Source organism: Clostridium ihumii AP5 (assembly GCF_000612845.1).
Taxonomy (GTDB): Bacteria; Bacillota; Clostridia; order Clostridiales; family Clostridiaceae; genus Clostridium_J; species Clostridium_J ihumii.
In genome coordinates this window covers 1-115,183 of record NZ_CCAT010000039.1, presented here as the reverse complement: position 1 = coordinate 115,183, position 115,183 = coordinate 1, and the positions used below count along the sequence as shown (strand labels likewise).

Here is a 115,183-nt window from a genome sequence, read left to right as displayed (position 1 = left end):
TAAGTATGATATAGATGATAGTATACTTACAGTAGGCTTTAAAGAAGATAATTTTGTTGTTTATAGTATTATAGAATATAATACAAATTTATCTAAACATGAACTGTTGAAACAGGCATATGTGCAATGTAGAGATGCAATAGAGTATGAGAAAACTTTAAGTGAGCATCTAATTACTACAGATGAAATAGGGGAAGAATTCATACTAGAAGATAGTAAGCCTATAAAATTAGAAGTTGATTTTAATAGTTTAAAAGGTAAAGTTTTAGACCAGTATGGAAGTATTATATCTGAGAATATTATATTTTCTGTAGAGGGTAGTGACAAAGCTAAAATAGAAAATAATAAAATTATTGAGGAATCTGTATTAATTGATACAGATTATTTTATTGTTGCTAAATATGGAGATTTAATAGAAAAACAACAATACACTATATACGCTCCAAAGGTTATTAAGGAAAGTGTAGATGAAGAGAAAGTCGCTATGGCTGAAGCTATAGTCGATTTAAATTCACAAATAGAAATGTTAAAGAAGGAAATTGAACTTTTGAAAGGTGGTAAATAATTATGTTAAAGCAATATCTAATAGTAAGTTATGGAATTTTAGTAAAGGCAGGAGCTTGGGATTTGGAAGAAATAGAAGGTTCTAATAAGAAGGTAGTTCCAGAAGAATATAAAATTAAAGTAGCAGAGTATTTAGCTACTCAAAGTATTTTAAATTAGAAAAAAAGTCTTGCAAACTATAGGTTGCTATGGTATTTTATAGAAAATATAGTAAAGGAAGTGATATTGTGGCAAAAGTGTTTTATCCAAAGGATTCAATATTTGTACCAGCAAGTTGTCCACCACATCCTCAAAATACAGAGTATAAGGTATCTTATGGTGAGGAAGATTGGAATGGAACATTTGTATCAGTTTTTAAAGTTCAAATGGTTTATGATGGAGTGGTTTCTGGAAGAAGAAGCCCTTCATTCCCAATTGAAACAGATGATTATTTTAAGGTACATGATACGATGTTAAAGTTATTAGAAAAATATAATAAGTAATTATTTAATAAGGGAGATCTGATAATATTGAAGTATAAAAGAGAAAATTTATTAAATGTAGTTAGATATGAAAATGAAGAAGATGTTGAATCGTTAATAGAGCATTCTGAAATAGTAGAAAAGATATCAAAAGAAATATATGATCAAGTATGTGCTAAGAATGATAAAAATCAAGATGAGTTAGACATTATTATATGTGGAGCTTTATTGCATGATGTGAAAAAACATGTTGGGAAAAAACATAACAAAGATGGAAAAGAATTTTTGGAAGTAAATATAAATAAGTATATAGAATTTGATAAAGGTGATGAATTTAAAAGAAACAAAATATTAGAAATTGTAGAATTTCATAAAGGTTCAGTAAAAAAATATAAAGATAAAAGTGAAACAAGTATAAAACTTATTGAAATAGTAAGAGCTGCAGATAAGATATCTAAGTTGTATAAAGATAAAAAATTTAAATTAGATAAAATCAAAGCTAGTATTGATGAATTAAATAATGAAGAAGTAAAAAAAGTAGCGGTTAAGGTTTTAAATCAAAAAGCAATAAGTTTAGATATAGAATATAAATAAGTTTGGCGACGTAAATCTAATTTTACGTCGCTTTTGAAAAATAAGACGACATAAAATTAAATAATTAAAAGGCAAAGTAGGGACTAGAGATAGTCTTTTTATTTTGCCTTTTTAAAGGAATTTCAAATTTGATGAAGAATTTTAATAAGTATGAAATACATTTATAAGGGAGAGGGAAAAATGAGCTGTGATAGAATAGCAAGAAGATATAATATTTCCGAATTAGAATTACTTGTAGAATTATTGGGGAAAGTTGTTGAGAAAAATGAAAGTCAAAAACAAAAATGTAGTTCAATATTAACTGATAATGTTCATACTATGAAAAAAATTTTAGAAAAATTTATTCAGTATAAGGATAAGTTAAATAGACAGATAGAGGAATGTAAGGATAACATAAATTCAGATGATTTTATGGATTGGTTAAATCATGATAATGAGTTATATCTACAAGCTGTTATAGGAATTGAATTGACTTTAGAGGAATATTTTGTGTTGTATTTTTATTTAGATTCTGCAATTTTAGATAAAAATCCATCTTTAAATAATAAGATAATATTATTTAAAGATGAGCTGGCTAGAAAAATTGCATTTACGGCTAGTTGGAAACATTTATGCAAATGTATGCATAAATAAATATAAGAATAGTATTAGTAAATTCATTAATGTAGTAAAAAAGAACTTTAATTAGTTCTTTTTTTATTGCTTATTTTTATAGGAAGAGGTGTAAAAGGTGGAGTATTTAGCAGAAAAATTAGGTGCATTTAGTGCTGTTATAGGCACTATGGTAACTTTTCTATTTGGAGAGTGGGAAATAGGATTGCAGATTTTAATTGCGTGTATGGCATTAGATTATGTAATGGGATTGTTATGTGGTTATAAAAATAAAGAATTAAGTAGCTCTACAGGGTTCATTGGACTTAAAAAGAAATTTACAATAATAATAATTTTGATTTTAGCAGTATTGCTAGATAGATTAATTGGTCAAGGTTGGGTGTTTAGAACTTTAGTAATATATTTTTACGTTGCAATGGAAGGTATAAGTATTTTAGAAAATGCAGTTAGATTAGATGTTCCAGTTCCAGAAAAACTTAAAGATGCATTAGTGCAACTTAAAGAGGGAAACAAAAAAGAAATAAAAAAATAGGAGTTGATTATAGTGTCAAAAAAAATTTGGATTGATATGTGTCATGGATGTGGAGAAGATAGAGGGGCAGTTAGTATTGCAAATGAAGAGATTGAAAGTGATAAGCTTACTGCTTTAGTAGTTCCTATGTTAAGACAGTTAGGTTATATTGTTAATGCTACTAGACCTACAGGTAATTACACAGAAGAAGGTTCTTGCTATAAGAGAGCCGAATTGGCCAATAATTGGGGTGCCGACATATTTGTTAGTATTCATAACAATGCAGGTGGAGGCATTGGTGCTGAAGCATATACTTTTAATGGAGAGAAAACCGCTACTGCTAAGAGATATTTGGAGTATATTTTAAGTCATGGTGGCAAGACACATGATGGCACTTTGAAACATAACACTGTAGATGGTGCTATTAAACCTCATAATGGATTAATCGTAATAAGAGAGACTAATATGGAAGCAATACTTCTTGAAAACTTTTATGTAGATACGAAAGAGGATTATAACTTTTTTAAGGCTAATATAAATATGTTTGCTTGTGCCATAGTATATGCTATAACTGGTGTTGATTTAGGAAAAAAACAAATATCAAATAATAATAATGAGGTGAAAGTAGATATGAAAACAATAGTACTTTATTTTGGAGATATGGATGCAAATGCTGCTATATATGTAGCACAAAAAAATCAATGTCCTATGATGAAAAAGTGTGATTTTGATGTTAGTGGATTAAAAGTAGAAAAGATAATTCAAATAGGTGGAAAATTTGGCAGTACTAGATATGATAGTTTAAAGGATGCAGGAAAGTTAGTTTAAATTTATAAGTAGTTCTTAGGAGCTACTTTTTATATTTCTATATAAAAAAGGATTTTAAATATATCTCAAATTGAATAAATTTGTAAAAAGTACTAGAAAAATGGTATATTTTATATATGTTAATAAACTAACTTATACAGTATAAGTATTTTAAATTTGGGAGGAATATTGTGAATATAAATATTAATGTGGATATTGATAATGATCTATGGAAAATGATTAAAAAAAATTATGAAAATGAAAATTATTCTGGAGCAATCTTAGATGCTATACACTTGTTAACAGAAACAATAAGAAATAAATCTGGATTAGAAGGGGATGGGGTAAAGTTAATTCAAACTGCATTTAGTGTAAAAAATCCAAGAATTAAAATTAATAATTTACAAACTGAATCGGAAATAAACATTCAAAAAGGAACACAAGAATTATTAGTAGGTTTTTATACGGCTATTCGCAATCCACGTAGTCATGATAGAATAGATGATAAAAAATCGTATGCAGATGCGATAATCATTTTTATTAATCATATAATAGGTATAATTGATCAGTCTAAATTTAAATTTCAAATAGACGAATTTTTAAAATATGTATTTGATAAAAATTATGTGGAAAGTGATGAATATTCAAAGTTATTGGTTGAAAAAATTCCTGAAAGGCAAAGAGTTAATGTGGTAATTAAAGTAATGTCAAAAAGAAATATGGAGTATATATTTAATTTAAAATCCTTTATAAAGTCACTTTTTGACAAATTAAAAAAAGATGAAGTTGACAGAATATATAAAGTTATTAGTGAAGAGTTAGATTTTGCAAATTCAGTAAGTGATATAAGTGAAATTTTAATAATGTTTCCAGGTGCATATTGGGGATGTATTGAAAAACGTGCAAAATTGAGAGCAGAAAAAATATTATTTGAAGAAGTAATAAAAGAAAATATTAACTCGAGAGGTGTTATAATTGGGGAATATATAACGTATGATCATATGTTATGTTTTGATAATATTAATTCTTGGATGGATATGTTAGTATCTAAGTTAGAAAAGGAAGCACTAGATAAACATTATGTATATAGACACTTTTGGGATGACATACATTTACTTAATAAAGAAAATATTAATTGTTTATTGAAAACATATATTATTAATGGTTTATCAAAACAAGATAAGAATGTTATGCAAGCTGTAGAGAACAAAATAAAAGATGATAAAGAACATCCGTGGTGGAAGGTTTTTGAAAAAGAGCTTGAAAATTACACAGATATAAAGAAATATAGTATATTTACCAATTAATTGGCAAGTAAATTAAGTCGCATTAGCTAATTAGTGTAAATAATTATTTTAAAAGGTAGTTTTAGAATTACCTTTATTTTCATGTTTAAAATTATATGAAAAGCGTGTACTATATAACTTTAAACATAAAAATAATAATCGCTATTTAATTTATTGTGGAGGAATACTTATGAAAAAACAAATGATTGATGAAAATGAATTGATGTCACCAGAAGACGATATTGCTTTAAAAAATGTTTTTGAAAATATATTGTTAGGATTTGAAGAAAAATTAGATATTAATTTTTATGGTGCAGAACATGAGTATGGATTATTTAGACTATACTGTATTATAAACACTAAAAGAATACACGAGTCAATAGAGGAATTTATCAACACAATGGAATACATTATAGATGCATATAATAAAAACAATGAATGTTTTTTACATATCATGAAGAAAACTATTGAAAAAAGAGATGAAGCACTAGAGTTTTTTTGGCAATATAGGGAAGATGGTAAAAGATATATGGAATTGAGTAAAGAAAAATATAATTTTAGAGAAAAATCAATGACGTTACTTAATATTTTAAGTCAGTTAATTGAGAATATAATTAAGCGAGAGGCATTTTTATTAAATAAAGTTAATGTTATTATGGAAAAATCAAAATTAGATAGTGAAGATGAATTGTATGATGTTATACAAAATTTATTTAAGACACCAACATATAAATTGAATGAAAGAGTTAGGAAAAATTTAAATGGTATACCAATAAATCAATATAGAAATATAGTGGCACATTCAAGTTTTGAATTAAAAAATAATAAAATTCATGCAAGATATGGCAAAAATAAGTTTAAAATTTTATCAATAGATGAAGTTGAAGATATATTAAATGAACTATATGCTTTAAGACTATTTATCAAAATATGCACTAATTTAACTATAGATTTTATGATTATAAAGTATCCCAATTTAAGAAGTCATTTAAAAATAATTCCAGAAACAGCTATTTTAGATATTAATTCTATTATAGAGCAATACGGATTTAAAATTATAAAATACGAAATTACAGATAATTTGTGTATTAATGGAGAAGAAATACAATATGAAGGGGATGAGGTTTTTTTTATAAATCATATAATTTGCGAAGAAAATAGGATAAAAGATGTTTGCTTGATAATATGCATAATTATTTTTGAGATGGTACCTATTTTCAAGAAAAAGAATAATTATCCTGATTTAGAAAAAATAATGTGGGTATTAAAATTATCATTTAAGAATACAGAAAATACTGTGCATTTATTTATGGAATATGATGAAGTTAAAAATTTAAGAATAAATCCTATAATGTATTCTAACATCATAGAAAATAAAATAAGAGCTAATGATGGAATAAAAGACTATTTCAAATTATAGATATAGCTATTAAATTTAGAAAGGTAGTTTCAGTGCTACCTTTATTTTAAAAAACAAAAAATGTCTAATAAAATTAGATTTTTTCTAAGTTTGTCGAATATATGTACAAGCTTAAATTAAAGGTTTACACTTGAATTATAATTGCAATTTAAGGGGGATTTTAAAATGGCTAAGAAAAAAATTTATAAAAGATGGTGGTTTTGGTTAATTATAATTGTTTTAGTTGTTGGAATTGGGAATTTAGGTAATTCTAAGGATAAGGATGTAGCAACAAAGAATGAGGCAAAAGAAACTAATGCAAAAGTTAGTTCTCAAAAAAATGAAGAAAAGACACCAGAAAAAGATAAAAAAGAAGATAGTAAAATAACATATGAAAATTTTCTAAAAGTAGCTATGGGACAAAGTTATGAAGATGTATGTGCGTTACTAGGAGAAGGTGTAGAAAGTTCATCAGCTGATATAGGAGGAGTTTCAAGTAAAAATTATTCATGGAAAGCTAAGGGGATAGCTAATATGAATGTAACAGTTCAAGATGGAGTGATTGTAGGAAAAGCTCAAGCTGGATTAAAATCTGGAAATATTAATGTAACTTTAGATAAATATAATTCTGTAAAAGAAGGAATGAGTTTAGAAGAAGTTAATAAGATTTTAGGAGAAGGAGAATTAATCACAGAAAACAAAATTATGGATATGGGTAGTTCAATGTATGCATGGATTAATAAAGATGCTTCAAATTGTAATATAACATTTCAAGATGGTGTAGTAACTATGAAAGCACAATTAAATTTAAAATAGAAGTAATATATTTGGAAATAAGCTTGAGTTTTTCAGGCTTATTTTTATACCATTAAAAGGAAATAAAATGCATTTCTCGAATATAATATATTAAGGAGGCATTTTATGAGTGTAAAAAATAATTTAAAAAAAATAAGAATGATGGAATTTCTTATGGCTCCAGGTGAATTTGCTAGATTTTTAGGAGTCGATATAAAAACATATTCTGGATGGGAAAATGAAAGAAGCAAACCAACACTAGAAAGAGCTTTGAATATAGCAAATAAATTAAATAGGGACGTAAAAGAGATATGGTTTTTAGATTAAACTATATCTCTTTTTTATTATAGAAAATATCTTAAAAAATAAGAATATTAAATAAAAACAAGAAATTTCTTAAAAAACAAGAAACTTCTTATAGGTAAGTGCATACATATAAAACATAAAGATAATTAAAAATTATTTAAAGTATGTAGGTGATTTATATGATAGTAAGAAGTATATTGCTAACTGTAGATTTAATAGCATTAGTACATTGTAATAATAAGAGATTGGAGTATAAGAATATTAGTGAATACCAACTGCGAATAGGATATAGAAACAATTTAATACTTAAGCAACCTATTTTAGTTGATATGAGAGTAACACCACATATATTTGTATGTGGACTTTCAGGCAATGGTAAAACAAAAATGATTGAGTATGCATTAAGGGATAAAAAAGTTGTATTAATAAATGTATTTGAAGATGATTTAAAGAACATTAATACGAGTAGAAGAATAAACGGAAATGATAACATATTAAAATATTTTAATAACTTATTAAAAAGCATCAAAAGGCATGAAATACCACTCTACTTAGTTATAGATGAAATGCTCGTATTATGTATGGATAAAGCAATTACAAAAGTAATAATGGATGTATTAGCAGTAGGTAGACATTATAACATTTATATAATTGGGATAGCACAAATAGGAACAAAGGAATCTATTAAATTTAAAGATTTATTTAATGCACGTGTATGTTTTAGACAAGTAGAAGAAAGCAGTTATAGAACGGTTTTAGGATATAGTCCTGAAAATACAAAACTAAAGAAAAGAGAATTTTATTATTATAGTGATAATGTTGGTAGAGGTAAAACTTACACTATTTAGAAATATAGAATTTTTATTTAAAAAGCATTTGAGTTCAATATTTTTTCGCGATAGTCTTTAGCGATAGCGAAAAAATATTGAACGTGAAAATACTTTGAATAAAAATTCTATATAACTTGATAGTAGCAGTTTAACTTTCCGAAAATGAATGAAAGGTTATATAATACTAAAATTATTACAACAGATGATAGAGTGGAGATTTATAAAATTAATAACTATGTTGTGAAAGAAGGTCACAAGAGTAATAATAAAAATGGTAGAGGTGGTAAGAAAGAAATTGATGAAGAAACTAAAGAATTTAATAAAGAGCGTAGTAGAAAAACAACACTAACAAATGCTAGAAATAATATTATAAGACTTATAAAAGCTAATAACGATATGCAAACATTTATAACATTAACATTTTCTAAAGAACTAGATTTTAAAGAAAGTAAGAATTGTTTGAACAAAATGTTTAAAAGATTAAATAGACAATATGAAAATTTAAAATATATTTGGGTGTTAGAGTACGGAGATAAGAAAAATAGACTACATTACCATATACTTTGTAATATTCCAATCAATATAAAGTTAAGCGGTAGTAAAGAAAAAAAGTCAATAGAGCATAAGAAACTAGAAAATGAATTTAGTAAAAATTACTGGCAACATGGATTTGTAGATATAAGAAATTTGAATCAAGAAGGTAACACTAATATAGCTTTATATGTTAGCTGCTATATTACTAAAAGTATGGAAAATAGGAACTTAGAAGGTTATAGAATTTATGGTTATAGTTCTAAAACTTTAAAGAAACCAATTACTACAAAAATATATACAAAATATTCGATAGAAGATATTTTAAAGAATTTTGATTTTGATGATTATTATATAAGATTTTCAAATAATTATAAAATTGGTTATGAAAGTTTTAAAGGTGAGTGCAAAGGTAATGTTATCTATATGGATTTATATAAAAATAAGGAGGATCAATTATGAAAATAAATGAAATAGATGTATTGGTTACAAAAATTGATTTAAAGCAAAACAAAGAAGGTAAGCCCTATATTGTTGTAGACTTTTTAGATTTAGAAAGTGGAGATACTTTTAATATAATTGAAAAAGATATAGAAGTAATGAAAAGTTTGAAACAGATGACAAAATATAAAATAAGCTTAGTGTTAAATTCTAATAAGTATGGCTTGAAATTAGGATTAAAAGAAGTTGTAGAGGAACTAGGGGGAATATATTAAGAGGAAAAGCACCAGTTATGGTGCTTTCTTTTTACATTTCTTATATGGTATAATACTGTAGATATTTTATAAATAAAATTAAAAAAATTGGAGGAAGTTAATATAATGAATATAACTAAAGATATTAATATAAAGGAAAATAATAAGCAATTAAAGTTCTGGATTTGTACTTGGGGTTGTCAGATGAATGAAGAGGACTCTGAAAAACTATCAGGTGGATTAAAGCCATTAGGACATATAAGAACAGAAAATAAGGAAGAAGCAGATATTATAATATTTAACACTTGTTGTGTAAGAGAGAATGCAGAACAAAAGGTAGAAGGTAACCTAGGGGCTCTTAAAAAGCTTAAAAAGGAAAAACCTAATACTATAATTGCTGTTACTGGTTGTATGATGCAACAAGAGGGGATGGCAGAGAGTATAATTAAGAAATTCCCTTATGTTGATATAATAATAGGAACACATAATGCTTATAAATTTAATGAGTATTTACAAAGAGCTTTAGGTGGAGAAAGACCAATAGTTGAAATATGGAATAAAGAAGATGATATAGTAGAAGGACAACCAATAGATAGAGCAAGTAGCATAAAAGGATTTGTTACAATAATGTATGGATGTAACAATTTTTGTACATATTGTATAGTGCCACATGTTAGAGGAAGAGAAAGAAGTAGAAAACCAGAAGAAATAGAAAATGAAATAAGAGAAATGGTTAAAGAAGGTTATAAGGAAATAACTCTACTAGGACAAAATGTAAATTCTTATGGAAAAGGATTAGAACCAAATATAGATTTTGCTATGTTATTAAGAAGAATTAACAAAATAGAAGGAATAGAAAGAGTTAAATTTATGACATCTCATCCAAAAGATTTAAGTGAAGATGTTATAGAAGCTATAAAAGAATGTGATAAATTATGTGAAACTATACATCTTCCAGTACAATCAGGTTCTTCTAGAATATTAAAAAAGATGAATAGACATTATGATAGAGAACAGTATATGACTTTAATAAGAAAAATAAAAGAAAGAATTCCCAATGTAGCATTAACTACAGATATAATAGTAGGATTCCCGGGTGAGACTGATGAAGATTTTGAAGAAACATTAAGTCTTGTAAAGGAAGTTGAATATGATTCAGCATTTACTTTCTTATATTCAAAAAGAAAAGGAACTCCAGCTGATATGATGTTAGACCAAGTTCCTGAGGATGTTAAAAAAGAAAGATTTAATAGATTAGTTGAAGCTGTAAATGAAATTGCAGCTAAGAAAAACAAAGAATATGATGGCAAAGTTGTAGAAATATTAGTTGAGGGACACAGCAAAAATGATGAAACTAAACTAACAGGAAGAACTAGAACAGGAAAATTAGTTAATTTTGAAGGAAATGAAGAAAATATAGGAAAGCTTGTAAATGTTAAAATAACAAAAGCACAGTCTTTCTCATTAGTAGGTGAAGAAATTTAATTAACTGTTATATAAATTAAAGCGACTTATGGTAATCCAATTTTAACTAGGAATAATTAAAACTAGAAATGATTTGATTGCCTTTAGGAATAACATCAACGAACATAGTGTTATTTCTAAAGTCGCTTTTTATTAATAAGTATAAAACTTTGAAAAGAAAAGGAGATAGTATTATGGCATTAACGCCAATGATGGTTCAATATTTTAATGTAAAAGAGAAATGTAAAGATGCCATAGTCTTTTTTAGACTTGGAGACTTTTATGAAATGTTTTTTGAAGATGCTAAAGTTGCATCTAAAGAATTAGAACTTACTCTAACTGGTAGGGACTGTGGACTTGAAGAAAGAGCACCAATGTGTGGAGTTCCATTTCATGCAGCAGAAAATTATATTGGACGGTTAATATCAAAGGGATATAAAGTTGCAATTTGTGAACAAGTAGAAGATCCAGCAGTTGCTAAAGGTATAGTAAAAAGAGATGTAGTTAAAATTTTTACACCAGGAACTTATACAGAAGGAACATTCCTAGAAGAAAGAAAAAACAATTTCTTAATGTCAATTTTTATAGAAGAAGATAGTGCATCAGTATCGTTTTGTGATATATCAACAGGAGAATTTTATTGTAGCGATTTTAAATATAATATGAGTTCAATACTTGATGAAATAGCAAAGTTTAATCCTAAAGAAATTGTTGTTCCTAATAACATTAGTGAAGAAGCAATTCATGAGATAAATAGCAGATTTGAAATTTCTATATCTAAATTTGAAATTGAGTATTTTGAAGAAAGTGATTTAAAAATAAAGGAGCATTTTAAAAACTATAATGATATACAGTTTACAGAGGTATTAAATAAATCAATAAATGGTCTTTTAAGCTATATAATAGAAACACAAAAAGTTAAAATGTCTCACATAGATATGTTAGAAAGATATAATATTCATGATTTTCTTGCTATAGATGGTAATTCAAGAAGAAATTTAGAAATAACTGAAAGTTTAAGAGATAAAAGTAAAAAAGGCTCTTTACTTTGGGTTCTTGATAAAACCAATACTGCAATGGGCGGTAGAAGGTTAAGAAAATGGATAGAACAACCATTAGTAAATAAAAGAGAAATACTTCTAAGACAAGATGCTATTGAAGAGCTTGTTAAAAATATTTCTAGAGAAGATGAACTTAAAGAAGCATTAAATAAAATTTATGACATAGAAAGATTAGTTGGTAAAATTAGTTCTAAAAGTATAAATGCAAAAGAACTTGTTTCATTAAAGCATTCTATAGAAAAAATACCAACAATAAAAGAAGTTCTAAAAAACTTTAAAAGTGAATTGTTATCCAATATTTTAGATGAATTAGATGATTTAAAAGATGTATATAATTTATTAGATAATTCAATATCAGATAATCCAGGACTTTCAGTAAAAGAAGGAAATATAATTAAAGATGGATATGATGAAAAAATAGATGAGTATAGAACTTCTAAAAGATGTGGTAAGGAATGGATTGCAAATTTAGAAAATGAAGAAAAACAAGTTACAGGGATAAAATCTTTAAAAGTGGGATATAATAAAGTTTTTGGATATTATTTAGAAGTAACAAAAACTAATTTAAGTTCTGTACCACAAGGTAGATATATAAGAAAGCAAACATTATCAAATGCTGAACGTTTTATAACACCAGAATTGAAAGATATGGAAGAGAAAATACTAGGTGCGGAAGATAAGCTTATGAAGGTTGAATATGAGCTTTTTGTGAAAATTAGAGATGAAGTAGAAAGTCATGTTGATAGAATGAAAGTATCATCTAAACTTATATCAGAGCTAGATTGTCTATGTTCATTATCTACTGTAGCAAGAGAAAATAATTATACAAAACCGAGCATTAACACAAAAGGAGTATTAAAAATACAAGATGGAAGACATCCTGTTGTTGAAAAAATGCTTTCAACTAACGAATTTGTGTCAAATAGTACACTTTTAGATAATGAAACTAATCAGCTACTTATAATAACAGGACCTAACATGGCAGGAAAATCTACATATATGAGACAGGTAGCACTTATAACATTAATGGCTCAAATAGGAAGTTTTATTCCAGCAAAAACTGCAGATATATCTATCTGTGATAAAATCTTTACAAGAATAGGAGCATCTGATGATTTAGCTGGAGGGAAAAGTACATTTATGGTTGAAATGTGGGAAGTTTCAAACATACTAAATAATGCTACTAGTAGAAGTTTAATATTATTAGATGAAGTAGGTAGAGGAACTAGTACTTATGATGGATTAAGTATAGCTTGGTCAGTTATAGAGTATATATGTAAAAATAAAAATATGAGATGTAAGACACTTTTTGCAACGCATTATCATGAACTTACAAAATTAGAAGGTAATATAGATGGTGTTAAAAATTATTCTATAGCAGTAAAAAAGGTAGATAATAATATAATTTTCTTAAGAAAAATTATAGAAGGTGGAGCAGATGAATCTTATGGAATAGAGGTTGCAAAACTTGCAGGAATACCTGATAAAGTTATATCACGAGCAAGAGAAATTCTTAAAACATTAGAAAATACAAATAAAGATAAAGAAGTATGTACAGATATAGCATTAACTAATGCAAAAGAAGATAATTTTGGATGTGAGAAAGAAAATTTACCTATAAAAGAAAATATAGAAATTGAAGAAAATAAAAATACATGTGAAAATTTAGAAGTGCAGCAGTTAGGGTTTTTAAATGCTGTAGATAATAATGAATTAATAGAAGAAATAAAGAAAATAGATTTACTAAATATGACTATAATAGAATGTGTAAATAAATTAAATGATATAGTAATAAAAGCTAAGAAGATGTAATTAAATGATGTAAGAAGCAATTTCTAATTAACAGGGGGAACGTAAAGTTCCCTCGTGTAATTACTTATGATAATATTGAGATGAATAATTGTTTTCATCTACGGTTAGTGTTTATATTACGATAAAAAGGGGTGATATAAATGAAGAGAATAAATATTTTAGATAAAGAGACATGTAATAAGATAGCAGCAGGTGAAGTAGTTGAAAGAGCAAGTTCAGTTGTTAAAGAACTAGTTGAAAATAGTATAGATGCAGGAAGTAAAAATATTGTAATAGAAGTTGAAGATAGTGGAAACAGATTAATAAGAATAAGTGATGATGGAAGTGGAATACATAAAGATGATATAGAAAAGGCATTTTTACCTCATGCAACAAGTAAAATTCAAGAAATAGAAGACATATACAAAATAAATAGTTTTGGGTTTAGAGGTGAAGCACTTGCAAGTATTTCATCTATATCAAGAGTAAATTTAAAGAGTAAAACTGCTTCTGAGGATTTTGGAAAAGAAATTATAATTGAAGGTGGAGAAATAAAGGATATTGTTGATGCAGCATGTAATGATGGAACAACAATAGAAGTAAGAGATTTATTTTACAATGTGCCGGCAAGACAAAAGTTTCTAAAATCACCACAAAGAGAATCATCGCTAATATCTGATCTTGTTTTAAGGTTAGCTCTTGGAAATTATGGTGTGTCATTTAAACTTACTAATAACGGAAAAAAGACTGTTAGTACTTATGGAAGTGAGAATTTAGAAGATGCAATTCATATTTTATATGGAAAAGAAGTTAGCAAAAATATAGTTCCTTTTGAGACTCACAGCGATATACTTTCTGTTTATGGATTTATAGGAAACAGTGAAATTAGTAGAGGTAGTAGAAATAGACAAAGTATATTTGTAAATAAAAGACTTATAAAAAGCAGCACAATAACAGCAGCGGTTGAAAATGCATTTAAGTCTTTTTTGACAGTTAATAAATTTCCGTTTTTTGTTTTGTTCTTAGATATTTTTCCAGAATATATTGATCCTAATGTTCATCCAACTAAAGCAGAAATAAAGTTTTATGATGAAAGAAGCATATTCAAATTTATTTTTGATAGTGTTCATTCAGCATTAAGAAATTATATGAAAGAGAATTTTAGTTTTACAGAAGATGGCGTAATAGAGTTTAAAAAGGAAGAAGAAACTAAATTTAAACAAGAGGTTTTACATGATGACTTTTTAGAAAAAAAAATAGATATTCAATATGTACCTATAGATTTAAAAAGTGATAGTACAATTGGAAAAGAAGAAAAGGCGTCATATAAAGTTGAAAATGATAATAAGATTTTTGAAAAAATACAAGTTAAAGATGCAGTATGGGAAAATGAAGATAAAAGTAAGGAAGAAATAATAACAAAAGAGAAAGAAAAACTATCATTAGAAAAAGAAGAAGTAGTTAAAAAAACAGAAAATAAAGAAATTGTACCTAAGTTTGGTTATGTAAAAATAATAGGTCAATTTAACAATACATATATAATTGCCGAGTGTAACAATGAACTTATTCTTATAGATCAACATGCAGCACATGAAAAATATATGTTTGAGAAATATAAAAAATCAATAGAGAGCTTTGAAGTTATAAGTCAAGTACTATTAACACCTATAGTTATTGAACTTTCCTTTGATGAAGCACCTTATTATGAAGAAAATAAGGATGTTTTTAAAAAAGCAGGATTTAACATTGAGGATTTTGGCAATAATACTATAAGTATAAGGGAAGTTCCTATGTTTTTAGGGAAGCCAGATGTAAAATCGTTGTTTTATGATATACTTGAGAACTTGAAAAATATGGGCAATGGAAGTACTGTTGAAGTAAAATACAATAAAATAGCAAGTTTAGCATGCAAAGCAGCAGTTAAAGCTAATAATAAGTTATCACAAATAGAAATGGAAAAATTAATAGATGATTTAAGATATATGGATGATCCATTTACTTGTCCACATGGTAGACCAACTATGATAAAAATGACATTAAATGAGATAGAAAAGAAATTTAAAAGAATACAATAAAAATGGGTTTAGGTGAGAAAATGAAAGATTTATTTATACTAGCAGGTCCAACAGCAGTTGGAAAGACGGAGATTTCAATAAAACTTGCAGAAGAATTAAATGGTGAGATAATATCTTGTGATTCTATGCAAATTTACAAAGAAATGAACATTGGTTCTGCTAAAATTTCAAAAGAGGAAATGAGAGGAATTAAGCATCATTTAATTGATGTTATACCGCCATGTGAAGAATTTAGTGTGGCTGAATTTAAAAAAAATGCAGAAATTTTTATAGAGGATATATCTAAGAGAAATAAGGTTCCAATGATAGTAGGTGGAACAGGTCTTTATATAAATTCTTTAATATTTAACTATAGTTTTGGTGATACAGATAAAGACGAAAATTATAGAAAAGAATTAGAAGAGTTAGCTGAAATAAAAGGAAAAGAATATATTCATGAAATGTTAAAGGAAATAGATGTAGAAAGTTATAACAAGTTATATCCAAATGATTTAAAAAGAGTTATTAGAGCTTTGGAAGTATATAAAACAACAAATAAAACAATGAGCCAATATTTAAAGGAACAAAATATATATGATATACCATACAATGTAAACTACTATGTATTAAATATGGATAGAGAAAAACTTTATGAAAGAATTAATAGAAGAGTAGACATTATGATGGAAAAAGGTCTTTTAGATGAAGTTAAGGCTTTAAAAGAAAAAGGATATACAAAAGATATGCAATCTATGAAAGGTATTGGATATAAAGAATTATTATCATATTTAGAAGGTGAAATTTCACTTGAGGATGCTGTAAATATGATAAAACAATTTAGTAGAAATTATGCTAAAAGACAGTTAACTTGGTTTAGAAAAGATTCTAGAGTCAAGTGGATAAATAAAGATGACTTTAAAAATGATGAAGAAATTGTAAACTTTATAAAGAATGATTTTATAAAAAGAAAAATATGCAATAATTAGAGTAATATCCTTAAATAATAAAGGAATTTGGAAAAATATATAGAATAAAATATATAGAAAAGAAATGAGAAAAAATGTAAGAAAAGTAACTTTATCACTATTGATAAATTTATAAAAAATAGGGGTACAAAATATTATGGAGGTATTAAAGATGACAAAATCAACAAATAACTTACAAGATATATTTTTAAATGGAGCAAGAAAAAATAGAATACCTGTAACTATTCATTTAACTAATGGGTTTCAAATTAAAGGAAATGTTAATGGATTTGATAGCTTTACAGTAGTATTATTTTCAGAAGGAAAGCAAATGCTTATATATAAACATGCGATTTCAACTATAACACCATTAAAGCAAATATTATTTACCAATAATGATTCTAAAGAGGAATCTGAATTGTAATTTTAAACACATTAATGTTATATGATATATTAAGTTAAGATTTCTTTTAGTAAAAAGCACAGTATATTTTTATATTCTGTGCTTTTTACATATAAATTTAAGTTTATTAAATATCTAGATTTTATTAGCGTAACATTACTATTTAGGTGTTTTTTTATTTAATTATAGTTTAAACTTGTTTCGAGATGATTAAATGGTATATAATATAAGATGATTTTATTCGTAGATAAACATTATATAATTTTAAAATTATAGTAATTTTACTATTTTTAATTTAAAATTTAATCTTAAATAGAGATTTATACATAAGTAAAGTAAGGGGAGTACAGAAATGTTAGATATAACAAAAGAATTTTTAATGAAAAAGTTTCATATAAGCGAAGAATTATTTGAGTTATCTCAAATAGCATTAGAAGATGTAAAAGAAGAGTTTAAAAAGTTAGATGATATAAAGGAATACAATCAATTAAAGGTTTTAAATGCTCTTCAAGAGGAAAGAATAAGTGATATGCACTTTACTAATTCATCAGGATATGGTTATGGCGATGTTGGTAGAGATGCACTTGATAAAGTTTATGCAAAAGTGTTCAATACAGAAGCAGCACTTGTAAGACCACATTTTGTTAATGGTACACATGCAATTGGGGCTGCACTTTTTGGAAACTTAAGACCAAATGACACTATGTTAAGTGTTTGTGGTTCGCCATATGATACATTACATAACATAATAGGAATTAGTGGAGAAGAAAACATAGGTTCACTTAAAGAATATGGTGTGAAATATAAGCAATTAGAGCTTAAAGATAATAAAGTTGATATAGAACTTATGAAAAAAACAATAAAAGAAGATTCAAGTATAAAGTTAGTACATATTCAAAGATCAACTGGCTATGGTTGGAGAAATTCATTATTAGTAAGAGATATAAAACCTATAATAGATGCAGTAAAAGAAATAAATGAAAACATAATTTGTTTTGTAGACAATTGCTATGGAGAATTTATTCAAACAATAGAGCCAACAGATGTAGGTGCAGATTTAGTAGCAGGTTCTCTTATAAAAAACATAGGTGGTGGAATTGCACCAACTGGAGGATATATTGCAGGTAAGCAAGAATGTGTAAATGGAGCTGCATATAGATTAACAATACCTGGAATTGGTGGAGAGTGTGGTTCAACTTTTGGTGTTATGAGAACTTTATTCCAAGGATTATTTTTAGCACCACATGTAGCAATTGAAGCTGTAAAAGGAGCAATATTCTGTGCTAGAATTATGGAACTTTCAGGATTTGAAGTTCTTCCAAAATATAATGATGAAAGATCAGATATAATTCAAGCTATAAAATTCAATGATAAGGATAAATTAATAAATTTCTGTAAGGGAATTCAAGCAGGTTCACCAATAGATTCATTTGTAGAATGTGAACCATGGGATATGCCAGGATATACAGATCAGGTTATAATGGCAGCAGGAGCATTTATACAAGGTTCGTCAATTGAACTATCAGCAGATGCACCAATAAGAGATCCATATATAGCATACCTTCAAGGTGGATTAACTTTTGAACATGCTAAAACAGGAATATTAATAGCATTAACAAAAATGATGAAATAATAATTATACCTCTATGATTTTTATATCATAGAGGTATTTTGATGAAAAGTTGTTAACAATATAAAATAAAAGAAATTAAGGAGAGATATTAATGGAAGATAATTTTAAAAGTCTAAATATAGATGAAAATATAATAAATGCATTAACACTACAAGGAATAAAGGAGCCTACACCTATACAAAGTAAGGCTATACCAGTTTGCTTAGAGAATAAAGATGTAGTTGCAGAAAGTGAAACAGGAAGTGGAAAAACATTAGCATATGTATTACCTATATTTAAAAAGGTTGAAGCTTCTAAAAGAGAAAATCAAGTTATAATATTGACACCAACTCATGAACTTGCAGTACAAGTACATAAAGTTATAGATAAATTATCTAAAGACAGTAATATGGGAATTACATCTATGACTATAATAGGAAATGTAAATATAAAAAGACAAGTAGAAAAACTAAAAGAAAAACCACATATAATAATAGGATCAAGTGGAAGAATTTTAGAGCTTATAAAAATGAAAAAAATAGCAGCACATACTGTTAAAACTATAATTATAGATGAATGTGATAAATTATTAGATGAAAACAATGAGAAAATGACAAAAGCTGTTATAAAAACTACACTTCGTGAAAGACAAGTTTTATGTTTTTCAGCAACTGTAACTGATGAAGTTTTAAAATTTTCAAAAGAAAATATGAAGGAACCAGTGGTATTAAAAGAAGAACAAAAACCTATAGCTAATAAAAACATTGAGCATATGTATTTTGTATGTGAAAGAAGAGATAAAATTTTAATGATTAGAAAACTTATAGCATCTTTAAAACCTAAAAAAGCAATAGTTTTTATAAATAATAGTAATGGGATAAATGTAATAGCAGACAAACTTAGATATCATGGTATCAAAGCAGAGGGTATTTCTGGAGAAAATTTTAAAGCTGAAAGAAAAAAATCAATGGATGCATTTATTCAAGGAAAAAGCAATGTATTAGTATCTTCTGATTTAACATCAAGAGGGTTAGATATTAGAGGAGTAACTCATATAATAAATTTAGATATTCCAGAAAATGAAATGGATTATATACATAGAGCAGGTAGATGTGGTAGAGGTCAAAATAGAGGTGTTTGTGCTTCTATAATCACCGAAAATGAGAAGCCTATGATAACAAAAATAAAGAATAAATTTAGTATAGATATAGATTTAAAAGAATTATACTTTGGAAATGTAGTAAATGAAGAGCAAAAAAAATCTATAAGTGAAATTGTAGATATTCCTAAAAAGAAGAAAGTTAAAAAACAAAATAAAAATAATGAAAAAATCACTAATAATAAAAATACTTATGAAAAAAGTAAGTATTGGAATAAGAAAAAATAGATAAAACAAGAAAATAGGTGCAATAAGTGTTTTGCACCTATTTTAAAAATTAAATTATTAGGCTCATAAAAAAGCTAAGGTTGTAAAAATACAATTTAGTATGTTATAATAAAAAACATATGTGTAAAAAGATATTAACTATTTAAAAAATAGAATAAAATAAAAACACTATTTGGAGGGCAAGAATTAATGATACAAGCAACTAATGTTAGTTTGAGATACGGATCAAGAAAACTATTTGAAGATGTTAACATAAAATTTACAGAGGGAAACTGCTACGGAATAATAGGTGCAAATGGAGCGGGAAAATCTACATTTCTTAAGATATTATCAGGAGAAATAGAAGCAAACACAGGAGATGTTTCTATGACACCAGGACAAAGATTAGCAGTTTTAAAACAAGATCACTTTGCTTATGATGATGTTGAAGTTTTAAAAACAGTTATGATGGGTCATGAAAGACTTATACAAATAATGGAAGAAAAAGATGCGTTATATGCTAAACCAGACTTTAGTGATGAAGATGGAATGAAAGCATCAGAGCTTGAATGTGAGTTTGCAGAACTTAATGGATGGGAAGCGGAAAGTGAAGCAGCAACATTATTAAATGGATTAGGCGTAAGCGAAGATTTACATACAAAATTAATGGGGGATTTAGAAGGTTCAGAGAAGGTTAAGGTATTACTGGCTCAAGCATTATTTGGTAAACCAGACATTTTAATCATGGATGAGCCTACTAACCACTTAGATATAAAATCTATAAACTGGCTTGAAAATTTCTTATTAGATTTTGAAGGAACAGTAATAGTTGTATCCCATGATAGACACTTCTTAAATAAAGTGTGTACTCATATGGCTGATGTTGATTTTGGAAAGATTCAATTATATGTAGGAAACTATGATTTCTGGTATGAATCAAGTCAATTAGCATTACAAATGGCAAAGGATCAAAACAAGAAAAAAGAAGAAAAAATGAAAGAATTACAATCATTCATAGCTAGATTTAGTTCTAATGCTTCTAAAGCAAAGCAAGCAACTAGTAGAAAGAAACAATTAGATAAACTTACACTAGATGATATAAAACCATCAACTAGAAGATATCCTTTTGTTGGATTTAAACCAGAAAGAGAAGCAGGAAATGAACTTTTAGAAGTTAAAGATCTATGCAAAACTATAGACGGAGAAAAAGTTTTAAATAATGTAAGTTTTAGAATAAACAAAGATGATAAGATTATATTCTTAGGTGATGGTACGGCTAAAACAACATTATTCAAAATACTTATGGGTGAAATGGAAGCTGATAGTGGAGAGTTTAAATGGGGTGTTACAACATCTCAAAGTTACTTCCCAAGTGATAATTCAGAGTACTTTGATGGATGTGATTTAAGTCTTGTTGACTGGTTAAGACAATATTCAGAAGAAAAATCTGAGAGCTTTATAAGAGGATTCTTAGGAAGAATGTTATTCTCTGGAGAAGAAGCTTTAAAAAGTGCTAATGTATTATCAGGAGGAGAAAAGGTTCGTTGTATGCTTGCAAAAATGATGTTAAGTTCAGCTAATGTATTAATATTAGATGAACCAACAAACCATTTAGATCTTGAATCAATAACTGCATTAAATAATGGATTAATGAGCTTTAATGGAACTATGTTATTTACATCGCATGACCACCAGTTCATTGAGACAATATCAAATAGAGTAATTGAAATTACTAAAGAAGGCGTTATGGATAGAACTATGACATATGATGAATACTTAGAAAATGATGAAGTTCAAAACAAAGTAAAAGAAATGAACAAATAATTTATATTTAAATTATATTATAAAGAGATACATCTTAATTTAGAATAGGTGTATCTCTTTTTTGTTTTATAAGGTAACCTATTTAATTTGAAAGTAATAAAATAATATAGGAATAAATTAGGAGTGAAAATTTATGATTGAGTTTCTAGATGATAATGAGAACTTTGGTGTAGATAAAAAAGATTATGAAATAGATGAAGAACATATAAATACAGCTAAAATACCAGTGTTAGTTTCTAATGTAAATTTAGTAGGTGAGTTAGTTGAAAACTTTAATATAATAGAGGGATATAAAAAAATATGTAAGTGTGATAAAAAAGTGGTTATACAAAGTTCAAAAGTTGTAGCAAACACATTAATTGTTGATGGATATATTTTAAGTGACATAGAGTATAGTACCAATAAAGAATATTTAAGAAGCATAAAGAATAAAACTTCATTTCAATTTGCTACATTTATAAATGAATATAAAAATGTAAGTGAAGCATATGTAGACTTAGTTAATTATAATATAAAAATATTAGATTTTTATAATGCAAATGATGAGTGTGAAAATTTAAATATAAAATTAGTCCAAAATGTAGTTGTAAATTTGGAGTTTGATATTTACGAAAAGAGATATATAAAAATAAATATATTGTAAGAGAATAGAGTATAATTGACTGAAAAATGTAGTAAATTGTAACAATAAAGGTAGGTAAGATATATATTATAATATGAAGTTTAAATTGAACTTTATAATTATAACATTATTTATAGTGTTATAATAATCTTGCAATGAGGTGAAGAAAATAATGAGCTGTAAGAATATACCAAATGCATCAACTAATGAATGTGAAAATAGAGAATGCAGTGATATAGAAATAAGATCAAAGGTATTAAGCACTAATGTTGAATCTAAGAAGAAATATGGAGAGAAAATAATAAAGAAACTTGGTGAAGTAGAAGTAGGTGGAATAGTAGTAGATGACACTTATATACCAGAAGGATACGTAGAGATAAAAGGAGTAACAAAAACACCTGTAATAACTCAATGCAAATTAGTATTTGGAAATATTATAGTTGAAGGTTATATTGTAAAAGATATAAGATATGCTACACCTGTTGATTGTCATATAGATATAGATAAATGTAAATCATATAGAAATAATTTAAAAGATATCGTAGTTAAAGTTCCATTTAGATTTGCTGGACCAATAGAAGATATAAAGATAGGAAGAAATCCGGATAGAGAAGAAACAAGAAAATATGATTATCTTCAAAATACAATGGGAGCATGCGACAAAGGAACTATGGGACCTGCTTTATGTGAGTGGGAATCATCAGAAAAAGGTTCATTAGTTAAACCTCCTTATTGTGAATTAATAAAATGGAAAATAAAAGAATATGATGTTTGTAGAGATGATGAGGAAGGTTGTCATCATAGCAAATTATATAATATTTTTACAGAAAAAATGGTTGTGACTTTCAAATTTGAAGTATTTCAAGAAATGGTAGTATGTCCAGAATAGAATAAAAAATAAAAGGTGTAGAGTGTAACAATTCTACACTTTTTTTATAAACTAATAGTAAAAAATGTATATTAAGGTGGGTTTATGGAGAATATAGAATTCTTATTAATACAAATTGTTGTAGATTTGATAGTAAAAAAATTCAAAATTAATTATAAAGACTTAAGTTATATATTAATGTATCTATATCTAAATAATAATAATAAAGACATATCTAAAGTAGATGTTGTAGATAGTGAAAATAATATAAATATTAGAAAAGATACAAAAAAGATAAAAGAAAAAAATTGCAAAAAAGATAATTGCGAAATTTATGAGGAACAAATTCATAACAATAGAAATAATAACATAAATAATGAGTTAGAAAATCAACAAGTTTTAAAAATGATAAGTGTAAATAATAATACAGAAAATATAAAACATAATACAGAAAAAGAAGTATGTAGTACAACAATAAAAGAATATGGAAAAATGGATAGTTCTATAAATATGCAAAAAAGTAATAAAAATGACAGTGTAGGAGAAATTTCAAAAGAAAGCATTTTAAAAAGTGATGTTGTATTAATTGATTCAGAAATAAATGATTTAGTTTTAGGTGAGGTAGAATTCAATGAACCAGTATTGAAAATATTAAGTGCAAAAAGTGAAATATCAGCATGTAAACCAGTGTGTTTTGAATGTGAAAATAAAAAAGAAGGTATGTTAGTTTATAAAGGTTTGTTAACAACTAATATAAAATATTTAAAACCTAAAGATATTGTTTCAAATGGATTTTGTAGTGAAAGCAAATATTACACTATATATACTCCTTTTGAAATATCTAAGAGAGTTCCATTAAAATTTAATGTTTTTAAAGATGGGAAGGATACCATTAAAGATATAAAAATAAATATAAATAAATATAGTGAAAATATATGTACAGAGTTTGTAAGTTGTTCTAATGAAAAAGAAAATTTTAAATGTAAATATAAAATAATTAATGCATTTAAATACAATGTGGAAATATTAAAAGAAGAAAAATTCAAATTAAGCTTTAAAAATAATTTTAAAGAAACAGGATAGTTGATTTAATTTATTTTTATAACTTAAAAGGAACACTATATAGGGTTTCAATCTGAAAAATGAAATTATTCAAATATTAAATGAGAATAATGTTATTCCAAGAAACAGAAATTATTTAAAACGTTATTCATAAAAATTTCAAAGAAACTCTAATGAATTTGCCATTTATTTCCAAGACTAAACGGCTATTAGTGAACTAAATTAAGATCTATGTAATTAAATTCTAGTTTATTTTTCATAACTCTTCGTCAGTAATTCACATTAATAAAATACCGTTATTGATATGAATTACTTCCTTGATTTATAAAAAATATACATTGAATTTTCAATTACATATTTCTAAATTTAGTTCACACGACATCTTGTCTAGGCAGTCGCTGAACCCGTCCTTGGGTTCAGGTCTTGAAAATAAAACACAAATTAATAAGATTTTCTAAATCAATTTTTAAAGAAATACTAATTTAAATAATTCCTGTTCCTTGATGAACAAAAAAATCTTTTCAATTAATAAATTTGTTATTTAAAATTTGAACGTGGAACCCTATATATGACTCCACGCTGAAAAATGAAAATACTATTATTTCAGTTGAAAAAAATATATTTAAACTAATGTATAAAAACTAACAATTAACGATAAAGGGTAAAATTGAACTGTCTAAAGTAATAGTTATATTTATTATTAAAACTATGGTCAGTAAGAATATTATAATGGGAATTTATTCTCCCAAATAAACCTTTTATGGATAAATATTATATTAATTTTATTTGAAGTACAAATAAAAAAATGTAGCGGGGATTTCAATCCCCGGGCATATTCACCATCATTGTTAATTGGTTCCCAACATGATATCAGAATAAACTATAAGCTAAATAGTATTATTTGATAAAAAGATTACTTTGAACCATATATTTAGTATGCTTTTTAAAATTAAATATTAGTTGAAGTATATGGATTAACATGAACCATACAATGTTTTATAGATTCATCTTCTTCTATAGAATTATGAATTTTCATAGCTATATTATGTCCTTCTTCAACAGTTAAATTAGAGTCAACAGAAATTTCTACATCAACGTAAATTCTATTAGCATGTAATCTAGTTTGAAGTTTGTCTATTTTTTCAACACCGCTTATAGAATAGATTTTATTTTTAATTTTAGTAATAGTTTCTTTGTCGGCAGATTCATCAATTAATTGTGAAATACTTTGTTTTACTATATCGTAAGCGACTTTTAGTATTAAAGCACTAATTATAAGTGATGCAATACTATCTAGTATAGGATATCCAAGTCTTGCGCCTACAATTCCAATTAAAGCACCTATAGAAGAAAGAGAGTCTGATCTATGATGCCATGCATCTGCTTTCATAGAAGAACTATTTATAAGTTTAGCATATTTCATAGTATAGAAATACATCCATTCTTTAGTTATTATAGAAAGTATGGCTGCATAAATTGCTAATGTACCAGGAGTAACAAAGTTTTTAGAAACTATATTTTTTACTCCAGAAATACCAATACCAATTGCAACAACAAAAAGCATTACTGATAAAAAAAGTGAAGATAAACTTTCTATTTTTTCATGTCCGTATGGATGCTTGGAGTCTTCGGGTTTATTAGAAAGTTTTAAACCAATGATAACACCTATAGTGCTTACTACGTCTGAAAAAGAATGTATTCCATCAGCAATCATAGCATTGCTTTTGGAAATAATACCTGCTAAAACTTTTAATATAGATAAAATAGCATTACCTATAATTGTATTTTTACTAACTTTCATTCCTATTTCTAATCTATTATCCATGTCTCCTCCATTATCAATTGATATAAAAAATATTTACTTTAAAACAAGTATAATATATATAGTATACTAAAAACACTAAAATGTTAATAGAAAAAATGTAAAAAAATAGATGGATTATATTATCAATTGAGAATGAAATCGATGATTATAAGATGTACTTTTTTAAATGATAAAGGGTATGGGTACCATTATCAAATAAACTTTTAGTTGACAAATTGTTAAAGCTGTATATAATATAGTGTATAATTGAAAAAAATAAATTTTATGAAGAGGACAGTACTTTCTAAAAAATTTTTAAGCGAGTAGAGGTTGGTGAAAGCTCTATAAATTTATAGAAATTCAAGTGGTAACATGAGAATGTAGCATTTGCTATAGGAAGAGAACCTTGGAAAAGCAATTTGAGAAAGTTAATTTTATTAACAAAAAATTGTCGCTATGTAGCGTTAAAGTATAAGGGGACTTATTTTATTATAAGTCAACTAGAGTGGTACCGCGGATAATCCCGTCTCTTTTATTAGAGACGGGTTTTTTATATTGTAAAAAAATAAAATTTGTAATATATAAAGAAAAGTTTGGAGGAATATTTATGGATTATAAAAATTATATAGCTAATATATTAAAAAATCATATTGATATGGATATTGAAGAAATAGAAAAATTAATAGAAATACCACCTAAGGCAGATATGGGTGATTATGCATTTCCTTGTTTTTCATTAGCTAAAACAATGAGAAAAGCACCACAAATGATATCAGGTGAAATAAAAGAAAAAATAAACGATGATAACTTTGAAAAAGTTGAAGCTTTTGGACCATACTTAAACTTTTTTGTAAATAAAGAAATACTTATAAAAAATACTATAGATAAGATTTTAAGTGAAGGTAAAAATTATGGTTCTAACAATGATGGTGAAGGAAAAAATGTTATTGTTGAGTATTGTTCAGCAAATATAGCAAAACCATTCCATGTAGGTCACTTATTTACAACTATGCTTGGAAATTCATTATATAAATCATTTAAGTTTCATGGATATAATGCAATAGGAATAAACCACTTAGGAGACTGGGGAACTCAATTTGGTAAGCTTATTTATGCTTATAACAATTGGGGTGATGAAGAAGCATTAGAAAAAGAACCAATAAAAGAAATGCTAAGAGTTTATGTTAAATTCCATGAAGAAGCAGATAAAAATCCTGAACTTAATGATGAAGGAAGAAAACACTTTAAATTGTTAGAAGATGGAAATAAAGAAGAAGTTGAACTTTGGACTAGATTTAGAAACTTAAGTTTAAAAGAGTTTGATAAGTTATTTAAAATGTTAAATGTTTCATTTGATTCTTTTGATGGAGAAAGTTTCTACACAGATAAAATGGATGCTGTAATAGAAGAGATAGATGAAAAAGGATTACTAACAGATAGCCAAGGTGCAAAAGTTGTTATGCTTGATGAATATAATATGCCACCTTGTATAATAAAAAAGGCAGACGGAGCAACAATATATGCAACTCGTGATTTAGCTGCTGCATTTTATAGAAAGAAAACATATGATTTTTACAAAAATATATATGTAGTTGCAAAGGACCAAGCACTTCACTTTAAACAAGTTTTCAAAACTATTGAACTTATGGGTCATGAGTGGGCAAAGGATTGTGTTCACGTAAACTTTGGACTTGTAAGATTTGCAGATAAAAAGCTTTCAACAAGAAAAGGGGATGTAGTATTCCTTGAAGACTTATTAAATGAAGCAGTTTTAAAAACATTAGAGATAATAAATGAGAAGAATCCAGAACTTGAAAACAAGGAAGAAGTTGCTAGAAAAGTTGGTATAGGTGCTATAGTATTTACTTATTTAAAAAATTCAAGAGAAAAAGATATAGTATTTAACTGGGATGAAATGTTAAGCTTTGAAGGAGAAACAGGTCCATATGTTCAGTATACTTATGCAAGAGGAAAAAGTATATTAAGAAAAGTTGGAGAAGGTGTAACTTCTGAAATAGATTATAGCAAATTAACTTCAAAAGAAGAATTTGAACTTATAAAAGAACTTGGAAACTTTGAAAATGCTATAAGTTCAGCACTTGAAAAGCTTCAACCATTTATGATAACAAGATATTGTATAGAAGTTGCTAAGGCGTTCAATAAATTCTATAATGCTCATAATATAGCAAATTCAGAAAGTGAAGAAGTAAAAAATGCAAGAATTAATCTTGTAAAAGCAACACTTCAAGTAATAGAAAATGGTTTAAATTTAATAGGTTTAGAAGTAGTAGACAGAATGTAATAAAACAATATAAAAAAGTGATATAAACTTTAAGTTTATATCACTTTTCTTTCTACCCATTTAGAATATGGAACTTCAAAGTTGCTATCTATATTAGCCTTTGTATAGTTATAAAAAGTATTAAGAAAATCTTTTCTTATTGGTATATCAATTAATGAAATACCACCTAATTTAATTTGATATTGAAGTATTTCATCAAGTGATAAATTATCTTTATTATTCATCATTTGATACATTGCCATAAATGTAGTTGTTCTACCTTCTCCAGCTTCACAGTGAAAGTGTAGATGAGAAGAAGTACCTTCTGATTTTACAAAGTCTACAAACTCATCAACAATATCATCAGAAGGAATATAATTATCCTTTACAGCAAATCTAATATAATTAATATTTTTTGAGGTAACTAAATTTTTTTCAGACAAAACACTTTGAACTTTAACAGTTTTTAAAAGATCTAATTTTTTATTATATATATGCATCACTGAACTAATAGGAATTTTAGAAATTTCTTTTGATTCAACTCTTAAAACTTCACTACTAGAAAGTCCATCATTTAAATCTACATTTGGATTCCAAAACATAAAGGCTATATTTTCATTCAACAATCCATGAGATTCTTGTCTAAGATCTACAATATATAGTTTGTTACTATCTATATTGTTTATTATATTTTCAACTTGAGCAGCAGTAAATTGAGCACTTCCAGATATATTTAAAGAAGCATCTTTTCTAAAAAGATTAGGAAGAGAATTTGAATTTTCATTATCTAAAACAGTATAAATATTAGAAGCTTCATCATATCCTAAAACTGAAAAGGAATTAAAAGCAAAAGAAAAAATAAGTAATAAAACAAGTAAAAGTTTTTTAAAATAACTCATAGACAATGTCCTTTCAAAAATAATTATAAATTTAATTAACTTTAGTATTAAGTTTCATATAGAAAAATATTCATATTATTATCAATACAGTTTATTAAAATGTAATAGTTTATCAATTGAGGTTTTAGTATTTTCTCTAGTTGTAGTTGAATTCTTAAACTTTTATTTCTTTTTAGGTAAGGGGTTAATATTTTTTTGTTTTGTAGATAAGACTTCAGTTTTGGCAATTTTTGATTTGGATAGAAAATTAAAATGTAGTATACTTTTCAATACTATACATTAATATTTAAATAAGTTAAAATTAATTATATTATTACACGGAGGAATTTAAACACTATGATTGCATTAGTACTAGTTTTATCTATAATTTTAATATATTGGTATGTAGTTAGGTTTGCATTTAATCAATGTATTAATAGTCATAAAAAGAATAAAGAAGAATCAATGAATCTTTTAACTAAAAGAGGAATATATGACATTAGAGAATATGATTTTTTAGAATTTGAAAATTTAGAAATAGAAAGTGATGATGGATGTAAACTAAAGGGGTATTATCTTGATTTTTTTCCAAAAAGTAAGAAGTTTATTATAATATCTCATGGATATACAGGGAATCATTATATGTCTCTACAATTTTTAAATATATTTAAGTCAGAAGGATTTAATGTATTACTTATAGATGTAAGAGCACATGGAGATAGTGGGGGATCATATCCAACTTATGGTATATTGGAACAAAAAGATTTAGATAAATGGGTAGATTTAATAAAGGTAAAATTTGGAGATGACATTACAATAGGATTGCATGGACAATCAATGGGTGCTGCAACAGTTTTAATGTATGGTGGAAAGCATCATGATAAAATAAACTTTATAGTTGCGGATTGTGGGTACTCTAATGGAAAAGAATTATTAAAATATAAATTTAAAATGAGTAAGGTTCCATTTGCACCATTCTATCCAATATTAAACTTAGTTTTTAAAATAAAATGTAAGTTTTCAATGAATGATGTATCACCAATTGATGACATTAAAAATAGTGAAATTCCAACATTATTTATTCATGGAACAAAAGATATTACAGTACCAGTATGGATGAGCAAAGAAATGTATAATGCTAAAAAAGGAAATAAAAATGAAATTTATATAGTTGAAGGTGCAAACCATGTGTGTTCTTATGATGTTAATGAAGAAGAATATAAAAAAACTGTTAAGAACTTTATAAAAAATGTGTTGCGTTAGTAAAAAAAGATGACTATCAATAAAGAGAAGTCATCTTTTTTATTTTTAATTAACATTTAAATGATTTCCTATTTAAAACTCCAATTATTCAAGCACATAAAAAGCAAATACCTTATATAGGGTTCCAAGTTGAAAAATGAAATTATTCAAATAATAAATGAGAATAGTAGTATTCCAAGAAACAGGAATTATTCAAAACGTTATTCATAAAAATCTCAAAGAAACTCTAATGAATTTGCCATTTTATTTCCAAGACTAAACGGCTGAATCGACGTCCTGTTTAGGCAGTCGCTGAACCCGTCCTTGGGTTCAGGTCTTGAAAATAAAAAACAAATTAATAAGATTTTCTAAATCAATTTTTAAAGAAATACTAATTTAAATAATTCCTGTTTCTTGATGAAATAGAAAAAGTTTTTCAATTGATAAAGATGTTATTTTGAATTTGAACTTGGAACCCTATATAGCAATCCAAGTTACTCATGTTTCAGTTGAGAACTTTAACTCTAATTATTAATCTATATATTTATATTAAAAAAATTGACAATTGACATCTTACAGTTAATGTAAAAATTCTATTTTCAATTTTAAAGAATGATTTTTTATTAAATTTACTAAGCAAATTAATTGAAAACAATATAAAAACGTAGTTTTTAAGCATTTCTATTTTTAGATATTAGGAACGAAGTGAGTAATATCTACCATAACTTTTCACTTTTCACTCTTAACTCTTACTTGGTTCCAAATATAAAAATAGAAATAAACTGTAAGCTTAATAATATCATTTGATAAAGATGTTATTTAAAATTCAAACTTGGAACCCTATAGTATTCATCAATATACACTTAAAAAAATGTATTTATTATATAAATGTAACAAATAAAATTTAAATATCAAATAGATAGTAAAACTTCTATAGTTTTTATCTATTGGTAAAATTTTATAAAAGATTTTACAATATAATAAGATAAATCACATAAAATATATATAGTGATTTACAAAAAAAGACAGCATTATATAAATTTATATAAATAATATTTATTATTTTAATTTCGGAGGTAAATAAAATGGACAAAAAAGAATTATTTCAAAATATAAGTGATGCAGTAGTTGATATGGAAGAAGATTTAACAAAGGAATTATGTGAACAATCATTACAAATGGGAATACCAGCATATGAGACTATAAATTGTGGATTAATTAAAGGAATGGATAGAGTAGGAAAACTTTATGAAGAAGAAGAATATTTCCTTCCAGAAGTTTTAATATGTTCTGATGCTATGAATGAAGGATTAGATATTTTAAAACCACACTTAGATAGAGGTATAATAGAAAATCCATTAAAAATTGTTATTGGTGTTGTTGAGGGTGATACTCATGATATTGGTAAAAACCTTGTAAAGGTTATGATGGAAGCAGCAGGATTTACTGTTTATGATTTAGGAAGAGATGTACCTTTAGAGAAATTTGTTGAAGAAGCAGAAGAAAAAGATGCAAATTTAATTTGTATGTCAACACTTATGACAACAACTATGCCAGGAATGAAAACTGTTATAGATAAATTAAATGAAAAGAATATAAGAGAAAAATTTAAAGTTATGATAGGTGGAGGCCCAGTATCACAAAAGTTTGCAAATGATATAGGTGCAGATATATATACAACAGATGCTAATGAAGCTGTTAGAAGAGTAAAAGAAGTTTATTCAATGTAAAATAACTTGTAGGGAAACTCGGGGGAGTTAAAATGGATACAACTGTAATAAAAAAGGATGAAATGACTCCAAAGGAAAGAATGATAGCTTTTTCAAAAGGGCTAGAGTTTGACAGAATACCATGTATGCCACATATGGGTGATTCAATGGCACCACTTATAGGTATAAATATAGATGAGTATTATAGATCTGCTGACAATATGGCAAATCTTGAAGAGTTCCTATTTGAAAAATTAGGGCATGATTCAGTAGGTGTAAATACTACATTAAGAGGGGTAGGAGAAGCACTAGGAAGTAAAATAGCTTTTCCTAAAAATAGTATTTCATATGTAGAAGAGCCAGTTTTAAAAGATATAAAAGATGTAGATAATTTAGATGTTATAAATCCACATAAAGATGGAAAAATCCCAGTTTGTTTAGAAGCATTAGAAAAAATTCAAAAAAAACTTGGACATGTTGTCGGTGTTGGATGTAATGTAGCTGGACCATTAAGTGCAGCATCAGCAGTTATTGGAACAGATAAGCTTTTAAGAGCAATGATAAAAAATCCAGAAAAGTTACATACACTTTTAAATTTAGTTACTGAATGCAATATAAAAATTATAGAAGCAGCTTCAAACTTAGGTGTTGGATTTTCAATGTCAGATCCAGTGTCATCTACTAGTTTATTAAGTGTAAAACAGTATAGGGAGTTCTCAATGCCGTATGTTAAAAAATGTGTAGATAAAGTTAGAAGTCTTACTGGCGTTGGTATGGGTATTCATATATGCGGAAAAAGTAAAGAGATATGGGAATTGGTAGCAGAAGCTGGTATAACATCTATAAGTATAGATAATATTGAAGATGTAGAAGAGGCTAAAAAAATATTAGGAAATAAAATGCTTATATCTGGAAATGTAAAACCAGTAGAAACAATAAAAAATGGAACAAGAGAAGATATAATGAGAGAAGCTAAAGAATGTATAAAAAGAGGATATGGAAGTCCAAAAGGATATATATTAAGAACTGGTTGTCAAATTCCGGCAGGAACTAAGCTAGAAAATATAGAGGCTTTAATGGATGCTGCAAGACTATATGGAAGATATCCAATAAATATAAATGAATTATAGATTCCTATACAAATTTAAATAGATATAAAATTATAAACATGATTCATACCAGTTCATAAAATTTTGGACTGGTATATCTGTTATTATGAATGAGGTTTTAGTTATGAATGAAAAAGAAAGATTATTAAAAGTTTTAAGAAATGAAGAGGTGGATAGACCACCAGTTATATGTCCAGGTGGCATGATGAATGCAGCTGTTACAGACATACTATTAAATATAGATAAGAATCATAATTGTGACTGTGATTCAATGGTAAAAGCAGCTAAACTTGTAAATGAGGAAATTGGATTTGAAAATTATGGAGTTCCGTTTTGTATGACAGTTGAAGCAGAACCTTTAGGAATAGAATTAAGTTTTGGCGATAAGACAGTAGAACCAAGAGTAACAAAATATAATGAAAATGAATTGGAAGAAATTATAAAATCTTATAATATAAAGCCATTAATGGATAAGAGAATGCCTGTAGTTATAGAAGCAATTAAAAAATTAAAAAATGATAATGTACCTGTAATAGGAAATATAACAGGACCAATAAGTACTGCCACATCAATAGTAGATCCATTAAAATTAATAAAAATGTTTAGAAGAGAACCTGAACTTGCTTATAAATTTATAGAGTATGTAAATGAGTATTCTATAGATTATGCAAAAGAAATGATTAAAGCAGGAGCAGATGTTATAGCAATATCAGACCCAACAGCTACAGGTGAAATACTTGGAAAGAAAAACTTTGAAAAATTTGCATATCCAATGTATAGAAAGTTTTTAGATGAAATGCATAAGGTTAATACGCCAGTTATAATTCATATTTGTGGTGATTCTAAAAACATTATAGAAAGCTTAGATGATTTGAATATAGATGCAGTAAGTTTTGATTCAAGAGTGAATATGAGAGATGCTAGGTTAAAGATAAAGAATAATCTTATGGGAAATGTAAGCACTCAACTTTTACATCAAGGAGATAAAGAAAGAATTATAAGAGTAACAGAAAATTGCATTGCATCAGGTGTAAATATAGTTTCACCAGCTTGTGGTCTTAGCATGGCTACACCAAAAGAAAACTTGAAAATAATGACAAGTTATGTGAAGGGAAGAAGTAATTAATGCCAAAGGTATATTTTAAAGATAAAAATCTTTATGCAAATTGTGAAATAGGTTCAACTCTTTTAGAATGTATTAGAGAAAATAATTTAAAACTTGAAACACCATGTAATGCTATTGGTATTTGTGGAAAATGTAAAGTTATTGCAATTGGAGATTTAACTAAAGTAGAGGAAAATGAGTTACCATTTATAAACATAGAAAAAAATGAAAGACTTGCATGTATGGCAAAAGTAACTGGTGATGTACAAGTTGAATTTATAAATAAAAATGAAAAACTTAAAACTATAAATAGAGGTTATTCTATAGACACAGAGTTATTACCAGAAATAAAAAAGGAAACTGTAGAAATTTTTGATTTAAAAAGTTCTAAACCATTTATAGAGAATATAGAAAAAGAAATATCATCAATAAAACTATATGACAATTTATCTAATTTAGAATTAAACAATAAAAGTAGTTTTGAAATTGTAACAAAAGGAAATTTAATAATAGATATAAAAGAAAAAATAGAAAAAATTTTTGCAGTGGCTATTGATATAGGTACAACTGGTATATCTAGTTATTTAATAAATTTAGAAGATGGAGCTATTTTAAATAAAATATCATCTTTAAATCCACAAACAGAATTTGGAGGAGATGTTTTAACAAGAATAACTTATTGTATGGAAAATACTAATGGAGTGTATGACTTAAAAAGAGTTATTTGTGAAGAAATAAATAGATTAGTAAAAGAACTTTTAATAGACTATGGAAATAGTGATGAAGTTTATTCTATTTGTATTGCAGGAAACACTACAATGTTACATTTATTATTAGGTATAAGTCCAGTAAATTTGGCAAAAGCGCCATATAGACCTATATTTTTAGATGGAATGAATGTAAAGCCTTGTGAATTAGAAATTAATATAAATAGCCAAGGAAATATTCTTTTATTACCTAATGCATCATCTTATGTTGGAGCAGATATTGTAGCAGGTGTTATTGCAAGTGGATTTAATAAAGAATCTAAATCTGGAATATTTATAGATATAGGAACAAATGGAGAGATTGTTGCTATAAATAATAATAAAATTATGGCTACATCAACAGCAGCAGGGCCAGCATTAGAAGGTATGAATATAAGTTGTGGATGTAGAGCACAAGAAGGTGCAATAGAAAGCTTTAGTATAGATGATGATTATAATATTAATTATGGTGTAATTGGAGATTGTGAACCTTTAGGAATTTGCGGTAGTGGTCTTTTAGATTTAGCATCAGCACTTGTAAAATCTAAAATTGTATTAAAAAGTGGTAGATTCAATAAAGAATTACCAGAAATTATAAAGGATAAAATAGTAGATAAGAAATTTTATATAACTGAAAACATCTATATTTCACAAAAAGATATTAGACAAATACAGCTTGCAAAAGGTGCAATAGCAGCAGGAATAACTATGCTTTTAAAAGAGATAAATTTAAATATAGAAGATGTAGAAGATGCTTATATAGCTGGAGCCTTTGGATATCATGTTAATGGTGAAAGTATAAAAAATATAGGATTAATACCAAAAGGATTTAAAGGAAAAATAAAATTCCTAGGAAATACATCATTAGAAGGTGCTAGAATAGCTATTTTAAATAAAGATATGTTTAAAGAAATGACAACACTTAAAGAAAATATGAGTGTTTTAGAATTGTCTACAAGTAGTGAATTTCAAGAACACTTTATAAAAGAATTAAATTTTTAAAATATGAAAATAAAGAGTTAAAATATTTCTATTAATATAAAGATATAATAAAGTTTAAAAAGTTTTATGGGACGACAAAATTGCAAATTAATATTTATACAATCTAAAAGTGATACTATGAGACAAGCTTAAAATATACGCTTGTCTTTCTAAATAGGGTTTCAAAGTTATATTTTAAATTACTAATTCAAAAACTTTTATACCCTCAAGAGTGAGACTAGCTCGAAGTCATTTTCACTATATTAGAATTGAAGGGACTGTAAATTAATTTATATCTATTAGAATTTCAAATAGATAAATAGAAATATATTTAACTCTTTACTATTAATATAAAGCATAATTAATATAAAAAATAGTCACTAAATTGTAAATTTTTTATTTAGTGATTTGAAGAGCGAGATTTTTATAAAAATTTAAAAAGGAATGGTGAGAAAATGTTTAAATGTGCAAATGATAATTCTGTAGATATTCCTGTAGAAGTATCATCTAGATATAAAGATTTTTATAAAAGAATAAATACATGCGGAAATTTTATGGGAGAAATTTCCAAGGAAATAGAATTACTTAAAAATGATACATGGTGTAGAGTACCATTTTGTAATACAGTAGAATCAGAAGCTTTAGGTGCCATTATAAAGCTTGCTGATGAAAATAATACTTCTAGAGTTTCAGATTATTTTATTAAAAATATAGATGAATTAAGCAAAATAACAGATATAGATTTTAATAGTGGGAGAATATCAGAGGTCTTAAATTCAATTGAGTTTTTAAGTTTAAAAGGTGAAGATGTTGTACTTATGGTAGAGGGGCCTATGACAATAGCCACTTCTTTAATGGACAGTTCATTATTTTATAAATCATATAGAAAAAACAAAGAAGAAATAATCAAATTTATGGAGTTAATAAAGAGAAATCTTATAATGTACATAAAAGAAGGAATAAAAAGAGGCGCAAAAATAATTTCCTATGCGGATCCTGTAGGAAATATAGATATAGTTGGACCAAAAGTTTATAAAGAACTAAGCGGTAAATTAACATTGGAAATAGTAAATGAGCTTAATGAAGAACTTGAAAAAAGCAATGTAATATTACATCTTTGTGGCAGAACATCTACATCACTAGAAGAAACTAATATGGCTAGGTTTAATGAAGTAGAAGTAGCGGAGGATACCTATGGAGAAGCTTTAAAAACATTTTTAAAAAGTGATAAGTCAAAAGTTTTAGGACATTGGTGTGTAAAAAGAACATCATTAAAGAAAGCTGACAACAAAATAATAGTTATGGAGCTTTAAAATAAACTGCTTGCTAAATTAAATTATTTAAATAATTCCTGTTTATTGATGAAAGAAAAAAGTTTTTTTATTATTTAACTTACATAGTAAATTAGTTTAAAACAATATAAAAACGTAGTTTTTAGGTATTTCTATTTTTAGATATTAGGAACAAAGTGAGTATTAGCTACCATAACTTTTCACTCTTCACTCTTACTTTTTAATTGGTTCTAAATATAAAAATGGGAATAACTTGTAATTGCAAAATTATCATTTGATAAAGTTATTATTTAAAATTTCAACCCTATATTCATACCAAGATTGAAACTTCACCTACAAGAAAAATGTTACTTTGTAGATGAGGTTTTATTTTTGTAAAAATAATGAGTTTAAGAAATAATATAAGATGCAATCAATGATTTAAGTTTATACAAACCATTGAAAAATAGTTCTTTCTTAAAATTTTAAGAGGGATATTATGAGCAAAGTAGAATTTAAATAAGATAAATACATTTTAAATTTTGAATTGTGTAAGGAGATTGTTATGTATATAGTAAATTATACTTCAGATGATTTTAATGAAAAGGTAGGGAAAATAAAAACAGTTATAATACCAATAGGCTCTGTAGAAGCTCATGGTCATCATTTACCATTAGGAACAGATATTTTTTCACCAAGAGTGTTTTGTGAAAAAATAGATAAATCAATAGGTGATAAAATTTGGATTGCACCAGAAATACCTTATGGACAAAGTTATGATTTATCAATATATAGTGGAACAATAGATATACCATCAGATGTTATGGCAGAATATGTTTATCATATAGGAAAAAGTTTTTATAATCAAGGTATAAAAAATATAGTATTTTTCAATGGTCATGGTGGAAATATAACAGCTTTAAATTTGGCTAGTGAAAAGTTAGTAAGAATTGGTGCAACTGCAATGAATATAAATTGGTGGATGGATTATTCAAGTGAAATACTTACTATAACAAGTGGACAGGGACATGGAGGAGAAGATGAAACCTCAGCTATACTTTATTATGATGAAAGTTTAGTTCAAATGGATAAAGCTACGAAAAACTCAAATAAAGCATTATATCCTGTCAAGTTTAAAGATAGAGGAAAAACTATTTTTAAAGATGCTATAACCGGAGATGCAACTTTAGCTACGAAAGAAAAAGGTGAAAAAATTATAAATAAAGTAGCAGAGAAAATAATAGAGAGAATAGAGCTTATGATTAATGAAATTTATTTTAAAGTAGAAGAATAAATTTTATCTATATAAGCATTACTATGAGGGAAAATGATGTTAGAAATAAAAGAAATTACTAACGAAGCAGCAGAGATAATTTATGATATACAACAAAAATCTTTTATACCATTACTAAATGTATAACATGATTACAATATGAATCCAGCAATGGAAAGTGTTTATACAATTAAAGAAAAAATTGATAGGGATAACACAATTGCATATATTTTTAAATTTAATGATATGAATATTGGGTGGGTTAGATTAACATATTTAGAAAGTGACATATGTAAAATTTCTGGTTTATCTGTAATTCCAGAATATCAGAATAGGGGAATTGCTCAGGAAGTATTAAAAATACTAGAAGAAAAGCATAATAAAATACTCAAATGGGTTTTGGATATAATATATGAGGAAAAAGGCAATTGTCATTTGTATGAGAAGTTAGGATATATTAAAGTGGGAGAAATCAAAAAAGTAAATGAAAACATGTCTATTATTAATTATGAAAAGTATATAAATTAATTTATAAGTTGTATGTGTAATTTTAATTTAGGTATTTAATATATTTAAATTAAAAGGAGTGAATTACAATGATAAAGGGATATGCAAGTTTAAAAGATACAAAATCATATTTTGAAAATAGAAATATAAATACTGAGAAAATAAGAAAAACACCTTGGTTTTACACATTGCCAATGGCTATAGGAACTTATCTTGGAAATACTTCAAAAGAACATTCTAATCTTTATATCGATAGCATAATTTATGGACTTATTAATGGAGTTAATTACATTGATACAGCATGTATTTATAGAGAAATGGAGTCGGAAAGAAATATTGGCAATGCATTAAATTTTGTAATTAATGAAAAGAAAATTTTAAAAAGAAATGAAATAGTAATATCATCTAAAGCTGGAATTATAGATAATGACTTTAAATTAAATATTGCACCAAAAGAATATATAAATAGTATTTTATTAAAAAAAGAAAAGATAAAAAGAGAAAAGCAAATTATTGAAGATGAAGAAGTGATTTATTCAATAGATGTTAAATTACATGAATTTTCAATAAAAAATAGCAGAAAAAATTTAGGATTAAACACTATTGATGTTATGTATATTCATAATCCAGAGCGTGTAAAAATGGAGATTGGAGAAAAAAACTTTTTTGATGCTTTGAAGAATTTAATAAAATTTTATGAAGGAGAAGTAAAAAAAGGTCATATAAGATTTTACGGTATGGCAACTTGGTATGCATTTAGAGTTAGTGAGGATAATCCAATGTATATATCTTTAGAAAAGGTTATAAAGTTGGCAGAAGAAATAGGAGGAAAAGATCATCATTTTAGATTTGTTCAAATGCCATATAATATGAAGGATAATACAGCTAAAACTAAAAAAACTCAAAAAGTTAAAAATGAATACTTAAGTGCCATAGATGCAGCTAATAAACTTGAGTTAAAAGTTACTATAAGTGCACCATTAAATCAATGCAATGATTTTAAAACTGGAGAATTTAATAGTAAGGAGCTTATAAAGTATGTTGTAGAAACTAAAGGTGTATATGCAGCGATGATAGGTAGTAAAAAAAGAGAAAACTTAATAAAAAACTTAGGGACTATTTTAGATTAGATAAATAGTAATTTACTATTAATGTAAAAAATAAGAGTGAATATTTAAATTTTTATTTGCTAAATTTAGGATATAATTTTTTACTAAATAGAAATTTTATTAAAAAATAATGGTTGAAGATATATGAGTTAAATATCTTCAACCATTATTTCTATTTTTACACAGTATTGATTTTCATCTTTAGTAGTAAGTTCATTTAAAGGATATTCTTCATAGGCATTACTACAAATGCGTAAATTATTTTCTTTAATAAAGGTAAATAGTTTTTCATAAAGATTGTCAGATTCACCATAAGCACATCTGCCATAGAATACAGCATATTTTCCTTTTAATTTATATGTATTTTGGTCATTCTTAACTTTAAAATAGTAGTTCATTACAGATAAAGATTTTCCTGATTCAATGTTTTGGATGTCAATAATAGCACCAAGCGGATAACCTACATCAATTCCATTTTCAGCAGCAAAATTATAAAATGAAATAGCAGAATCATCTTGAAAATCTTTAGAAATTATTGGACCTAAAAAAATTGGATCTTCATTTTTGTATTCAATATGTATAGTATTTTCAGCATATTTTATAGCATCCTCTGCCATATCTACATACAATTGCATAATTTCTAGAATACGTTTAAGCTTTTTTATTTCCTTCAAAATACGCTTTTTTTGTGAACTAAACAAATCAAACATTTTTTCTGGAGTACGTACATCTATATATTTTTTTATTTCTTCTATGCTAATTCCAATTTCCCTAAGAGAAATAATTAAATATGCTGTAGTAAGCTGACTTCTAGCATAATAACGATAACCATTTTCACCACGAAACTCTGGTGAGAGTAATCCAATTTGATCATAGTACCTTAAATTTTCACGCTTAATACCAGTTAGACAAGAAAATTCTTTTATTGGCATATAAGATATATCTTTCATGATAGCCTCCAAATTTTTAATAAATTATTGACATTAAAGTTACTTTAAGGTCTATAATACCACTTGACATAAAATTTTACAAAGTTATTTACATACAGGGAGGTAAAATATGAAGTATTTAAAACTATTCCTAAAAGAAAGAAAAGGTAAATTGGGAATAACATTAATAATGCTTTTAGGACAAGTAGTAGGAACATTACTTATTCCATTTCTTATAGCAGGAATTGTAGACAATGGAATTTTGAAAGGAGATATGAATGAAATTCTTCGTATAGGAATTCAAATGATAATAGTTCTTTTAATAACAACAGTATCAGCTGTCTTAGGAAGTTACTATTCTGCTGATTTAGCAGCAGTCTTGGGCTATTACATGAGAGATAAGATTTTTCATAAGAGTCAAGAATTATCTATTCATGAATTTGACACCATTGGTGTTTCTTCTATGATTACACGTACCACTTCAGACATTTCTAATTTACAACAGACTTTTGGATTGGTATTGCAACTTATAGTTCCAGCACCACTTATTATTGGTGTGTCTATTATTATGACAGCATATACTAATATTACTTTAGCAGTAATACTAATTTTATCTGTAATAATATTTATATTTTTTGCTGTGTTAATATTAAAAAAATCAATTTATATTTCTAAGCGAATTCAAACTAAATTAGATAATATTAATCAAGTAATAAGGGAATCTATTACTGGAATTCGTGTTATCCGTGCTTTTGGAAATGAAAAATATGAGGAAGATAGAGAAAGCAAAGCTTTTAAAGATTATGCTATAGATATGATAAAACTAAATAAACTATTTGCTATATTGAATCCTACAATATGGATTATGATGGGGCTGTCTGTGGCACTTATAGTTTGGATGGGTGGAACTTTTTCTATGAAAGGTACAATGGAAATTGGACAAATAACGGCAGTCACTGAATATGCCATTATTACACTCAGCTATTTAATATTGGCTACAACAACAAGTGTTACTTTACCTAAAATGAAATCTTGTCTTGATCGTATAGAAGAAGTCTTGGAGATTAATCCAGAGATTAAAGATTTAAACATAGAAAAAGAGGCAGTAAAAAATAACCCTGCAGTTGTTGAATTTGAAAATGTATCTTTCTTTTATCACGGAGCAGAAGAACCTGTTATAAAAAATCTATCATTTTCATGTAATAAAGGTGAAACAACAGCAATTATTGGAAGTACAGGTTCTGGTAAAAGTACTATTGCTAATCTTCTTTTAAGATTACATGATATAGATGAAGGACAGATTTGTATAAATGGAGTAGATATAAGATGCCTTTCACAAAAAGAATTAAGATATAAAATTGGATACGTTCCTCAAAAAGCATTCTTATTTAGTGGAACAATTGAAAACAATTTAAAAATGGGAGATAAAGATGCAACTAAAGAAGATATAAAAAGAGCATTAAGCATTTCTCAAGCAGATTCTTTTGTAGACAAATTATCTATGGGATTAGATTCAGAAGTTTCTCAAGGTGGATCTAATTTTTCGGGAGGACAGAAACAAAGATTAGCTATTGCAAGGGCACTTATAAGGAAAGTACCAGTTTATATTTTTGATGATAGCTTTTCCGCATTAGATTTAAAAACAGATTCAGCACTTCGTAAATCACTTAAAGAAAATATGACAGATGCAGTTAAGATAATAATTGCTCAAAGAGTAAGTACAATTATGGATGCAGATCAAATCATTGTGTTAGATGAAGGCAAATTAGTTGGTATTGGAAAACATAATGAACTAATAAAAAACTGTTCTGTATACAGGGCAATTGCTAAAAGTCAAATGAATATAAAGGAGGTTTGATTTTATGAAGAAAAATAAGAAAAAGGATGCAATAATAATTAATAATGATGTTCCTAAAAATGCTAAAAAGACTATTAGAAGACTATTAATACGATTAAAACCACAAAATAAAAAATTAATAGTTGTAGGTATATCTTCATTACTAAGTAGTGCATCTTATGCAGTTATACCACTTATGATTGGAGTAGCTATTAATAATTTAGTAAGTGCAATTAGTAAATTTGATGGATCTGTAAGTATATTATCAGCAGTTACAAATGCATTAGCTATGCCAGTTTTTATGTTAGTACTAATATCTATTGTTAGTAGTTTACTTTCGTATGTTCAGCAATACATAATAGCTAGTATTGGTGAAAATTTAACTTTATCACTTCGTAAAGAGATTAGCGAGAAAATAAACAAACTTCCACTAAAATATTTTGATTCGCATAAAACAGGCGATGTTATGAGTAGGGTAACAACTGATCTTGAAAAAGTATCATTAGTAATGCAGGTCGGATTTATGCAGTTTATATCTTCTTGCTTTACAATTATTTTTACAATCGTTAGTATGCTTGTATTAAATATAAAGTTATCTTTATTAATCTTTGCATTTATTGGAATTAGCGCTATTGCAACAAATTATGTATCAAGGCTAAGTCAACGTTATTATGCTGAAAATTTTGCTGCTATGGGTGATTTAAGTGGAAAAATTGAAGAAGTATATTCAGGTAATCGTATTATAAAAGTTTTTAATCAACAAGAAGATATAATTGAAGAAGTTTCAAGGCTTAATAAAAAGCAATTTGAAGCAAATAGAAAGGCACAGTTTGTTGATTTTGCTATATATCCAATTATTAGATTTTTAAGCCAATTAGGTTTTGTAGTAACAGCTATTATAGGTGGAATAATGACACTTAATGGGCAGATTTCATTAGGTGGAATTCAAGCATTTCTACAATATGTAAATCAAGTTTCTGAACCCGTGACTCAAGCTTCATATGTTATTATGTCGTTACAATCTGCCATTGCAGGAGCTGAGAGAGTTTTTAAATTACTAGATGAAGAAGAAGAAATTGTAGATAGTAATAATAATGTACTTCCAGAGTTTAAGGGTAAAGTAACATTTGAAAATGTAAAATTTGGTTACACAGAAAATAAAACTTTAATAAAAAATCTAAATTTAGAAGTAAAACCTAATGAAATGGTAGCTATTGTTGGACCAACAGGTGGCGGAAAAACTACATTAATTAACTTGATTATGCGTTTTTATGAATTGAATGGAGGTTCTATATCAATTGACAATGTTAATATTAAGGAATTTTCTAGAAGTGCAGTACGTAAAGAAATTGGTATGGTACTTCAGGATACATGGTTATTTAAAGGTACAATAGCTGAAAATATTGCTTATGGTAAGATGGATGCATCAAGGGAGGAAATTATAACTGCTGCAAAAGCAGCTTGTTGTGATCACTTTATTCGTACACTACCAGAAGGATATGATACTATAATTTCTAGTGAAACATCTAATGTTTCTCAAGGACAAATGCAGCTTTTAACTATTGCTCGTGCAATGCTAACTGATCCAACAATTATGATATTAGATGAAGCTACTTCAAGTGTAGATACAAGAACGGAAGTAGAAATTCAAAAAGCATTATCACGACTTATGAAAAATAGGACAAGTTTTATCATAGCACACAGATTATCAACTATTCAAAATGCAGATATGATTTTGGTTGTTAAAGATGGAGATATTATAGAAAAAGGAAATCATGAAAGTCTTCTAGAACAAAATGGTTTTTATTCTTCTCTTTATTATAGTCAATTTGAAGCAGCCAATTAGAAAAACTTATCATACATAATATAGAAATAGTAGATTTAAAACAAATATAACATAATACTATAAAGGTTTGTAGTTGATTAGAAATTAGGAAATTACCATCAAGGTAAAAGGTAAGAGTGAAAAGTTAATAAATAAATTATTATAATACCGTATTATTCATAATTGAATTTTACGGTATTTTTTATTTCGTAATATTACTATATTGTTTTTATTCTCCATTTTAATTCAAATCAGAGACCACCAAGGTTAAAACCTCAGCTACAAGGAAAAAATTTAAATTTTCTCATTCATACGTAGGCCAGGTTTCAACATTGCAAAACTATATTATGCTTAAAAAGCGACGTAACTAATTAAATTTAGAATCATAAATAATGTATTTACAAAATGTATTATTATTGAATTCTGTAATAAGATAATTTTAAGCGAAAAAATTTGTATTATAGATATAGATAAATGAGAAATTATTTGAAAGATTATTTATATAATTGTACATATAGTAATTCAGTATTTAGTAAAAAGAAAAAAATTGCTTTTAAAAAAAAACTCTTGTTTGTGACGTTGCGTTATATATTAAAATGTAAAAAAGGAGGTAGGATAAACAAATGATAAAAGACGAATTTCTAATGGTTGGAGAACTTGCAAAGAAAATGGGAGTAAGTGTTCGTACTCTGCAATACTACGATAAGGAAGGGCTTTTAAAACCTTCTGCCATCAGTGAGGGTGGAAGACGCTTATACTCTTGTAAAGACATTATAAGACTTCATCAGATATTATCTTTCAAATATTTAGGGTTTTCATTAAAGGAAATTAAAAGCAAGATATTTTTTCTTGATACACCACAAGAAGTTGCAAATGTTTTAGAATTTCAAATGAAATCTGTAGAAAGTCAGATTGAAGCTCTTAAAAAGGTAAATGATATCCTCAGTTCATTACAAACTGAAATCTCAAAAACAGGAAAAGTAGATTTCGTAAAGTATTCAGAAATTATTGAAATGATGAGAGTTAAAAATGATGGATATTGGGTTTGGAAAAACTTTGATGACACTATAAAAGAACATATTAAAAATCGATTTGCAGATAATCATGATATAGGTATCAAGATTTATGAAACGTATAAAAGTGTTTTAGATGAATCTCTTGAACTTAAAAATAGAGGTATATCTCCTGAAAGCGAAGAAGGTATTGCAGTAGCTCAAAAATGGTGGAATATGATTATGGAATTTACAGGAGGAGATATGAGCTTACTTCCTGAACTTGAAAAATTTAACCAAAATAAAGAAAATTGGGATAGTAATTTGGCGGATAAACAAAAAGAAGTAGATTCTTTTTTAGAATCTGCGCTTAGTTGTTATCTATCAAAACTTAATTTAGAGATATAAAGGAGATATTTATTATATGTTAAAAGAAAGAAGTAAATTCATTTTTAAAATTACGATAATTCACATAATAACGTATGTTGTTTGTGGAATTATATTTATGACATTGTTTGATTATCAGTCAACATTAGCACAAGCAGGTATGAGAGATACTAATAGTTTAATTGTAGGCTTAGCGCCTGTTTTTCAAATCGTTCGTGGTGCTTTATTTGGAATTGTTCTTTGGGTGTTTAGAAATTCTTTTATAAATAGTAAATATGGGTGGTTGATTATTTGGATGATGATTGTAATAGTAGGGTTAGTTAACACACCTTCAACAGCTCCTGGCTCAATTGAGTATTTTATCTATTATAAACCTGTGATCGAACCTTGGAATTTAGAGATTGGTGGTATGATTGAAATTTTGACGCAAACTTTTCTATTTAGTGTTATTTCTTTTAAATCAGTTTGTTTACGAACCAAATGAAGATATTATAAAGTTAGGTAAACTCCAATTTAGTAAATAGATTTAATGTAAGTTATAGCAAATAAAAATAAATAATCTTTTATAATACCGTATTATTCAGAAATGAGTTTACGGTATTTTTATGTATTAATATAAATATAAAATTATTTTATAATAAAAAGAACATATTTTAATTATTATAAATGAAATAAAAATTTCTTTATTTGTAGGCGAAAATTTAGCAAGGATATATTACCGCCAAGGTTAAAACCTCAGCTACAAGGAAAAAATTTAAATTTTCTCATTCATCCGTAGGTCAGGTTTTAACCTTGCAAAATGACATTATGATAAGAGTGCGAAGAGGTTAAGGAAGTTTTGTTTGTTGAAAATTGAACAGCATAATAATTACAATATATGCTACAATATAACATATAAAAGAAGTAATGAGAGGTAAGAGATATGGAGTTCGCTGGATGGTCATCATGGCAAGTTATAACATTAATCATCGCTATCTCTACAGCCATTGGATGTGGTGTAGGAGTTAGTAGGAAAAAGAAAAAATAGGTAATAATATTAAACTATTGTGAAAATACCGTATTATTCATAATTGAATTTTACGGTATTTTTTATTTCGTAATTCAAATATAAAATTACTTTATGATTAAAAGGCAATATTTTAATTATTATAAATGAAATAAGAATTCCTCATTTGTAGGCGAGAATTCATTCTTGTAAAACCACTAATTAGTTAAAAAATAAAAATTAAGAGTAAAAAGTTAATGAATAAATTCAGCAAAGATGAATTTAAATGCATTTAAAAAGAAATCCTTTAGGATTTCCACCTTAACTCTTCACTTTTCTCTCTTACTTCTTAACTTATATACAAATTCCTTTATTTGTAGTCGAGGTTTCAACTTTGCAAAACAAAATTATGATAAAAAAGCTATATTTTAATTTTGAATTTGAAACATTATAATTGAATATCCTTTTCAATTTCTTTAATTGTAAAATTATGATAGTATTTTAATAAGATAAGTGAGAGATTAAATAAGAGGTGAAAAGTTTGAAGAAAATAATGTTGATTGAAGATGATTTAGATGTTACTAGAGAGCTAGCGTTATCTTTAAGAAAATGGGGTTTTGAAGTAGAAACAATAGATCAGTTTAATAATATAGTAAAGGAATTCATAGAGAAAAAACCAAGTCTTGTATTGATGGATGTAAATTTGCCTTTTTATGATGGATTTTATTGGTGTGAAAAAATAAGAGAATTTTCTAAGGTACCAATAATATTTTTATCTTCAAGAGATTCCAATATGGATATTATTATGGGGATGAATAATGGTGGTGATGATTACATTACAAAGCCTTTTTCTATGGAGGTATTAATATCAAAAATTAATGCTTTATTACGTAGAAGCTACGATTATAGTGCATCAGATTCATTAATTTATTATGACAATGCAGTTTTAGATGTTGAAAAATGTATTTTTAGTTACATGGATAATAAAATAGAGCTTACAAAAAATGAAATGAAAATATTATCATTATTAATAAAGAACAAAGGTAAGGTAGTATCTAGAGAAAAGCTCATGATGAGCTTATGGAATGATGATGAATTTGTTAGTGATAATACTTTAACTGTGAACATTACAAGACTTAGAGGAAGAATAAGAGAGCTAGGTTTGGAGGATGTTATTAAAACTAAAAAAGGAATAGGGTATTTTATTCAATGAATTTAAAAAGATTTATTAAGGAAAATATAAAAAGTATATTTTTAAATATTAGTATATTAATTTTTATTAATAGCTATTTTTTAATATTAAATTTACTAAACAATAGAATGGAAGAGATATATTACTTAGATGCAATACTTATATTTATTTATATTTGTGTTTTTATAATGAAATATGTACGCTGGAAAGAAAGATTTAGTGAACTTTATGAAATTATAGAAGAAGATAATGATATTAATATAAGTAACATAAAGGGTTACTCATTAGAAGAAGAAATAATGGCTTACATAATTAATAAAAAAGATAACAATTATTCAAAAGTATTAGACATAAAAGATACACAAATCAAAGATATGGAAGAATATATTTCAAAATGGGTTCATGAAATAAAGCTACCTATTAGTGCCATATCAATGATTTTAGAACGGATTGATGATGCAGAAATTAGTACTGAAATTAAAAATGAAACTGAAAAAATAAATTTCTTAGTTAATTCAGTTATATATGGAAGTAGAGCAACAGCAGCTGCAGAAGATATTTTTATTTCAGAAGTAAAATTACAAGATGTAATAAAACAAGCTATAAAAAATAATGCCTTTATGTTAATAAGAAATAATATAGAAATAAAACTAGAGAATCTCGAACACTATATTTTTACAGATAAAAAATGGATATTATATGTTTTAGATCAACTTATCAATAATTCAATAAAGTATTCTAAGGAAAATGCTGAAATTAAATTTTATGGTGAGGAAAGTGATAAATATATATGTTTAAATATAAGAGATAATGGCATTGGAATTGCAACGGAAGATTTAGAAAGAATATTTAATAAAGGTTTTACAGGTACCAATGGTAGAAATACAAGATATAAATCAACAGGGATGGGACTGTATTTTTCCAAAAAGATTTTAAATAAACTAGGAAATTCATTTGAAGTTTACTCAGTGAAAAATGAATATACATTATTTAAAATTAAGTTTAATAAAATATCTGAATTTACTACTATTACAAAAATGTAACATTAGAAGTTTAAATGTAATGTTAAGCGAAGGATTAATTAGTAAAAAACCACTAAAATTAATTTATAACCTGATATATAGGGTTCCAAGCTGAAAAATGAAATTATTCAAATATTAAATGAGAATGGCGTGTTACAAGTTCATCTTCATAATTATTAGTTCCAAAACTTGGATACACTTAAGAGTGAGACTAGCTCGGAATCCTTTTAAAGTGAGTATTCCTTTTTAAAGTAATATGTTTACAGCTAAAAAAATAGTTTTGAATTCGAGCTTGTTTCCCTATAGTTCAGGAAAGTAAAAATTAGATTTTGGAGGGGGATTTTGATGAGAGAAATATTAAAATTAAACAATTTATCAAAGGATTATGGAATTAAAGGCTTTAAGACTAGAGTTTTAAATAACATATCTTTATCTGTTAATGAGGGAGAATTTTTGTCTATAATGGGTCCATCAGGTGCAGGTAAAACTACACTTCTAAATTTATTATCTACACTAGATAAGCCAAGTAAAGGTGAAATACTTTTAGATGGAATTGATCTTAATAAGGTAAGAGATAAAGAATTATCTAATATTAGAAAAGAAAAAATAGGATTTATTTTTCAAGATTACAGTCTGTTAGATAATATGACACTAATGGATAATATAGCGCTTCCATTGGCTTTAGGAAGAAAGAAAACCAAAGATATAGAAGAAAAAGTTAATAAGATAGCTGATGTTTTTGGACTTAAAGAGCATCTTAAGAAATATCCATATGAGCTGTCAGGAGGACAAAAGCAAAGAGGGGCTGCAGCAAGGGCATTAATTACAGAGCCAAGGGTTATTTTTGCAGATGAACCAACAGGGGCACTAGACTCTAAGTCTTCTACAGATTTGTTAGAATGTTTAAAGAGAGTAAATGAAGAAAATAATGCAACCATAATAATGGTTACTCATGATGCTATTAGTGCAAGTTATTCTAAAAAAGTATATATGCTTAGTGATGGAGAAATTAAATGTCAAATAAATAAAGGTAATGATAGAAAAGAGTTTTATGGTAAAATAATTGATTTGTTAGCAACTTTAGGAGGTGCTAAATAATGAATGTATTTTTCATAGCATTTAATACCTTCAAAAATAATATAAAAACATATTCAATGTTTTTTATATCAATGATATTTTCCGTAATTGTATTAAGTAATTTTTTAATACTTATGGATAGTGAATCATTAAAAGTTTTAGGAGATGCTAATGCCAGCTATACTAAAATGATATTACAAATGATAAGTATAATTTTAGGATTGTTTATACTTTTCTTTATATGGTATGTGTCTAATATATTTTTAAAAAATAGAAAAAAAGAAATAGGTCTTTTTATATTTATGGGAGTAGATTTAAAAACTATAGGTAAAATATATTTTACAGAAATGATGTTAATTGGCATATCAGCCAGTATAATCGGAATTGGTGTTGGAGCATTATTTTCCAAGCTTTTTCAAATGATAGTATTTGTATTTGCAGGCTTTAATATAGATGTGAAATTTGCTATTACTTCTAAATCTGTGATAAGTACATTTATAATATTTATGGCAATATTCTTATTAATGAGCATTAAAGGATTTGTCAATATTTCAAGGAGCAAGGTAATTGAGCTTTTGAATAATAGTAGAAAAACAGAAAAGATGCCTAAAATAACAATTTGTACTTATATAATTGCAATGCTATCTATAGGTTGTATTACATGTGGATATTATTTAGTATTTGCGTCTGAAATGAATGCCTTTAAAACTTTAATTTTAGTTTGTATAGGTACTTATGGATTATTTTATGCTGCTATTCCAGCAGTTCTTAATTTTCTAACTAATAATAAAAATATATTATATAAGGGAGAAAACATACTAACTATTAATAGTTTAGCATATAGAGTTAAGAAGAATTACACTACATATGCTACAATAGGGATTTTAACAGCATGTACAGTTACTGTTTTAGGTACCTCAGTATCTATGAGAAAGCTTTATACAATGAGTGAGCAAAATGATCAGCTGTTTACAATGTCTTTTTATTCTCAAAATAAAATAGATACAGCAAATATAAGTGAAAATATTACTAAGGTATTAGGTGAAAAGAAATTTGATTTAAATACTGATGTATTAATGGTTAATGATACATTAGAAAATCCAGAACAAGAATATATAGTGATGTCTTATGATGAGTTTACAGGTATTTTGAAAACTAATGGATATGAAAAAGACTTAGAAAAGATTAATGAAAATATGGTTAAAGAAAACAATGTCATTTACATTGAAAACCCTAACACATTGGTAAGCTTAATTAAGCCCAATAAACTAACTATTGCTGATAAAATTTTTGAAATTAGTGAAGGTGATACAAGATTTAAGGTTTTAGGTTCATTAATTAAATCAAGAACAATTGTTGTTAATAATGAAGAATATGAAAAACTTAATAATGTTGGACAAAGGGTTAATTTTTATGGAATTAAGGTTAAAGATGATTCAAATATTTTAAATGAAAATATTATTAATGAATTAGATCAAGGATTAGGTAAATATGTAAATGATAATATTAATTTTCAAATTGGTAAATATAAAACTCAAAGTGTTGAATGGTTGAAGCTTGTTTATGCTATTGGAGCATTTTTATTTTTGGTATTTGTACTTGCAGAAGCTAGTATTATTTACATTAAGATATATAGTGATGCAACAGAAGATAAGGATAAATATAAAATTTTAAAAGATATAGGAGCATCAAAAAAAGATTTAGGAAGAGCTATTAGAAAAGAAGTAAAATTATTTTATATTCTCCCATTGTCTATAGGATTGCTTCATAGTTTCTTTGCAACACACGTTTTGGGAAACTTTTTATCAGAAAATTTAAATATAATCTTTATAATAAGTACAATAGTATCAGTAACTATATTTTTAGTTAGTGCAATTATATCAATTAAAAGCTTTAGAAAAATTGTTAATGTTTAATAATAAAAGGAGCATATTTTAATTATATGTTCTTTATTTTTATCTATAAATAATAGTAAATTGAATCATATTGAATACAAGGAGAAATAGGTGTTATGAAAAAAAGAACAAAACACTCTAAGATATGGTATATAGTGTTTGCACTGTTAGGAGTAATGGTTTTAGCAACGCTTATATTTATGCACTTCGGTGGGTTTAATACAGGAAAAAATATAAATCCTGAAGAGTTTGTGAAATATACACAATCTGTGGAGGATATTACAATACCAGAAAGCACCAAAATAATAGCATTAGGAGAGGCTACACACGGAAATATAGAATTTCAACAGCTTAAGCTTGATGTATTCAAACAAATGGTAGAAAAGTATGACGTGAAAGCATTTTTGATTGAGGGTGACTATGGTGGCTGTGAACAAGTAAATCGATACATACATGGTGGAGAAGGAACAGCTCAAGAAGCAGCGGCAGCCATTGGTTTTGCAATATATCGCACAGATGAAATGGCCAAGCTTATTTCATATATGAAACAGTATAATGAAAGTGCTGCTGAAGGTGAAGATCTTCGCTTTTACGGATTTGATATGCAAAGAACATCTTATAGTTTTCAATTTTTAAATGAAGCCTGCAAAGAACTTGGGGTAGATAATACTATTTTACAAAAACTCATGGAATGTGAAGACTGGAGTGGTGAATGTGATTATCTTAGTCGAATAGAAATCATAAACCAAGTTAAAAATGAACTTAATGGCAAGAAAGATTCTACTAAAGCAATACATTTTGCAGATATGCTATTACAATATTGTGAATTTCAAATGATGAAAGACACAGATAGTAGCACATTAAGAGATAGATTTATGGCTGAAAATGTAAAGTGGATATTACAGCAAGAGCAAAAGATGGGTTGTAAGCGTATCTTTATTACAGGGCATAACTGTCATGTTGCTAAATGGGGCAGCTTTGATTCCATGGGCAAGTTGCTTTCAAATGAATTAGATAATGGTTACTATGTAATAGGTACAGATTTTTATAAGACTCGTTGTAATATGCCGATAAAATCATCTAAAAGGCGTACTAGTGAAGTATTTTATTCTCATAATCCATTAGCTAAAACAGCAAAAATGGCTGGGGTAGATATTTGTTGGTTGGACTTTGCAAATGTAAGGGAAAACTCAGAACTAGCTGAATTAATTTCACAATACAACTATATGGGTACTCTTGGAGAAGGTTACTCTTGGTTTATGCGTCTTCTTCCTCCGAGTTACCGAATGTTTCAACCTCCTGCCGTACTTTACGATAGTATGATATTTGTAACAAATGCAAACCCAACTAAAATAATCACAGAAAAATAAGTAGGAATTTGTATGTGAGTTAAGAATTAAGAGAGAAAAGTGAAGAGTGAAGGTGGAAATCCCTAAGGGGATTTCTTTCAATTTATATAATGATAAATTATGAATAATTTTAAGTTTTAAAGTCTTAAGTTGGTATTAAATATATATTGAAAAACCGCAATATTAAGAATTCGATGTTGAGGTTTTTATGTCCTAATGTGATTAAAAGGCGATATTTTAATTATTATAAATGAAATAAAAATTCCTTTATTTGTAGGCGAGAATTCATTCTTGCATAACGTTATTTACATTACTTTTAAATTTGTAATCTGTTAGGGACTGACTTTACTTTCTTAGATAAGTATATTATTTAAAAGGGTAATAAATTATGAAAAGGTGATTGCTATATGAGATGTCTGTCCTTCTTGTTTATTGGTATATTTAAGGATGAAACCAATAAAATTTAGCAAGGATATATTACCGCCAAGGTTAAAACCTCAGCTACAAGAGAAAAAATAAATTTTCTCATTTATCCGTAGGCGAGGTTTCAACCTTGTAAAATATGTTATTATTAATTCATGAGAGTTTTTTTGTCTTTATATAAAAAATATTTATTGATAACAAAAATGAGCAAATAAATCTTTTTAATAATTATTTCAACACTAATTATTTTATAGGTTATGTAACTAAACTAGATGACAAAATTGTAGCTTTAAGTCTTGGTATGAAAAAGCCTTGGATTGAAGGTCTTGAATACTATATAGATTAATTTTGTGTTTCCTATGAAATGCAAGGAAAGGGTGTTGGAAGCTGGTTTATAAATAAAATATTTAATGATATATTAGTTTCTGGTAAATAGTAAAAAAATTCTTTAAATTAAATAAATAATAAAGACAAATATACAATTTATGTAGGGGGTTTAGATTATGGATATAAGATTAGGGGAAAAGAAAGATTATTTGCAATTGGCAGAATTGAAATGGCTTCATATGGAAGATGATGATATAACTTATAATGAGGATAACTTGAAGGGAATAGACAAAGAACAGTTTATTTCTGATTTTATATCTTTTCTAGAAGGTGACAATAACTATAAAATATTTGTTGCAGAAGAAGATGATGTAATAATATCAGCAATGTATTTATGCATTATACCTAAATTACCTAAAGCAAATAGAAATTCTGAAAGTATAGCATATTTAACTAGTGTTTATACACGAAAAGATTATAGAAACAAAAATGTTGGAACAAAATTGATAACATACATAAAAGAGTATGCTTGTGATAAGAAGTGTGAATTATTATTTGTTTGGCCAAGTGAAAAATCTGTGAAATGGTATTGTAGAAATGGTTTTTCATCTAAAAATGAAATATTAGAATGTGTATTAAGAGAAGAATAATTTTTATTCCAAGAAAAAGGTTTTTCAATTGATAAAAATGTTATTTTGAATTTGAGCTTTGAACGCTATATAGGAATACAAGTTAAAAAATGAAATTATTCAAATATTAAATGAGAATAGTGTTACTCCAAGAAACAGATTTTTCAAGTGAGAAAGATATTATTTTAAATTTGAACTTGGAAGCCTATAGGAATGTGAATTTAGAATTGTATAAAAAGTATAAAAATATACATCGTTAAAAGATAAAAAATAATTAATAGAATCCAAAGTTTTATAGTGTATTCATTTAAAATAATGAATAAATAATTATAGTACAAGTAAATGAAAAATATGAATTTGAAAGGGTGAGTGATATGGCATCAAGTAAAGAATATTTGGAGTTTATTTTAGGTCAATTATCTACACTTGAGGATATAACATACAAAGCAATGATGGGAGAATTTATTATCTACTATCGAGGGAAGATTGTAGGTGGAATATATGATGATAGATTATTGGTAAAGCCTGTTAAGTCAGCAATTACATATATACATACAACATCTTATGAATTGCCATATGAGGGTGCTAAAGAAATGTTATTGGTTGACGAAGTTGATGATAAAGAATACTTATCAGGTTTGTTTGAAGTTATGTATGATGAATTGCCAGCACAGAAACTTAAAAAGAAGAAATAGCAACTTCCAATTTACATATGAGGTTATTGGTATAATTTACATTAAGTGGGTTTTGTATAAAAATAGCGTATCATAAGTAAGGTTATGTTTAATCAATGTTTTACGATAAATTGAAAATGAAGGATAAATGGGAATTTTGAGAGCAGGTACTTTATTAGTTATTTATAGAGTCGTGATTGAGTTGTTGGAGGAAATATGGAAAAGGAAATCATTAATAAAATAAAAGTAGAGATTAGAAACAGATGTGATAGTCCAGATAATTTCTTTGGAGTTGGTAGTTATGAACATATAGAAAGTGTTGCTAAACATGCTGTTGAACTTGCCAATTATTATGATGCAGACATTGAGGTATGTGAGATTGCAGGATGGCTACATGATATTGCATCTATTACAGATTATAGTTTGTATGAGGAGCATCATATACATGGTGCAAATATAGCAGAAGAAATTCTTCAATCTTATAATTATCCAAAAGATAAAATCGAATTAGTTAAACTATGTATATTAAATCATAGAGGAAGTGTACCAAAAGAGAAAACAACAAAAGAAGAGATATGTGTGGCAGATGCTGATGCCATTTCACACTATGATACACTACCATCACTATTCTATTTAGCATTTGTTCAAAGAAAACTTGATATTGATGAAGGTATTACTTTTGTTAAAAGCAAACTTGATAGAAGTTACAATAAAATGTCTAATGAGAGTAAAGAATATTATAAAAACAGAAGAGAATTAATATTATCTATATTAGAGTAATGTAATAATGACTATTAATCAAATTTCAATCTATATAAAGATGGACTATGAATAATTATAAGTTTTAAAGTCTTAAGTTGGTATTAAAGATATATTGAAAAACCGCAATATTGCGGTTTTTTATGTCGTAATATGATTATTAGACGACGTAACTATTGAAATCTGAAATAAGAATAATGTTCTTTGAAAATTGAATAATGCGGTGTTTACAAAATATGCTATAATAAATTCATAATAATAAGATAAAGTGAAGTAAAAATTATTTGTCTGATACATGCAGATAAATAGGAATTTGGAAGGATAATTACAGATGGTAGATTTAAGAAATGAGATAGCAGAAGCAATCGGAATTATAGTTCCTAATACTATATCTAATGTTGAGTATAGAATACTGGAATCCACAAAGGAAGAAGGATATAAAAGACAATTAATTGAGTATGATTCTTATGGAGACAAAGTTATTGCTTTTTTGTTACAACCAGAAATACTTGATAAAAATCCAGCTATTCTCATCAATCACCAACATAACAGAGAACATCATTTAGGAAAAAGTGAAGTATGCGGTTTGGGTGGAAATCCTTTGCAAGCTTTTGGCCCTGAATTGGCGAAAAGGGGATTTGTTGTGTTAGCTCCTGACTCAATATGCTTTGAGGAAAGACGCCAAAATCCTCATGTGGAGGGTTTTGACTTTTGGCAGCATTTTAACGAAATGTGCTATCGTATAATAAAAGGCGATTATTTGATGAAAAAAGTACTATATGATGCCATTAATGGGATAACATTGCTTTCTAATCTTACTTATGTTGATAATGAAAAAATTGGCACACTGGGACATTCATATGGGGGGAATACGGTCTTATTTCTTTCTGCGTTAGATGACCGAATAGCTTTTAGTTGTGCAAGCGGTAGTGCTTGTACTTATGAAAATCGCATTATAAATAATGTTGGAATTGAAATGGCGAGTGTACTTCCAAACTTCCACGGCAAATACGATATATATGATTTGGTATCTTGTATTGCACCAAGACGACTGCTTATTGTTTCTGCGGAAGATGATAAATATTCAAAAGATGCTTCATATATCGTTGAAAAAGCCAGCTCAACCTATTTAGAATATGATGCCTTACAAAACCTGCACCACAAGAGATACCCAGGTGGTCATGGATTGACGAAAGAACGATTCGATTTTATTATAGAGTGGCTTGATTCAAATGCGAAACATTTTGTAGTGTAAGCATAATGATAAACTAACAAATTTCAATTTGTAGAGTAGAGTTTGTGAACAATTTTAAAATATTATGAAAAAAAATTAAATATTGAATCTTCTAAATACCGTACCATTCAAAAATGAATTTGCGGTATTTTTTATGTCGTATTTCAAATATAAAATTACTGTATTATATAAAGCAAAATAAGTATTAAAATTTGTTATTTTAAAATTGAATAGCACAGTATTTGAAAAATACACTATAATTACATTATAATAGTTATAAAGTGTGAGTTAACTATATCTAGGATAATATACATTGGAAGTTTGGGAGGTAACTATGAATAATAAAGACAAAAAAAACACAGTGGAAAAATATATGACACTATATATGAGCATTGGAATGTGTTTCGGTGTTTCAGGTGGATTAATATTTGGAATGATTATTTACCCTGATAATATGACTCTTGGAATGTGTTTTGGACTTCCAATTGGTATGGGCATCGGTATGGTAATAGGTCAAGCAAAAGATAAACGTCTTTCTGAAAATATAATGATAATAAAAAAAATCAAAACTGTGAATGATTCAACAGATTTAGTGATTTATGTTAGTGATAAAAATGAAATGGAAAAACAATATAGTGTTACTAATAAAAAAATGCAAGAAGAAAAATTCGTAGAAGGTGACCGAGTGGCAGAAGAAACAGATGGTTCTTTAGTATCATTAGAAAGTAAATAAAATTATATAAAGTTGATAATAGTAATATATCATGAAAATCTAACGTAGATACCGTATTATTCAAAAGTGAATATGCGGTATTTTTTTGTAATTTAAAAAGATTAAGAGGCGAAATAATGATTATATAATTTTATGGATAAGTAACAGTGGTAGATTTAAATTTCAAAATTAATGTAATAATGAAGAAGAATAGTCACATTACAAAAATAAAATTAATCTATGATTATATTGCAAAATAATTATTAAATTTGTTCTTTGATAATAGAACTACACAGTATTTTACAAAATATGGTACAATTATATTGTAATAATAGAATTACTAGAAAGGAGAATGAAAATGTTAATCAGGATAGGCTCAAAAGAAGAGTTGAAGCATTTATGGGGAAATAATAACTTGCCTACTAAAACATATTTTATAGATGGTATTGAAAAAGGAAACATAGAATTTTGGACAATTGAAAATGAAATAGATAGATCACTGATAGGTGAACTTTATATATTTTGGGATTCTCAAGATAAGGATGAAGCCAATGGTAAGGAAAGAGCATATCTTTGTGCTTTTAGAGTTGATAAGGAGTTTCAGGGACGAGGACTGGGAAAGATGCTAATGCAAAGAGTTTTACGCAGGGTTATAGAGAAAGGTTTTAGCGAGGTGACCATAGGGGTAGATAATGATGAGGCGGAAAAATTAACCTGCATGTATAAAGTCTGGGGATTTTCGAAATTAGTAAAAATGCAAAATATTGATCATCATTATATTGATAAAAATAATAATCCTACACATTATGAAACACCATATGCGTTATACTTAAATAAATTATTTAAAGCATAATTTAGTATATAATTTTAATATTAAACATCAAGAGTGACAAAATAATAACTTATAAAAATACCGTACTATTCAAAACTGAATATACGGTATTTTTTATTTGGTAATTCAAATATAAAATTGCTTTATGATTAAATAATGAAGTAATTAATAGATATTGTGGTATTTACAAAATATGTTATGATTGATTCGTGATAGTATTATTATGAGATATAACTTTATTTGTAAACTACCTTATTAATAATACGTAGAAATATTTTTAGTAGGAGGTAAAGTGATGAAAAATATTAAATGTATATTTTTTGATATAGGTTATACATTGATTAATGAAGATGATGTATGGCAGCAGAGGTGTTTGGAACAATCACAAACAGAAGAAGCAAAATTACTTAATTTATCACCTGAACAAATATATGCTGAAATTGTTCAAGCTTCTTTAGATTATAAACCACAATATCGAACAGTTATAAAAAAGTTTGGCTTTAAAAATCAAGCTCCTTATAAGCATAATCTTGAAAAACTATATGATAATGCGAATGTAGTACTACAGACTTTATCCAAGAGATATGAATTAGGGATTATTGCAAATCAAACAGATGGACTTATAGATAGATTAAGAGAATTAGGAATTTTAAAATATTTTTCATTTATAATTTCATCATGGGATTATCAGATTATGAAGCCAAATATTAAACTTTTTGAGATTGCAGTAGAAAAATCAGGATATAAAGCATCAGAAATAGTTATGGTTGGAGATCGATTAGATAACGATATATTTCCAGCAAAGCAAATTGGAATGAAGACAATATGGATTAAGCAGGGATTTGGTGGAATTCAGAATCCAAAATCAGATGAATATATTCCTAATATAGAGATTTCACAATTAAACGACTTACTTGAGGTGTTATAATAAGAATTTTTTCGAAAGTACTGTAGTAATAGTCTATATACTAATTTATCTATTAAATAACATAACTATTTAAATAATAGATGTAAAAATGCTTTTTAAATTAAATAATTGATTATTTACAAAATATGTTACAATTAATTTAGGATAGTAAATAAATATGATATATAAAAGATGTGAACCAATTCGATAAATAGGAATTTATAATTAAGATTATTTATACTTGGTGAGGTGATTTATAATGATTACATATAAAGTATTGGATGCCAACGATGTGAATCTCTCGTTGTTCGAATCTTTTGATAGGACGCAGAATGTAACTAGGTGCTGGAGAAAAATAAACGGTGAATGGTTCATTAAAGATGTACCATTTGTTGATAACTGGTGTGAGGAAGAATATCGGGAAGGGGTTTTGTACCTGGAAAATCTAATTAATTCCAACGGATATGTTGTTGGTGCTTTCTGTCATGGATATCTGAAGGGATTTGCATCTGTAGAGCCAGCTATATTTGGCATACATGCTAAATACATGGATTTATCCAACATTCATGTATCACAGGATATGCGTGGAGAAGGAATTGGAAAAGAATTATTTAGTTTAGCAAAAAAGTGGGCAAAAGAGCATCATGCCGAAAAATTATATATATCAGCTCATTCGGCAATAGAAAGTCAAGCTTTTTATCGAGCGATGGGGTGTGTGGAAGCTGTTGAATATAATAAAGAGCTTGCAGAAAAAGAACCTTGTGATTGCCAACTAGAGTGTGTTTTATGACTAATATAGAATCAAAGTATATCGAGGATGACTGTAATCCAAGTATATATTCCAATAGTATCAATTTCTAGTTCATACATAAGTAGATATAGAATTTACCACATTTCTTATTTTAAATAATGAATTATTGTATTAAGTTCTGAGGGTTAAAGGGGATTTTTAGGAGGCTTTTTTTATGAAACATGAAGTGTCAAGTGGTGCAGTGGTATTTACACGCAAAGAAAATGATGTTTACTTCGTTATTGTTAAATCTTTAGAAGGACATTATGGATTTCCTAAAGGTCATATTGAAGGAATGGAAACAGAAAAAGAGACTGCATTAAGAGAAATATATGAAGAAATAGGTATAAGACCTCAAATTATTGATGGTTTTAGGACAATGGATGAATATATAATTCCTAATAAGGAAGAGATAATTAAAGAAGTAATATATTTTGTTGCAGAGTATGATAATCAACAGATATGTTATCAAGAAGAAGAATTAGATGGGGCATATTTAATTAAATATGAAGACGCAATGGAAGTTTTAAATTTTGATAGTTCAAAAAGAATATTAAGTGAAGCAAAGGACTTTATTGAAAAAATTTCAATTTGCTAAGGAATTTAAAAATAAGGAGATATATTAAATATGTGCTTTAAAAGAATAAACAATAATTTATTTGTAAAATATGGTATAGTTAATTTATTAAATCAAAACATATTTTTATACTATAAATAGAAAAGGGGATTGAAATGGTTTTATTAATAGTTGATACACAAAAATTAATAGTGAATGAAAAATTATATGAATTTGATAGGTTTGTATCTAATGTTAAAGAACTAATAAATAAAGCTAGAACAAATAGAATTGAAGTAATATATGTACGTCATGACGATGGACAAGATAGTGAATTAACAAAAGGAAATATTGGATTTGAAATATATGAAGAGTTTAAACCAATAAATGGAGAACGAATATTCGACAAAAATGTTAATAGTGCTTTTAAAGGAACTGGTTTGTTAGAGTATTTAATAAATAAGGGTGAAAAAGATATAATTATTGCAGGACTTCAAACAGACTATTGTATTGATGCTACTATAAAATGCGGATTTGAACATGGATTTAATATTATAGTTCCAGAATATGCAAATACAACAGTAAATAATAAATTTATGTCATCAGAACAAAGTTATAGATATTATAATGAATTTATTTGGAATGGAAGATATGCAAAATGCATTTCAATAGATGAAACAATTATAAAGATGAATTCTTAAATTTAAGTTATATATAGGAATCCAAGTTGGAACTTTAAGTTATTCATGTTTCAGTTGAGAAAGAAAAATTTAAAGTGTTATACAAAATTAACAATTAACAATTAAGGATAAAACTGAAGTATCAGTTTTTAAAATCAATTTTTATGATAATTTGCTAAGCAAATTACTTGAAAACAATATAAAAACGTAGTTTTTAAGCATTTCTATTTTTAGATATTAAAAGCGAAGTGAGTAATATCAACTATAACTTTTCACTTTTCACTTTTAACTCTTACTTGGTTCCAAATATAAAAATAGAAATAAACTGTAAGCTTAATAATATCATTTGATAAAGAGATTACTTTAAATTTGAACTTGGAACACTATAGATTGAACTATATATTTAAGTTTGATATAATATTTTTTATTAGGGAATGAATGTCTCCCTTGATTTATATCAAAACTGCTTAATAAGCTAATGACTTCTACAACTTTCTTTGTTGTAGTTTCATTAGCTTTTTTTATATGAATATTTAAAATTAAGGAGAAAATATGAGTAAGATAAAAATTTTAAAATTAGTGTTGATTTCAGCAATAATAGGAGGATTATCTGGTGTAATTATTGGAGGATTTCTTATATTGCTTGAGAAGGTTATTGAATTAAACTTAAAGTACGACTTGCTAATATTGTTACTACCTTTATCTGGAGTGTTAATGACTTTTCTTTATAAAAAGTATGGTAAAAACTCAAAAAAGGGAAATAACTTAATTATTGAAAATATTAATGGGCGTAATGAAAAAATACATTTAGTTATGGCACCATTAGTTTTTATAGGGACAATTTTAACACATTTATTTGGAGGATCAGTAGGCAGGGAAGGTACAGGTGTGCAAATTGGTGGAACTATTGGAAACTTATTTGCAGATATCTTTAAAAAATATGATTTGGATAGAAAAATATTATTGATTAGTGGGGTTTCTTCTGGATTTTCTGCTGTGTTTGGAACACCGATTGCTGGGAGTATATTTGCAGTAGAAGTTTCAACTGTGGGTAGTTTAACTTATGCGTCTATGTTACCAGCTATAACAGCTGCTATAGTTGGCGATAAAGTTGTAAGGTTTTTAGGTGTATCGCACTCTCACTTTCAAATACCACCTATAGAATCTTTTGATTTTATCAATATCGAAAAAGTTATATTACTTTCAATTTGCTTTGGAATTATTAGTAAATTATTTGTATATATGACTGATTTCTTTAAGGTTATTTTTAATAAATATATTAAAGATGATTATATAAAAATTTTTATTGGTGGGTCAATTATGGTTTGTATAACATTTTTATTAGGAAATAGATTATATAACAATTTAAGTTTAGGGTTATTAATGGATTCGTTTGAAGGCAATGTTCCATATTTTGCTTTTATCATAAAACTCACACTAACAACTCTTTGTTTAAGTGTTGGATATCAAGGAGGAGAAGTAACACCACTATTTGTTATAGGGGCAACATTAGGAGCAACATTATCACCTATAGTTGGTATTCCGGTTGCTTTTTCAGCAGCTTTGGGATTAATAGGTGTTTTTGCTGGTGCTACTAACGCACCTATTGCTTCATTTATATTATATCTTGAGCTTTTTGGTTCAAATAATATGATTTTTGCAATAATTGTTTGTATAATAAGTGTGTTTATTTCAGGCAGAAAGGGAATCTATTCATCACAGGTTTGGTTGGAGTATTAAATGTAAATTAAAACACTGTATTTACAGAATATGTTATAATTGGATTGTAATAATAATTTATAATAGAGAAATTAAATAGGGGAGGGGTATATGAACATTTCATTTAAAGAAAATGAAAATAATATTTTATTTGTAATTTCTGAGTATCCCAATGAATATAAAAGCATTCTTGAAAGCCAATATTACTCTTTAGAACATGGAAATTTTGTAAAGAAGTATCCTAAAAACATTGATAATATAGATAATATTAAAATGAATTTCAAGAATTATGCAGAAGAAATGTTTTTACAAATGGGATACTTAAAAGAAGTTCAATGGGAAAAAGCTTTGTTATCATTTATAAATAAAATTAAAGGTTATGATATAGATTGGTGGTTAACTGGCAGTTGTGCTTTGTGCATAAGAGGAATTTCTGTTATGCCTCATGATGTTGATATTATGCTAAATTCAAAGGACATTGGTAAGATAAAAAATATTTTTTCTGATTTTATTGTTGAACCTATTATTTCAAGTAAAGGTTGGGTGGTGGATTATTTTGGTGTGCTATTTTTAAATGCAAGAATAGATTTGGCTTTTGATCCACAGGATTTTGTAGATAAACCAGAACCATCTGATTTTGGGCCATATGCAAGGAATCATATAGAAAGTGTCCTATGGAATGGAAATATTGTTAAAGTTCCACCATTAGAATTACAGCTACAAGTTAATAGGAAAAGAAAACGATATGATAGAGTAAAGGCTATTGAGGATTATTTAAAAAATAAATAGATATTAATTTATAGTTTTTAGGTGCTTCTTAATATTCTAATTGAAAATTTTACTATAATAAAATGTATATTAATATTATTAGGAAATCTATGGAGGTGGATAATGTTTACACTAGGTGTAATTGAAGAAAGCTTAGAAAACAATCAAGTATTAGAGATAATAAAACCGTATTTCTTTTCGCAAAGAATTGAAAACGTACCAGAAGATGAATGTCCAGTATGGCACACAAATGAATATCGTGTACCAGATGAAAAAATAAAAGACTTATTAGAAATGCTTAAAAATGAAGTGAAATTGACATGGTATATACACACTTTTAGTGACGAAACTCTCTTTGTTATATTGAAAGGGAAATATTTTGAGCTTCCAGTAAAAAGAGATAAAACATGGAATGAAATGATTGAATATGGAGTAAATAAGTGTAATGTAGAAAAACATTTTTTAGAGAACATACCACTACATGTTTAATGCAAGTTATTATAGGGTTTCAAGCTGAAAAATGAAATTATTCAAATATTAAATGAGAATGGTAGTAGTAAAGGAAACAGTAATTATTTAAAACGTTATTCATAAAAATTTCGAAGAAACTCTAATAAATTTGCCATTTTATTTTTAAGACTAGACGGCTATTAGTGAGCTAAATTCAGAGCTATGTAATTAAATTCTAGCCTATTTTTCATAACTCTTCGTCAGCAATTCACATTAATAAAATTCCATTATTGATGTAAATTACTTCCTTGATTTATAAAAAATATACATTGAATTCTCAATTACATATTTCTAAATTTAGTTCACACGACATCTTGTCTAGGCAGTCGCTGAACCCGTCCTTGGGTTCAGGTCTTGAAAATAAAACACAAATTAATAAGATTTTCTAAATTAAATTTTAAAGAAATACTAATTTAAATAATTCCTGTTTCTTGATGAAAGAAAAAAGTCTTTCAATTGATAAATTTGTTATTTAAAATTTGAACTTGGAGCCCTATTATTGGGGGATAAATACATGGAGACAAAGGATAGGGTACTAGAACTTTGGAAAGATATTATTGAGCAAAATCCAAAGAAACTTAAAAGATATTTTAATTCAAATGCTATAATTAATTGGCATAATACTAATGAAAGTTTTACAGTAGAAGAATATATAATAGCAAACTGTGAATATCCTGGTAATTGGTGTGGCGAGGTTGAAAAACTTGAGGTAATAGGCGATTTAGCTATTTCAGTTACAAGAGTATGGCTTTCAGATAATAGTAGTTCATTTCATGCTACATCGTTTATAAGGTTTTCAGGGGAAAAGATAATAAGTATTGATGAGTACTGGGGAGATGATACAAACCCTCCACAATGGAGAGTGGATAAGAAAATTGGAAAACCAATAAAATTAGTATAATTACTAATTTGAAATTATTCTACCTAGACTCAGAATTGCAACAGTTATAAGAAAGGTGGAATTATTTATGAAAAAACCTAAAGCAACTAGTATTGCTTTTTTTATTATTATTGTTTGCTTTTTATCATCATTCATATTCATACATACTAATCCAATAAGAGTTGCTAAGAAATATAATTTTTATCATGGGTACTTTAAATATCATTTAAAAGAAGCTCCACAATTAGAATATACATCTGATGATAAAAGAAATGTACGTGTTCATTTATTGTATAATGACAATTCTGCTTCAGGAATGGGCGTGTATAAAACAAAATTAGGATTATGGTTTATAATTCCTAATAGTGTATATGATTTCTAAAATTATGTGTCTGTGAATTTGAAATATTATATTAATAATAAGATTAATTTTAAAGATGTATATTAGCTGAAGTAAGCAGAAAATGTCAAGAAGTATATAAAAAGTTTCTTTATACTAGAAAATAGACAGAGGGGGTGGTTAAATGGATACAGTAGATTGTATTCAAAGAGCAATTGATTTTATTGAAGATAATATATTTGAAAATTTAAAACTAGAAATTATTGCAAGTCAAGCATATATGTCAAGTTTTCACTTTCAACGTATTTTTTCTATTATATGTGGTATTTCAATTGGAGATTATATTCGTAATCGAAGATTAACACTTGCTAGTATAGAGATATCTTCATCAAATAAAAAGATAATTGATATTGCTTTTAAATATGGATATGAGTCACCAGAAAGTTTCTCACGTGCGTTTACACGCTTCCATGGGTTTTCACCTATAAAAGCACGGAGTCATGGTGAAAATATTAAAGTATTTGCCCCTATATCTGTTCAATCTATTTTAGGAGGAAATCAAAGTATGCAAAATTTGAAAGAAAGAGGTTACTCAGTCAAGGAAAATGGTCCTGTCTATTATACAAAGGATATGTACAAAACAGCAAAATGGTTTGAAAATGTTTTAGGGTGGTATGTAAATATTGATCAAAGGGATAAAGATGGAAATGGAATTTATGGGTGTGCATTACCTATACCTGAGGAGTTAATTAATATGCAAATAACTACATTTAATGGTATTCACATGTTTGAAGGTGAACCTTTAAAACAAACTGTTGCATTTATGCGTGTTGAAGGGATAGATCAATTGTATTCATTTGTGAAGAAAAATGGTTGGAGTAAAGTAACGGAAATTAAAACTCAAAGTTGGGGAGGCAAAGAGTGTGATATAATCACAATTGATGGTAGTATTATAAGGTTCTTCCAGTTAGATTAATAATTATCTTAGTATAAAGAAAATAAGTGTAGTTAGAGTATTTAATATAGTTAGCACATTATAAAAATATTAATCTAATACAAATAAAGTAAAGATGTAACATTTCAAGTGAAAACGCCACATTATTTAAATGTGAATATATGGCGTTTTTTCTTTAACTTTGATTATAATACTTACTAAGTATTACAATTGATTTGTGATATTAAAAAATTGGATAACGTATTAATGAATTTAAGGACTTAAATATAGATTGTGAGAGCGTCAATAATGAAATTTGAATATGCTTCATCTAAATGAAAATTATAGAAATAAGGAATAGAAAAAGAATTAGTTATGACATCCACATTGTCTAATGATGGAGCACAATATTTTTGGAACTTACAAAATATGTTATGATTGAATCATTATAAAAAATAACTTTGAATAAATAGGGATTTGAAAGTGAGGAGTTTATATGAAAAAAATTGCGGTTATGATTTATCCATACTTTTCTATGCAAGAAATTTCTTGTCTAACTGATTGATTAAAAGTATATTTTGACATTGATGTTGAAGTATTTGCTTCTTCTAAAGAAGTTATAACTAGTGAAGATAACTTTCAAGTAATATCACATAAGGCATTTGATGAATTTAATATAGAAGAATATGATTGTTTAATTCTTCCAGGTATATATAATCCAATTCCTGCTTTGTTTGATGAGAAAAATATAGAGTTTTTAAAGGGATTAAAAGGAGAAAATATTTTGATTTCAAGTATATCATCTTCACCAATACTGTTAGCAAAGGCAGGATTATTAGATGATGTACATTTTACATCTGGAATATGGGATGAAATTAGTAAAAATATTGATTTTATTCCGTATGAAAATATTATTCATAAACCAATTGTTAAAGATAAAAATTTTATAACTGCAATTGGATTTGCATATAAAGAATTTGCTATAGAAACAATAAGGGCTTTAGGAATTGATGAATGTAAAAATGGATTATTTAATGGAATAACAAGAGATTATACTGAGGAAGAACTGGTATATAAGATGGGTGATGATAAATTTAAGGAATTTATGAAAGAATACAAAAATTATTCAATTAATTAACTTTTTATTTATTAAATAGATTTAATATAAAAGATAGGGTCATTATAATTACTGGTATGTTTAGAAAAGGGTATTTTCATAATAAGGGATAAAAATTCGATAGTTTCACTTGAATAAGTGGAGGAATTTTATGGAGAATGAATTAATTTTAAGGAAAGTAGATGAAAGTAATTTTATTGAGTGTTTTAATTTGAAACTTGGATATGGACAAGATAAGTTCGTATCACATCCTATTCGCAGTTTAGCACAAGCATATGTATATTATAATCAATGTACGCCATTTGTAGCTTGTAAAGATAATATGATTATAGGATATGTTATGGTTATTTATGATTATGATGAAGAAACATATAATATTTGGCATATGATGATTGATGAAAAATATCAAGGTAAAGGATATGGAACTAAAGTTATAAAATTATGTATAGATTATATAAAAACAAAACCATTTGGAAAATCAAATAATATTATATTAACTTGTAATATTGATAATACTCATGCAATTTATATTTATGAAAAGCTAGGTTTTAAAGATACAGGAGAACGTGATGATGATGAGATGATTATGAAATTAGTAATCTAAATTTAGAAATAGCAAAACAAAATGTCGCAATATTCAGAAATGGGCTTGTGGTATTTTTATAAAGTAATACCAATAGAGTAGAAATGGAGGTGTTACAATAAACAAAAGTATATTTTAAAGTTTAATCATTATATGATGGTTAAATGTGTAACTTTAAATTTTCTTTAGTTGAAAGATATAAGGGGGAAAAATGTTAGGTATATATTTTAGTGGAACAGGCAATACAAAGTATTGTATTGAATCCTTTGTAAAAGAACTTGATGCAAAAGCAAAATGTATGTCCATAGAAGATTCTAAGGTCTTACATGAAATAGAAAAAAGTGATTTTATAGTTTTAGCCTATCCAATTTATTTTAGTAATTTACCTAAAATAATGGGAGATTTTATTTTGAAAAATAGAACTAAATTCAACAACAAAAAGATTTTCATTATTGCAACTATGGGTTTATTTAGTGGTGATGGAGCAGGATGTAGTGCAAGATTATTAAAAAAATGTGGAGCTAAGATTGTTGGTGGACTTCATTTAAAAATGCCTGATTGTGTAGGCGATGTACAAGCTTTGAAAAAATCTAAGGAAGAAAATATAAAGATGGTACAAGAAGCTATTATTAAAATAAAAAATTCAGTGGAAATTTTAAAAGGTGGAAAACCTACAGAAGAGGGACTTAATATTTTGTGTCATTTGGGAGGTTTATTTGGTCAAAGATTATGGTTTTATAATAAAACCAAAGAATATACAAATAAAGTTAAGATTAATGAAAATAAATGCATTACATGTGGCAAATGTATTGAACTATGTCCAATGAAAAATTTATATGAATGTGATGGAAAAATAAAAAGCAAGAGTACATGTACTATGTGTTATAGATGTTTAAGCAATTGTCCTAAAGAGGCAATTACTATATTAGGGAAGCAGGTACATGAGCAGTGTAAAATTGAAAATTATATATAATAACTAGAAGTAGAATTATTAAAGGTATTAATATAAATAGGAATTTGAGGTGGTGCAAATGGATAAATTTCAAAGAGGAATTGTTGTAATAGCTTTTGCTTCATTAGCAATATATGTATTTATTTCAATGGTTAATATTGAAAAATCTTCTAATTGGATAAAGTGGTATCATCAAATGAATATAGAGGAACAGAAAAAATATGATCCTAAAATTGCTATATGCCGTTTGAAAAAAGTTCTTGTTATGATATCAGTAGTTGGTATAGCTGGATTTTTGTTATCATGGTTTATTAAACCTGCAATTTCAATTATAACGTTTGTAATCATTATAGCTATATTTGCTTTTTCTATTAGTTATATTGGACCAAAGAATTGTTTAATAGTAAAAAAGTAAGGTATAAAGAAACTAATATTTAGTAATCTGCATTTTAATAATTAAGGTGGGATTATAATAAGGATAATTTAATTATACGGTCTATGATGAAAAGTGACATAGAGATATGTCACTGCTCAAAGAATGTATATAAAACGAGGATATATTCCTTATGGTACAGGAGTTTGGTATAGTGGAAAACAATTGCAACCATACTCAAAATGCAGAAATGATGATGATCTAACACTGTATTTTCTAAAGTCTTTAAAAGATTAATATTAGTGTTAAATATGAATATTTTTTAAATATGGTATTATTCGGAAATGAATTTTATATAATAATGAAAGGCAAAATAAAGATTATTTATTTGTGTTAGAATATCGCTAAAGGAGGTATAAAATGAAGTTTGAGATTACTGATGAAATTAAAAAACAAGATGAATATGTTATTTTTCAAGGTTTATTACAATATAATCTAACGAAAATTGAAGATAAGAATCCAAAGGATTTAGGCGTGTACTTACAAAATGAAACAGGCAATAAAATTGCGGGTTTAATTGGAAGTACACATGGTAATTGGTTGTTTATAAAGTTTCTATGGGTAAGTGAAGAATTAAGGGGACATAATATTGGAAGTAATATTTTAAATGAGGCAGAAAAAACAGCAAAAGATCGTGGTTGCAAGTATTCGTTTTTAGATACTTTTAGTTTTCAAGCACCTGAATTTTATAAAAAGCATGGATACAAGGAAGTGTTTGCATTAGAAAACTATCCTGTCACAGGAAAACGCTATTATTTTACTAAAAATCTTTAAATGTAAAGATAAAATCCAATTTGTTAATAAACTTAAAAAGTAAATACAAAATAATAAATTTATGATAATACTGTATTACTCAAAGGGAATGTACAGTATTTTTATGTTGTAATACAAAAAGGCAACATAACTTTTAAAATTTTGGATATGAATAATATTCTTCGAACATTGGATAATGTTATATTTAATATCATAATTTGAAAATAAGATAATTTTAAGTAAAAATTATTTATAATATAGATAAAAAGGAATTTGTAGTGGGGGGGAATGATATGCCAAAACTGATTATTATTAGAGGAAATTCAGGTAGTGGAAAAACTACTCTTGCAAAGAATTTACAAAAAAGATTTGGAAGAAATACCATGGTGATTTCACAAGATGTTGTTCGAAGAGATATGCTTATGGAAAAAGATGGGATTGATACAAAAGCATTGCCACTTTTGATTGAACTACTAAAGTATGGACGACAAAATTGTGAAGTTGTAATTTTAGAAGGAATTTTGAACGCAGAATGGTATAAAACACTATTTGAAACTGCGATATTAGAATATGGATCAAATATTCATGCATATTATTATGATATACCTTTTGAAGAGACAGTCAAAAGGCATAAAACGAAACCAAATTGCAATGATTTTGGTGAAGATGATATGCGAAGGTGGTGGAATGAAAAAGATTATATAAGGATTATTCATGAGGTTACATTTACTTCTGAGGTAAGCTTGGAAAAAGCCGTTGAACTCATATCATATAATGTTGTAAGCAGATAATTTACATAGCAATAAATAGGAATTTACTAATTAGTTAAAAAGTAAAAATTAAGAGTGAAAAGTTAATGAATAAATTCAGCAAAGCTGAATTTGAATATATTTAAACAGAAATCCTTTAGGATTTCCACCTTAACTCTTCACTCATATACAAATTCCAATTTAAGATTGAGTAATATAAATAAAAATTTGTTGCGGATTCTATGGAACATAAGTAACATATATACAATATTCAAAATATTATAAAAATATATTAATAAAGACAAGGAGATAGCTGGTATGAGGGTATATTTAGATTTTTAAGTATGGGATTATCTTAACAAGAATGCGAAGTTAAAGAATAATAACAGCTTAGTGATACTAACACTAATTTTCTAATGCTGGGTTTTCGCTTTTTTATATACATATAATAAATATTATGTTATTATATGTATATAATGGTATGATTATGGAAGGTGGAATGTCGTTCATCTTAGTGCTAAATAATCGCATAGCATAAGACGCACGGAGAAGTAGAATAAAATCATTAAATTAAATAAGTTGGTGTACTGATTTTAAATAATTAATTGTTAACAATTAATTATTTAGTAATGGTTTATTTGTGATACCAATATGTTTATTTGTGATTTTATGTTTACTCTCAAGGCGAGATTTTCAACCTTTTTAAGGTAAGTCGCAGAGTAAATCTGCGACTTTTTTATTTTATGGAGAATTATACTATTATATTAATTTTAGATATTATAAGGAGATGGAACTATGTTTAATGAACTTAAAAAATATACAAAAAAACCAAAACTATATGATCCAAGCACAAATAAATTTTGGGATGATGAACATATCTCTAAAGGTATGTTATCAGCTCATCTAAATCCTAATTGGGATGCGGCAACTCGTAAACATGAATTTCTTGGTAGATCAGTAAATTGGATCTCAGAAATTGCGCCATCGTCTCAGTATAAGCTATTACTAGATTTAGGATGTGGTCCTGGATTATATGCAGAGCGATTTAGTAGCGCTGGATATTCTGTTACAGGGGTGGATTTTTCTAAACGTTCCATTTTATATGCAAAGGAACAAACAGTACTTAATAAAAGCAATATCGAGTACCATTACCAAAACTATTTGACAATTGATTATAAAGAACAGTTCGATATAATAACATTGATATATTGTGATTATGCAGCGTTATCAATTAAGGATAGGCTTATTTTATTAAGAAAAGTATATCAAGCATTAAAGCCAAAGGGAAAATTTATTTTTGATGTATTTACACCGCTTATGAGAAAAGATGAAAGTTGCTCATGGGAATATTGTTCAGAGGGTGGATTTTTTAGTGAAAAGCAGTATATTTGCTTAGAATCTGTATATCAATATGATGATGAAGATAATACAGAATTAAGGCAGGCTATTGTAATAACCGAAGAAACTGTAAATTGCTATAATATATGGGACCATTTTTTTACTAAAGAAGTACTGCTATCAGAAATTCAGAACATAGGCTTCAATTCATTTGAATTTTATGGCGATATTGCTGGAAAGGAATTTTCAGATACAGGAGAAACTATTTGTGGTGTTTTTACAAAGTAGAATCTTCATAATAATATAAATATAATCTGTACTTGAATTATTAGGTAATCTTAAAACAAAAAATCGTACTTGGTGATGATACGATGAAGGGTATCTTTGGAGAACCAAAATCGAAATAAATCTTTAAAATATTTTAATTAATCTAATATTATTAAACATATTAGTGGTGTATGCTATATTCTATTCAAGTATTAGAGGTAGATGAAAAATTAGGAAACTGAAAGGTTTCCTTTTTCTTTTGGAGAAAATATTGTACAATTATTACATTAAAAGTGGATGTATTTTATATAGAGATAGATATTATAATTATGGATATAGGAGAAATTATGAGTAGAGGGCTAGGGGATGTTTATAGGTTATTAGTCATTGAAGATGATAAAGCTATTTATGCATATTCAGGAGAGAATTTTAGTTTTCCATATGATAAGGAACTTACACGTTCATAGGATGGACGTATTGAAATATTGCCCTCAGCATTTGAGGATATAGACTCATATGATTTGGTTGAGAAATAAAAAGTAAAAAAATTGTAAAATAATACCATTATGCTAAAAAAACTTGTATGGAGTTGATATTTTAGCAATTAGAACTGTAAGTCATATTTTAAGAAACTATAGAGAAACATATGAAATACCAAAAGAAGGTTATTGGATTGTATAAATTTTACTATTAAGGGTGTAAAAGTTTTTAACGATGTGAAGAAATTATAGGGGGAATAGTATGACAATAAAACCTACAGTAGAAAAGATAGATATTCTATGTGAATCAGATATATTATTTAAAATCACTAATGGACAAAGCAAGCTTAAGATTAAGTATGTAAAAGATATAAATAACAACATAAAAGTAGCATATTACTTAAATAACATTCCACTTATACTATACAATTCGGAATATTGTCCAACTTGTTCAACAATGATTGCATTGGCAGAGGGCAGAGAAGAAGTTGATGTGGAGATTATAAAAAATCTTGATAACCTAAATAGTATTAATGGACTAGAAGATGGATTTGAGAAAATTAAATCTATACTAAGCCTATTAGAAGATGGGTATTATGTATTAAAAGAAATAGAGTTTTATCCTACAGATGGAGATGATAACTTCTTTTGGAGATTAGATAATAGCGCTAATCATATTGCAGCAAGTGCTTATTTTTATCATGGGGAATATGGGACTATTGTTGCAGAACCAAAGTTTTTATTACCTTCACAAGGGACTAATGTATATGATAGTGACAGAGTAGAATATTATAGAAGAAAAATAAGGAACAATGAGGTTTTATACGGACTTGCAATAGATTTTAGAGGGGCATTGGGATTATTGCTTGATGGACATCATAAAGCAACTGCCTCTTATTTAGAAGGAAAACCTATTAAATGTTTAACAATAATGAATGTATTTCCATATGAAAATTATAATACAAAAGAAAGCGGAATAAATTATGGTATTAATAATGCGAAGTATTCTGAAATTAAAGGTTCTGAAGAAATTATAAAATTTTATGATAAAAAAAGAGATATGAAAAAAGAAATAGTGTATGAAGAGGTTTATTTAGAAGATAAATATTATAAACCTATAAATATTGATAAGCTTAAAGTTAAGTTTCCGAGTTATGAGTATTATGCTTTATCTAATATTGCAGAAGATACTTCTGAGGAGAAAATTAAAGCGTTATTAAGGTATAGAAGTATAGATAATTGTGATGAGTTAAGAGAAGTTTTTTATAATTTAAGAGTTCATAATGAAGAAAGAGCTAGAATTTTAAGCTTTTCTATTTTAAATTCTGATATGTTTAATGTACTTTGGGAAGAGTGTATATTATTTTTATCACGATATAAGGATGATGAAGTCCAAGATTTATTTGTAACTTTATTAGTTGAATATGATAGCTTTACTTTTGGATATGATGTAATTAGGGATATTATAGATAATTATTTTAGAGAATTATAGAGCTTTAAAATGTTGACTTACAATTAAAACTAATCCATATTTAACTAGTAAAGTTGACCCACCTAGGGAATATAATTTATTTTAGTCTTTGAACAGAAGATTAGGGGGAGCAACGTTAAATAGTAATCTAGGATAGATAGGCTATAAAAGTCTATCTTATTTTTTATAAAAAATAAGATTAAAACTTGAATTTAAAATCATGTTAATTATATTGTATATGGGAAGGTCTAAATTTTTTTACTTACGATACGATGAAGCATATCATAAGTAATCTTAGATTTAAAGTTAGACATAAATAGGAATTTAACATTAAGGTAAAAGGTAAGAGTGAAGAGTGAAAGAAACTCTCTAAGTTTCAAAAAAATAGCAAGAGGATAATGTTTACTATTTATTTATACATTAACATGTTCTGTTTTATTAAAATTAAAATGAATAAATTCTGTAAAACCGAATTCTAATATGCATTAAAAGAAATCCTTTAGGATTTCCACCTTAACTCTTCACTTTTCTCTCTTACTTCTTAACTCATATACAAATTTCAATTTTAAAAAAGATTAAAGGATATAATTTAGGTTACTATATCCTTTAATCAATTGTTTTTATGGCTATTGTCTTAATTCATAATATCTACTATATCTAAAATAACTAAATCTATTCTTTCATTTGCATCTATAATATAATCTGCTTCTTTTTTGTAGTTTATTATTTTTAGGTTTTCAACTCTAGCTTTATAAGATTCTAAGCTTTCATTTCTACCTTTCATTCTTGCTTCCATAGTTTTTATTGACACATCTAAATATATTGTAACTACTTGATTTTTAAAAGTTTCTTTAAGTTTTCTTGCCCCATCATCATCAATTACTATAATTCCATGGGATTCTTCTATGGATTCCTTTATTGAAGTAAAGGATGTGCCATAATAATTACCAAAGTTTTGTACGTATTCTAAAAACTTATTTTCTAATATTTTTTCTTCAAATTCTTGTTTTGTATAAAAATAGTAATCAACGCCTTGAAATTCATTTTCTCTTGGACATCTTGATGTTGATGTTATTACTTTTTTAAATTCTTTTTTATATAGTAAAGTCTTTGCCTTTTTAAAATTTTCTATCATAAGCTTTTGTGTTTCTAAATCAGCTTTGTTTAATATTTTATCAAATCTTGATATATCTCTATTTACTATAAAATTTGATATTAATGTTTTTCCTGCTGCTGAAGGACCAACTAAAACAAACAATCTATTCATACTTACCTCTATATTCTTAAGTTTTATATATTATATAATAACGTTCTATTTATTCCATTGTAAAGTTGAAATTTTAGTTATACATATAAATTCACATGTATCACCTTCTAATAATATTGAGATCACACTAGAAATGCTGTTAATGATGGTATAATAGTAATTATTAAGGAATTATTACCATATGATTGGGGAAGTTAATAAATTCTTTTAAAATTAAATATAAGAGGGGGAGATAAAATGAGAATACAAACTGAACGATTAGAGCTTATTCCGTTAATGCCTAATCAATTAAAATTATGGATTGAAGATATTAAAGAACTTGAAAAAGAATTAGAGTGTTATTATAAGGCAGAACCAATGGAAGGATTTTTTTTTGAAATAGTAAAGGGACAATATGAAATAACTCAAAATGACCCTAATAATTATTTGTGGCATAGCTTTTTTTTCTTAGTTCGTAAGGAAGATAGGGTTGTGGTAGGCTCAGCAGATTTTAAAGATATTCCTAATGAAAATGGTGAAGTTGAGATTGGTTATGGGTTAGGTAAAGAGTTTGAACATAATGGTTATATGACAGAAGCTGTAAAAGCAATGTGTCAGTGGGCATTAAAGCAAAATGATGTTACAAGCGTAATTGCTGAAACAGATTTAGATGGGTTAGCATCTCAAAGAATTTTAGAACGTTGTGGATTTAAAAAATATAAAGAAGAAGAAACTCTTTGGTGGAGGTTATAAATAAAATATAATATAGGCTAATTGTACAAGAAAAATCATATATTAAGTGATATGATTTTTTTTATTAGGTTAAATATTTGGGATGGGGATGATCGATATATGATAGAACTAAAGTTTGAATTAGCACAAAAAGAGCATTTAGATTGTATAGTGTCTATGTTTACAAATGCTATTAATGAAATGAAGAGAAATGGTATTGATCAATGGGATAGTATATATCCAGATAGAAAAGTAATTGAGAATGATATAGAAAAGAAACAATTATTTGTAGGTACATATGAATCTATAATTACATCTGCATATGTGATAAATCAAGAATGTGATGAGCAATATTTAAATGGCAGGTGGAAATATCTTAATTCTAGGTATTATGTAGTTCATAGATTATGTGTTAACCCAATATTTCAAAATAGAGGAATTGGAATGAAAACAATGATTCACATAGAAAATGAGCTTAAAAAGATGGGAATAGATACAATTAGATTAGACGCATTTACTTTGAATCCATATGCTTTGAAGATGTATAAAAGATTAGGTTATTCAACGGTTGGAATTGCAAATTGGAGGAAGGGAAAGTTTTATCTTATGGAGAAAAGAATTAAGGATAGTAAATTATAAGATTTTAATAAACTTATAAAGTTTAAAATATGGTAAATTAAGGTTTTCTCAAGAGGAAGTGTTGTGATGAAAAATATTTTGTTTTTATGTGGTCCAAATGGCATAGGAAAAACTACTATTTGCAAAGAAATTATTAAACAATTACAAAATTCAGCTTATGTTGATTCTGATTCGTGTAGAATTATGAATCCATTTGTTTTAAATGATGATACCATACCTACAATTGCAAAAAATATTAGTGATTTAATTATAAATTATTTAAAGTGTCCAACTGTTAATACTGTCATTTTTTCATATGGTTTTCATGGAAGAAGAAAAGAAGTATTTCAAAAAGTTTTAGTAGAAATATCTCAAATAGAACATAAATTTATTCCATTCTTACTTTGGTGTAGTGAAGAGGAAAATGTAAATAGAATGAATATTGACAATAGAAGTGCCGAACGTATGCAAAGAGCTTTGAATGAATCAAGAAAAGCTTTTGAATATGTAACCTATCCTAAAATAAATATAACTAATTTATCTGCTGTGGAAGCTGCAAAGAGAATAATTACGGAAATAACATAGCAAAATGGTATTAAAAATTTATGTTAATTTAGAATATAAAATAAAGAATAGTACCATAAGTAAATGAGGCTTTTACTAAAATTGGATAATTAAATATTAGAAATAATAGAAGGCATATAAAATCTTCAACATTATATTGAGGGTGAGTATATATATTCCTATGAGATATGGGAATGGGAATAATTGGGGGCTGAAAAATAATACAAGAAAAGAATTAGAGATACGGAATCTTAGTATTTATAATGATTTCATATTTGGTATTAGTAGAAAAGTGTTAGTCGAAAGATATTCTTTATATAAAAAGAGTATAGAGAGAATAAATTTAAAAGAAAAATCAAAAATATGAAATTTTAGTGAGTCATAAAAAAGCAATTATGGCTCATTTTTATTTAGTATTAAATTTTAAGGTTTAATTTGAAGATATGAATGTTGTAGTATATTACTAAAGGAATTACTATTTTATGGATATGAGGAGCTGGTGAGAATGTTAGAAAAGGTTACTGAAAGAATTTATTATTTGCTAAATGATAATACTAATGAACGTCCTGCATTAGGGCTTGTTAAGGGAGATGAATCTTGCTTAGTTATTGATGGAGGTAATTCGATTAAACATGCGGAAAAATTTTTAAATGAGATTAAGGATATGAATTTACCACCAATAGATTATGTTGTTGCAACACATCATCATTGGGATCACATATTTGGATTATCAAGGTTTGATGCTATAAAGATAGCAAGTAATAAAACTTATGAATTAGCAAAAATGTATTGGGGAATAAAGACAGATAATGATTCGTTAGAAGATGCTAGGAGGAAGAATATTTTTGATGAGTTAGAGATAAAAATGGTAAAGGATAACTTGCAAAATGTTGATATTTTAGAAGAAATAAAATTTGATTTATTATTTGATGGTGAATTAGAAATAAATCTTGGAGGAATAACATGTTTAGTAAAGGAAATTATTAATCCACATAGAGAGGATGGAACTATAGTATATGTACCACAAGAAAAAACATTGTTTTTAGGTGATTCAACATATGGTTGTATAAAAGAAGGTAAAGGTTATTTTAATAGAAAAAAATTAGTATCAATGATGGAAGAAGTTAAAAGTTATGATGTTAATTATTATTTATGTTCACATGAGTCAATTTGTGATAAAGAAGAAATTATATGGTATTTCGATAAGCTAAACATGGGCTTAGAGATTACACAAGGATTAAATAATAGACAAGATGTACTTAATAGATTTAAAGAAGTATATAATGATGAACCATCACAAGATGATTTATTCTTCTTAGAAAGTATTTACGAATAATCATTATGAACCTAATGCAACCGTAAGGAAAAGTAAATTAAAGATAAGATAGTTAAAGCTTAAAAAACCTCATTTGTAATAAATACGGAGAAGCGCATCTGTGGAGAACCAAAATTAATAGAAAAATTTATTTAAAATTAAGTATAAAGTTTTAAAAGAACAACTGAATTTATTTCAGTTGTTTTTATTATATCTAGAAAAAATATATTTTCAACTTTTAATATAGAAATTTTAAGTTGATTTGCTAAAAATAAAATTATTACTAATTTAAAGAGAGTAAATCAATATAACAATATAAAAAGTGCATGTAAATGATATGAAATGGCTGATAAAGAATTATTTTATAAAAACAAATAATAGAAATATACAAAGTTTGAGTAGATATAAGTGTATGAAATGCAAGTATAAAGACAGAGGATATTCATAAAAGTATGCAAAAAACTTTAACTTCTAATTCTATATTAGATTTAGATAAATATTCAATTAGTGAAACTTGTTTTGAAAAATTAAACAGAACAACTCTTTTATAAAAAGGGATTATGTAGATTATAAATAGGAATTAACAATTATTTAGCAGTATTAGCTTTAAAAGTAGCATTTATAGTGTTTAATACTGCAATTCCTTATTCCGTAATGAATAAGCGAAAGGATTTACTTGAAAATTTGATGAAACAAAAGAATAAGTAGAAATTCTCAGATAAGTTTTTATAAAATCTTATCTGAGAATTTGTTAATGGGTAAGAAGTATGTATACTGTCTAAAAATTAATAAAGGAGATGGTATATTATGAAGAAAGATATAAATAAATTGGGAGTTAGATGATAAAAGCCAGAATTTAAATAAACTCTAAATTGACAGAAATAAATATAAGTAATATGTAATAATATTGTTAGAAGGATATTATTTCAGAAATAAATCTGTAGTATTTTTTATTTTTTAATTATTAATACATGGTATAATATGTATTAATATATATTATTTTACATAAAAATATATATTAATATTAAGAAAGGAGAGGATGGCTATGAATTCATATAAATTTATATATCTTAGAAAAATTAGGAGGGTAATTATATTTTAACCTTCCTACAGATAGGGGGATGTAATGAGCAATAATAAAAATGAAGTACTTATTGTATTGACAGAACAATGGAATGATTGGGAAGGGAGTTATGCTATTGCAGTTTTAAATTCTTTTTCAGATTATGAGGTTAAAACAATTGCAATTGATTATGCTCCGAAAAAATCAATGGGTGGTATTAATGCTTCTATTGACTATGAGATAGGTGATTATGAGAATTTTAATAATCTTGCTATGGTTATTCTACCAGGTGGACTTTCATGGGAAGAAAATGAATATATAGAAATTGCAAATTTTATTAAGAAACTTATAGGATTACACATTCCTGTGGCCGCTATTTGTGGAGCAACTACTTTTTTATGCAAACATGGGTTACTTAACAATGTTAAACATACAGGAGACAGCTTAGAATTATTTCAACAGCAAAAAGAATATAAAGGAGAGGCATTTTATATTCCAGCACAGATAGTTATTGACAATAAAATTATTACTGCAAATGAAACTGCTGCTGTTGAATTTGCTTATGAGATTTTTAAAATATTAAAGATTGACAGTGACGAAGAACTGGTGCAATGGTATGATAACTTTAAAAATGGTGCAATTCAATAGAATATTAATAAAATAATATAGATAAATTCCAAATTTATACAAGAATAAACTTGGACAATCTTAACATTTATTTTTATATAAAAAATAAACAATATATTAAAATACCACAAAATTTATAAATGAATTTTGTGGTATTTTTATGTAAGAATTAAAAAATAGTATTTAGTATTTTACAATGACATAAGAGTCAGTCAAGATTTAAACATAATTTATAAAGCACATCAAATCAAAACCACAACGCTGTACGTGAGAAATTAATCTTGTATAATATCTTTTAAATATAATGTAAATTAAGAAATACATACTTTTAAGGTTTAAATAATACTGTATTTACAAAATATGTTATAATTAATTCATAATAAGGTAATGTTAAGTAAATTTTACTTGTATGAGAAATGAAGATAAATAGGAATTTAACAAGAAGTGAAGAGGTAAGAGTGAATATAGTAAATTCTAATTTGAAAGGAGTAAAATAATGGATTTTATAGAAATTATGAAACAAAATAAGGAGTATTGTTTAAGGCATACAGATATGCCTTCAGAATTACAGCAAAAGGCTAAGGAATTATGCTGGAAATATAATCAGACTGGACCTTCTGAAAGGGAAAAGAGAAGTGATATTTTAAAAGAATTGCTTGGAACATATAATCCACTAACATTTATTGAACCATCATTTCGTTGTGATTATGGTTTTAATATACATACTCATGGACTTACTGTAATTAATTATAATTGTGTAATATTAGATACATCTCCAGTATATATTGGTGCAAATGTATTTATAGCACCTGGAGTTTGTATAGCTTGTTCTGGACATGCGATACTTAAAGCACAAAGAGCAGAAGGAATAGGAACGTCAAAACCTATTACAATAGAAGAGGATGTATGGATTGGTGCTAATTCTACTGTATGTGGTGGAGTTACTATTGGAAAAGGTAGTATTATTGGAGCGGGCAGTGTGGTAAGTAAAGATATTCCAGCAGGAGTAATTGCAGTAGGTAATCCTTGTAAAGTTATGAGAGAAATTACAGAGGAAGATAGAATTAATTTACCCAACTAGTAGTTTAAATTCAAAGTGATAAAAAATTTGAAAATAAATTAAAAGAAAAATATGTTGCGGCTAATTTAAAATATTATCAAAATTCAAATTAAATTGGAGGTGATATATTTGAATGAAATATTAAGTTTTATAGCAAGTATGGGGGAATTAACTATGTTTATTACACCATTAACATTAGTTATAGGTATTATTAATGCCATAAAAAAACCTAAGGAACAATCTAAAAAATATACAGTTATGGCAGTAATAAGTGCTTACTTAGTTATTGTACCAATAATATATAATTATAATTAATAAAATATATATTTATGAAAAAGGGTGATAGTTATGATTAGGCTTATAGAACCAAATAAAAAGTACTTAAAATCATATATTGAAGCATATGATGAATATGAAAATAATAATGTTCAAACATATGCCTTTGATGATGCACGGTCTTATGATATATTTTTAAAATATGATAATTACAAAAATGAGAAGAACTTGAAACCAAACAGGGTTGGTGCTAATTATTTTTGGTTAGTTGATGATGAAAAAGAATTCTTTATAGGTGAAATTAGCATTAGACATAAACTTACAGATGAATTACTAAAATATGGAGGTCATATAGGCTACGGCATTCGTTATTCTGAATGGAACAAAGGATATGGAACTTTTATGCTCAAATTGGCATTAGAACAAGCAAAAATCATGGGAATTTCAAAAGTTTTAATTACTTGTGATGATGATAACTTTTCTTCTGCTAAAATAATGGAAAAAAATCATATGGAACTTCAAGATAAAATAGGGAATATTATAGATGGACAGAAAGTAATAACAAGAAGATATTGGAAGAGTTTATAAGCATTGAAATTCAATTTGTAAAAAAGTAAATATAAAAAAACATATTACAATACCGTATTATTCACGTGAATATACGGTGTTTTTTAATATTAAATTATCATTTTAATTGACAATGGAAATTAAAAAGTGAATATTAAAATTGGGCTTCTAATGTAGGCGAGAATTCATTCTTGCAAAATACTATTTTATATCATTTTTAAATGTATTCCAATACAAAAACACCAAGACTGAAGTCTCGGCTACGAGGATAATTAAATAAAATACCTAACAATTGTAGGCGAGAATTTATTCTTGCATAATGTTAATTTCCAAATTTCAATACTCCAACTTAATTTATAACCTATTTGGGACTGACTTTGCTTGTTTATGTAAATATGTTATTTAAAATGGAAGTGTACTATGAATAGATAATTATCATATGATAGGTCCGTCCCTCTTGTTGATTAATATATTTTAAAATTTGAACCAATGAAATATAGCAAGGATACAGTACCGCCAAGGTTAAAACCTCAGCTACGAAGAAAATCTAATCAAAAACCAACATTTGTAGGCGAGGTTTCAACCTTGCATAACGTTATTTCATATTATTTTTTAAATGTATTCCCATATAAAAAACACCAAGACTGAAATCTCGGCTACGAGAATAATTAAATAAAATTCACACTCTTTATAGGCTAGAATTTATTCTTGCATAACGTTAATTTCCAAATTTCAATACTCCAACTTAATTTATAATCTATTTGGGACTGACTTTGCTTGTTTATGTAAATATGTTATTTAAAATAGAAGTGTACTATGAATAGGTAATTATCATATGATAGGTCCGTCCCTACTGTTGATTAATATATTTTAAAATTTAAACCAATGAAATATAGCAAGGATACAGTACCGCCAAGGTTAAAACCTCAGCTACGAAGGTGTTATAGTTTTTAGGTATTTCTATTTTAAATATTAGGAATGAAATGAATAATATTCACCAGCACTATTCACTTTTCACTCTTACTTTTTACTTGGTTCCAAACATGATATCAGAATAAACTGTAAGCTAAATAATATTATTTGATAAATATGTTATTTAAACTTCGAACTTGGAACTCAGTAATCATAATAGTCTTAACTTTTAGGTTAAAAAAGGTTATACTTATAAAGTGTACATAATTTGTATAAATGTGTAGAAAAAAGAGGTGGAGTAAATGTATTTTGATGTATTAAAAGAGGTAAGTGATGTACTAAATTCTTTGAATATACTATGGGCAGTAGGTGGTTCTTTAGTGCTTTATAATAATGGAATATGGGATAAGCCTAAGGATATAGATATATTAATAAATTTTAAAGATGCCTCAAAAGTAAAAGATATTATGGATTTAAAATATGAGAGATTAAATTTAGAGTATAAAGCTAGTTTTAGAACTAAAGAATTTTTTGGATACGTTATTAACGGTATTAACATTGAGTTTATGGCGGATTTTACTATAGTTACTGATGATGAAAAAGAATATAACTTTTTATTAGATGATGAAGCTGTAGTAGATAAAATGAATGTAAATGAAACTTGTGTTAATGTAACTTCATTAGAGGATTGGTTTGTTTGTTATGCATTAATGAAAGATCCAAAAGGAAGAATACCCATAATAAAAGAATATTTTAGTAAAAATGAAATACAACATAAAAATTTATTTGAAAGAAACTTGAAAAGAGATATTCCTAATAATATAAAAAAAGAAATAATTAACTTACTTGAAAGGAAATAGTAATATATATGAAAGAATTAGATTTAGAAACTTGGAATAGAAGAAAACAATTTGAACTTTATAAAAATATGGATTATCCACATGTAAATGTTTGTGCTAATGTTGATATAACAAAGTTTTATGAATATATAAAAGAGAAAGAAAAACCATTTTTTATTTCATTTGTTTATGTAGTATCTAAGGTAGCAAATGAAATTAAGGAATTTAAGTATAGAATAAGAGGAAATTCTGTAGTTGAACATGAAACTGTAAATCCATCTTTCACAATTATGGGACAAGATGATGTATTTAATTTCTGTTCTACTAAATTTACATATAATTTTAATGAGTTTGTATTAAATGGACTTAATGAAATTGAGAAGAAGAAAAATGTAGTAGAGCTTGAAGATGATGAAGTTAGTGATAATTGTATATTTATGACTAGTATTCCATGGGTATCATTTACAAGTATGAGCCATCCAATAGATATGAGTCCAGTTGATAGTATTCCAAGAATTGCTTGGGGAAAATATTTTAAAGAAAATGGTTCTTTAAAAATGCCATTATCAGTACAAGCTCATCATGCAGTAGTTGATGGAATACATATTGGAAGATATTTTGAAAGAATTGAGGAAATATTAAATAATCCAAAGGATAATTTATAAAATAAAAAGTATTCAAAAAATTAACAGTTTATTAACATAAAATGGTTGACATGTAAAATGGAAAGATATAAACTAATAAATGTAAGTAAAATATATAAAATTTTTGAAAGGAGTTAGGAATAATGATTAAAACAAATATAACAGTTAAAAGAATACAATTTAATAATGAGAAAAATAAATCATCAGTTCTATCTCTAAGTAAAAATATTTATAGTATATAATTTATAAGTAAGTATATATATTAAGTATGTTGATAATAGAGCATAGCTGAATGGCTATGCTTTTTTTATGCAATTAAGTATAAAAAAATTAAAATAGTCAAGTATTTATATAGATATTTAGTTAGTAATAATTTTATATGCTATAAAATCTACTTTCAGAAGGGAGTGACAGACAAAAGCAAAGTTACAAATTAACAAAAATAAGTAAAATGAATTTAGTAAAAGAACATTAGAAAAAGAAAGAAAAGGTGAAAGAAATGAAAGATAATTTAAATCAAGCAAAAAAAGAATACAAACAATACATCGAAAGCTACAAAAGTAGAGAACAAATATTAAATAAAAAGAAATACTCTAAAGAAGCAATGATGATGAATGTATTAACTAAACCAATGTAATATTACAAGGAGCGGCAATAAAATGTATTTAAGCATAAGTATTAATTCTAATATAATTGCAGACAATGAATATGAAAAAGAATTCGAGATTTGGAATTCTAAAGAAGATAATTTAAGAGGCAATTATAAAAGCAGAATTAATGAATTAACACAATTTAAAATTGAACAAAATGCAATAAAGTAAATTTGAGAGGGGATTAGAAGTTATGAAACTTATAATAAAATTAGAAAATAGAGTTAGTATAAAATGTACAAAAAATATACTAATTGAAACGTGAAACATTTTAATTTAATTCAAAGCTATTTAAATTTAGGGAGTAATTTGATTAGAAATTAGGGAGTAACACAAAAAACGATTTTAGGGAGTAAAAATTTAGGATATCAAAACAATCTGTATCGTAAGAGATTGTTTTAAATTTAGAAAATCAAGATAGGAGAATATCTTGATTTTCTTTTCATAGAATACTTTAAGGTGAGATAATATTATGTTATTTTTATAACTTTAATAAAAAAGGAGGACAAGTTATGAAAGATGTAGAAATAACTGTGTGTAAAGAGTATGATATTGAGGCTTTATGCAACTTTGAAAAGGAAGCAAGAGAAACTGAGAAAGATATCTGGGGATGGAATTTTAATGAAGAAGATTACATTAATAAATTAAAAATGTTAAAGATTGATGATATGGAAAATACAAAAATAATAGTTGCTAAATATAAAGATAAAATTGTAGGTAGATGTGATATATCTATTAATTTTACATTAGTAGATTTTAATAAAACAGGTTATGTAGATTGGATATATACATTAAAGGATAATCGTTGCATGGGTATAGGGAAAAAGCTTTTAAGGGGAGCAGAAGATTATTTTAAATCTAAAGGTGTATCTAGTTTTTATTTATTTACAGCATCTAATAATGAAGCGCAACAATTTTATCATAGACAAAATGAATTAAGTATTACTAAGGAAGAAGTAGCAAAAAGAATTTTAATTTAAAATATATATTTTGGAGGAGATTTTATGGCATTGCATTTAGGAAAAGTAAATAATGAGGAAGCAAAAAAAATTTCAGAATGGATTTATGAAAAGCCATATGAAATATATAACATTGAGGGAAAACAAAGTTGTATAGATGAATTTGTAAATGACTTATATTTTTCATTTTTAGATGAAGATGACGAAATTTTAGGATATTTTTGTTTAGGAAAGGCAGCTCAAGTTCCAGGGGGGAACAAATTAGGAATTTATGATGAAGAATGTGTTGATATTGGCTTAGGACTTAGACCTGATATGTGTGGAAAGGGACTAGGAAGTAGATTTTTAATAGAAGCTATAGAATTTGCAACTAATCAATTAAGTGCAAAGAAATTTCGTTTAACAGTAGCATCATTTAATAAACGAGCTATAGGAATGTATAAAAAAATTGGATTTAAAAAAATTAATTCATTTAAAAAGGTTGAAGGTAATATACAAAGAGATTTTGATGTTATGATTTTAGAATAATTATATTCTAATTAATAACTAATGTTTATGAAGGGACGTCGAATAATTATGGAAGAAAAGTTTATATGTTTAATTGCTATGTTTGATGAAGATACAAACAAAAAATTTAAATTAATAAATGATGAATTGAAGAAAAATGGATTAAGTGACACAAGTTTAACACCACATATAACATTAGCAGCATATGAAGGTGTAGAAGAAAAAGAACTTTGTGATTATATAGAAAAGATTTGTAGTGAAAATAGTAAGGTGGAAATAAATTTTAATCATATGGGTCTATTTTCTCTAGAAGTTGCATTTTTAGCACCACAAGTTTCAGAGGATTTAATAGATTTACATTGTAAAGTTCATGAAAAGTATGAAGATAAATGTGGTGAAGTTGGGTTTAAGTATACAGTTAAATCTAAAAGCTGGGTTCCACATGCTACTATTATTATTGATGATAATGAAGAAAAAATTTTAAAATCATTACCTATAATAAATAAAAATTTTGAGCCGTTTAAAGGTAAAATAGTGTCTCTTGGATTGTATGAGTTTTATCCAATGAGAGAAGTTAAAGTTTTTAAGTTCATGAAATAAATAGAAATGAGGTATTTCTATGGATAATGAATTAATTTTAAAAAAAGTTTTTTCAGAAGATGATTTTAAGTATTTTTCTCAAGTGTTTTTTAATGAAGATGTAATGGTAATGAATTATGGAAGAGTATTCACTTTAGAGGAAGCAAAAAAATGTTATAAAGGTATACTTAAAAATAGTTTAAAGTATAATGAATTAGGAAGTTTCAAAGTTTTTATAAATAATACTGAGGAGTTTATTGGTATTTGTTCACTTAATATTAATGAATCTTTAGATGAAGTTGAACTAGAATATTTATTATTACCACAATATTGGAGAAATGGATATGGAACAGAAATTGTAAGGGTTTTATTAAATAGATGTAAAAAGATGACATCTGTAAAAAAAGCCAGTGCTATAATAGATCCTAAAAATATAGCATCTAGAAAAATATTGGATAAATATGGATTTAAGTCAGAAAGTATCTTTAGAATAGATGATGGATCATTGGCAGAAACTTTAACCCTAATTGTAAATTAAAAATTTAAAAATGTTAATTTTGGAAGGGGAATAAAAGTGATAATTAGAAAAGCCATAATAAATGATGCTAAAGAAATTGCAAAAGTTCATGTAGATACTTGGAAAAGTGCATATAAGGATATTATATGCAATGAGTATTTAGAAAGATTGTCATATGAAAACAGAGAAAAAAGTTGGAAAAGCATGTTAGATAATGATATGGGCTTAAGAATAATTTATGTAGCTGAAGAGGAAAATGAAACAATAGTTGGTTTTATATCAGGTGGTTATGAAAAGAAAGACACTGAGATTAAAAATGCAGAGATTTATGGATTTTATGTTTTAAAAGATTATCAAAATAATGGTATAGGAAAAATGTTATTCAAAAAGATATTAGAAAGTTTCAACAAATTAAATTTGCAAAGTGTTTCTTTATGGGCTTTAAATGATAATTATGGTGGTCGTAAGTTTTATGAATCAAATGGTGGAATTAAAGTTAATGAAAAAGAAATAACTATTGGGAATGAGAAGTTAAAAGAAATACAATATTTATTTAAAAATATTAAAGATATAATCAATATTTTTTAAAGGAAAAATAATATTGTATTATAGTATATATCAAAGAGTTTAAATATATAAAACTTAGGAGGAAATTTATGAATTATAAAGAGTTTGTAAGAGAAGATTTGGAGAAGGTTGTTCATTCATATATTAAGGCATTTAATAAAGAGCCTTGGAATGATAAGTGGACTTATGAAACTGCATTTAAAAGACTTAGTATGACAATGAATACACAAGGATTTTATGGTTTAATTGCATCAGAAAATAATGAATTTTTAGGTGTAATTATTGGTAATGAAGAAATTTATTATGATGGAATGAATTTTAATATAAAGGAATTTTGGACAAACTCTGAGGTGGAAAGTAGAGGTATAGGATCTAAGCTTTTAGAAGAATTAACCAAAAGACTTAAGGAAAAAGATATAAGAAACATTACATTATTTACAACTAGAGATGATAAAGCAGAAGGCTTTTATGAAAGAAGAGGATTTAAAACTATAAATAATATAGTTTATATGGAAAAAAATATATAATTAAGAATTAATATTTGAAAATGGAGGGTATGATTTGAGAATTAGAAGCATAAATATTGATGAAGTTGATAAATATTCAAAAATTAGTATGGTTGATAGTGAGGCTTTTAAAGACAGTTTATTATTAGATATTAATGATGATATAGTTAAACTTAAGTGGTGTTATGTTTTAGAGGATGAGGGGAAATTCATTGGAAGAATAGTTGGGGGATCATTTGATGATAATTTTCAAATTTTAAGAATTAATATTTACGAACGTAGAGATGATATTAGAGAAAAGTTTTTAAAATATGTTATAGATGACGTAAAGAGTCAGGGATATGATAGTGTAGAGGCACATCTTTACTCAGATAATGTACAGTTTAAAAATTATAAAAATATGTTTTTAAATGTGGGATTTAAAATAACACAAGAAAAATATAGCTATCTATGGGATAAAAGTAACATAAGGGAAGTTAAAAGTTTAAGTAAAGGTTTAAATTTTAAAACATTAAAAGAAGTTGGCGAAAAAGAATATGTAAAAGCTATAGAAGCTGTAACAGAGAATACATTAGATAGAGATGATATAGAAAATGTTAAAACACTAGGAAAAGAAGCAGCAGCACAAAGATATTTTAATGAGCTTAAGGAAATTGACTTTAATGAGGAATGGTGGAAGTTAGCTTATAAAAATGAAAAATTAGTTGGACTTATAATTCCACAAAAGTTTAATGATAAATATGGGGCAATAAATTATATAGGTGTTGTGAAGAATGAAAGAGGAAAAGGATATGTAGATGATTTATTGACAATGGGAAGTAAAACCTTAAGTGAAGCTGGAATACAAAAAATTATAGGAGATATTGATGTTAATAACTTTCCTATGGAAAATAGTTTAAAAAGACAAGGTTACAAACTAAGTTGTAATATGCGTGTTTTAAAATTAGAAATGTAATATGGATTGGAGTAAACAATATGAATCATTTAGGAACTGTAAAAATAGATACAGATAGACTTATATTACGAAAATTTAATATGGAAGATTCAAGTGCTATGTTTAGTAATTGGGCTAATGATGAAAATGTAACTAAATTTCTAACTTGGAAGCCTGTTAAATCTATAGATATAGCAAAAGATATTTTGACACAATGGGTTGATAGTTATTCTGATCCTAAATTTTATCAATGGGCTATTGTATTAAAAGAAAATCAGTTAGAGCCTATTGGAACTATTAATGTTGTTCATATGAATGAAGAAATTAATATGGTTCATGTTGGATACTGCATAGGTAAAAAATGGTGGCATATGGGGATTACAACTGAGGCATTTAATGGAATAATTCCATTTTTAATTGAAGAAGTTGGTGTTAAACGTATAGAATCTCGTCATGATCCAAGAAATGAAAATTCAGGTAAAGTAATGATAAAATGTGGATTGAAGTTTGAGGGGACATTGCGAAATGCAGATATAAATAATCAAGGAATTTGTGATGCTTGTATATACTCACTTTTAAAAGATGAATATTATACTAAAAAGTAATTATTTTAAAATTAAATATTATGGATAGGAGTTAATATGGTAAGAGAGTTTATAGATGATGATTTAAATGAAATTAATAGGATTTTAAAAGATGAATGCTTAATAAGTGATGAAGAATTTAAAGAATTTCAAAAAAGATTAGAAAATAAAACCAACACTACTTTTGTTTATGACGAAAATGGTATAAAAGGATTTATAGAACTTAATAAAACATCTACAGAATTTAATAAGTGGTCAATAAACATATATGTTTTAAAAAATAGTAGAAAAAGTGGTATAGCAAGTTTATTATATAAAAAAGCATCTGAATATTTAAAAAATGAAAAAGCAAATTTAATAACTATATCATTTAGAAAAGATATTGAAGATTCCACAGAGTTTTTTAAAAAGCTAGGATTTAAAACTTGGTTTTCTTGTTATGATATGAAATATAATGGAACTAAACAAAGTAAATCAAGTTTAGAGTTTAAAAACTATGAAGATAGGTATTTTGAAAAATATGAAAAACTAGGTGGAGAATGTTTTTATGAGCTTAGAAAAGCAAATGATATTACTCCATATAAATCCATAGATATTAGTGATGAAAATAGAAAAAATACTTTGAAAAGAAAAGATAATATATATTACAGTTGATAGTGAAGATGAAATAATAGCAAGTGTATTTATGGAAAATGGAATTATAGATTTTGTAATGGTTAATTCTAAGTATCAAGGAAATGGATACGGAAGAGAAACTATGAAATTTGCTATAAATAAATGTATTGAAAGAGGATATGACTCTATTGTTTTAGGTGTGGTTAAATGGAATCAAAAAGCTTTTAAGTTATATAAATCATTGGGATTTGAAAAAATAGAAGAAACTCAATTTTTAAGACAATTTATGGACAAGGAGTAAGAGTGTTGATGGAAGAGTATAATAAATTTTTAATATGGGGAACTAAATGTAATTGTGGTAATCAGTGTAGTATACTTCAAAATGAACATCACCCTTGGGATGAAACGGATTTTAAAGTAAAGTTAAAATGTGAAAAATGCGGAAGTGAGTTAGTAGTAGATAAAAGTAGTGCTGAAATATTTTATAATAACAAGATATATGGGTATTATGAAAAACTTTATGGAAATGTTATTGATTTAGGCTGTGGTGGTGGATTTTTAAGTAGAAGATTGATAAGTAACAACTCAATAGAAAAAATATATGGTATAGATTTAGATGAAGATTGCGCTGAAGAATTGAAAGATGTAAGAAGTGAAAAATTCAAATTTATTAACTTAGATCTATGTAATTTGAGTGAACAATTTTTAGATAATAGTATAGATTTTTTAGTCAGTAGAGATGTATTTATGTTTATTGAAGATACAAATAAATACTTAGATGATGTAACTAAAATTGTAAAAAAAGAAATAAGACAAATGGGATGGTACATTGAATCAAATAGTAGAATTAAAAATAAATTGTCACCAAAGGAAATTAAAGAAGAATATGAAAAAAGAGGCTGGAATGTAGAACTGGAATATTTGAATTGGTATAAAGGTGGATATTTTATTAAAGCAAATAAATAAAAAAATAGAGCATATTACTTTACAAAAACTAATATATATTATATAATGAAAAGATAATATGTTTTAATAAAGAAAGGTTAGAAGTAGGTAAGAACAGCTAATGATATAATAAAAACTATAGAATCAATAGAAAAATTAAGCAATGTAGAAGTAAGAATATGGTATCTTAAACAAGATAAAAATATAATTAATGAGATAGATAGATCTTTGTCGCTAAAAGATCAAGCTAAACAAGCTCATTTTTTAAGAAATAAGTATAGAATGCAAGCCAGAAAAATGATGAAAGACAGGAAACTAGCTAAACATTTAAATGAAAACAACATTAATATGCCATTTGAGTATTACGAAACTAAGTATATGAAAAAAGGTTATAATGGAAAAGACCTTTATGAAAAGATAATACAATCTTCTACTAGAGCTAACAAGGAGGTAAATAGAGTGCTAGGATTAAACTAATAATAGTTTAATAAAAGCAATAATTACGCCTTGTTTTAAATCATGACATAGTGAATTTTACATTAAATTCACTTAACATAGGTTTATATAAATGGAATTATAAATATATTTTAATAAAATATTTAATATATAGATAAGATGTGAAACTAGGAGTTATAGATTCCTAGTTTTTTGTTATGTAGAAATTATCATAATGAAAAATTTAAAAACTAATTTGTGAAAATTAAATAAGAATACAATAAGAATTTCTAATCAACTTTCAATGAATAAGTTATTTAAATTTTTCATTAAGAAATTAAATGGAATATAAAAGTTTTGATTCAAATAGAGATAAAAATAAAATAAAGTATTTAATATAAAACGATATATTTTTAGGTATAATATTTAGCTTGTGAAGTCCAAAGTTCATAGTATTTTCCTAAAGTGTCACCTATAAGAGTTTCATGCGATCCATATTGAACAACAACCCCATCATTAAGAACACAAATATCATCACAAAAACGGCAAGATGATAATCGGTGTGAAATATATATAGCTGTATTATTTTGAACTATAGTATTAAACTTTGAGTATATATTAGATTCTGAAATAGGATCTAATGCAGCGGTGGGTTCATCAAGTATTATAAATTTCCCTTTTTTGTATAGGGCTCTGGCCATTGCTATTTTTTGAGCTTCTCCTCCAGAAATTTCAATTCCATTTTCATCAAATTCTCGATAAAGATAAGAAGTCAAATCATTTTTCTTTAGAAATTCAGAAAGACCTACTTTTATTAATGAATTTTTAACTTCATTTAAGTCATAATTTTTAGAAACAGCTACATTTTCTCCTAATGTAAGAGAAAATAATTTAAAATCTTGAAAAACTACAGAAAAAATATCTAAATAGTTATCATAATTATAGTTTTTTATATTCTCACCGTTAAGTAATATTTTACCTTCTGTTGGTTCATAAAGTCGTAAAATAAGTTTTATTAAAGTTGTTTTTCCAGAACCATTAACGCCTACAATTGCACACTTTTTACCAGAGTTAAACTTTAAATTTATATTTTTTAGCACATATTTATCAGTATCAGGATATTTGAAACTTACATTTTTAAACTCTATTTCAATTTTATTAGTATATATTTCTTTATTTAAAACTTTTTTAGTTTCAATATTAGTATTTAAATCCATGAAGTTAAATAATTTTTCTCTATAAGAATCTGAAGGAATAATGATGCTTAGGCTTTTAATTATTGATAGTGCATTTTTAAATATACTATTTATAGCACCAATGTAAAGCATAATCTCACCAATAGATATTGATCCATAAAATGCTTTCATACTTATAAATATAAAAATTATTACAGAAAGTACTCCATTCAAAAAATTAGATATTGTACTACCTTTACCTAAACTTGTCCAAAAATATGAAAACACATGATACATGTTTGATCTATAAACATCACCAGCATTTTCAGCAAGATCCATATCATATAGCCTTATGTCTTTTCCAGATTTGTAATCATAAATTATATCCATATATGAGCGAATGTATCTAAATACTTTTTTGGTATTTTGTGTTATAAAACTTCCAGCTTTTTTATTAAATTTAGAAACTGTAATAAAAGAGATTATATTAAGCAAAAGAAAAATAGTAATAAATATAATATTTATTGTTGTATTATTAATATTTTTAAATGTGAAATCTGATTTGAAAAATTCTAAAGAAAAATAAAATGAAATTAAAAAACCAAGTATACCTCCTATAAAGTCACCAATAGATTTTCCAAATGACGAAAGGTTATATATTCCATTTGTTTCAAGATGATTAAGTTCTACAATAGTATCTTGAAGGTATTCACTTTCTAACATGTCATAATTTAAGTCCATTAATTTTTTTGATTTCATCATACTATGATTTTTAGTTAATTTAAAATCATAGTAGTTACTTCTACTTTGAAAATATCCTTCAGATAACATCATGAATAAATTTACAAAAACCATATACCATACATATTTCATAACATAATTTGAAGACATGGTTATGGAAAGTGAATCGATAATACATTTTGAAAGATATAAATTTATAAAAGGTCTTATGGATTTTATAACATTAAATAAAATAATACATGGAAAATATTTAGATTCTAAATTTGAAAAATAATTTAAAAATCGAAAAAATCTTTTTAATTTATATTTCAAGATGAACACCTCCATCTTTATAGTATTGACTTTGAATTTCAAACATTTCTTTATATTTACTATTTTTTAAAAGAAGCTCATCATGAGTTCCCTCTTCAAGTATTTGTCCATGTTCCATTAGTATGATTCTGTCACAGAATTTTGTAGAGGCAAGTCTATGAGAGATAAAAATTGAAGTTTTATTTTTACTCATTGAGTTGTATTTTTCGTAAAGATAACTTTCAGCAATTGGATCTAAGGCTGCTGTAGGCTCATCAAGAATATTAATTTTCGCATTTTTATAAAGTGATCTAGCAAGAAGTAATTTCTGATTTTGTCCTCCAGAAAGATCAATTGCATTTTCTTTGCTAGTTTTTAATAAAAATGTATTTTCTTTTTCAGGTAGAGAACTAATAAATTCATTCATACCACTATCATAAATAGCCTTTTCTATTTTAGATTTGTCATATCTTAAACTGCCAGAAATATTGGAAATTATTGATTCGGGAAATATAGTTATATCTTGAAAAACAGGTGAAAATAATTTATAATAGTCTAATTTATTAAATTTTCTACAATCATAGCCATCAATTAATATATTTCCTTCAGTAGGTTCAAGCAGTCCCATAAGTAAAAGCATAAGTGTAGTTTTCCCAGAGCCATTTATACCAACTATTGCAAGTTTTTCTTTTGCTGGAATTTTTAAATTGAAACTTTTAAATATAAAATCACTACTTCCTGGATATTTATAACTTATATTTTTAAATTCAATAGAAGGTGCATCATTTTCTATTTTGGGCGAAACACCTATAAAGAAGTTGTCTTCTTTTAAATCAAGAAAATCTCTAATGTGATTTATATTTATACTAAATGATATTAAATCATTAATTTTTGATATCAAATTGTTAATCCAATTTGAAAATGCAATCACAAGTCCAAGCATAAAAACAAAGTATGAAATACTAATTTCGTTAGTTAATAATTTATTTATAAGATATATATATGAGAAAATATCTCTTATAAAAATCATTAAAGCATTTATAGACAATGAGCCTAATCTTACATTTTCAGATTTTAATACGAAATTTGACCAATTATTTTTATAGATATTAAAGTTTTCTGTAAGCCAATTTTCCATTTTATAAATTTTTATATCTTTAAAAAAATCTCGTTTTTTAGAGACACTAAGTATATAATTAGTCTTTTTAGAATCAATACTTTTAATGGAAATGTTTTTGAATTGATATTTATTTGCCCAAAGACCATATAAAGAATTTATAATTGCAGTTAAAATTATTATGATAAGAAGAACTATATCAATTTTTATAATATTGAATGCAAAAAAGATTATTCCAAAAATCGAAGTAAAAAATACAACTAAATTATTGCCAAACTGATGCATTGTGCCACTATCACCCTCACTAATGATTTCTTTCACCTTTGCAATTTTATTTTGTATTTCAGAGTCCACAAGTTTTTCATAATTTAAATTAAATAATTTTTTTAAAATCATATCTGAATTTAAATATGACTTAGCCATTGTTCCTTTTGCCATAAGTTTAAATGAAATAAAATTAGAAATACAGTTTGTCATTATCATTAACAGTGAAATAATTAAAAGTGGCTTTAAAATTGACTGCATAGTTAAATTGTTTTCAATTCCATTAATTATAAGTTTAGGTATAAGTAGTTCACTATAGGTGCTAATAACTCCTGAAGGAATTGATAAAACAAGTAGTAAAACATATTGAGGATAAACTTTAATCCAAATTTTAAAATAAAAGAATATATTACTTAAAACACTATGTTTTTCTATTTTATTAAGCTCCATGCTTTCGCCTCCATATTGTTTATTAAAATTACAAATTTTTATGAATAACATTTTAAATAATTACTGCTTCCTTTACTAACACTATTCTCATTTAATGTTTAAATTAAATATATTAATAAGAAAGGTTATAAGTTAAATTTTAACATAAGTTAATTAAATTTACATAAAATTTTTATAAAATCTATATGGTTTAAGTCTAGTTTTTCAAAGTAACTTTTGGAATTAAAGATTTTAAGATATTGTTAAATTTTATATAATAGATAATTTTTATTATTACATTGAAGTATAAATAGGTTTAATGAACAGTGTTATATATATTAAATTAAATATTTTTATATGATTTGATTTAATTATAATGTATAATCATATAGTGATTTTATAGAAAGTTTAATGAAATTAGAAATAAAGTATAGGACTAAAATAAATCTAAAATGTTAAGATTTATAGATGTATTATAATGATTTCATTTTGAGTACAAATAAATTATTATAGAGGGGATTTTTATCTCCTTTTTTCAATAGATTTTCTTAATAAGTTTTAAATGGTTAAAAAAATAAACTGTGAATTAAGTATAAAATTGAAAAATAAATTATTTTAAAGTTGAATTTAGAAACATATAGAATGTTAATACAAATGAGTAGGTGATGAGATGACAAGGGAAAAATTTTTGCCAGTTAGTAAAGAAGATATGGAAAAAAGAGGCTGGGATGAGTTAGATTTTATTATAGTTACAGGAGATGCATATATAGATCATCATAGTTTTGGTACTGCAATTATTGGCAGAGTACTAGAAAATGAAGGATATAAAGTAGGGGTAATACCACAACCACAGTGGAAAGATGTAGAAGATTTTAAGAAACTAGGTAAACCTAGGCTTGGATTTTTAGTTAATGCAGGTAATATGGATTCTATGGTTAATCACTATACTGTAAGTAAAAAGTTAAGAGATAAAGACTTTTATTCACCAGGTGGAAAGATGGGTCTAAGACCAGATAGAGCAACTATTGTTTACTGTAATAAGATTAGAGAAGCATATAAGAATGTTTCAGTTATAATAGGTGGAGTAGAAGCTAGTTTAAGAAGATTTGCTCATTATGATTATTGGAGTGACAAAGTAAGAAAGTCAATGCTTATTGATAGTGGTGCAGATTTGCTTGTTTATGGTATGAGTGAAAAACAAATTGTAGAAGTTGCTAGAAACTTAGAAAATGGAGTTGAAGCTAAAAACATAAGAGATGTAAAAGGAACTTGTTATGTTGTAGAAAACTTAGAAGATGTGAAAGATGAGTATGTTTTAATCCCTTCTTATAAAGAAATATGTAAAGATAAGATTAAATATGCAGAAGCGTTTAAGGCTCAATATGAAGAGCAAGACCCTGTAATAGGAAAACCTATAGTTCAGCAACATGCAAATAAATATGTTGTTCAAAATAAACCGGAAATGCCACTTACTAGGGAGGAACTAGATAAAGTTTATAATCTTCCATATACGAAGAATTATCATCCTATGTATGAAGGCTTAGGTGGTATAGATGCTATTGAGGAAGTAAAGTTTAGCATAGTTAGTTCAAGAGGCTGTTTTGGAAGTTGTTCATTTTGTGCAATAACATTTCATCAAGGAAGAATTGTTCAAAGTAGAAGTGAAGAGTCTATATTAAAAGAAGCAGAAGAAATTACAAAACTTGAAGATTTTAAAGGATATATACATGACGTAGGAGGTCCTACTGCAAACTTTAGAAGACCAGCTTGTTCAAAGCAATTAAAGTTTGGGGCATGTAAAAATAGACAATGCTTATACCCAAGTCCTTGCAAAAATTTAGATGCCGATCATACTGAGTATTTAGAGTTATTAAGAAAAGTTAGAAAAGTGCCTAATGTAAAAAAAGTTTTTGTAAGATCAGGGCTTAGATACGATTACATAATGGCAGATAAAGAAGATAAATTCTTTAAAGAACTTGTGGAGCATCATGTAAGTGGAAAGCTTAAAGTTGCACCTGAACATATTTGTCCTGAGGTTTTAAAATATATGCAAAAACCAGCAGGAAAAACTTATGATAAGTTTATAGATAAATTTTATAAAACTACAGAAGAAGTAGGAAAAAAACAGTTTGTTGTGCCATATTTAATGTCTAGCCATCCTGGTAGTACAATAAAATCAGCAATAAAACTTGCCGAGTATTTAAGAGATATAAATTATATGCCAGAGCAGGTTCAAGATTTTTACCCAACACCAGGAACATTGTCAACTACTATGTTTTATACAGGACTAGATCCTCTTACAATGAAAGAAGTTTATGTTCCGAAAACAAAACATGAAAAGGCTATGCAAAGAGCACTTCTTCAGTATAAAGATCCTAAAAAATATACATTGGTATATGAAGCATTGGTTGAAGCAAAAAGAGAAGATTTAATTGGATTTGGACCTAAGTGTCTTATAAAACCTAGAAAAGGTGAAAATAACTTTGAAGGAAAGAAAAGAACTTCAAATAGTAAAGGAAAATCCCAAAAAGAAAAACTAGATACAAAGAAATTTAAAAATAAACCTAAAGTTAATGATAGTAAATTTAAAGGTAAAGATGATTTTAAAAATAAAAGTAAGAAAAGTGGAAATGTAAAAAGTAAAAAAAGAAGATAAAATAGTAAATGTGATATTTAAAATTTAACTTCAATTTATTAAAATGATGAAGAATACTTTGTGAGTGGTTTCAAATTTCTTTTAACAATTTAAGTCAACAATTCAATTTAAAATTTTACATAGTTTAAGATTGATAAAAAAAAGTAAACTAAATAAACAGGATACAAACTATTAACAAAATATTCATTTTAAACCATTGAATTACAGTAAACTTTTAACTATAATTAATACATACTTATTTTTAGGAGGGAAAAATGATGAAACTATATTTAAATAATAATTGGCAATTTAATAATAACAATAATATAAATATAGAAAAATATTCATCAGCAATATCTCTTCGTAAAAAGATAGGTATATAATACTTTTAAAAGTTATTAATGTATTATAAATATCGATATTTTATGATTTTTTTAAGGTATAGCTGATTTTGGCTATACCTTTTTAATTTTTTACAGAATAAAAATAAAAGGGGGTATTATTGTGAGTGATGATGTAAGAGAATATTATGATAGTGAAGCAGAGATGGAATGGGGAAGACTTGCCAATCCATATTCAATAGTAGAGTTTAAATCAACAGTTTATTTAATAGATAAGTATTTTAAGAAAGAAGGACATGTTTTAGATATAGGTTCTGGCCCAGGAAGATATTCCATGGAATTATTAAAGAAGGGATATAAAGTATCACTATTAGATATATCTAAAAATGAACTTAAGATTGCAAAGAGGAAAATAGAAGAGGAAGGTTTAAGTGCAGAAGGATATTATGTTAAAAGTGCATTGGAGTTAGAAGAATTTGAAGATGAGAGCTTTGATGGAATACTTGTTATGGGACCTTTATATCATTTGCATGATGAAGAAGAAAGGTTAAAAGTTTTAAGTGAAGTTTACAGAATATTAAAAAAAGATGGAGTTGCATTAGTAGCATATATAAACACATGGGGTTGTTTAAAACCAGCTGTTAGTGAGTTCCCAGAAGTATTTGCTGATAAGGAACATTTTGGAAGATATTTAAAGGGCGATTTAAAGTTCCCTAAAGAAGAGAGTTTTACTAAGACTTATTTTACAACGCCAATAATAGCATTAGATGAAGTTAGAAAATCTAAATTTAATATTTTATCTTATGCAGGAGCAGAAAGTTTTGTAAGTGGATTAAATATTCAAATGAAAAATTTGTGTAGATATATGCCTGATATTTATGATAATTTTTTAGAGGCAGCTATAAAAGCTTGTGAACTTCCACAATTTAGAGATAGTACTGAACATCTTAATATAATTGTAAAAAAATAGACTATAATATTAAAATGAAAATTAGATTATTTATATTTCAGTTAAAGAATTAGTCATAGTGTAGCGGGGATTTAAATCCCCGGTTCTTTAATAAATAAAAAATGATTTGAAATATTATAATTGAAATGGAGGAAATTTTATGGAGTTTGACTTAATGATTTGTGCAGCATTTATTTTGAATTTATCTATTTTAGTATTTATAGCTTATGTAATATTTCGTTTATTAAAAAGATATAGATAAAATTATTTAAATTTTAATTTTGTGACTGACTTTACTTGTATTCATAAATATCTTGCTTAAAATTTAAAGGAGGCCCAATATGTACGAACCAAACAAAATAAGAGAATTTTACAATCAGTATGGAGAAAAGGAATGGGAGAGACTTAATTTAACAGCATATGACAGAATAAATTACCATCTTCATATGCATTTTTTAAAGGAGCATATAGAAAGTGGTAAAAAAGTTTTAGATGCTGGATGTGGTGCAGGAAGATTTAGTATTGAATTAGCAAAGTTAGGGTGTATGGTGACACTTTTAGATATATCAGATCAGCAACTTAAAATAGCAAAGGAAAAGTTGCAACAAGAAGAGTTAATAAGTAATGTAGATGATATAATAAATGCTGATTTAAGAGATTTATCTATGATAAAAGATAATACTTTTGACACTGTAATTTGTTATGGAGCACCCTTAAATTACCTTTTAGAAAACAGAGATAAGGCTATTTCTGAATTAGTTAGAGTAACTAAGAAAGGTGGATATATACTAATAAGTGTAAATAGTAAATGGGGTGTAATAAGAACGCAATTAGGAAGAATGGATTTTGATTATACATCATTTTTCGGAAAACCAGATTATTGGATGATTAATGAAATGATAGATACTGGAGATTTACCTAAACATGAAATGGTAGCACATCCACCAAGACATTTTTTTGAAAGTGATGAACTTGAGAACATGCTAGAAAAATGTGGAGTAGAGAATATAGTATTAGGTGGTAGTCCATGTATTATAAGTGGATTTAGAGATGCAGCAGAAAAAATAGAAAAAGATAAAGTTGCATTAGATACTATACTTAAGATAGAAGAACGAACTTATTGTAAAAGAAGTTTAGTAGATAATGGTGAGTTTTTACTAGCTAAGGGGATGAAAAAATAAATGAATAATTTAAGTGAAGCTACTTTTATATTTGATAAGTTTCCTACAATAGAAACAAAAAGATTTTGGTTAAGAGAAGCAAAAGAAGAAGATTATTTAGATGTTTATGAAATATATTCTAGTGAAGAAGCTGTTAAATATCAAGGCATGAAAAATATGAAAACACTTGAGCAAGCTAAAAAATCAATAATGAGTTTTAAAAAAGGTTTTAAAGAAAAGAGATTTATAAGATGGTGTATTGAGGACAAAAATACTAATAAAGTTGTAGGTACTATAACACTTCATGATTTTGACTTTGATGAATCAACAGTACAAATAGGATATATGCTTAATATAAAATATTGGAGAAGAAATATAATGACTGAATGTGGACTAGAAGTATTAAAATATGCATTTGAAGATTTAAAATTCAAATCTATTCAGGCGTATATTCATCCAGGTAATATAGCATCAATTAAATTAAATGAAAAACTTGGATTTATAAATAAAAAAATTATAAAAGAAGTAGTATTTAATCTCAATTCTGAAGTATTTGAGGATAGGGTACTATATGAAAAGGGTTGTAATTATGGACTATGTATTTAAAAATAGTGATGAAAAAATAAAGATAATTACCGAATTAGAAAATTATAATGGAATGTTATGCGGAGAATATCTAGATGAAAATTGTGAATTATATAAAAAAATAATGAAAGAATTAAGTTATGATTTTAATAAAACATGTATTAGATTAAATAAGTGCAGTAGAAATTTATCAAATAATTTAGAGGGAACGGATTTACTCTTTATATCTAAAAATATAGGTGGGTTTAATAGAAAAGGAATTGTTATTAAAGAAAATGATGAAAAATTAATCTACAAAAATTTAAATTTTGTAGATTTGGTGTTAGATGAAGAAAACATAGAAAAAGGACAAATGAATATTTTTACTCATGAATTAGGGCATGTAATGATGACTAATATTATGCCAGAGTTTATAAAATATAGTAAATCTACTAAACAACATTGCAGTATGGGAATTACAGATTATTATAACGCTTTTTTTGAAGGCTTTGGAGAACACTTTGAAAGATTAACATTTGATTATATAAATAAATATAGAGAGTGTTTCAATAAAAAATATAAATATAAATTTGAGCCCATAAAATTATGGCATTGTGATATTGATACTAATTTTAGAATAAATAAAATATTAGAAAATGGATATATTTATAAAAAAGTATTGCCGAGTGTAAGTATAGATGCAATGAACTTATCTGATATTATTATGTTAGAACATACATCATGTATATATGATAAAACAAAAGTGTTAAATGGAAATGAAATGATTTCATCAGAAGGAGTTATGGCTACATTATTTTATCGTATTAATACAAATGATAAAATAAAAAATAATTATATGAAAAGGGAAGATTTTAATAAATTTACTTTGAATGAAATACCAAATAGTGAAGATATAAAAAATATATTTTCACCTTTTGAAAATGTAATGCTTAAAAACTTTTTGGTATGGAATCTTATGAAAGATAAGATAAATGAAGAGTCTATACCAGTAATAGATTATATAACATTATGGTGTGAGTATTTTGAAGATGATAAAGAAGAAATTTTAAAAATATTTATATCAACTACTTTAGGAACAACTTTTACAAATGATTTAAAAGAGATTTATGAAGAGTTATCACTAATAGGAATGGTAGGGAATGTTGACAAATTTATAGCAAAATTAGAAGAATATAAAGAACTTTATAGCCATATATTAAAACTTGTTAAAGATGATAAGTTAAGTCTAAGTAAAAATATATATAAAGAAATATGGATAAAAAGTGATAGTGTAGTAGTACCTTCTGTGCTGTGGGATGAGAATAGTAAAAAGACACTAATGATAAATATAAATACTGCAAGTATATATGATTTATTAGCAATTAATAATATTGATTTTAAAAAAGCTGAAAAAATTATAAAAATTAGAGACAATAGAAATGGTTTTGGAAGTTTAGATGAATTTTATCAAATTTTGTATAATGATTGTTTATTTTAATGGGATTTTGATATAATAATTATATAGTTTATTATAAAGATGAAAGAAAGTGATTGATTACTTTCAAATATGTGTTTTTATGTGGAGTGGAGCAAATGGATAAAGAAAAAAAAGAAGTAAAAGAACAATCATTATTTAGTGAAGTTATTGATGAATTAATAAATTATTTGACTTTACCATTTCAAAAGAAAAAACCTAAGAAAAATGTAGCTAAAAAGAAAAAATCACAACCAATTAAAACTGCAAGTGAAGAAGATTTAAAAGCTTTAAATGAAGCAATATCTAAAGGAAGACAAGCTTTTGAATTTGGTGAAGAAGAGGCTAATATAATAAAAACATGGCTAAATGAAGATTAAATATAAGTAAATAAAATAGGTAAAAGTAAATCTTTTACCTATTTTACTTGTGATTAAAGATGAATTGATAATGGAACAATTCCAATGTAATAAGGAGTATCTTCTTCAAAGTCGAAATTTTCTGCATAAGGAAAAGTTATATTATTAGTTTTAATAAATTTTTCAATAGGGTCTAAAAAGGTATCAACCATAGTTTCTTTTAAATATGGTTCTATGTAACTTACCTTTCCTACAATTGTTAGTGGTTTATCTTCTATACAAGTTAGTGATGATTCAAAATTATCCTTACTTAATGCGGTAACTATTCTGTATTTTGAGAAAAGAAGTTTTGAAAAGTAATCTACACAGTAGTTATTTTCAAGTTTATCTAAGGTAGTTTTTAAGTATGCTAAAAAATTAGCAACATTAACAGAAGATTTATTTTCTATAGATTTATCATCACTATTTATTAACATTTGTAATTCTAAAGAGTTGGCCATTGAGAATAAATTTTTAACTTCAGGATCTTTAAATAATGGACATTGAATTTCAATGATATCTCCAACACGCAGTGAATTAAAATCACTAGCATTGTTTAGATGTTTCATTAGGCTGTTGTCTTCAAGAATGTTATAAAGCTTTAAGAATGCTGTTGTAGCAGATTGACAGATGGCATCTATGGTAGCGTTAATATATTCTCTAGTATACTCTACTGTTCCAGTACCTTGAGTTATTCTACCACAAGTAAGTTCGCTTAGAGGTAATGTTGTTTTAAATACTATAGTATTTCTATTTAAATTAAAATCTAAAGATAAAGTTTCAACAGTAGATCTAAATAGAGAAACTACATTAGAACTATTTAAATATATAGGTGTAACAATTGGCAAACTCATCAACTCCTACTAAATGTTGTTATTAGCTTTATAAAAAATTCAATTTATTCCATATAATATTATTATAGAAATAGTTATTATAATAGAACTAAAAAATAAATTTTTTATAGGGCTACAAGATGAAAAATGAAATTATTGAAATATCAAATGAGGATTCTAATTAATTTAATTGAAAATAAAAATTATAAGTATAAAAGGGGGAAGATTGTATGAAGGTTATGTGGGCATTAGTTTTAGGTATGGTTATAAGCTTTATGTTTCCATTGAAAGAAAAGGTAGCTAAAATTAATGGAAGATTGCAACAATTTGGAGTTGTATTTTTATTGTTTTTTATGGGAGCATCTATAGGGGCTGATGATAAAATAATAGAAAATATAAGCACTATAGGAGTAAAAGCAATAGTGTTTTCAATATTATCTTGTTTAGGAAGTATTATTGTTGTATATTTCTTAACTGAAAAAATTAAGTTTAAAAAAGATAAAAAAGTATCATATAGAGGTGAATAGGGGGACATTATGACAATAATAATTATTATAGCTATGATTTTAGGAATTATATTTGGAAGATATGTTTTTCCACAATCATTTATTATGAACATAAAAGACATTACAAATATAGTTTTATTTATATTAATATTTCTTGTAGGATTAGATATAGGTTCAAATAAAAAGGTACTGAAAGATGCAAAAGATATGGGGTTGAAGGTTATAATAATTCCAGTTGGAATTATTATAGGAAGTTTATGTGGAGGGCTTATAGGTGGAATGCTATTTAAAATGCATTATAATGAAAGTTTATCAGTTGCAGCAGGTTTTGGATGGTATAGTTTGTCTGGTATATTGTTAACTGAGATGGGAAATGCAGAACTTGGAGCTATAGCATTTTTATCAAATGTATTTAGAGAGATTTTAGCTATAATATCTATACCAATAATAGCTAAAAGGTTAAATCATTATACAACAATAGCACCATGTGGAGCAACATCTATGGACACTACACTTCCAATTGTATCTAAATTTACAAACTCAAAAGTTGCTATAATATCACTTGTAAATGGAGTAATACTTAGTATGCTAGTTCCAGTATGTGTTCAATTTTTTTATAATCTATAGAATTACATATAGGGTTCTAAGCTGAAAATGAAACTAATTAAATATCAAATGAGAATAATGTTATTACCCAAAACAGGAATTATTTAAAACGTTATTCATAAAAATTTCAAAGAACATCTAATAAATTTGCTATTTTATTTCCAAGACTAAACGGATGAATCGACGTCCTGTCTAGGCAGTCGCTGAACCCGTCCTTGGGTTCAGGTCTTGAAAATAAAACACAAATTAATAAGATTTTCTAAATCAATTTTTAAAGAAATACTAATTTAAATAATTCCTGTTTCTTGATGAAAAAAAGTTTTTAAATTGATAAATTTTATAAAATATCAAAAGTAAAGTTATATTCACTATTAAAACTATGGTAAGTAAGAATATTATAATTAGGAATTTATTCTCCAAAATGAACTTTTTACAGATAAATATTATATTAATTTTTATTTGAAGCACAAATAAAACATTGTAGCGGAGATTTCAATCCTAGGGGATATTCACCATCACTTTTCACTCTTAGTTTTTAGTTTGTTCTCAATATAAAAATAGCAATAATCTGTAAGCACATTAGTATCAATTAATAAAGTATATAAAATATTATCTTATAACACTATAAATATCTTAGGAATTTTAAATTTCTAAGATATTTTGTTTTAAAAATATAAAATATGTTAATAATTCTAGATATAAATAATATATGTAGAATTAAGGTGATGTGAGTGCAATTAAATACAGAAAAAGATGTAAAAATACATAATAGATTAGTAAAAAAGATCAATTTAAAGATGCTATTATTTACGCTTGAAGTAATTTTATTTTTTGTTGTTATAAATGTAATATTTGAATTTAGTTATATAAAGGGAAAATCAATGGAACCTACTGTATATAATAAAGATGTTGTAATAGTAAATAAATTAATATATAAGTTAAAAGAGCCTAAGTACAAAGATGTTGTAATATTTCATAGCGATATAGATGGTGGTAAATATCTTATAAAGAGAGTAATAGGTGTGCCTGGTGATACTATCAAAATTACCAATGGTAAATTATATGTAAATAAAAAAGAAGTTAAGGAAAATTACATAAAAAATAAAATGATAAATAGGGAAGATTATAATGTAAAAATTCCACAAGGAAAAATATTTGTGATGGGTGATAATAGAAATGTAAGTTTAGATTCAAGAGATGAAAGTGTGGGTTTAATAAATTATAAACATGACATAAAAGGTAAGGCTGTAATGAAAGTATTTCCATTAAAGAAAATGTGTTATCTAAACTAAGAAATTTGATTTGAATTTTATAGGAATCCAAGTTAAAACTTTAAGTTATTCATGTTTCATTTGAGAGTTTTAACTCTAAGTTTTAATTTTAAAAAATGATTTTTTATTAGATTTGCAAAGCAAATTATTTAAACACAATATAAAAACTTAGTTTTTATATATTTCTATTTTAAATATTAAGAACGAAGTGAGTAATATTAACCATCACTTTTCACTCTTACTCTTTAATTGATTTCCAAAATTATAATAGATGAAACTGTAAGCTTAATAATATCACTTGATAAAGATGTTATTTAAACTTCGAACTTGGAACTCTATATTATATAAAAAAAGATAGCCTAAGAGTAGACTATCTTTAAATATTTATTTATCTTCATTTTCTTTATTATCGTTAGTTTTATGTGAACTACAACAAGAACAATTTCCACTGCAACTTGAACATTCACCTTTAATCTTTTTCTTAAATTGTTTTACAAGTATTAATACAGCTAAAACAATTATAATACCTGTAACTATAATTTCAATCATTTTGTTTCGCCTCCATTAGAATATAAGCATTCCAACATTATAAATTAAAAAGGAAACTACCCATGCAACAACAATTTGATATAAAGCTGAGAAAGTAGCAAATTTACCACCAAATTCTTTCTTTTGAGTACCTATAACAGCCACGCATGGTGTATATAAAAGGCAAAATACTAAGAATGATAATGCACTTAAAGTAGTAAATTGACTAAGTAGTGCTGTTTCTAATCCAGTAGGATATAATACACCTAAAGTACCAATAACAACTTCTTTTGCAGCAATACCAGTTAATATAGCTACAGAGTTTTGCCATGTACCAAATCCAAGTGGTTTGAATATAGGTGCTATAAATTTACCAATTGAAGCTAAAAAGCTATCATTAATATCTACCATTCCACTAAAGCTAAAGTTTGATAAGAACCAAACAATTACGGAAATTGCGAATATAATAGTACCTGCTTTCTTTAAAAATCCTTTTCCTTTTTCAAGTGTTAAATAAACAACTGATCTAAGTTCAGGCATTTTATATTCAGGAAGTTCAACTATAAATGGTTCTTCTACGTTTTTAAATAATGTACGTTTAAATAAAAGTGCCATTAAGAATGCAACTAATATACCTATAGTATAAAGTGAAAACACAAGTAATGTTTTATGCTTTCCAAAGAATATACTACCAAATAAAGCGTATATAGGTAGTCTAGCATTACAAGACATAAATGGAAGTATTAATGCAGTAAGCTTTCTATCACGTTCACTTTCTAGAGTTCTTGCAGCCATTATTCCAGGAACAGAACAACCAAATCCCATCATAAGAGGAATAAATGCTTTACCAGAAAGTCCAAGTTTTCGCATTATTTTATCCATTATAAAAGCAACTCTTGCCATATAGCCACTATCTTCAAGTATAGACATACCAAGGAATAGAGTAAGAATTATAGGTATGAATGTTACAACTCCACCAACTCCAGCTATAATACCATCTACAATTAAAGACTGGAACCAAGGACTTGTACTTGAAAGAAGTTGCCTTACAGTATCTGAGAATGGTCCTTCAAAGAATGAGGCTAATAATTCTTGCAATGGTCCTCCAATCCAATCAAAGGTGAACTTAAAAATTATGAAAAGTATTAATAAAAATATAGGATAAGCTAGAAACTTATTTAAAATAATTTTATCTATCTTTTCAGTAAGTGATGTTTTAAGATCTTTTGGAATAATCATGCAAGAATTTAAAATTGTATCTATATATTTATATGTTTCATTTTCATTTAAATATCCAAAATTGTGTTTTGTATTTATAGTAGTATCTAATAAATTGAAATTTTCATTAGATAAAAATTCCTTAACAGTATCTATTCCTTCATTTTTAGATGCTGAAATAGGAAATATTTTAACACCTAATTTTTTAGAAAGTAAATCAAAATCAATATTAATACCTTTACTTCTAGCAACGTCAATCATGTTTACAATCAATATCATAGGTTTGTTAAACTGTGCTAATTGAGTTGTTAAATATAAATTTCTTGATAAGTTTGAAGCATCAACAATGTTAATTATTAAATCAACATCATCACTTTCTAAAAAGTTTTTAGATACTTTTTCTTCATTAGAAAAGGCATCCATGGCATAAATACCAGGTAAATCTACTATTTTAATGTCTTTTTTGATGTAACCCTCTTTTTTATCTACAGTAACACCAGCCCAGTTACCAACATGTTGGTTTGAACCAGTAAGTGCATTGAAGAGTGTAGTTTTTCCTACGTTAGGGTTACCTAGTAATGCAATAGTAACCATCTTTTGTTATACCTCCATGGCTAATTTAAAATGTTCAGTGTCAGAGTCATTTGTTAACTCTATATTTATTAATTTAGCATCTTTTTTTCTAATAGCTAAGTTAGTTCCTTTAACGTTTATTATTATTGGATCACCAAGAGGTGCGACTTGTTTCATAGTTACTTTAGTTCCTTCGATAAAACCTAAAGCAAGTAATCTTTTAGAAAATTTATTATTAAAAAGTAAATTCTTTATATAAGCTGTGTCACCTGATTTTAAATCGTATAAAGTCATCAATTACCACTCCTCATTGAAACTAATTCTCAATGTCATTATATAAAGTTTAGACAATTTTGTCAACAAAAAGTTAATAAAATATATGTATAAAAATTTAAAATTGAGGGAATAATACTAAATTTTAATTTAATATATTTAAAATAGTAATTGTATTTATAGTAATATTTAAGTTTATTAAATTTGAATAGTAAAAAATTTATATATTATAAATTTAAATTAAAGATATATAAAAAACATATGTTAATAAAAAATTAACAAAAATACAAATTTGAATTATAAGTTAAAAGTATGTAGGAACTAATAATGAAAAAAAATATAATATATTAATGAAAGCAAATTTAATTATTGTTTATTTTATTAAAAATCATTTTTTTATAAATAGAATTTGAAGATATGTAAAATTATATGATATAATAACTAATATTACATTATTAAACATTAGGTATTTATAAAGTAAAATAAAATTTAGATTTATTTTAAAATAATCATTAAAAAATTTAATTTAAGATTAAAATTATTAAATTTTAAGTGATTGAAAATATTTAGTATTATTTTAAATTTCCAAAATTTCTTCTCAAAATAATGTTAATGCAAAGATTAAATTAAGTTTAGAACAAAGCACATAAATACATTAATTTTTAAATTGGATTAAAGATGATCAATTTAAAATATTAGTTATATTAGTATAAGATAATTACATAGAGCTGCATGCTTAAAAAGTGTTGTAATTAATTAAATAGTTATAATTTTTAAAATAAAATTTTGCTTTTATATTTGATTACGTATGTTGTTCTAAATAGATAATTTTGATTTAGAAAAGAGTGGTAACATGATTATTAAAGAACAAACGATTCCAGTCAAAGACTTTAATATAGAAAATGCTCTTTCAATTGAAGGACACAATGATTTATTTAAGGAAGCTATATTTTTTGACCTAGAACATTATGTTTATAAGAAACCAGTATGTGTTGGAGTTTTTGGAAGTGGATATTATGATGAAAAAGAAAATACTTTAAAGATTACTCAATATATGATTGAGAACAAATTTGAATTGAAGAAAATATTAGAATGGTCTAAAACATACTTTTTAGATTTAATTAAGAAAAAGAATAAAAAGTATATAATCACATTTTCAGGTAATAATGACTTTACTGTTATAAATTACTTGTACAATAAGTATAATATAAATTTTAAAATAGAGGATTATTTAAAAGATGTAGATCTTCAAAAAGAATATGAGAAGGCTATGAACACCTCTATTGGACTTAAAAATCTTGAATGTAAATTTGATATTAAAAGAGAAAGCGAAGTTATAAGTGGATCAAACCTTGCTAAAACTTTTAGCAAAATTATGAAAGACACAGAGTATTTTAATAGAATGCCAGAAGAAAAGAAAGAAAAAATACTTCTTTATAACATGCAAGATGTAGTAAGTTTATTTTATATTTATGTAAATTGGAATAAGTATATTATACCTAATGAAAAGAATTTAAATGATGAAAAAAAAGATTCCTTAAATGAAAACTGTAACTAAATGGTTAATCCATTTAGTTACAGTTTTTTGTGCATAAAAATAATAAAATCCCAAAGTTTCATCCATACCATAATCCGCCAAGGTTAAAACCTCAGCTACGAAAACAATTAAACAAAATCCCCATCCTTTGTAGGCGAGGTTTTAACCTTGCAAAGCGTTATTTAGTATATTAATTTAAAAATATATTTCATATCAAAGACCGCTAAGACTGAATTCTTAGCTACGAAGTTAATCAAATAAAAGCTCCACCATTTGTAGGCGAGGTTTTAACCTTGCAAAGCGTTATTTACATTACTTTAAAAATATATTCCATATCAAAGACCGCCAAGACTGAAGTCTCAGCTACGAGGGTAATTAAATAAAATTCCACCATTTGTAGGCGAGGTTTTAACCTTGCAAAACGTTATTTCCATTACTTTTAAATTTGTAATCTGTTAGGGACTGAGTTTACTTTCTTAGATAAGTATATTATTAAAAAGGGTAATAAATTATAAAAAGGTGATTGCACTATGAGATGTCTGTCCTTCTTGTTTATTGGTATATTCCAAGGATGAAACCAGTAAAATTTAGCAAGGATATATTACCGCCAAGGTTAAAACCTCGGCTACGGTGTATAGATTAGAAATTTGTAATGAATCAATTAACCATCAAATATTATATTTTATAATTTTACATTTTCAATTACCCCATGATATGTTCAGTATTTTTGTTTGTTAGTATATTTTAAGAATTAGATGAATAAAATTTAGTAATGATACATTAATAGTAGAATTCAAATATCATCTAGTAAGGTATTAAAAAATCATATAAGAATTAACACAAAATATTAATTAATAAATATTAAAAAATCGGTATATTATATAATTTTAAAAATAGATATATTATTAAGAATGAAAATTAAAAAACAAATTATACTTCTAAAAATATTTTATAAAGTACACATTAACCTGTAAGTGTAGGATACATAATTTTTAGGAGGTATGAAAATATGGAGCTAGTAAATACTTTGCCAAAGAAAAGAAAAATTACAAAACAATTGGATGATATTGAAGAAATTTTAATTCATAAGGGTAAGAAAGGCTTTTTAACAGTAAAAAATGACAGTCAAGATTTACTTCCTAATACAAAAACTATAATATATTTAGAAGCTAATGATAACATAATAGAAAAGTTTAATTTAGGATTTACTATAGAGGAAGTACCAGTTAGATTATATGAAGTTGAATTACTTTCAGAAGGTAGACAAATTGAATATTTATACAAGAATAATGTTATGAAAATAATAGAAAATAGAATAAAAAGTGAACTAGAACTAAACAATTTAAATGGCAATTTATATAAACCTTTAATAGACTCATATGAAAATGCAATAAGCAAGATTTGTAATTAATTCACGAAAATTAGCTTTTTCAAATTATAAAAATTAGAAAGAGCTAATTTTTTACTATTATCTCTAAAATATGTTTATTATTAATTATTTTGGCAATGGTTAAAATAAGACATGGTTTAGTGAAGGGAGAATAGTAAAAGTGAAAACCACAAATAAGAAAATAAAAAATAGTATACGTACTAAGGAAAAAACATTTGATAAAAAGAAAAAAGGCTTTACTCTTATAGAGTTAGTTGTTGTAGTTTCAATAATGGCAATACTTTTAATAATAGCATTACCTAAGTTTGCAAGTATACAAGAAAATGCAAAGAAAAAAGCAGATGTAGCCACTGCAAAAAACATAGCTATGGCTTTAAATGCAGAAATGTCCTGTGGAAGTGATATTGAAAAAATAGATAAAAATAAAGATATTATAAATAAATATTTTGATGGAGATATAAAGCAGCAAGCAAAGGTGACGAAAGATGAAAAACCTGGTTTTGTTGTATATATAAAAGATGAAGATATAAAAATATTTACAGGTAAAAGACAAGTATATCCTGAACTTAAAGAAAATCAGGCAAAACCAACTGATTGCAAGAGTATAGAAATTTTAGAAGATAGAAATAGTAGTAAGATAGATGATGGTAATTAAATAAAAAATAGAAAAACAATACATAATATTCAAAAAACTGTTGACATAAAATATTAACAATGTTAATATTTAGTTGAAAATTAAATATAGTATCTTCGGGGCAAGGTTAAATTCCTTACCGGCGGTTACAGCCCGCGAGCTATTTTATAGCATGATTTGGTGAAAGTCCAAAGCCGACAGTATAGTCTGG

General features: G+C 26.2%; 116 protein-coding genes and 2 riboswitches. Of the genes, 106 read left to right on the top strand and 10 right to left on the bottom strand.

Annotation, left to right across the window (positions count from 1 at the left end):
* The 25 genes from BN346_RS04910 to BN346_RS04795 all read left to right on the top strand — a co-directional run.
* Positions 1-565 (top strand): hypothetical protein (locus BN346_RS04910; protein WP_034440073.1); only part of this gene is annotated, 565 nt, incomplete at its 5' end.
* Positions 566-567: 2 nt separating this feature from the next.
* Complete coding sequence (locus tag BN346_RS21890) at positions 568-723, top strand: CD1375 family protein (RefSeq protein WP_187372124.1); 156 nt, start codon at positions 568-570, stop codon at positions 721-723.
* A gap of 68 nt (positions 724-791) precedes the next feature.
* Positions 792-1,046: a hypothetical protein gene (locus BN346_RS04905; RefSeq protein WP_034440071.1), complete on the top strand. Its 255-nt coding sequence runs from the start codon at positions 792-794 to the stop codon at positions 1,044-1,046.
* 27 nt (positions 1,047-1,073) lie between these two features.
* Positions 1,074-1,619, top strand: a complete 546-nt coding sequence (locus BN346_RS04900; RefSeq protein ID WP_034440069.1) for an HD domain-containing protein — start codon at positions 1,074-1,076, stop codon at positions 1,617-1,619.
* Between the two features lie 180 nt (positions 1,620-1,799).
* Positions 1,800-2,252 carry a hypothetical protein gene (locus BN346_RS04895; protein ID WP_034440067.1) on the top strand — a complete coding sequence of 151 codons (453 nt, stop codon included), beginning with the start codon at positions 1,800-1,802 and terminating at the stop codon, positions 2,250-2,252.
* A 148-nt stretch (positions 2,253-2,400) separates the two neighbouring features.
* Positions 2,401-2,763 (top strand): phage holin family protein, encoded by a 363-nt coding sequence (locus BN346_RS04890; RefSeq protein ID WP_051540037.1) that lies wholly within the window; start codon positions 2,401-2,403, stop codon positions 2,761-2,763.
* Between the two features lie 12 nt (positions 2,764-2,775).
* Positions 2,776-3,570: an N-acetylmuramoyl-L-alanine amidase gene (locus BN346_RS20400; protein WP_051540028.1), complete on the top strand. Its 795-nt coding sequence runs from the start codon at positions 2,776-2,778 to the stop codon at positions 3,568-3,570.
* A gap of 170 nt (positions 3,571-3,740) precedes the next feature.
* The gene (locus BN346_RS04880) at positions 3,741-4,856 is read left to right on the top strand and encodes a TIGR02391 family protein (RefSeq protein WP_034440063.1); all 1,116 of its coding nucleotides are present in this window, start codon (positions 3,741-3,743) and stop codon (positions 4,854-4,856) included.
* A 169-nt stretch (positions 4,857-5,025) separates the two neighbouring features.
* Positions 5,026-6,255, top strand: a complete 1,230-nt coding sequence (locus BN346_RS04875) for a hypothetical protein (protein WP_034440060.1) — start codon at positions 5,026-5,028, stop codon at positions 6,253-6,255.
* Between the two features lie 165 nt (positions 6,256-6,420).
* On the top strand, positions 6,421-7,050 hold the full coding sequence (locus tag BN346_RS04870) for a DUF3862 domain-containing protein (RefSeq protein ID WP_034440058.1): 630 nt from the start codon (positions 6,421-6,423) through the stop codon (positions 7,048-7,050).
* A gap of 105 nt (positions 7,051-7,155) precedes the next feature.
* Positions 7,156-7,356 (top strand): helix-turn-helix transcriptional regulator, encoded by a 201-nt coding sequence (locus BN346_RS04865; protein ID WP_034440056.1) that lies wholly within the window; start codon positions 7,156-7,158, stop codon positions 7,354-7,356.
* A 158-nt stretch (positions 7,357-7,514) separates the two neighbouring features.
* Positions 7,515-8,183, top strand: coding sequence for a hypothetical protein (locus BN346_RS04860; protein ID WP_034440054.1), 669 nt, complete (start codon positions 7,515-7,517; stop codon positions 8,181-8,183).
* A gap of 144 nt (positions 8,184-8,327) precedes the next feature.
* A complete protein-coding gene (locus BN346_RS04855) occupies positions 8,328-9,158 on the top strand; it encodes a rolling circle replication-associated protein (protein WP_034440052.1) in 831 nt (276 codons plus the stop codon).
* The gene (locus BN346_RS04850; RefSeq protein ID WP_034440050.1) at positions 9,155-9,412 is read left to right on the top strand and encodes a hypothetical protein; all 258 of its coding nucleotides are present in this window, start codon (positions 9,155-9,157) and stop codon (positions 9,410-9,412) included. Before BN346_RS04855 ends, BN346_RS04850 begins: the two co-directional genes overlap by 4 nt.
* A gap of 105 nt (positions 9,413-9,517) precedes the next feature.
* Positions 9,518-10,876, top strand: coding sequence for a tRNA (N6-isopentenyl adenosine(37)-C2)-methylthiotransferase MiaB (miaB, locus tag BN346_RS04845; RefSeq protein WP_034440048.1), 1,359 nt, complete (start codon positions 9,518-9,520; stop codon positions 10,874-10,876).
* A gap of 173 nt (positions 10,877-11,049) precedes the next feature.
* A complete protein-coding gene (gene mutS / locus BN346_RS04840) occupies positions 11,050-13,728 on the top strand; it encodes a DNA mismatch repair protein MutS (RefSeq protein ID WP_034440046.1) in 2,679 nt (892 codons plus the stop codon).
* Positions 13,729-13,868: 140 nt separating this feature from the next.
* Positions 13,869-15,782, top strand: a complete 1,914-nt coding sequence (gene mutL / locus BN346_RS04835) for a DNA mismatch repair endonuclease MutL (protein ID WP_034440044.1) — start codon at positions 13,869-13,871, stop codon at positions 15,780-15,782.
* A gap of 20 nt (positions 15,783-15,802) precedes the next feature.
* Positions 15,803-16,747, top strand: a complete 945-nt coding sequence (gene miaA, locus BN346_RS04830) for a tRNA (adenosine(37)-N6)-dimethylallyltransferase MiaA (protein ID WP_034440095.1) — start codon at positions 15,803-15,805, stop codon at positions 16,745-16,747.
* 151 nt (positions 16,748-16,898) lie between these two features.
* Positions 16,899-17,150, top strand: coding sequence for an RNA chaperone Hfq (gene hfq / locus BN346_RS04825; protein WP_034440042.1), 252 nt, complete (start codon positions 16,899-16,901; stop codon positions 17,148-17,150).
* 331 nt (positions 17,151-17,481) lie between these two features.
* Positions 17,482-18,762, top strand: a complete 1,281-nt coding sequence (locus tag BN346_RS04820) for a methionine gamma-lyase family protein (RefSeq protein ID WP_034440041.1) — start codon at positions 17,482-17,484, stop codon at positions 18,760-18,762.
* Between the two features lie 91 nt (positions 18,763-18,853).
* Complete coding sequence (locus tag BN346_RS04815) at positions 18,854-20,128, top strand: DEAD/DEAH box helicase (protein ID WP_034440039.1); 1,275 nt, start codon at positions 18,854-18,856, stop codon at positions 20,126-20,128.
* Between the two features lie 189 nt (positions 20,129-20,317).
* Positions 20,318-21,931: an ABC-F family ATP-binding cassette domain-containing protein gene (locus BN346_RS04810; RefSeq protein WP_034440036.1), complete on the top strand. Its 1,614-nt coding sequence runs from the start codon at positions 20,318-20,320 to the stop codon at positions 21,929-21,931.
* A gap of 133 nt (positions 21,932-22,064) precedes the next feature.
* On the top strand, positions 22,065-22,574 hold the full coding sequence (locus BN346_RS04805) for a hypothetical protein (RefSeq protein WP_034440035.1): 510 nt from the start codon (positions 22,065-22,067) through the stop codon (positions 22,572-22,574).
* 151 nt (positions 22,575-22,725) lie between these two features.
* Positions 22,726-23,442, top strand: coding sequence for a hypothetical protein (locus BN346_RS04800; protein ID WP_034440033.1), 717 nt, complete (start codon positions 22,726-22,728; stop codon positions 23,440-23,442).
* An 84-nt stretch (positions 23,443-23,526) separates the two neighbouring features.
* A complete protein-coding gene (locus tag BN346_RS04795; protein ID WP_034440032.1) occupies positions 23,527-24,504 on the top strand; it encodes a hypothetical protein in 978 nt (325 codons plus the stop codon).
* A 928-nt stretch (positions 24,505-25,432) separates the two neighbouring features.
* Here the strand turns inward: BN346_RS04795 and BN346_RS04790 are convergent.
* A complete protein-coding gene (locus BN346_RS04790) occupies positions 25,433-26,308 on the bottom strand; it encodes a cation diffusion facilitator family transporter (protein ID WP_034440030.1) in 876 nt (291 codons plus the stop codon).
* Positions 26,309-26,894: 586 nt separating this feature from the next.
* On the opposite strand from BN346_RS04790, the gene argS reads away from it, so the two are divergent.
* Positions 26,895-28,589 carry an arginine--tRNA ligase gene (argS, locus tag BN346_RS04785; protein WP_034440028.1) on the top strand — a complete coding sequence of 565 codons (1,695 nt, stop codon included), beginning with the start codon at positions 26,895-26,897 and terminating at the stop codon, positions 28,587-28,589.
* Between the two features lie 35 nt (positions 28,590-28,624).
* Here the strand turns inward: argS and BN346_RS04780 are convergent, their stop codons facing one another.
* Positions 28,625-29,467, bottom strand: a complete 843-nt coding sequence (locus tag BN346_RS04780) for a fused DSP-PTPase phosphatase/NAD kinase-like protein (protein WP_051540027.1) — start codon at positions 29,465-29,467, stop codon at positions 28,625-28,627.
* Positions 29,468-29,803: 336 nt separating this feature from the next.
* Here BN346_RS04780 and BN346_RS04775 point away from each other — a divergent pair, with 336 nt between their 5' ends.
* From BN346_RS04775 to BN346_RS04735, 9 genes are all read left to right on the top strand, one after another.
* Entirely contained in the window at positions 29,804-30,709 is a 906-nt protein-coding gene (locus BN346_RS04775; RefSeq protein WP_034440026.1) for an alpha/beta hydrolase, read from the top strand.
* Between the two features lie 1,064 nt (positions 30,710-31,773).
* Entirely contained in the window at positions 31,774-32,418 is a 645-nt protein-coding gene (locus BN346_RS04770; protein ID WP_034440024.1) for a corrinoid protein, read from the top strand.
* Between the two features lie 32 nt (positions 32,419-32,450).
* Positions 32,451-33,527: a uroporphyrinogen decarboxylase family protein gene (locus BN346_RS04765; RefSeq protein WP_081770921.1), complete on the top strand. Its 1,077-nt coding sequence runs from the start codon at positions 32,451-32,453 to the stop codon at positions 33,525-33,527.
* Positions 33,528-33,630: 103 nt separating this feature from the next.
* Complete coding sequence (locus tag BN346_RS04760; protein ID WP_051540026.1) at positions 33,631-34,632, top strand: uroporphyrinogen decarboxylase family protein; 1,002 nt, start codon at positions 33,631-33,633, stop codon at positions 34,630-34,632.
* On the top strand, positions 34,632-36,359 hold the full coding sequence (locus tag BN346_RS04755) for an ASKHA domain-containing protein (RefSeq protein ID WP_034440020.1): 1,728 nt from the start codon (positions 34,632-34,634) through the stop codon (positions 36,357-36,359). Before BN346_RS04760 ends, BN346_RS04755 begins: the two co-directional genes overlap by 1 nt.
* Before the next feature lie 434 nt (positions 36,360-36,793).
* Entirely contained in the window at positions 36,794-37,651 is an 858-nt protein-coding gene (locus BN346_RS04750; protein ID WP_034440018.1) for a uroporphyrinogen decarboxylase family protein, read from the top strand.
* Between the two features lie 523 nt (positions 37,652-38,174).
* Positions 38,175-38,903 (top strand): creatininase family protein, encoded by a 729-nt coding sequence (locus tag BN346_RS04745; protein WP_034440016.1) that lies wholly within the window; start codon positions 38,175-38,177, stop codon positions 38,901-38,903.
* 150 nt (positions 38,904-39,053) lie between these two features.
* Entirely contained in the window at positions 39,054-39,410 is a 357-nt protein-coding gene (locus BN346_RS04740; RefSeq protein ID WP_158644449.1) for a GNAT family N-acetyltransferase, read from the top strand.
* Between the two features lie 68 nt (positions 39,411-39,478).
* Positions 39,479-40,519, top strand: a complete 1,041-nt coding sequence (locus BN346_RS04735) for an aldo/keto reductase (protein ID WP_034440012.1) — start codon at positions 39,479-39,481, stop codon at positions 40,517-40,519.
* Between the two features lie 128 nt (positions 40,520-40,647).
* On the opposite strand, the gene BN346_RS04730 is transcribed toward BN346_RS04735, so the two are convergent.
* Positions 40,648-41,460, bottom strand: coding sequence for a MerR family transcriptional regulator (locus BN346_RS04730; protein ID WP_242838393.1), 813 nt, complete (start codon positions 41,458-41,460; stop codon positions 40,648-40,650).
* Between the two features lie 97 nt (positions 41,461-41,557).
* On the opposite strand from BN346_RS04730, the gene BN346_RS04725 reads away from it, so the two are divergent.
* From BN346_RS04725 to BN346_RS04565, 35 genes are all read left to right on the top strand, one after another.
* On the top strand, positions 41,558-43,285 hold the full coding sequence (locus tag BN346_RS04725) for an ABC transporter ATP-binding protein (protein ID WP_034440010.1): 1,728 nt from the start codon (positions 41,558-41,560) through the stop codon (positions 43,283-43,285).
* Between the two features lie 4 nt (positions 43,286-43,289).
* Complete coding sequence (locus BN346_RS04720; RefSeq protein ID WP_034440009.1) at positions 43,290-45,110, top strand: ABC transporter ATP-binding protein; 1,821 nt, start codon at positions 43,290-43,292, stop codon at positions 45,108-45,110.
* 602 nt (positions 45,111-45,712) lie between these two features.
* A complete protein-coding gene (locus BN346_RS04715) occupies positions 45,713-46,489 on the top strand; it encodes a MerR family transcriptional regulator (protein ID WP_034440007.1) in 777 nt (258 codons plus the stop codon).
* Between the two features lie 16 nt (positions 46,490-46,505).
* Positions 46,506-46,952, top strand: coding sequence for a hypothetical protein (locus BN346_RS04710; RefSeq protein WP_034440005.1), 447 nt, complete (start codon positions 46,506-46,508; stop codon positions 46,950-46,952).
* Between the two features lie 1,042 nt (positions 46,953-47,994).
* Positions 47,995-48,666 carry a response regulator transcription factor gene (locus BN346_RS04705; protein WP_034440003.1) on the top strand — a complete coding sequence of 224 codons (672 nt, stop codon included), beginning with the start codon at positions 47,995-47,997 and terminating at the stop codon, positions 48,664-48,666.
* Complete coding sequence (locus BN346_RS04700; protein ID WP_034440001.1) at positions 48,663-49,688, top strand: sensor histidine kinase; 1,026 nt, start codon at positions 48,663-48,665, stop codon at positions 49,686-49,688. The genes BN346_RS04705 and BN346_RS04700 overlap by 4 nt, the downstream gene beginning before the upstream one ends.
* Positions 49,689-50,012: 324 nt before the next feature.
* Entirely contained in the window at positions 50,013-50,765 is a 753-nt protein-coding gene (locus tag BN346_RS04695) for an ABC transporter ATP-binding protein (protein WP_034440000.1), read from the top strand.
* The gene (locus BN346_RS04690; protein WP_034439998.1) at positions 50,765-52,660 is read left to right on the top strand and encodes an FtsX-like permease family protein; all 1,896 of its coding nucleotides are present in this window, start codon (positions 50,765-50,767) and stop codon (positions 52,658-52,660) included. Before BN346_RS04695 ends, BN346_RS04690 begins: the two co-directional genes overlap by 1 nt.
* Before the next feature lie 95 nt (positions 52,661-52,755).
* Positions 52,756-54,009 (top strand): erythromycin esterase family protein, encoded by a 1,254-nt coding sequence (locus BN346_RS04685; protein WP_034439996.1) that lies wholly within the window; start codon positions 52,756-52,758, stop codon positions 54,007-54,009.
* 905 nt (positions 54,010-54,914) lie between these two features.
* Positions 54,915-55,388, top strand: coding sequence for a GNAT family N-acetyltransferase (locus BN346_RS04680; protein WP_034439994.1), 474 nt, complete (start codon positions 54,915-54,917; stop codon positions 55,386-55,388).
* Positions 55,389-55,741: 353 nt separating this feature from the next.
* Positions 55,742-56,062 (top strand): TfoX/Sxy family protein, encoded by a 321-nt coding sequence (locus BN346_RS04675; protein WP_034439992.1) that lies wholly within the window; start codon positions 55,742-55,744, stop codon positions 56,060-56,062.
* A 195-nt stretch (positions 56,063-56,257) separates the two neighbouring features.
* A complete protein-coding gene (locus tag BN346_RS04670) occupies positions 56,258-56,821 on the top strand; it encodes an HD domain-containing protein (protein ID WP_034439990.1) in 564 nt (187 codons plus the stop codon).
* A 310-nt stretch (positions 56,822-57,131) separates the two neighbouring features.
* Positions 57,132-58,055: an alpha/beta hydrolase family protein gene (locus BN346_RS04665; RefSeq protein WP_034439988.1), complete on the top strand. Its 924-nt coding sequence runs from the start codon at positions 57,132-57,134 to the stop codon at positions 58,053-58,055.
* A gap of 313 nt (positions 58,056-58,368) precedes the next feature.
* Entirely contained in the window at positions 58,369-58,767 is a 399-nt protein-coding gene (locus BN346_RS04660; protein WP_034439986.1) for a hypothetical protein, read from the top strand.
* A 337-nt stretch (positions 58,768-59,104) separates the two neighbouring features.
* Complete coding sequence (locus BN346_RS04655) at positions 59,105-59,599, top strand: GNAT family N-acetyltransferase (RefSeq protein WP_034439984.1); 495 nt, start codon at positions 59,105-59,107, stop codon at positions 59,597-59,599.
* Positions 59,600-59,873: 274 nt separating this feature from the next.
* Positions 59,874-60,506, top strand: coding sequence for an HAD family hydrolase (locus tag BN346_RS04650; RefSeq protein WP_034439982.1), 633 nt, complete (start codon positions 59,874-59,876; stop codon positions 60,504-60,506).
* Between the two features lie 238 nt (positions 60,507-60,744).
* Complete coding sequence (locus BN346_RS04645; RefSeq protein WP_034439980.1) at positions 60,745-61,275, top strand: GNAT family N-acetyltransferase; 531 nt, start codon at positions 60,745-60,747, stop codon at positions 61,273-61,275.
* 175 nt (positions 61,276-61,450) lie between these two features.
* Positions 61,451-61,873, top strand: a complete 423-nt coding sequence (locus BN346_RS04640) for a bis(5'-nucleosyl)-tetraphosphatase (RefSeq protein ID WP_034439978.1) — start codon at positions 61,451-61,453, stop codon at positions 61,871-61,873.
* Between the two features lie 134 nt (positions 61,874-62,007).
* Positions 62,008-62,532 (top strand): cysteine hydrolase family protein, encoded by a 525-nt coding sequence (locus tag BN346_RS04635; RefSeq protein ID WP_034439975.1) that lies wholly within the window; start codon positions 62,008-62,010, stop codon positions 62,530-62,532.
* Between the two features lie 400 nt (positions 62,533-62,932).
* Positions 62,933-63,006: riboswitch (Fluoride riboswitch) on the top strand.
* 57 nt (positions 63,007-63,063) lie between these two features.
* Positions 63,064-64,251 carry a chloride channel protein gene (locus BN346_RS04630; RefSeq protein ID WP_074432672.1) on the top strand — a complete coding sequence of 396 codons (1,188 nt, stop codon included), beginning with the start codon at positions 63,064-63,066 and terminating at the stop codon, positions 64,249-64,251.
* Between the two features lie 90 nt (positions 64,252-64,341).
* Positions 64,342-65,019: a nucleotidyltransferase family protein gene (locus BN346_RS04625; protein WP_203226289.1), complete on the top strand. Its 678-nt coding sequence runs from the start codon at positions 64,342-64,344 to the stop codon at positions 65,017-65,019.
* 102 nt (positions 65,020-65,121) lie between these two features.
* The gene (locus BN346_RS04620; RefSeq protein WP_034439973.1) at positions 65,122-65,487 is read left to right on the top strand and encodes a hypothetical protein; all 366 of its coding nucleotides are present in this window, start codon (positions 65,122-65,124) and stop codon (positions 65,485-65,487) included.
* A gap of 535 nt (positions 65,488-66,022) precedes the next feature.
* A complete protein-coding gene (locus tag BN346_RS04615) occupies positions 66,023-66,409 on the top strand; it encodes a hypothetical protein (RefSeq protein ID WP_034439971.1) in 387 nt (128 codons plus the stop codon).
* Positions 66,410-66,476: 67 nt separating this feature from the next.
* Positions 66,477-66,770, top strand: coding sequence for a hypothetical protein (locus BN346_RS04610; protein WP_034439968.1), 294 nt, complete (start codon positions 66,477-66,479; stop codon positions 66,768-66,770).
* 142 nt (positions 66,771-66,912) lie between these two features.
* Entirely contained in the window at positions 66,913-67,704 is a 792-nt protein-coding gene (locus BN346_RS04605) for a helix-turn-helix domain-containing protein (RefSeq protein WP_034439966.1), read from the top strand.
* Between the two features lie 541 nt (positions 67,705-68,245).
* Positions 68,246-68,800: a DJ-1/PfpI family protein gene (locus BN346_RS20885; RefSeq protein WP_081770919.1), complete on the top strand. Its 555-nt coding sequence runs from the start codon at positions 68,246-68,248 to the stop codon at positions 68,798-68,800.
* A 130-nt stretch (positions 68,801-68,930) separates the two neighbouring features.
* A complete protein-coding gene (locus BN346_RS04595) occupies positions 68,931-69,383 on the top strand; it encodes a GNAT family N-acetyltransferase (RefSeq protein WP_034439964.1) in 453 nt (150 codons plus the stop codon).
* A 190-nt stretch (positions 69,384-69,573) separates the two neighbouring features.
* A complete protein-coding gene (locus BN346_RS04590; protein WP_034439962.1) occupies positions 69,574-70,335 on the top strand; it encodes an EFR1 family ferrodoxin in 762 nt (253 codons plus the stop codon).
* A gap of 58 nt (positions 70,336-70,393) precedes the next feature.
* Positions 70,394-70,729 (top strand): DUF3784 domain-containing protein, encoded by a 336-nt coding sequence (locus tag BN346_RS04585; protein ID WP_034439960.1) that lies wholly within the window; start codon positions 70,394-70,396, stop codon positions 70,727-70,729.
* 123 nt (positions 70,730-70,852) lie between these two features.
* Complete coding sequence (locus BN346_RS22185; RefSeq protein ID WP_278245491.1) at positions 70,853-70,984, top strand: hypothetical protein; 132 nt, start codon at positions 70,853-70,855, stop codon at positions 70,982-70,984.
* A 123-nt stretch (positions 70,985-71,107) separates the two neighbouring features.
* Positions 71,108-71,521 (top strand): GNAT family N-acetyltransferase, encoded by a 414-nt coding sequence (locus tag BN346_RS04580; protein ID WP_034439958.1) that lies wholly within the window; start codon positions 71,108-71,110, stop codon positions 71,519-71,521.
* 272 nt (positions 71,522-71,793) lie between these two features.
* On the top strand, positions 71,794-72,291 hold the full coding sequence (locus tag BN346_RS04575; protein WP_034439956.1) for a kinase: 498 nt from the start codon (positions 71,794-71,796) through the stop codon (positions 72,289-72,291).
* Positions 72,292-73,044: 753 nt separating this feature from the next.
* Positions 73,045-73,875, top strand: a complete 831-nt coding sequence (locus BN346_RS04570) for a class I SAM-dependent methyltransferase (RefSeq protein ID WP_034439953.1) — start codon at positions 73,045-73,047, stop codon at positions 73,873-73,875.
* A 272-nt stretch (positions 73,876-74,147) separates the two neighbouring features.
* A complete protein-coding gene (locus tag BN346_RS21525) occupies positions 74,148-74,321 on the top strand; it encodes a hypothetical protein (RefSeq protein ID WP_158644448.1) in 174 nt (57 codons plus the stop codon).
* Between the two features lie 274 nt (positions 74,322-74,595).
* A complete protein-coding gene (locus BN346_RS04565; protein WP_034439951.1) occupies positions 74,596-75,825 on the top strand; it encodes a hypothetical protein in 1,230 nt (409 codons plus the stop codon).
* A 613-nt stretch (positions 75,826-76,438) separates the two neighbouring features.
* On the opposite strand, the gene BN346_RS20390 is transcribed toward BN346_RS04565, so the two are convergent.
* The gene (locus tag BN346_RS20390; protein ID WP_051540024.1) at positions 76,439-77,071 is read right to left on the bottom strand and encodes a guanylate kinase; all 633 of its coding nucleotides are present in this window, start codon (positions 77,069-77,071) and stop codon (positions 76,439-76,441) included.
* A 237-nt stretch (positions 77,072-77,308) separates the two neighbouring features.
* Here BN346_RS20390 and BN346_RS04555 point away from each other — a divergent pair, with 237 nt between their 5' ends.
* From BN346_RS04555 to BN346_RS04445, 24 genes are all read left to right on the top strand, one after another.
* Entirely contained in the window at positions 77,309-77,803 is a 495-nt protein-coding gene (locus BN346_RS04555) for a GNAT family N-acetyltransferase (RefSeq protein ID WP_034439949.1), read from the top strand.
* A gap of 99 nt (positions 77,804-77,902) precedes the next feature.
* Complete coding sequence (locus BN346_RS04550; RefSeq protein ID WP_034439947.1) at positions 77,903-78,421, top strand: GNAT family N-acetyltransferase; 519 nt, start codon at positions 77,903-77,905, stop codon at positions 78,419-78,421.
* A gap of 66 nt (positions 78,422-78,487) precedes the next feature.
* Positions 78,488-78,985: an AAA family ATPase gene (locus BN346_RS04545; protein WP_034439946.1), complete on the top strand. Its 498-nt coding sequence runs from the start codon at positions 78,488-78,490 to the stop codon at positions 78,983-78,985.
* Positions 78,986-79,469: 484 nt separating this feature from the next.
* Positions 79,470-80,300 (top strand): MBL fold metallo-hydrolase, encoded by an 831-nt coding sequence (locus BN346_RS04535; protein ID WP_034439945.1) that lies wholly within the window; start codon positions 79,470-79,472, stop codon positions 80,298-80,300.
* A 1,105-nt stretch (positions 80,301-81,405) separates the two neighbouring features.
* Positions 81,406-81,990 (top strand): type 1 glutamine amidotransferase family protein, encoded by a 585-nt coding sequence (locus BN346_RS04530; protein WP_034439943.1) that lies wholly within the window; start codon positions 81,406-81,408, stop codon positions 81,988-81,990.
* Between the two features lie 475 nt (positions 81,991-82,465).
* Entirely contained in the window at positions 82,466-83,050 is a 585-nt protein-coding gene (locus tag BN346_RS04525; protein WP_034439941.1) for a sugar O-acetyltransferase, read from the top strand.
* A gap of 108 nt (positions 83,051-83,158) precedes the next feature.
* Positions 83,159-83,344 (top strand): hypothetical protein, encoded by a 186-nt coding sequence (locus tag BN346_RS04520; protein ID WP_034439939.1) that lies wholly within the window; start codon positions 83,159-83,161, stop codon positions 83,342-83,344.
* A gap of 33 nt (positions 83,345-83,377) precedes the next feature.
* Positions 83,378-83,893, top strand: a complete 516-nt coding sequence (locus tag BN346_RS04515) for a GNAT family N-acetyltransferase (RefSeq protein WP_051540022.1) — start codon at positions 83,378-83,380, stop codon at positions 83,891-83,893.
* A gap of 1,193 nt (positions 83,894-85,086) precedes the next feature.
* On the top strand, positions 85,087-85,644 hold the full coding sequence (locus BN346_RS04510) for a nucleotidyltransferase family protein (protein WP_034439937.1): 558 nt from the start codon (positions 85,087-85,089) through the stop codon (positions 85,642-85,644).
* 8 nt (positions 85,645-85,652) lie between these two features.
* Positions 85,653-86,288: a chloramphenicol acetyltransferase gene (locus BN346_RS04505; protein ID WP_034439934.1), complete on the top strand. Its 636-nt coding sequence runs from the start codon at positions 85,653-85,655 to the stop codon at positions 86,286-86,288.
* 478 nt (positions 86,289-86,766) lie between these two features.
* Positions 86,767-86,904, top strand: coding sequence for a hypothetical protein (locus BN346_RS21520; protein ID WP_158644447.1), 138 nt, complete (start codon positions 86,767-86,769; stop codon positions 86,902-86,904).
* Between the two features lie 22 nt (positions 86,905-86,926).
* The gene (locus BN346_RS21515; RefSeq protein WP_158644446.1) at positions 86,927-87,088 is read left to right on the top strand and encodes a hypothetical protein; all 162 of its coding nucleotides are present in this window, start codon (positions 86,927-86,929) and stop codon (positions 87,086-87,088) included.
* Positions 87,089-87,429: 341 nt separating this feature from the next.
* On the top strand, positions 87,430-87,897 hold the full coding sequence (locus BN346_RS04500) for a GNAT family N-acetyltransferase (protein WP_034439932.1): 468 nt from the start codon (positions 87,430-87,432) through the stop codon (positions 87,895-87,897).
* Between the two features lie 24 nt (positions 87,898-87,921).
* Positions 87,922-88,404, top strand: coding sequence for a GNAT family N-acetyltransferase (locus BN346_RS04495; protein ID WP_034439930.1), 483 nt, complete (start codon positions 87,922-87,924; stop codon positions 88,402-88,404).
* Positions 88,405-88,452: 48 nt separating this feature from the next.
* The gene (locus BN346_RS04490; protein WP_034439928.1) at positions 88,453-88,983 is read left to right on the top strand and encodes a 2'-5' RNA ligase family protein; all 531 of its coding nucleotides are present in this window, start codon (positions 88,453-88,455) and stop codon (positions 88,981-88,983) included.
* Between the two features lie 19 nt (positions 88,984-89,002).
* Positions 89,003-89,500 (top strand): GNAT family N-acetyltransferase, encoded by a 498-nt coding sequence (locus BN346_RS04485; protein ID WP_034439927.1) that lies wholly within the window; start codon positions 89,003-89,005, stop codon positions 89,498-89,500.
* Between the two features lie 36 nt (positions 89,501-89,536).
* Positions 89,537-90,067 carry a GNAT family N-acetyltransferase gene (locus BN346_RS04480; RefSeq protein ID WP_034439925.1) on the top strand — a complete coding sequence of 177 codons (531 nt, stop codon included), beginning with the start codon at positions 89,537-89,539 and terminating at the stop codon, positions 90,065-90,067.
* Between the two features lie 68 nt (positions 90,068-90,135).
* Positions 90,136-90,573 (top strand): GNAT family N-acetyltransferase, encoded by a 438-nt coding sequence (locus tag BN346_RS04475; protein WP_034439922.1) that lies wholly within the window; start codon positions 90,136-90,138, stop codon positions 90,571-90,573.
* A 34-nt stretch (positions 90,574-90,607) separates the two neighbouring features.
* The gene (locus BN346_RS04470) at positions 90,608-91,507 is read left to right on the top strand and encodes a GNAT family N-acetyltransferase (RefSeq protein ID WP_034439920.1); all 900 of its coding nucleotides are present in this window, start codon (positions 90,608-90,610) and stop codon (positions 91,505-91,507) included.
* Between the two features lie 20 nt (positions 91,508-91,527).
* Positions 91,528-92,091: a GNAT family N-acetyltransferase gene (locus BN346_RS04465; RefSeq protein ID WP_034439918.1), complete on the top strand. Its 564-nt coding sequence runs from the start codon at positions 91,528-91,530 to the stop codon at positions 92,089-92,091.
* Between the two features lie 36 nt (positions 92,092-92,127).
* Positions 92,128-92,724: a GNAT family N-acetyltransferase gene (locus BN346_RS04460; RefSeq protein ID WP_034439917.1), complete on the top strand. Its 597-nt coding sequence runs from the start codon at positions 92,128-92,130 to the stop codon at positions 92,722-92,724.
* Positions 92,705-92,986, top strand: coding sequence for a GNAT family N-acetyltransferase (locus BN346_RS04455; protein WP_158644450.1), 282 nt, complete (start codon positions 92,705-92,707; stop codon positions 92,984-92,986). Before BN346_RS04460 ends, BN346_RS04455 begins: the two co-directional genes overlap by 20 nt.
* Positions 92,987-92,994: 8 nt before the next feature.
* Positions 92,995-93,651, top strand: coding sequence for a class I SAM-dependent methyltransferase (locus BN346_RS04450; protein ID WP_034439913.1), 657 nt, complete (start codon positions 92,995-92,997; stop codon positions 93,649-93,651).
* Positions 93,652-93,858: 207 nt separating this feature from the next.
* Positions 93,859-94,107, top strand: a complete 249-nt coding sequence (locus tag BN346_RS04445) for a hypothetical protein (RefSeq protein WP_242838392.1) — start codon at positions 93,859-93,861, stop codon at positions 94,105-94,107.
* A gap of 371 nt (positions 94,108-94,478) precedes the next feature.
* On the opposite strand, the gene BN346_RS04440 is transcribed toward BN346_RS04445, so the two are convergent.
* Together BN346_RS04440 and BN346_RS04435 are read right to left on the bottom strand one after the other, a co-directional pair.
* A complete protein-coding gene (locus BN346_RS04440) occupies positions 94,479-96,113 on the bottom strand; it encodes an ABC transporter ATP-binding protein (protein ID WP_158644445.1) in 1,635 nt (544 codons plus the stop codon).
* 169 nt (positions 96,114-96,282) lie between these two features.
* A complete protein-coding gene (locus BN346_RS04435; protein WP_034439911.1) occupies positions 96,283-98,103 on the bottom strand; it encodes an ATP-binding cassette domain-containing protein in 1,821 nt (606 codons plus the stop codon).
* Positions 98,104-98,752: 649 nt separating this feature from the next.
* Between BN346_RS04435 and BN346_RS04430 the strand changes: the two genes are divergently transcribed.
* The 6 genes from BN346_RS04430 (at position 98,753) to BN346_RS04405 (ending at position 105,585) form a co-directional block, all read left to right on the top strand.
* Entirely contained in the window at positions 98,753-100,738 is a 1,986-nt protein-coding gene (locus BN346_RS04430; RefSeq protein WP_034439909.1) for a YgiQ family radical SAM protein, read from the top strand.
* Between the two features lie 483 nt (positions 100,739-101,221).
* The gene (locus tag BN346_RS04425; RefSeq protein WP_034439907.1) at positions 101,222-102,028 is read left to right on the top strand and encodes a class I SAM-dependent methyltransferase; all 807 of its coding nucleotides are present in this window, start codon (positions 101,222-101,224) and stop codon (positions 102,026-102,028) included.
* A 320-nt stretch (positions 102,029-102,348) separates the two neighbouring features.
* A complete protein-coding gene (locus tag BN346_RS04420; protein WP_034439906.1) occupies positions 102,349-103,188 on the top strand; it encodes a class I SAM-dependent methyltransferase in 840 nt (279 codons plus the stop codon).
* Positions 103,189-103,773 (top strand): GNAT family N-acetyltransferase, encoded by a 585-nt coding sequence (locus BN346_RS04415; protein ID WP_034439904.1) that lies wholly within the window; start codon positions 103,189-103,191, stop codon positions 103,771-103,773.
* Entirely contained in the window at positions 103,757-105,229 is a 1,473-nt protein-coding gene (locus BN346_RS04410) for a ComEA family DNA-binding protein (RefSeq protein ID WP_034439902.1), read from the top strand. The genes BN346_RS04415 and BN346_RS04410 overlap by 17 nt, the downstream gene beginning before the upstream one ends.
* Before the next feature lie 95 nt (positions 105,230-105,324).
* Positions 105,325-105,585, top strand: a complete 261-nt coding sequence (locus BN346_RS04405; RefSeq protein ID WP_034439900.1) for a hypothetical protein — start codon at positions 105,325-105,327, stop codon at positions 105,583-105,585.
* Positions 105,586-105,638: 53 nt separating this feature from the next.
* On the opposite strand, the gene BN346_RS04400 is transcribed toward BN346_RS04405, so the two are convergent.
* Positions 105,639-106,451: a DUF6414 family protein gene (locus tag BN346_RS04400; protein WP_034439897.1), complete on the bottom strand. Its 813-nt coding sequence runs from the start codon at positions 106,449-106,451 to the stop codon at positions 105,639-105,641.
* A 215-nt stretch (positions 106,452-106,666) separates the two neighbouring features.
* On the opposite strand from BN346_RS04400, the gene BN346_RS04395 reads away from it, so the two are divergent.
* The 3 genes from BN346_RS04395 (at position 106,667) to lepB (ending at position 108,840) form a co-directional block, all read left to right on the top strand.
* Positions 106,667-106,963 carry a LysO family transporter gene (locus BN346_RS04395; protein WP_051540018.1) on the top strand — a complete coding sequence of 99 codons (297 nt, stop codon included), beginning with the start codon at positions 106,667-106,669 and terminating at the stop codon, positions 106,961-106,963.
* A gap of 9 nt (positions 106,964-106,972) precedes the next feature.
* Complete coding sequence (locus BN346_RS04390) at positions 106,973-107,569, top strand: LysO family transporter (RefSeq protein ID WP_034439895.1); 597 nt, start codon at positions 106,973-106,975, stop codon at positions 107,567-107,569.
* 710 nt (positions 107,570-108,279) lie between these two features.
* Entirely contained in the window at positions 108,280-108,840 is a 561-nt protein-coding gene (gene lepB, locus BN346_RS04385) for a signal peptidase I (protein WP_051540016.1), read from the top strand.
* A gap of 363 nt (positions 108,841-109,203) precedes the next feature.
* Here lepB and BN346_RS20880 read toward each other — a convergent pair whose 3' ends face one another.
* From BN346_RS20880 to BN346_RS04375, 3 genes are read right to left on the bottom strand one after another with little or no spacing between them, the layout of a single operon-like run.
* Complete coding sequence (locus BN346_RS20880) at positions 109,204-109,368, bottom strand: FeoB-associated Cys-rich membrane protein (protein ID WP_081770916.1); 165 nt, start codon at positions 109,366-109,368, stop codon at positions 109,204-109,206.
* Positions 109,369-109,383: 15 nt separating this feature from the next.
* Positions 109,384-111,159, bottom strand: a complete 1,776-nt coding sequence (feoB, locus tag BN346_RS04380; RefSeq protein WP_034439893.1) for a ferrous iron transport protein B — start codon at positions 111,157-111,159, stop codon at positions 109,384-109,386.
* A 6-nt stretch (positions 111,160-111,165) separates the two neighbouring features.
* Positions 111,166-111,432, bottom strand: a complete 267-nt coding sequence (locus tag BN346_RS04375) for a FeoA family protein (RefSeq protein ID WP_034439891.1) — start codon at positions 111,430-111,432, stop codon at positions 111,166-111,168.
* An 832-nt stretch (positions 111,433-112,264) separates the two neighbouring features.
* Between BN346_RS04375 and BN346_RS04370 the strand changes: the two genes are divergently transcribed.
* The 3 genes from BN346_RS04370 to BN346_RS22180 all read left to right on the top strand — a co-directional run bounded on the left by BN346_RS04370 (position 112,265) and on the right by BN346_RS22180 (position 114,993).
* The gene (locus tag BN346_RS04370) at positions 112,265-112,969 is read left to right on the top strand and encodes a ribonuclease H-like domain-containing protein (RefSeq protein WP_034439889.1); all 705 of its coding nucleotides are present in this window, start codon (positions 112,265-112,267) and stop codon (positions 112,967-112,969) included.
* Between the two features lie 988 nt (positions 112,970-113,957).
* A complete protein-coding gene (locus tag BN346_RS04365) occupies positions 113,958-114,359 on the top strand; it encodes a hypothetical protein (RefSeq protein ID WP_034439887.1) in 402 nt (133 codons plus the stop codon).
* A gap of 139 nt (positions 114,360-114,498) precedes the next feature.
* Positions 114,499-114,993 (top strand): type II secretion system protein, encoded by a 495-nt coding sequence (locus BN346_RS22180; protein WP_034439885.1) that lies wholly within the window; start codon positions 114,499-114,501, stop codon positions 114,991-114,993.
* A gap of 87 nt (positions 114,994-115,080) precedes the next feature.
* A riboswitch (FMN riboswitch) is annotated at positions 115,081-115,183 on the top strand. This riboswitch is flagged as partial in the annotation.

Bases quoted from the DNA above. Each gene is read 5' to 3' on its own strand.
- BN346_RS04675 (WP_034439992.1), top strand. From the start codon at position 55,742: ATGGCATCAAGTAAAGAATATTTGGAGTTTATTTTAGGTCAATTATCT.
- BN346_RS04740 (WP_158644449.1), top strand. From the start codon at position 39,054: ATGGAAAGTGTTTATACAATTAAAGAAAAAATTGATAGGGATAACACA.
- BN346_RS04815 (WP_034440039.1), top strand. From the start codon at position 18,854: ATGGAAGATAATTTTAAAAGTCTAAATATAGATGAAAATATAATAAAT.
- BN346_RS04805 (WP_034440035.1), top strand. From the start codon at position 22,065: ATGATTGAGTTTCTAGATGATAATGAGAACTTTGGTGTAGATAAAAAA.
- BN346_RS04550 (WP_034439947.1), top strand. From the start codon at position 77,903: ATGATAGAACTAAAGTTTGAATTAGCACAAAAAGAGCATTTAGATTGT.
- BN346_RS04580 (WP_034439958.1), top strand. From the start codon at position 71,108: ATGAAGTTTGAGATTACTGATGAAATTAAAAAACAAGATGAATATGTT.
- BN346_RS04435 (WP_034439911.1), bottom strand. From the start codon at position 98,103: ATGGAGCTTAATAAAATAGAAAAACATAGTGTTTTAAGTAATATATTC.
- BN346_RS04570 (WP_034439953.1), top strand. From the start codon at position 73,045: ATGTTTAATGAACTTAAAAAATATACAAAAAAACCAAAACTATATGAT.
- BN346_RS04370 (WP_034439889.1), top strand. From the start codon at position 112,265: ATGATTATTAAAGAACAAACGATTCCAGTCAAAGACTTTAATATAGAA.
- BN346_RS04720 (WP_034440009.1), top strand. From the start codon at position 43,290: ATGAAGAAAAATAAGAAAAAGGATGCAATAATAATTAATAATGATGTT.
- BN346_RS04390 (WP_034439895.1), top strand. From the start codon at position 106,973: ATGACAATAATAATTATTATAGCTATGATTTTAGGAATTATATTTGGA.
- BN346_RS04510 (WP_034439937.1), top strand. From the start codon at position 85,087: ATGTATTTTGATGTATTAAAAGAGGTAAGTGATGTACTAAATTCTTTG.
- BN346_RS04865 (WP_034440056.1), top strand. From the start codon at position 7,156: ATGAGTGTAAAAAATAATTTAAAAAAAATAAGAATGATGGAATTTCTT.
- BN346_RS04595 (WP_034439964.1), top strand. From the start codon at position 68,931: ATGGAGAATGAATTAATTTTAAGGAAAGTAGATGAAAGTAATTTTATT.
- BN346_RS04485 (WP_034439927.1), top strand. From the start codon at position 89,003: ATGGATAATGAATTAATTTTAAAAAAAGTTTTTTCAGAAGATGATTTT.
- BN346_RS04850 (WP_034440050.1), top strand. From the start codon at position 9,155: ATGAAAATAAATGAAATAGATGTATTGGTTACAAAAATTGATTTAAAG.
- BN346_RS04405 (WP_034439900.1), top strand. From the start codon at position 105,325: ATGGATAAAGAAAAAAAAGAAGTAAAAGAACAATCATTATTTAGTGAA.
- BN346_RS04750 (WP_034440018.1), top strand. From the start codon at position 36,794: ATGTTTAAATGTGCAAATGATAATTCTGTAGATATTCCTGTAGAAGTA.
- BN346_RS20880 (WP_081770916.1), bottom strand. From the start codon at position 109,368: ATGATTGAAATTATAGTTACAGGTATTATAATTGTTTTAGCTGTATTA.
- BN346_RS04690 (WP_034439998.1), top strand. From the start codon at position 50,765: ATGAATGTATTTTTCATAGCATTTAATACCTTCAAAAATAATATAAAA.
- BN346_RS20390 (WP_051540024.1), bottom strand. From the start codon at position 77,071: ATGAATAGATTGTTTGTTTTAGTTGGTCCTTCAGCAGCAGGAAAAACA.
- BN346_RS04795 (WP_034440032.1), top strand. From the start codon at position 23,527: ATGGAGAATATAGAATTCTTATTAATACAAATTGTTGTAGATTTGATA.
- BN346_RS04420 (WP_034439906.1), top strand. From the start codon at position 102,349: ATGTACGAACCAAACAAAATAAGAGAATTTTACAATCAGTATGGAGAA.
- BN346_RS04670 (WP_034439990.1), top strand. From the start codon at position 56,258: ATGGAAAAGGAAATCATTAATAAAATAAAAGTAGAGATTAGAAACAGA.
- BN346_RS04475 (WP_034439922.1), top strand. From the start codon at position 90,136: ATGAATTATAAAGAGTTTGTAAGAGAAGATTTGGAGAAGGTTGTTCAT.
- BN346_RS04855 (WP_034440052.1), top strand. From the start codon at position 8,328: ATGAATGAAAGGTTATATAATACTAAAATTATTACAACAGATGATAGA.
- BN346_RS04760 (WP_051540026.1), top strand. From the start codon at position 33,631: ATGAATGAAAAAGAAAGATTATTAAAAGTTTTAAGAAATGAAGAGGTG.
- miaA (WP_034440095.1), top strand. From the start codon at position 15,803: ATGAAAGATTTATTTATACTAGCAGGTCCAACAGCAGTTGGAAAGACG.
- BN346_RS04555 (WP_034439949.1), top strand. From the start codon at position 77,309: ATGAGAATACAAACTGAACGATTAGAGCTTATTCCGTTAATGCCTAAT.
- BN346_RS04395 (WP_051540018.1), top strand. From the start codon at position 106,667: ATGAAGGTTATGTGGGCATTAGTTTTAGGTATGGTTATAAGCTTTATG.
- BN346_RS04460 (WP_034439917.1), top strand. From the start codon at position 92,128: ATGGTAAGAGAGTTTATAGATGATGATTTAAATGAAATTAATAGGATT.
- BN346_RS04630 (WP_074432672.1), top strand. From the start codon at position 63,064: ATGAGTAAGATAAAAATTTTAAAATTAGTGTTGATTTCAGCAATAATA.
- BN346_RS04765 (WP_081770921.1), top strand. From the start codon at position 32,451: ATGGATACAACTGTAATAAAAAAGGATGAAATGACTCCAAAGGAAAGA.
- BN346_RS04655 (WP_034439984.1), top strand. From the start codon at position 59,105: ATGTTAATCAGGATAGGCTCAAAAGAAGAGTTGAAGCATTTATGGGGA.
- BN346_RS04415 (WP_034439904.1), top strand. From the start codon at position 103,189: ATGAATAATTTAAGTGAAGCTACTTTTATATTTGATAAGTTTCCTACA.
- BN346_RS04710 (WP_034440005.1), top strand. From the start codon at position 46,506: ATGTTAAAAGAAAGAAGTAAATTCATTTTTAAAATTACGATAATTCAC.
- BN346_RS04495 (WP_034439930.1), top strand. From the start codon at position 87,922: ATGGCATTGCATTTAGGAAAAGTAAATAATGAGGAAGCAAAAAAAATT.
- BN346_RS04500 (WP_034439932.1), top strand. From the start codon at position 87,430: ATGAAAGATGTAGAAATAACTGTGTGTAAAGAGTATGATATTGAGGCT.
- hfq (WP_034440042.1), top strand. From the start codon at position 16,899: ATGACAAAATCAACAAATAACTTACAAGATATATTTTTAAATGGAGCA.
- BN346_RS04535 (WP_034439945.1), top strand. From the start codon at position 79,470: ATGTTAGAAAAGGTTACTGAAAGAATTTATTATTTGCTAAATGATAAT.
- BN346_RS04895 (WP_034440067.1), top strand. From the start codon at position 1,800: ATGAGCTGTGATAGAATAGCAAGAAGATATAATATTTCCGAATTAGAA.
- argS (WP_034440028.1), top strand. From the start codon at position 26,895: ATGGATTATAAAAATTATATAGCTAATATATTAAAAAATCATATTGAT.
- BN346_RS04365 (WP_034439887.1), top strand. From the start codon at position 113,958: ATGGAGCTAGTAAATACTTTGCCAAAGAAAAGAAAAATTACAAAACAA.
- BN346_RS04800 (WP_034440033.1), top strand. From the start codon at position 22,726: ATGAGCTGTAAGAATATACCAAATGCATCAACTAATGAATGTGAAAAT.
- BN346_RS04725 (WP_034440010.1), top strand. From the start codon at position 41,558: ATGAAGTATTTAAAACTATTCCTAAAAGAAAGAAAAGGTAAATTGGGA.
- BN346_RS04615 (WP_034439971.1), top strand. From the start codon at position 66,023: ATGGAGACAAAGGATAGGGTACTAGAACTTTGGAAAGATATTATTGAG.
- BN346_RS04525 (WP_034439941.1), top strand. From the start codon at position 82,466: ATGGATTTTATAGAAATTATGAAACAAAATAAGGAGTATTGTTTAAGG.
- BN346_RS21515 (WP_158644446.1), top strand. From the start codon at position 86,927: ATGTATTTAAGCATAAGTATTAATTCTAATATAATTGCAGACAATGAA.
- BN346_RS04715 (WP_034440007.1), top strand. From the start codon at position 45,713: ATGATAAAAGACGAATTTCTAATGGTTGGAGAACTTGCAAAGAAAATG.
- BN346_RS04440 (WP_158644445.1), bottom strand. From the start codon at position 96,113: ATGAAATATGTATGGTATATGGTTTTTGTAAATTTATTCATGATGTTA.
- BN346_RS04430 (WP_034439909.1), top strand. From the start codon at position 98,753: ATGACAAGGGAAAAATTTTTGCCAGTTAGTAAAGAAGATATGGAAAAA.
- BN346_RS04685 (WP_034439996.1), top strand. From the start codon at position 52,756: ATGAAAAAAAGAACAAAACACTCTAAGATATGGTATATAGTGTTTGCA.
- BN346_RS04515 (WP_051540022.1), top strand. From the start codon at position 83,378: ATGATTAGGCTTATAGAACCAAATAAAAAGTACTTAAAATCATATATT.
- BN346_RS04780 (WP_051540027.1), bottom strand. From the start codon at position 29,467: ATGAGTTATTTTAAAAAACTTTTACTTGTTTTATTACTTATTTTTTCT.
- BN346_RS04755 (WP_034440020.1), top strand. From the start codon at position 34,632: ATGCCAAAGGTATATTTTAAAGATAAAAATCTTTATGCAAATTGTGAA.
- BN346_RS21520 (WP_158644447.1), top strand. From the start codon at position 86,767: ATGAAAGATAATTTAAATCAAGCAAAAAAAGAATACAAACAATACATC.
- BN346_RS04565 (WP_034439951.1), top strand. From the start codon at position 74,596: ATGACAATAAAACCTACAGTAGAAAAGATAGATATTCTATGTGAATCA.
- mutS (WP_034440046.1), top strand. From the start codon at position 11,050: ATGGCATTAACGCCAATGATGGTTCAATATTTTAATGTAAAAGAGAAA.
- BN346_RS04860 (WP_034440054.1), top strand. From the start codon at position 7,515: ATGATAGTAAGAAGTATATTGCTAACTGTAGATTTAATAGCATTAGTA.
- BN346_RS04505 (WP_034439934.1), top strand. From the start codon at position 85,653: ATGAAAGAATTAGATTTAGAAACTTGGAATAGAAGAAAACAATTTGAA.
- BN346_RS04665 (WP_034439988.1), top strand. From the start codon at position 57,132: ATGGTAGATTTAAGAAATGAGATAGCAGAAGCAATCGGAATTATAGTT.
- BN346_RS04790 (WP_034440030.1), bottom strand. From the start codon at position 26,308: ATGGATAATAGATTAGAAATAGGAATGAAAGTTAGTAAAAATACAATT.
- BN346_RS04575 (WP_034439956.1), top strand. From the start codon at position 71,794: ATGCCAAAACTGATTATTATTAGAGGAAATTCAGGTAGTGGAAAAACT.
- BN346_RS04590 (WP_034439962.1), top strand. From the start codon at position 69,574: ATGTTAGGTATATATTTTAGTGGAACAGGCAATACAAAGTATTGTATT.
- BN346_RS04640 (WP_034439978.1), top strand. From the start codon at position 61,451: ATGAAACATGAAGTGTCAAGTGGTGCAGTGGTATTTACACGCAAAGAA.
- BN346_RS04635 (WP_034439975.1), top strand. From the start codon at position 62,008: ATGGTTTTATTAATAGTTGATACACAAAAATTAATAGTGAATGAAAAA.
- BN346_RS04870 (WP_034440058.1), top strand. From the start codon at position 6,421: ATGGCTAAGAAAAAAATTTATAAAAGATGGTGGTTTTGGTTAATTATA.
- BN346_RS04490 (WP_034439928.1), top strand. From the start codon at position 88,453: ATGGAAGAAAAGTTTATATGTTTAATTGCTATGTTTGATGAAGATACA.
- BN346_RS04890 (WP_051540037.1), top strand. From the start codon at position 2,401: ATGGTAACTTTTCTATTTGGAGAGTGGGAAATAGGATTGCAGATTTTA.
- BN346_RS04745 (WP_034440016.1), top strand. From the start codon at position 38,175: ATGTATATAGTAAATTATACTTCAGATGATTTTAATGAAAAGGTAGGG.
- BN346_RS04875 (WP_034440060.1), top strand. From the start codon at position 5,026: ATGAAAAAACAAATGATTGATGAAAATGAATTGATGTCACCAGAAGAC.
- BN346_RS04695 (WP_034440000.1), top strand. From the start codon at position 50,013: ATGAGAGAAATATTAAAATTAAACAATTTATCAAAGGATTATGGAATT.
- BN346_RS04770 (WP_034440024.1), top strand. From the start codon at position 31,774: ATGGACAAAAAAGAATTATTTCAAAATATAAGTGATGCAGTAGTTGAT.
- BN346_RS04605 (WP_034439966.1), top strand. From the start codon at position 66,913: ATGGATACAGTAGATTGTATTCAAAGAGCAATTGATTTTATTGAAGAT.
- BN346_RS04660 (WP_034439986.1), top strand. From the start codon at position 58,369: ATGAATAATAAAGACAAAAAAAACACAGTGGAAAAATATATGACACTA.
- BN346_RS04545 (WP_034439946.1), top strand. From the start codon at position 78,488: ATGAAAAATATTTTGTTTTTATGTGGTCCAAATGGCATAGGAAAAACT.
- BN346_RS04450 (WP_034439913.1), top strand. From the start codon at position 92,995: ATGGAAGAGTATAATAAATTTTTAATATGGGGAACTAAATGTAATTGT.
- BN346_RS04465 (WP_034439918.1), top strand. From the start codon at position 91,528: ATGAATCATTTAGGAACTGTAAAAATAGATACAGATAGACTTATATTA.
- BN346_RS04620 (WP_034439973.1), top strand. From the start codon at position 65,122: ATGTTTACACTAGGTGTAATTGAAGAAAGCTTAGAAAACAATCAAGTA.
- BN346_RS04530 (WP_034439943.1), top strand. From the start codon at position 81,406: ATGAGCAATAATAAAAATGAAGTACTTATTGTATTGACAGAACAATGG.
- BN346_RS04735 (WP_034440012.1), top strand. From the start codon at position 39,479: ATGATAAAGGGATATGCAAGTTTAAAAGATACAAAATCATATTTTGAA.
- BN346_RS04625 (WP_203226289.1), top strand. From the start codon at position 64,342: ATGAACATTTCATTTAAAGAAAATGAAAATAATATTTTATTTGTAATT.
- BN346_RS04585 (WP_034439960.1), top strand. From the start codon at position 70,394: ATGGATAAATTTCAAAGAGGAATTGTTGTAATAGCTTTTGCTTCATTA.
- BN346_RS04810 (WP_034440036.1), top strand. From the start codon at position 20,318: ATGATACAAGCAACTAATGTTAGTTTGAGATACGGATCAAGAAAACTA.
- feoB (WP_034439893.1), bottom strand. From the start codon at position 111,159: ATGGTTACTATTGCATTACTAGGTAACCCTAACGTAGGAAAAACTACA.
- BN346_RS04410 (WP_034439902.1), top strand. From the start codon at position 103,757: ATGGACTATGTATTTAAAAATAGTGATGAAAAAATAAAGATAATTACC.
- BN346_RS04650 (WP_034439982.1), top strand. From the start codon at position 59,874: ATGAAAAATATTAAATGTATATTTTTTGATATAGGTTATACATTGATT.
- BN346_RS04645 (WP_034439980.1), top strand. From the start codon at position 60,745: ATGATTACATATAAAGTATTGGATGCCAACGATGTGAATCTCTCGTTG.
- BN346_RS04610 (WP_034439968.1), top strand. From the start codon at position 66,477: ATGAAAAAACCTAAAGCAACTAGTATTGCTTTTTTTATTATTATTGTT.
- BN346_RS21890 (WP_187372124.1), top strand. From the start codon at position 568: ATGTTAAAGCAATATCTAATAGTAAGTTATGGAATTTTAGTAAAGGCA.
- mutL (WP_034440044.1), top strand. From the start codon at position 13,869: ATGAAGAGAATAAATATTTTAGATAAAGAGACATGTAATAAGATAGCA.
- BN346_RS22185 (WP_278245491.1), top strand. From the start codon at position 70,853: ATGTATATAAAACGAGGATATATTCCTTATGGTACAGGAGTTTGGTAT.
- BN346_RS04700 (WP_034440001.1), top strand. From the start codon at position 48,663: ATGAATTTAAAAAGATTTATTAAGGAAAATATAAAAAGTATATTTTTA.
- BN346_RS04375 (WP_034439891.1), bottom strand. From the start codon at position 111,432: ATGACTTTATACGATTTAAAATCAGGTGACACAGCTTATATAAAGAAT.
- miaB (WP_034440048.1), top strand. From the start codon at position 9,518: ATGAATATAACTAAAGATATTAATATAAAGGAAAATAATAAGCAATTA.
- BN346_RS04820 (WP_034440041.1), top strand. From the start codon at position 17,482: ATGTTAGATATAACAAAAGAATTTTTAATGAAAAAGTTTCATATAAGC.
- BN346_RS04680 (WP_034439994.1), top strand. From the start codon at position 54,915: ATGGATATAAGATTAGGGGAAAAGAAAGATTATTTGCAATTGGCAGAA.
- BN346_RS04775 (WP_034440026.1), top strand. From the start codon at position 29,804: ATGATTGCATTAGTACTAGTTTTATCTATAATTTTAATATATTGGTAT.